Source organism: Paenibacillus marchantiophytorum (genome assembly GCF_014640555.1).
In the GTDB taxonomy this organism is placed as follows: Bacteria; Bacillota; Bacilli; order Paenibacillales; family NBRC-103111; genus Paenibacillus_E; species Paenibacillus_E marchantiophytorum.
In genome coordinates this window covers 1-107,091 of record NZ_BMHE01000022.1, presented here as the reverse complement: position 1 = coordinate 107,091, position 107,091 = coordinate 1, and the positions used below count along the sequence as shown (strand labels likewise).

Genomic DNA, 107,091 nt, shown 5'->3' with positions numbered 1-107,091 from the left:
CGGGAGTAGCGGGAGTGACAGGGGCAACGGGTCCGACGGGTGCGACTGGAGTAGCGGGAGTGACGGGAGCTACGGGAGTGGCGGGAGTGACGGGAGCAACGGGAGTAGCGGGAGCAACAGGAGCAACGGGAGTAGCGGGAGCAACAGGAGCAACGGGTGCCACGGGAGTGACGGGAGCAACAGGGACTACGGGGGCAACGGGAGTAGCGGGAGCGACAGGTGCAACGGGAGCGTCGGGTGCAACTGGAGCAGCGGGTGCAACGGGAGCAGCGGGGGCGACGGGTGCAACGGGAGCAACGGGAGTAACGGGAGTAATAGGGGCGACGGGTACTGCGGGAGTAACAGGAGCAACGGGAGCCACCGGAGCCACCGGAGAAACAGGAGCGACGGGGCCTAATTTTGCGGCTGTTGGATTTTCGGCTTTTTTGTCTACTCTTACCATCTCGACGAGCACGCAGCTTTCGAATTGGTCGGTTGCGAATCCGTATTTTAGCAATGCGGCTTTTAATGCAGTGACAGGGAATTTCACCGTTCCGGTGACGGGAAGATATTCTATTTTGGCAACGGTCAACTATTCCACCACAGCTGCTCTGGCAGTAAATCTTGGTGCTGGAGTCAATCCTTACTTTGCTGTTCAAAGAACATCGCCAACGGCAACTAGTTTAATTAATGGACTTTTACCTATTCTCAATGTAAATATTGCGCTGTTATTGACTTTAAGGGCTGTTCTTGGAAGTGGTGCTGTTACACTGGCAGGTGAGGTTACGCTGTCGGCAGGTGATGTCATTGGGCTTTTCTATGTGGCGAACGGATTGACAATTTCACTCAATGTGGGGAATGGTTCAACAAATGGCGTTGTATGGTCCATGCACGAGCTGACGTAATTTGAAATAAATCCGAATTATGTATAACCATGTGATCATTAATTTCATTTAATAGAAGTGAGGGTCGAAAACGTGGTTTGCATGAGGAGGGAACGAGCTGAAAATTCGAACATGTAAGACAAAGAAGAAAATAGTTGCCTTTATGATCGTTATGGAAGCAAAATCCTCCTGTAAACCTAAAAAGAAACGGAAATGCCGCTGCATTCCCAAGAAGAAGCGTTGTGAAAAACAGGAGCGAAGGAGACCTGTTTTTCCCGTATATCCGTGTCCTCCCAAACGGATGCACAGAAAAAAAAGAAATCCAAACTGCTGTATAACTCCACCGTGCTTTAGACCTGTATATCCGGTCGATCCTGTAGATCCTGTTGACCCTGGGAAGCCTAAGATCAGCACGGTAGTGGATAAAGAATGCTGCGGCAATATATTGCTTCAAGGGAAGCAACCTGGATTTGTTATTTGGGAGAATGATGTGGATGCAAATATGAGTGTTGTGCAGATCAGTATTTTCTCAAATTCAAATAGTTCAGAAGCACTGGAAGTAGAAGTTGAAGGGGAAACGAAGAAACTCATGTTCGTTCCACCCGGCAGTACAACCAACTTGATTGGAAAAGGCATCACTTCCGTAAAAATTGTTACACAAGGTAATGAATTGTCTTATGTGGAAGGGAAATACGTGATTTCAACGACACTACAACTAATAAAAAATGGCTAGGCAATTCCTAATCGATCATAGAAATGCCTAGCCCGTAGATTTTGTAGTTATAGGCTGTAACGTACTGTAATGCAGAATTCACCCTGTGCAGCAGCTGTTGTTGTGACAGAAATTGTATTGAATCTTGCAACGCTAAAAGACGAACTTCCACCTGCAGGAATGGTTATCGTTTGAATTGGAGCAACGACACCTGTTCTTAGGAAATTGACTGTGATCGTTCCTGTACCAATTTCAGATTTCACGTAACCGGTGCCTGTGATAATCTGAGAAATGTTATCCGTAAAGAGTGTTTGCGTACCAGCGGCAACCAATTGCCAATTCGTACAAACTTTATCTTGCACAATAATTTTTTCCGAGCAACAACTCAGGTCTGTAGCTGTATGACACATAAGCGAATTTCCCTCCTAATTGGCTTATTATTGGATTGGGTAACGAGTTGTAATACAGAACTCTCCTTGATATGTGCCAGCAGTTGCTGCCGGGAGTGTGATTTGAATAACACTGAATCTGCGGTAAGTAAAAGCGAGACTAGTGCCAGGTGCAAGAGTAAGGGTGGCATTGATCGGATTACCCGCACTATCCAGGAAATCAAGTGTAATATTTGCGGGTCCTACGTCGTACTGCAAATATCCGGTTCCCACAATATTCTGATTCAAGTTATTGGTGAAGGCGACGATGAGTACATCTGCAGCAACAACGGTACCGCTCCAAGGTGTACAAACCTTATCTTGGACGTAATTTTTATCGGAGCAACAAGTCAATGCGGTTGAAGTAGAATTACAAGCCATTGCAAATACCTCCTATTGTTAGTTTCTAAACTATTTAATGCAGGCAGCAACCTGCTCGCTTGGACAAACGCCTGATTTTTATATTTTTTTTAAGTTTGTTGGCTGGGAATGTTGTCTGAACGCGTACATATAGAAAAATTCAACTAAAAGTCATAGATTATGTAACACCTAATTGATTTGTTTTAGGTATATACTAAATAGTAGTCATGTCATTTAACGTGGAGAACGTATGAAAAAATTGATCGTTATTGCCATCATTCTCAGCAGTTGCTTTACGCTGGCCTATTCTCTGTATTATTTGCTAATGATTTTGCAAAGCGAATCGGGCATGATGTCAGCGGTAAAACCATTGCCTTACGAACACTCGGACCGCATCGTTATTATTTCGCAAGAGCAGGGCAGTTTCATGATGAATGACATTCAAAAAGGTGCGCGTGATGCGGCTGAAACGAATCTAATGTTGATTGATTTTTGGGGCGTCTATCGATCTAATGTTGAAGAGTTAATCAAGCAGCTTGATATTGCAATCGCTTCCAAAGTGAGTGGGATTATCGTTGAAGGCTTGGATCATCCGGAGTTCGATCGCATGGTGAAGAAAGCGACGGCCAAGGGGATTCCGGTGATTACGATTAATTCCGATGCGCCAAGCAGCCTGCGCAAAACGTATATTGGTTCAGACCATTATCAAGAAGGCATTCTGATAGGAGAACATATCGCTGCCGAACTGAAAGGCCAGGGAATAGTCGGGGTGATCCGTAATATGACAACGCCAACTATGGATGATATGCGATTGAAGGGTTTGGGTGAAGTATTTAGCAAATATGACGGAATTCAGATGGTATTTGCCGCTGATGACCATGAAATTACACAGCCTAATATGCAAACGTACGATATCTTAAATCATTATCCCAAGGTCAGTGCCTTTATTGGATTGCCCACAGAATCTGGAAACAGTATAGTGCAAGCGGCGCATGCGCGTTCTCAGACTAAACAATATCAAATCTTTCTTTTTGATGATTCTCCGCAAACGAGGTTGCTGCTCAGGAATGGCCAAATTCAGGCAGGGCTTTCTCAACACTATGAAGAAATGGGGAGTTTAAGTGTCAATCTGATGAGACGATGGCTGGATGCTGCTAAACTTCCTCTGAATAGCAGTTATTTCACGAAGATCAGTGTGGTTACATCCGCCAGTGAAAAGGAGTCAGCCCTTGAAAACCATACGCAGTAAAATGATGATGCTGTCGATCCTGATTTGGATCATTATGGCGATTATTTGGCTCTCTATGAGCATTTACAACCAACGAACCGTGGAAAAATACAACGAAATTTTACAGCGCTATATGCAGATGAACCAAGCCTCGCAGTTAAGTCAGCAATCTTTGACCTCCTTGAATAAAGTTCGTATGTCTCCTACACTTGAAAGCCTGAACCAATACGACAGTGCAAACAAAGCTCTGCTTAGGACAAAGTCAGATTTAAATTGGCTGCGCAACTTAAGCAATAGATTGCCGCTCGATAATCTTCAGCATATGCTCGAAAGTCAGTCGGAAGCGATGGATCTGGCGGTGCGATTTCAAAAGGATAATGATGAGGAGAACGCAGCCAAAGCATTTGATGAAGCAACCCATATTTCCAAATATATTTCGGATGCGACTTTAACCTTGATCAGCGGCGAACAGAACACCTATGATGCTTTCTATCGCAACATAATTAAACGCAGTGATGATATTATAAAAATGGGTTTTTGGACATTAGCTTTGGTATCCTTGCTGCTGCTGTTGTTTTCTTATCGATTTGTTAACAGTGTGACGCAGCCCTTGTTAAGATTGACACAGGCTGCTCGTGAATTATCGCGAGGGAATTTCAAGAATCCTATTGTGATTAATAACAATGATGAAATGACCTTTTTGGCAAAAACGTTAGATAGTATGAGGTTGAAAATTGGCACTCTAATCGATGATATTCAGAGTAAAGCCCAATTGGAATATGACCTTCATAAGCACAAGCTGATGCTGAAAGAAAGCGAGCTGAAGAGCTTGCAAAGTCAGATTAATCCTCATTTTCTTTTTAATACGTTAAACATGCTGTCAAAGGAGGCCTATTTGGCAGGTGCAGGGAAGACAAGCGAGTTAATTAGCTCGGTAGCTGGCATGCTTAGATACAATCTTCGACAATTAGACAGCAAGGTATCGTTAAAGGATGAGCTGGAGGTTCTGGATGAATACTTGACGATTCAAAAAGCGCGATTCGGAGATCGGTTGCGTGTCGTGAAGGAAATTGACGATCAAGCCCTTTACATAGAGCTGCCTATTCTTATTTTGCAACCACTTGCAGAAAATGCTTTTATTTATGCGATCGAACCGGCAGAAGAAGGCGGGACGTTGACTTTTCGCGTGAAGGCTCAAGGGGATTGGGTCATTGTGCAAATCCAAGATACGGGGCAAGGCATGGAGCCTGAGCAATTGAAGCGGCTGTTAACACAGCCGGAAAATGCGAATTACAAAGGGCATTCAACTGGAATTGGCATCTGGAATGTTATCCACCGGCTGCAATTATTTTATGGTGTAGAGGATATTATTGATATTGAATCCCAGATTGGTATAGGGACGTGCATCACATTAAGGCTGCCAAGGGGGCAAAGCATATGATTCGTCTGTTGATCGTGGATGATGAACCAATCGAACGCATCGCGCTGCAACAAATCATTGAGGAGGGTTCACTCGATATCGAGGTAGTGGGTCAGGCATCCAACGGGAGAGAAGCGATAGCAGCAGCAGAGAGGCTTCAGCCGGATTTGATTACGATGGATATTAAAATGCCAGGCATGAACGGGCTTGAAGCCATTGAGAAAATAAAGGAAGATCACCGTGGGATTGCATTTATCATTGTGACAGCGTTCGATACATTTGAGTTTGCCCAGCAGGCGATAAAACTGGGCGTGTATGATTATCTGCTTAAACCTAGCCGAATTTCGGTTGTCCTTGAAACGATAGGGAGAGTAGCCACTGAGATTAAGAATGCCAGGATTGAGCATGCAGACAGAAGTATGGATAAGCAGCGATTGCAAATGATGATGCCGATGGTGGAAGCAGACATTGTGGAGCAATTATTATTTGATTATGTCCATTACTCCGATGTGAACGAAATGATCGTTCTGTTGGATCTCCCCAGTGTGCGGGATGGATTCGTTATGAATGTGCTTTTATCATCACCAGAGCTGTACGCACATTTCATCCAAAAACTGCAGGAATTCACGATCCCGTGCTGGGTTAGTAAAATGTCTGGCAAACAAGTTCAGCTCATTGTTTTTCTGGATGGAGCAATGACCTACCGCGCACAAGCCGTTGGGATAGCAAGGAAATTAATTCAAGCATTTCATAAGAGCGCAACATCTAGCTTGTTCATCGGGATTGGCGGGGTTTGCCAGAATTTAAGGGATATGCGCCGTTCTTATCAGGAAGCGCTGCATGCTTCTCTCGATACGTCCTGGCCTTCCCGCTATTGTTTGTACGAAGATTTGCCTCCACAGGACAAACTGGATATCGGCAGCCGGGCCCTTGAGATGGAGAAGAACGTACTTGAAGAAGTACGACGCGGCAACTGGGAATTGGCCAGTGATCAACTAGCTATCATCATGGATGTCTTCGAAGGGAGCGGCCAACAGGTCGGAATGGCGCAGCAGCGCATTTTCGAAGTATTGATCATTGTGACTAAAATGCTGCAGGAAATGGGAATTGAGGTAGGCAAGCCCTATTTTCCTTATTATGCATCCAACTATAGGCAGTTGAAAGCGGAGACCCGCATCTTGTTAAACGGTTTATTTCAAGTTGAGCAAGTAGAGTCCGATATGCTCGTAACTATCAAACAATTTATCCAACAACATGCCCATGAGGATCTTTCCCTGGAAAGAATTGCAGCTGCTGTGAATCGTAACCCTTTCTATGTCAGCAAGTTGTTCAAAGAGCATTATGGCATGAATTATATTGACTTTCTTACTGAATATCGCATTGACACGGCCAAACAGCTCATGCAAGAGTCCGATAAAAGTCTGAAGGAGATCACATTTGAAGTTGGGTACAACGATCCCAATTATTTTAGCCGAGTATTCAAGAAGCTTGTTGGCTGCTCTCCGACAGAGTATCGCAAACTGCTGCTTAGACCTACGAAGAAAAAGCAGATCTAGCTGCGAAGGAGAGGTTTATTCTGATAACCAGGTGGAAATGGCGTGGACTCCTTAGTTTAGTTGGCTTATTGGCATTCTCGCTATCGGCATGTTCGATTTTCCAAGACAACCCGTCATCCGGCGAAAACGGCAAGGAGACTTCCGAAGCAAAGGTTATATCCACTGTAAAGGATTTGAAAAACAAAAAAGTAGTGGTCGGCTTATCGATTGATACGCTTCTTGAAGAGCGATGGCTAAAAGATAGAGATTTGTTTAAAGTAGCTGTAGAAAGGCTTGGCGCGGAAATTGAAGTGCAAGCTGCGAATGGAGATGATGCGAAGCAAATAGCCCAGGCCGAGAACATGATCTCACAGGGAGTCGACGTTCTGGTGGTCGTTCCACATAATGCGGAAGTTTCGGCGGCTATTGTGGATAAAGCGCATAAAGCAGGGATCAAAGTGATGTCTTACGATCGTTTAATCGTCAATTCGGATGTTGATCTCTATGTCTCTTTTGATAATGAGAAGGCGGGGGAACTGCAAGCGAAGGCGATTGTTGCCAAGGCTCCGAAAGGAAACTATGTGCTGATCGAAGGCGCAGATACAGATAATAATGCTCATATGTTCAAAAATGGCCAAATGGCTATTCTAAAGCCGCTTATTGAGAAAGGCGATATTCATATCGTGTTTGATCAATCAACGAAGGAATGGAAACCTGCGAATGCTCTGGCGAATATGGAGACCGCACTTCGAGCGAACCGAAACCAGATTGATGCGGTTGTAGCGGCCAATGATGCGACCGCTGGCGGGGTTATTCAAGCGTTAGCCGCCGAGCATCTGGCAGGCATAATCCCTGTGTCCGGGCAGGACGCAGAACTGGCTGCTGCCCAGCGCATCGTTGAAGGGACTCAAACAATGACGGTTTATAAACCGATAGCCAAATTAGCTGAAAAAGCGGCAGAACTTGCGGTACGTATGGCTAGGGGAGAAATCATTCAGGCAGATAGAAAAGTCAACAATAAGAAAATGGATGTGCCCTCGATCCTGCTTGAACCGATTGCCGTTGATAAATTTAATATCGATGACACGATTATTGCTGACGGCTTTCACAAGAAAGCCGAGGTTTATAAGAACGTGAAGTCAGAAATTATCAAATGACAAAATAATCTAGCATTGTGAATGAAAGTGCTATTATTAGACGCAATCAAAGGTGATTTCGGGTGATATACTCATCATGTAATTGGCGTGAAGCCAAAACAAATGAGAGGGGTATCCGAATGAAAAGCAGTTTGAAAGCGATTTCTCTACTGGTAGTCATCATGTTGTTTACCATTGTAGCAGCAGCGTGCGGGTCGAGCAGCAAAGTGAGCGTAGGTATTGTTTTGCCAACGAAGGATGAACCTAGATGGGTTCAGGATGAGCAAAGATTCAAAGATGCGTTAAACGGTACGAAATATACGACTGAAATTTTGTTCAGCCAAGGTTCTTCCGCGAAAGAAAAGGAAAACGTGGATGCTTTGATTGCCAAAGGAATTAAAGTTCTCATTATTTGTCCACAAGACGGTGACGCAGCTGCAGCTTCTGTTGAAGCAGCCAAAAAAGCCGGCATCAAGGTCATTTCTTATGACCGCTTGATTACAAATACGGATGCCGTTAACTACTATGTCACATTCGACAGCGTCGCTGTAGGTAAAGCACAAGCTAAATATTTGGTGGATCATGCCAAAGGCAAAGGCCAACCTTTGTACTTGTATGCTGGTGCAGCCTCTGATAACAACGCATTCTTGTTCTTCCAAGGCGCTTGGTCAGTGCTTCAGCCCAAAATTGCTGACGGCACGTTCAAAGTTGCGAACTCCAGTGAAGCTGTAAGCCTGCAAGCTACCGCTGAACTCAGCCGTGATCAATTAAGCAAAATCATTGGTCAGGTGACCACGAACTGGGATGCTAACGAAGCAAAGAACAAAGCTCAAACCCATTTGACTGCAGCTTCTGCGGATAAGAAAGGCGATGTCGCGATTTTGGCGCCAAATGACGGCACAGCTCGTTCCATTGCGGATGTATTCGCAACAGATAAAGCGATCACGAGTTTCTTCGTGACAGGTCAAGATGCGGAGAAAGCTTCCATTCAATACATTATTGACAGCAAACAATCGATGACGGTTTTCAAAGATGTTCGTACGCTAGTGAAAGATGCAATGGGCATGGCGGTTTCCATCCTGGATGGTAAAACACCAGAAACGACGGGCTCCTACAAGAACGGTAAGATTGATGTAAAAGCGAAACAAACGAATGTTATTGTTGTTGAGAAAAGCAATGTTAAATCTGCACTTATTGATTCCGGTTACTACCAAGCCAGTGATTTCAAAGGTCTATAATCACAAACAAACATAGGTTGGACGGATAGTGATAGACACGTCTATCACTATTCCTCTATTTCATGCGTTGTTTTTTGTTAAGGGGCGTTGGGTGATTATGAGTGAATGGATATTAGAAATGAAGCAGATTTCCAAAGAATTCACAGGTGTCAAAGCACTTTCGCATGTTGATTTTAAGGTGAGTACCGGTGAAATTCACTGCTTGATCGGCGAAAATGGCGCGGGAAAATCGACGTTGATGAAAGTGCTGAGCGGCGTCTATCCGCATGGCACTTATTCGGGGGATATCGTCTTTGAGGGCAATGTGCAGCAGTTCTCCAGGATCAGTGACAGTGTTCAGGCAGGCATTGCTATCATTTATCAGGAGTTAGCCCTATTTCCCGATCTTACTGTGTATGAAAATATTTATGCCGGGAATGAAGTGAGGAAAGGCCTGTTGGTGGACTGGAATCAAACGATTCTTCAATCCAAAGACATGCTGAGGAAAGTGAAGCTTACTGTTAGTCCTGAAGTGCTGGTCAAAGATTTGGGCGTTGGCAAACAACAGCTAATTGAAATCGCCAAGGCTTTAAGCAAGAAAGTCAAACTGCTCATCCTGGATGAGCCAACCGCAGCGCTGAATGAAACCGAGAGTGAAAACTTGCTGGAACTTTTGAGAGAGCTCAAGCATCAAGGGATTACTAGCATTATGATTTCTCACAAGTTGAAAGAGGTTATAGCCATTGCGGATAAAGTGACCGTTCTGCGTGATGGTCAGACGATATGTACCTTGGACGCTTCCAAAGGGGAAATTTCCGAAAGTGTAATTATCAAACACATGGTCGGCCGTGAAATCGAGGATATCTATCCGAAAAGATTAAATAAACAGATTGGCGCTCCCCTTCTCACTATTCATAATTGGACCGCCTATGATGTTCAGCTGGGCAGAGAAGTTGTGAAAGACGTTCACATGCACGTTAACAAAGGTGAGATTGTAGGTATTGCAGGGTTAATGGGTTCGGGTCGGACTGAACTGGCACAAAGTATTTTTGGCAACCCCAAAGCATATAAGCTGCAAGGGGATCTTTACCAAGACGGTGTGAAAAAAGTGTTCAAACATCCAAGGGATGCTATCGATTCCGGGATCGCCTATGTGACAGAGGATCGCAAAGGGGACGGCTTATTTTTAATTCAGGATATTAAGCAAAACATGTCTGTAGCTAATTTGAACGCAATTTCTTCACAGGGTGTTATTAACAATAATGAAGAAGTGAAAATCGCTAATCATTATAAACAATCTTTGAATGTAAAAGCGTCTTCGATCGAACAAACCGTTGGTCATTTGAGCGGAGGGAATCAGCAAAAAGTGTCGCTGGGTAAATGGTTATTTGTCAATCCTAGCTTGCTTATTCTGGATGAACCTACACGTGGAATTGACGTCGGTGCTAAATTTGAAATATATACGATAATGAATAAGCTGATTAGCGAAGGCATGAGCATCATCATGATTTCGTCGGAGTTGACGGAAGTATTAGGAATGAGTGATCGTGTCTATGTCATGGCCGAAGGGAAAATAACAGGCGAGCTGTCGATTGAAGAAGCTGATCAAGAAACCATAATGAAGCTTGCTACGCATTAGGAGGAAGACCCGTGCCATTTTATCAGGAAGCGAAATCTTTGATCAAACATAATATTCGGGATTATGGGATGTATATAGCCTTATTTATTATTATGGCAACCTTCTCCATTATGACGGATGGATTATTCATGTCATCACGCAACATCAGCAATTTAATTGATGCTACAGGCTATATTGCTGTACTGGCAGTAGGGATGACGCTTGTTATTGTCATTCGCCATATTGATTTATCCGTTGGCTTTGCAGCCGGATTTCTAGGAGCGATTACTGCTGTCCTACTGACACAGGCAGGAGTTCCGTTTTATTGGACGATACCGATTATTCTCGTTCTCGGTATTGTTGTTGGTTTATTCAATGGCTTATTGGTTGCTCAATTCGGGATTCCGTCCTTTGTTGCTTCCTTGGCAGGGATGCTGATATTCAGAGGCGCTTTGCTGCGTGTAACGGAAAAAACGGGTACGATTATTATTAAAGATGATCATTTCAATGCAATCGGCAACGGATTTATTCCAGCTATCGCCAAAGTGAATGGATTAAATTTGCTTTCGCTCATCGTGGGTGCAGTGATCATTGTCATTTATTTGTACAGCGAATTATCCAAGCGCAGCAGTAAGCTCAAGTATCAATTTGAGGTCATTTCCAAACCTATTTTTGCGGTCAAATTAATTTTTGTTTCGGCAATTATTGCGTATATCACTTGGATTCTCGCTGGATACAATGGATTTTCATGGACGGTAATTGTTGTATTGCTGGTCGTGGTTGTGTACCATTTTCTGACCAGTTCGACGGTATTAGGACGACATATTTATGCCGTAGGCAGCAATCCAGAAGCAGCGAATTTAAGCGGGATCAGTGTGAAGAAGATTACGTACATCGTGTTTGGTTCGATGGGGATGCTTTCGGCCTTATCGGGGATTCTGTTCACAGCCAGGTTGCAATCGGCTACGACGACAGCAGGCACTTTATTTGAACTAGATGCCATTGCAGCAGCCTATGTGGGTGGGGTTTCAGCCGCAGGCGGCGTCGGTAAAGTGACAGGCTCGATTATCGGAGCGATCGTCATGGCGTCGTTATCCAGCGGGATGAATTTACTTGGGATCGGCATCTCGTACCAGTATATGATCCGTGGCGCGGTGCTGGCCATTGCTGTTATTTTCGATGTCGTTACGCGGAAAAAGAGAGCTTGAGTTGTGAGGGATGCAGCTAATGAACTGTATGATGCTTATAGACGAAAAAATGGCTACTTTGGAGATTTAATGAACGGAGTTAGCGCTACCCGGCACTTTATTGGCTGAATGGTGATCATTTGCTTGAAATAGAGCATCTGGCATTCATTAGATTTTCAGAGTGAGCGATTTTGGCCGAATAAAGGGTATTCAGTTCCTTAAAGGGCTTGGTTTTCCTCAAGCTTCATTGACTGTGTGACTTAGCCTGCAGGCTAAGTTTTTCTTAGAATATATTATATGTTTTGGGGTGAGCGAAGCTTACCCCTTATTTAGAATAATAGAAAGTATAAGTTTTTTTAGTGGATTTAGTGGATTTAGGGGATTCTACCTATTTAGTTTTTTGGTACACTTAGAATATGAAACAGGACATCCTACACCGAATTTTTCTTTGATGAGAATCGCTACTATGAAGCCAATAAAAGCAAGGATGGCAAAAAGATACGTTCCGTAGTGCTGAAAGAAATCCGGAAATTTAGAGATTGTGGAAACCCGAAAAAAGGGTTTAAGCTGCTCGCATGTGAAGGGTGCCACGATCTTAAAGTGGTGCCCTTTTCAGTGCAAGGGACGTTTCTGTACGACGTGTTCATGCGGGGAAACGGAAGCGTGGAGCCGTGTCTTGTCTGAGGACGTATGTCAAGTCAACCATCGACATGTTATCTTGACCATCGACGAAGGTCTAAGAGACATGTTTTTGGGTTGGGGTGAGTGAAGCTTGCCCAGAATTTAAATGTTGGAGATTGACGCCAGTCACCAGGCTTGGGTTGTAGGCGCCCCCATCACGATGGAGGGGTTCGATGCGGTGCGATGATGATGATGATGATGATGATGATGAGATGAGATGAGACGAGATGCGATGAGAACAAGGTAGCTGTGAACGTACTTATGTGTTCGCATTGCTGCTGGTTTGGAGGTATAAACAAGCTATTTGGCAGAATGAGATCCTCTAGCTAGCTTTGCAATCGCGCGGAGATAAGGGAACGTCAAGCCGCGATTGTAGGAAAATGTGTCATGATAGACATCCAGAGGGAACTACAGTCCGCTATAAGCCCGAAAACCGCCATATTTCACGCCAGAGGGAACTACGATCCGCTATTGCACCATTTCCCGGTTGGAATCAGCAGGTTCCGCTTAAATAGCGGATCTCAGTTCCCGTTCATGCTACGTTTACCCCAGTTCCCGCCATTTAGCGGATCATAGTTCCTTTTCACACGACGATCTCTGTCATTTCAAAGCCCAAAGGGAACTAGGATCCGCTAGATTGCTGAAAACCGTTATGAAGATGCTCATCTCTCAGGGCCGCAAAGCCGCTTCTCTTATGGATATGGTGGAAACGGTGGAAGCAGCGTTGATGAAATAATTAGCCTCAATTATCGCAAATCAGCAATTTAGAAGAAATCAACAGACTGAATTTGTGATAATATAGGTTTGTAATCTGTAGGTTTGTAATCAGTAGGTTTGTAATCAGTAGTATGTAATCAATAGTTTGTAATCAATAGGGAGTCAGTATAAAGGAGCGAAGAACAATGACAAGAAACATATCCAAAGGACGTTTATGGACAGGCAGAGTATTGAGCTGGATTGCTATTATATTTATGCTTCTTGACGGTATCATGAAATTGATCAAGCCCGCAGTGGTCGTAGAATCGACGGTTTCACTCGGATTTCAGGAGCATCATATCGTTGTGATCGGCATACTGGGGCTATTGGCTACGATTCTTTATGCCGTTCCCCGTACGACGATTTTGGGTGCAATCTTGTTAACCGGTTATTTTGGCGGCGTGCTCGCCACGCAATTACGGATGGATGCTCCGCTTTTCTCGACCCTTTTATTTTCGGTGTATTTGGCAATCTTGGTTTGGGGAGGCCTTTGGCTGCGGAATGAGCAAGTGCGCAAACTTTTTTTATCGTAAATTTTTCCTGAATCCATTAGACAATTACCCAAAGTAATGGTATTATATAAAAGTTGTTTAAGGAGGTGTTTTGACAATGGCTGTTCCTCAAAGAAGAACGTCCAAAACACGTCGCGATAAGCGCCGTACTCACTTTAAACTGGAAGTTCCAGGTATGGTGAAGTGTGAACAATGTGGAGAATTCAAACTTTCCCACCGTGTTTGCAAAAACTGCGGTTCATATAAAGGCAGAGAGATTATTAAAGCTCAATAATTTCATATGAATTGCAAAAAGACTACAGCACCGCAAGGTGGCTGTAGTCTTTTTTGTTGTTTAGCGCGTGTAGCCAGTAAGTTGCTGCTCAGCAATTTGCACTAGTCTTTTCGTGATATGGCCGCCAATAGCGCCTGCATCCCGTGTAGCAAGGTTGCCGTTGTAACCATTTGGTTGCAGCGGAATTCCAAGTTCTTGTGCGACTTCCAGTTTAATTTGATTTAAAGCTGCTTTTGCCTGTGGAACGACTAATGTGTTGTTATTGTTAGCCATCTTAGCCAACTCCTATCTCGTGGTGTACTAGTATTGTGTGGAGTGAAAGGGAGTCTTATACATCCGAATTCATGCTTGAGTAAAAAAGAAAAAAACCTTCAGGAGGAACCAATTCCTGAAGGTTTTTGCTATTCGTTAGCCTTTGGACGCAGCAAGCAAGCGTGATGCTTTATCTGTAATCCATGCGTAGTTGCCAGCTTGAATTTGTGGAAGATTAATGAGTGAGCCGCCAATGCCTAAGCCATAGCAGCCGATTTGCAGAAATTCATGAATGTTTTCTTCGGTGACACCACCTACGGCCATCATGGGAATATGGGAGAGAGGACCCATCAGTTCCTTGATATACGTGAGGCCAAGGCTGGCGCTTGGGAATACTTTGACTGCTGTTGCGCCGGCTTTCCAAGCTTTCACAATTTCCGTTGGCGTTAGAGCGCCTGGGAAGATTGGAATTTGTTGACTGTGTGCAAAACGAATGACTTCCTCATCGGTGTTGGGTGTCACGATGAAAGCAGCGCCGGCAGCTATAGCGCGTTTGGCATCGTCCAAATCCAGAACAGTGCCTGCACCTATGTACATCTGATCTCCAAGCTTTTCTTGCAGTTGAGCAATCATGGTTAGAGCGCCAGGCGTATTCAAGGTAATTTCCATGACCGTCACGCCACCTTGCAACAAAGCGTCAGCCACGAACGCCATATGTTGTTCTTCGACACCTCTGACAATAGCAATGATTCGAGTGCGTTCGATTTCAAGTAATCCTTTTTCACGATTCATAGTGAGATCCTCCAAGTTAAGTATAGGCTCTATTATGACATGCCTAGGACCAAACATCTATCCTAACAAGCAGAAAAACCTTATAAAACCTGCAATTGTAATCAATGAACCATACAGGTCAACAGACTTCTATATACGGTTAAGGGGCTCAAACACTAGGATAGAGGTATCCCGCAGAGGTGGAGGAGATGCCGATAAGCAGCTCAGGTTAGGTTTAAGATGACAAGGGATTAGAGACAGAAAGCAAGGATATCGGAGAGGGGGCAACCAGAATTGTGAACAGCGTATCGCTTAAAGGAATCAGACGAAATTGGGAATTATACCTATTGATCTTGCCAGCCCTTGTGTATGTCATCGTGTTTGATTACATTCCCATGTATGGCGTCCAAATTGCTTTCAAAGACTTCAACGCCGTGCAGGGAATATGGGGAAGTCCTTGGGTGGGACTGCAGCATTTTGAACGATTTTTTCAGGGGTATTATTTCCAAAGGCTGCTGACGAATACGGTGTTGATTAGCGTGTACTACTTAATTATCAGCTTTCCGCTGTCAGTCATGTTCGCGCTGTTAATTAATGAAATTAGGCAGGTCATGTTCAAGAAGACGGTACAGCTTGTCACGTATGCGCCTCATTTCATTTCGACCGTAGTCCTGGTAGGGATGATGGCGATTTTCCTTTCCCCGAAAACCGGGTTGGTGAATCAATTCATCCTGTGGACAGGAGGAACTCCGATTGATTTTATGGCGGAGCCTTCATGGTTCAAGTCTTTGTATGTGTTTTCGGGTGTATGGCAGAACATAGGCTGGAATTCCATCCTGTTCATCGCGGCTTTGGCCGGCGTTGATCCGCAGCAGCATGAATCGGCCACACTGGAAGGAGCCAGCAAGCTCCAGCGTATCTGGCATATCAATGTGCCGGCGATTATGCCAACGGTGATGATCCTGTTTATAATGCAATGCGGGCAAATTATGGCCGTAGGCTTCGAGAAAGTGTTTTTGATGCAAAATGATGTAAACATCAGCGCATCCGATATTATTTCCACTTATGTGTATCGATCGGGCGTGTTGGGGGCTCAGTACAGCTTCTCTGCGGCGGTAGGATTGTTCAATTCGGTCATCAACTTAATCTTGTTAATCGTAGTGAATCGAATTTCGAAAAGGCTGACGGATACAAGCCTATGGTAAGGAGGGATCGAAGGTGGGCAGACTAGCGCAAACCAGAGGAGACAGCGTATTCGATGTTGTCAATGTTGTGATATTAAGTTTAGTAACAATGCTTGTTCTCTATCCGCTCGTATTCGTATTAAGTGCTTCGTTCAGCAGTCCGGCCGCTGTGGTTGAAGGTCAAGTATGGCTGCTGCCCAAGCAGATCAACGTGCAATCCTATATCCGAGTTTTCCAAGATGACGGGATTATGAGAGGATATATCAATACATTGATTTATACTTGTGTAGGTACGGCGCTTAATCTACTTTTGACCATAGGCGCTGCGTATCCTCTGTCACGTAAAGATTTTGTAGGTCGTCATGTTTTGACCATTATCTTTGTCATAACGATGTTTTTCAGCGGCGGGTTGATTCCAACCTACTTGTTAATCAAGAACCTCGGTTTGATTAATACCATTTGGGCGATTATTATACCGGGTGCCGTGTCGATGTGGAATATTATTATTATGCGAACTTTTTTTCAGGCGATTCCGGTTGAACTCCAAGAGTCAGCCCAGATCGATGGATGCTCGAATTTCCGCATGCTCATCAGCATCATCCTTCCGTTGTCGATGCCGGTTATAGCCGTCATGCTCTTATTTTATGGAATCGGCCATTGGAATTCTTTTTTCAATGCACTTATCTACCTGTCGGATTCTCAGAAATATCCACTGCAATTAATTCTTAGACAGATTCTTTTGCAAAATCAGATGGGCAGCATGGTTAGTGGCTCCGAAGCTTCCGTGGACCAAATCATGCTGACAGAAGGCTTGAAATATGCCGTCATTATCGTCTCCAGTCTGCCAGTATTACTGTTATATCCATTTCTCCAACGTTACTTCGTCAAAGGAGTCATGATTGGAGCTATCAAAGGCTAAATAGGGGGATTCACATCATGCTGCATCTTAAATCCATTAAAACCGCTTTCGTTGTAATTATGGCGACAAGCCTGCTCTCGGCCTGTTCCAATACCGATAAGGCAACACCGTCCGTACAACCTGCTAATGCAAGCAAGACATTGAATGAAACGGGTATGCCAATCGTGAAGCAGCCGATTACGCTTCGGATGATGGCGGGCCAATCGCCGCTTCAAGGGGAGTGGAAGGATAAGCTTCTCTGGAAGGAAGCGGAGAAAAGAACGGGCATTCATATCGATTGGAACTTGGTTCCGCAAGCGAGTCTGGAAGAGAAGAAGAACCTCCTGCTGGCGACCAATGATATTCCTGATGCCTTCTATGGCGGAGGGATTAATTCACAGGACATGATCACGTACGGACAACAAGGTTTATTCATTCCATTGAATGATCTGATAGATAAATACGCGCCTAATTTCTCCAAAATTCTCAAGGCGAACCCAGAAGTGCTCAAAGGAATCACTGCCCCTGATGGCAAAATTTATGGACTTCCCAAAATGTCCTCCAATATTACGCACCGGATTGGCACGAAGATGTTCATTAATCAGAAATGGCTGGATGAAGCAGGGAAGAAGATGCCTGCAACAACCGATGAGCTCTACGATGTGCTCAAAGCGTTCAAGACCAAAGACCCGGACCGCATTCCGCTGAGCAGCACGGATATCAATAATACCCTGCGTTCTCTAGCAGGAGCATGGGGACTTTACAGCCGCGGCAATGCGAACGCTTACGTCGACTATGACGATAAAGCAGGAGCTATGCGGTTTATGCAAACCGATCCGAAATACAAAGAGTTGCTGACCTACATGAACAAACTGTATGCGGAAGGCTTGCTGGATAAAGAAATTTTCACCAACAATGCAACGATCCTTACTGCCAAAATCTCCAAAGGCCTTGTAGGCGGATTCTCCAATATTAATGTCGTGCCTGCAGGACAATTGAAAGCGAATTATGCTGGTTTGGGCGCTGCGCTGAAAGGTCCGTCCGGTGATCAGAACTGGGGAGGCATTAGCCCTGTCCTGCAAAACCAAGGTGCTTTCGTTATTACCAAGAACAACAAAGAGCCGGAAGCCACGATGCGTTGGGCGGATTACTTTTTGGATGGCGAAGGAGCCGTTCTCTATTGGATGGGCGTTGAAGGCAAGACATTCGAGATGAAGGATGGCAAATATCGCTTTGTTCAGGACATTGTGAACAACAAAGACGGTCTGACCCTGGATCAAACGATTTCCCGCGAGCTTGTTTCACCGTTTTCTGTACACCCTATTGTTCGTGAAGAGCGGTTTGCTTGGGATACCGGAGAAGGCATGCCGGAAGTTATCGCAGCAGCCAACAATTTGAAGCCGTTCGTGCCGAAAGAAATATGGCCTGCATTCTTGTTCACCAAGGAAGAGAATGATCGCCTCAAAGCATTGAGCAACGATATCCAGACTTATGTCGGTGAAATGCAGACCCAATTCATTATGGGAAAAGCGCCGTTCTCCAAATGGGATGAATATGTAGCGACAATCAAGAAAATGGGACTGGACGAATATATGAAGATCCATAAAGACGCTTATGATCGCTACAAACGCAACTAGGCAGAAAGTGAGGAAGCGCCATGAGACCCAATTATGATTTGGCGTTGGACGGGGCAGCGATTCAGTCCGTGAGCGGCGATCGCTACCAAATTCGCCAGTGGCAAGGAATTCCCGGTATTGAATGCGCACCGGACCATAGATTGTGGGCGGCATTCTATAGCGGGGGCAAAGGAGAAGGCCCCAACAATTATGTCGCTCTCGTGAAAAGCGAGGATCGCGGACAGACCTGGTCGGATCTGCTTTATGTAATCGATCCGCCGGATCAGGTGCGAGCTTTCGATCCTTGCTTGTGGAAGGACCCAGCAGGACGCTTATGGGTATTCTGGTCCCAAAGCTTCAGCTGGTACGACGGACGCTGCGGGGTATGGGCTTCCGTCTGCGCGGACCCAGGAGCTGACGAGATTGTCTGGTCTAGCCCTAAGCGTATTGCCGATGGTATTATGATGAATAAACCAACGGTGCTGAAGAGCGGAGAATGGCTGCTGCCGATTGCTGTATGGGCTTGCCACGAATCACCGCTGAACGAATTGCCTGAGCAAACCTTTTCGAATGTGTATGTGTCGACCGATGAGGGAGTAACGTTCCAACTGCGAGGTTCTGCGGACATTCCGAATCGTCACTTCGACGAGCATATGCTTGTTGAACGAGCGGACGGAAGTCTCTGGATGCTGGTCAGAACGTTCTATGGCATCGGGGAGAGTGTCTCGCTGGACGGCGGACGTTCCTGGTCGCCTGGCAAGCCGACTACGCTTGGCGGTCCGAGCTCGCGTTTCTTCATACGCAGACAGCAATCAGGCCGTTTGCTGCTGGTCAACCACTATGGCTTCAAGGGGCGAAGCCACCTGACCGCCATGCTGTCCGAGGATGATGGACTCACATGGAATAGCGGGTTGGTTCTGGATGAAAGATCAGATATTTCTTACCCGGATGGCGTAGAAGATCGGGAAGGTCTTATTTACATCATTTATGATAGGGAACGGGAGAAAGCCAAGGAAATAGTAATGGCCGTGTTTACCGAAGAAGATATTAAGGCAGGGACATGTGTGACGAAAAATGCTGCCTTGAAGCAATTGGTTAATAAGGCCAGCAATTAAGAAAGTCCGGTAAAGGAGTAAGACGACATATGAGCATTGGAAAAAAGCAAAGAACACCTCAGGTATCACGACTTATGACTTACTTTTTTTCTTATCTGTTCTTAGTCGTCTTTCTACTTGCCGCTATCGGAGGCTTCGTCTACACGAAGTTTTTCGATACGCTTGAGGGGATTGTCGAACAGTCCAATATCACCTCATTGAAGCAGATCCGTGATCAGATCGATCAACGCTTTACTGAATTGCGGCAAATGTCGTTGCAAATCACTAGTAATAATAAGCTGCTGAGGTATTCCTTCTCTGAAGGTGGCTATGAGACGAAACAGGGCATTCAAGAGCTAAGGTCATATGGCTCTACACACTCCTACCTGCTGGATATTGGTCTGTATTTCAATGGCATGCAGGAGCAGAAGATTTATGCGGCAAGCGGTGTCTATGATCTGGACACTTTTTTTGAAAACGTATACCCTTTCGCGAATTTGAACCATGAGGAATTCGAGAAACTTGCTGCAGGACTGAAGGAGCCGTATTTATTGCCCGTTCAGTCGATCAGCGTGAATGGCGCCAACAAGTTGGACGCGGCTATCTACATGTTCCCACTCCCAGGCAATGGGGTTAAACCGACGCAAGTAGTTCTTTATTTGATCAGTGGGGCGGAACTGAAAAAGGCGATAGGGGGGGCAATTAAGGAGTTTGAAGGCGAAGCCTTCATTATTGATAAAGATGATCGAGTAATCGTATCCGCTTCCAGCGGAAGCGGGGAAGGGAAGGACGCAGCCAGACTGCTTCCCTGGCTGCCTGCCGACCGTACGGCCTCCATCGTGAGCAGCTTGAATTTGCCCGAAGGACCGCATTCTTCCGTCCAACTCGAATCCGGCTTCATGCCTTGGTCTTATTACGTAGTCGTGCCGACGGCGCAGTTTCTTACCGTGGTTAGGCAAACACAGACGATATTTTATGTCATCGTGGTATCGGTTCTGCTGCTGGGGATTGGCTTATCGCTCTTCCTTGCCAGACAACATTATAAGCCCATCAAGAGGCTGCTGGATTCCGTTCGCAAGAACCCGTCATCCGAGGTGCATCGGCAAAATAATGAGCTTGGCTGGTTGAGCGAAGCATTTGAACATATGAATTTGGAGAATAACGACCTGCGCTCGCATCTGCGGACCAAATCAGCGGCATGGAAAGAAAAGATTCTGGCTGATCTGATCAAAGGCAATGTGAGATCCCGCGAGGAACTGGACGAACTGACAGGGAAAGCAGGCATGCAGCTTGCTTATGAACGGTTCGCTGTCCTGCTTATTCGTATTGATGATTACCGCAATTTCGAGAAGACGAACACAGCGATCATTCAAAATGTCCTCAAGTACAGCATTATGAATGTAGCGGAGGAAATTTCCATGGAGTTAGGCCATGGCTATGCCATCGATTTAACAGAAAACCGCGGTGTTGCGCTCTTGGTAGGGATTAAAGCGGAGGAAGACGCGGAATGTGAAGAGATGCTGCATGAGGCAGCAGAAAAAATTCGCGATTTCTTTGAGCGGCTTTTCCCTTTCACGGTTACGTTAGGAATCAGCGAATTGTTTCATCATGTACTGGATATGCCAGTGTATTACAGGCAAGCCGTTGAAACGTCGCATCGTCGATTCTTGGAAGGGAACAACCTCGTTCTGCTGTATCAAGATGCCCCTATGGAAGAAGCGAACTCGCATTATGAGTTTATGGACGAAGCTGCCGCCAAGTTGATTAAGGCTATTAAGCTGGGCGATCGCGAATTGGCGAGCACGGTCATTGCCGAAGAGATTCAAGCAATGCGCGGCAGCGATCTGGCGTCAGGAGCAGCGCAAGCGCTATGCCAAGGGTTGATTATGGCCGTGCTCAAATTGGCTAAGGAGATTTCCCGGGAAGAACAGGATCGGGATTCAGATGAGATGCTGCAAGCTTTTGTTTTTGAAACCGTGGAGGAGTTTGAGCGCATCTTCCTGCGTTACTGCATCCGATTTGCCGACGAAATGGGTCGCAAGAAGGAAAGTCGGAATTTCGAACTGCGCGATAAAATCGTGGATTATGTTGCGCAGCATTATGCCGACGTGACCTTAAATTCCAACCAAATTGCCGATACCTTCGCGGTTTCTCCTTCGTATTTATCGCGATATTTCAAAAATCAGACAGGAACGACGCTAAGCGACTACGTGGAAGAAATTCGCATGAATCAAGCGAAGGAATTGCTGCAAGCAAGGTCGATGAGCGTCAAAGAGATTGTGGAGCGGGTCGGCTACCTAGACCAGTCCCATTTTATTCGTAAATTTAAGAAAAGAGAAGGGATAACGCCCCAACAGTACAAGCTGCTGTTCCCTGAATCCAGGGAGTAGCGGCCGTACATCTGGGTGAGCGAATAGGAGGATGGAAAATGAAAATTTTCGCAAAATTCGTAAGCATCTGTATGGTCTTCACTTTCGTATTGAGTGTTATCAGTGCAATGCCGTCGCAAGTATCTGCTCAAGACCCCGTCATTCCTGATATCGATCAAGTATCAGCTTCATGGCCAGTAGTCTTCGAGGATACTTTTGCCTCACCGACAGCCAAATGGGATGCTCCAGCCGGCAACTATATGAATTATGAGTATTTGAATGGACGTTTCGCTGCCAAGGATACAAATGCCAGTTCAAAAGCAAGGATCAAAAGCAGAAGCTGGTCGCAGTTTCTTTTAACCTTTAATCTCGTGATCCCGGATATCTCGACAGCAGGTTCTTTCATGAGGGTTGACCTCGGCGATAGCCAAAGCAGCAATTATGATTCCTTATTAGTGAAATCCAATAAAATCTCGTTTTACAAATCTGGCATCGTCGGCGAGACGAAGCTTGCTGATTACACGTTGGAATCTGGGGTCAGCTATGATTTTAAAATACTCGTTGATGGCAATTCGGCGATCGTACAAATGAAGAAGAATGATCAAACCGTCTATCAGACGATAGGGATGTATAGCAACCTGTTTGCAGCTGAGAAAAGAACGGTGACTTTCGGACACAATCTGTTGAAGCCAAGCTTGGACAATGTCAAAGTTTATTCGCCGGAAGCTGAATTCCCGCAAATTCCTGATGTAGACCTAGCAACAGCTTCTTGGCCTACGGTTTTTGAGGATACGTTTGCGACTGCGACTAGCAAGTGGGATGCGGCACCGGGGAATTACATGAACTATCAATATGTGGATGGCAGGTTTGTAGCCAAGGACGCTAACTCTATCTCCAAGGCGAGGATCAAAGGCAAGTCATGGAAGAAATTTCTGTTGACGTTCAATCTCATCATTCCTGATGTTTCGGCGTCAGGCGCGTTCATGAGGGTCGATTTTGGCGATAGTCAAAGCAGCAATTATGATTCGTTGCTAGTGAAGCCCAATAAAATCTCATTTTACAAATCAGGCATCGTTGGTGAAAGTAAGCTTGCCGATTATACCCTAGAGTCGGGGGTTAGCTACGATGTTCGATTATTGGTGGATGGCAATTCGGTCATCGTGCAAATCAAGAAGAAAACCGAAACCGCTTATCAAACGATGGGGATGTACAGTGGGTTATCCACAGCAACCAAAAGAACGGTCACATTCGGGCATAATTTATTGAAGCCGAGCCTGGATGATGTACGAGTACTAGCATCAGCCGCCGATAATCCGTATACGGGGCCGATTCTGAGCAGCTTGCAGTTCTATAAAACTTCGATGAACCTTCGTGTGGGTGACACCGAAAATTTGAGGGCGATCTACGAACCCAAAAATGTGGAGTTGGACGATGACAGTGTTGTATGGAGCAGCAGCAACGAGCAAATCGTTAAGCTAAATGGAAGCGCTTCAAAAGCTAGGGCAGTAACGGCCGTGTCGCCAGGAACTGCTGTGATCCAAGCGGTAACCGCCAATAACAGCATTGTCGCAACCTGTCAGGTCACAGTAACTCCGGCCGCGGCACAGGCTTATGGGACAGCATCATTTGCTGTGTATGGGGAAAAGCAAGTTATCCCAACGGCTCTATATGGCATGAATGATCCCAAACTGAATGATCTCGGTCGATCCGATCAATGGTACAATGCAAGAAACAATTCGCTGATGAAAGATCTGGGGTTAGATCTCCTCAGAGTGCCTGACGGCACAGCGGCCAATTATTATTTATATAAGGACGGTTCATTAGTCAATGCGAACGATCCGCGTTATGCGAATGTGACAACGGGGTTCGAATACACTTCTGTCAGCGGCAAGAATAATGGCAAAAATGGCATTTATCTGAACGATATATTCCAGACTCCGAATGAGCTTAATTTGCCAAGCACTTTTGTGCTCAATGTTGCCTACCAGTCTGTAGCGGACATCATCGATGAAGTGCGGGAAATCCGAACGCTGTCGGTGCAGCCGATTCACATCGAAATGGGCAATGAATTTTATTTGAATAAATATGGCAATGCTTTCCCTTCGGTGACCGACTACGTCTATAAAGCGCGCCAAGTGTATACGGCGATTAAACAAATAGATCCGACAATTAAAGTCGGCATTGTTATTTTGGATAAATGGCAAGAAACGATCATTGTGGGCAATCCAGACGCACATAAGCCCAACGATCCGCTTGACCTGGTCGACACGGCCCATAACCGCTATGTCAGATGGGAGGAGTGGAATAGGACTATTGCCGCAAATCCAGATATCTATGATGCTGTCATCCCACATGAATACACTGGCATCCATGACCTTGACAATTTGACGCAGGAGAAATTCATGGACTTTCTTACTGTGAATAATGAAAACAGATATCAATTGATCAAAGAGCAGTCATTGCAATTTCCGAATAAGGAGTTTTGGATCACAGAATACGGTGGCATTAGCGGACTTATTTTTGGCGGCGAAACGAATTTGGCCGAAAAAGGAAGAATTCATTTAGGGAAGACGCCTGCCTTTGCCATGCATTATATGGAAAGATTTTTGAATTTCATTAAATCCGGCAAGGTGCAGATTTCGGCTTATCATTGTCTGGTTGACAATCAATTTTTTGGTGTCGTACAGGATCGGTTAGATACCAATAATAAGGCAGGGATGGTCGTTCTTCCGCCCTACTACACCTTCAGAGAAATTGGGCAATTGCTCAAAGAAAATGAGTATTATTATGATATGAACATGACATCAGGCGATTTCAGGATGATGAACAACGCCGTGCCAGCCGATTATGTGTATGGCAAAGACTTGAAAGTGAATGATGTAGGAGCTTGGGGTCTAGGGGATGGCAATGGCCTCAAAACCGTCGTGTTCAGCAATCGAACTAACAAAGAAATCGAAGTATCGCTGCCAGGTCAGCAAATGATGCCTATCTGGTCGTACGGCGGAGATCCGGTGCCTGATTTTCTTGTTAACGACTACACCATATGGAGACAAGAGCCGAAAAGCAATCCCTATCCCACTATCCCAGGCAATCAGTTCGCGGCTACGGCAACCTTAAAACCTTACACGATGACCGTGGTGAAACTTCATGAGAAAACATATGAAGATGTCAACGCCAATTATTGGGCCAAATCAGCAATCCAAACGGTTGCTTCCAAGGGAATTGCAGCTGGTGGAACCGCGAGCTATTATTTACCGGAAGCGCTAATTACCAAAGCGGATTTTACTGTTATGCTGGCCAAAGCTCTGCAAATACCTAACGATTACTCCGATACACCTACTGTCTTTACGGATATAAGTGCAGCGAGCAACGTGAATTATCCTGCTATTATAGCCGCTGCAGGAAAGGGAGTCGTAGAACGAGACTCAGCCGGTAATTTCAACCCTAACCAGACGTTAACGAAGCAGCAGATGGTGGCAATGACGCAAAAGGCGGCTTCTATCCTCGGGAAGAACGCGGATATTGTGACGACTTATTCAAGCTTCAGCGATCCGAATTCCAATTCCGCGGCTGCGACACGTGCGGAAGCTGCCAAAATTGTTTATGTCCTGTTAGGACTATAGAGGAATCCATGAAATGAGGCCTTCATGACATATCGAAACCGTGTCTTCCGGTAACGAAGCGCTTCGCAGACTGCATAACAGCTAATGGGATCTGGTCATAGCTGACGTTATGATGCCTGGCATGTCAGGCTACGAGTTGACACGATTGATTCGCGAGCGTTTTACCCTGTACGAATTGCCCATTATCCTGCTGACAGCGCGCAGTGAACCGCAAGACATCTATGCGGGCTTCCTTGCCGGAGCGAATGATTAAGTGACTAAGCTTGCAGCCGCTCGTGGAGAATGCCGTAGTAAGGATTATTAACAAACCTTATATTGAGAACGATCAGTAAAATATAATTCTTTACCGATCGTTCTCAATATGTTAAGATCATTTTAGAAAGGAGGACAGTACGAGATGGCTAGAACAAAGGAATTTGATGAAGATACCGTGTTGTATAGAGCGATGAGGCTATTTTGGGAGCAAGGTTATGAAAAGACATCGATGAATGATCTAGTCGCATCTATGGGTATTCACCGCAGAAGTTTGTATGATACATTTGGCGATAAACATAAGCTATATCTTCAGGCTGCTGATCGATACAGCAAACTGGTCAACTCGCGGCTCGAGGCAGGTGTCCTCCGTGCAACCCCTAAAGAAGCCATAAGCTTTATGTTCGATTTGATGATAGATGGAATTGCTGAAGACAGTCCTCCAGGTTGCTTGTACGTGAATATGGCTATTGAACTTGCCTCGCAGGATTCAGAGGTGGAAGCGAAGGTAAATGAAAGCTTCATCCAATCGGAGCGACTTCTCACAGATATTATCCGGAGGGGTCAGGAAGCGGGAGAGTTTACAACTGGTCGCAGCGCCGAGGAACTAGCGGAAAGTCTACACAATGCGCTTCTAGGACTGCGGGTATTAGCTCGGGCTTCAACCAATAAGGAGAAGCTTCATCGTATAGCCAATGTTTCCAAAGCAACTTTAGATAAATGAGTGTGTAAATTTTTTTTGGTTATTTGGGAATGATCATTCTAGAAAACAAAGGGGCAATCGAAAATGGGAAAACTTAATGGCAAAGTAGCGTTTATTACAGGTGGAAATAGCGGGATTGGATTGGCAACCGCCAAATTGTTCGTGGCTGAGGGAGCGAAAGTTGTGATTACCGGCAGGAATCAGGCTACCTTAGACGCGGCGTTGGAGGAGCTGGGTACTGTGAATGGTTTTGCCGTTCAGGCGAATACAACCGATCCAGCCAGCTTGGAGAAAGCTGTTGCCGCAGCGGTGGAGAGATTTGGCGAATTGGATGTGGTTTTTGCTAATGCGGGTATTTCTGGTCATACCCCAGTAGGGGGGACAGAACTTTCTGTTTTTGAGGAGATTCTCAAGATTAACGTTACTGGCGTCTTTTTCACCGTTCAAGCTGCGCTGCCTCATCTGAAACCGCAAGCTTCGGTCATTCTGAACAGTTCGGTGCTTGCGACTGCAGGTAGCCCTGGATGGTCGGCCTATGCAGCAAGCAAAGGCGCGGTCAGCAGCATGGCAAGAGTGATGGTTTCGGAATTATCGCCGCGAGGCATTCGCGTGAATACAATTTCGCCTGGAGCGACGAGAACGCCAATATGGGGGCAGCCTGAAGGATTAGCCCAGATAGAGTCCAAGCTTACGCGGTCGATTCCGCTGAACCGTTTGGGCGAACCGGATGAGATTGCCAATGTTGCGTTGTTCCTAGCCTCGGATGCTGCTGCATTCGTCCAGGGGGCCGAAATCAGCGTAGATGGAGGCGCGGGTTCTTCCCCATTTGGCGCTCCGATCTATCTAGCTTAATAACAATTCCTAACTTAAAGGAGTAAACTTTCTATGAGTAGAGTATGGTTTATTACAGGAACTTCCACGGGATTCGGTCGTAAGTTTGTCGAGCAATTGCTTCACACGGGAGACAGAATTGTCGCAACTGCGCGCAATCTCAATGACATCGCTGATCTGCAAAAAGCATCCCCAGATCAAATCCATATTGCATCATTGGATGTGACCAAGAAAGAGCAGATTCAAGCTGCAGTTCAAGAAGCTGTTGAGCGATTCGGACGCATTGATATTGTTGTTAATAATGCGGGATACGGGCTTTTTGGGATGCTGGAGGAATATACCGATGAAGAAATCAGAAAGCAATTTGATGTGAATGTATTTGGCATGCTGGATGTCATTCGTGAGACCCTGCCAGTCTTCAAAAAACAGAAATCGGGTCATTATGTGAATATCTCATCGGTCTTTGGTGTGTGGGCCGTTCCAACGTTCAGCCTGTATGCGGCTTCCAAATTTGCTGTAGAAGGTTTCTCCAAAGCAATGGCTGCTGAACTAGAACCCTTCGGGATCAAGACAACAATTGTGGAACCCGGCGTATTCGAAACAGAATTTATGGGACATTCAAGGAAATTAGCTGAGCCTTTACCTGAATATGCCCCTATTTATGAAGCATTCTATCGAGGTTATGAGGCTTTGAAAAAGGGCGATCAAGGCAAAGCGGTAGAAGCGATGATCGCGATGATTAACAGTGAGAATCCGCCGCTGCATTTCCCAGTCGGTGCACTGGCGACATATGGCATTCGGGATGCTTTGGGCCAAAGAATCAAGGAAGTCGCGGCGTGGGAAGAGGTATCGCTCATTGCGGAGTGATGAACTTTTATTGACATGACAAAGGAGCTAAGCGGCTTGGACGCTTAGCTCCTTTGTTTAGGGTATCTAATGAACCGTATGATGCTTATAGACGAGAAAATGGCTACTTTGGAAATTTAATGAACGGAGTTGGCGCTATCCGGCATTTTATTGGCAGAATGATGGTCATTTGCTTGAAATAGAGCATCTGGCTTTCATTAGATTTTCAGAATGAGTGATTTTGGCCGAATAAGGGGTATTGAGTTCGTTAGGGGGCTTGGTTTTCCACAAGGTTCATTGACTGAGTGACCACGCCGCAGGATCGGTTTTTCATATTGGTGCCCACCACAAACTTCTTTGCTTTGGAGGTTTTGGGTCTTAAAGGGCATCTAATGAACCGTATGATGCTTATAGACGAGAAAATGGCTGCTTTAGAAATTTAATGAACGGTGTTGACGCTATCCGGCATTTTATTGGCAGAACGATGGTCATTTGCTTGAAATAGAGCATCTGGCATTCATTAAATTTTTAGAATGAGTGATTTTGGCCGAATAAGGGGTATTGAGTTCGTTAGGGGGCTTGGTTTTCCTCAAAGTTCATTGACTGAGTGACCACGCCGCAGGCCTGGTTTTTCATATTGGCTTCCACCACAGACTTCTTTGCTTTGGAGGTTTTCGATCTCAATGGCATCTAATGAACTGTATGATGCTTATAGACGAGAAAATGGCTACTTTGGAGATTTAATGAACGGAGTTGGCGCTATCCGGCATTTTATTGGCAGAATGATGGTCATTTGCTTGAAATAGAGCATCTGGCATTCATTTGATTTTCAGAATGAGCTATTTTGGCCGAATAAAGGGTATTCAGTTCGTTAGGGGGCTTGGTTTTCCTCAAGGTTCATTGACTGGGTGACTTAGCCGCAGGCTCGGGTTTTCTCATTGGCCCCCGCTCAATCCATCCATCAATCTAATGAACTACGGCTCCTTTTTGTTTTTGTTTAACGCCAACTTTTGACGAAACGTGTCAAATTTTACAATCCTTTTACTCTCCAATAATACGGGTATGAAAGTCCTCTCCTATAATGAAGACAAACTAACGCTTGAATGGGGAGAACATATGACATCCGATCAAATTTCACAATTTGAAAAGAAAGTGATTATCCGCAGCATTGAAGCCGCAGATTTCCAGAAAATAATTGCCTTGCAGCACATATGCTTCCCGAATATGAACCCATGGCAGATAACGCATTTGGAGAGCCACATCCGTATTTTTCCCGAGGGACAAATTTGTGTGGAACTGGATGGCGATATCATCGGCTCCTGTTCGAGCTTAATCGTTAATTTCGATGATTACTTGGAGCAGCATACCTATTCTGAGATTACGGATAAAGGCTTTATCCGCAACCATAACCCGCGTGGTGAAAATTTGTACGGGATGGAAGTCATGGTGCATCCTGATTATCGTCGAATGAAAATCGGCAGAAGACTTTATGAAGCTCGCAAGCGATTAGCTGAGAAGCTGAATCTCCGGAGCATCATTGTTGGGGGCCGCATTCCCGGGTATCACAAACACAGTGACATGATGTCGCCCCGAGAATATGCGGAAGAGGTGCTTCAGCAGAATATTTACGATCCTGTACTCACCTTCCAGATGATGAACGGTTTCACCCTGAAGCGGATTATTACGAACTATTTGTCCGATGACGAGGATTCGATGAATTTCGCCGCATTGCTCGAATGGAACAATATTGACTATAAGCCCAGCAACAGCAAAACGCACTACAAGCTGTCGTTCCCTGTTCGCATTTGTGTCATTCAATATATGATGAAAAAAATTGACTCTTTCGAGGAATTCGCCACGCAATGCGAGCACTATGTCGATGTTTCGGCTGACTACAAATCTGATTTTGCCGTTTTCCCAGAAAATGTGACGATGCAGCTGCTCTCGTTCCTCGAGGAACGCTCGCCGAGCCTTGCCGTTCGAAAACTCAGCACGTTCACAACGCAGTATGTTGAGTTATTTACCGAATTAGCGGTTAAATATAATGTGAACATCATTGGTGGCTCCCATTTCGTGGAAAAAAACAATCGCATCTATAACGTCGGCCATTTATTCCGCCGGGACGGAACGATTGCGCAGCAGTACAAGCTCCATATCTCACCGAACGAACGGAGATGGTGGGGAATCAACGGCGGCTCGAAGCTTGAAGTATTCGATACGGATTGCGGGAAGATATCGATCCAGCTAAGCAGCGATATCGAGTATCCGGAAATTTCGCGTATTGTGGCCGAGGAAGGCGCTCAGATAATTTTCGTACCTTTTTGCGCGGAAGATCGCCAAGCATTTCTTCGTGTTAAATATTGTGCCCAGGCACGGGCGATTGAGAATCAAGTGTTCACCGTGACTTCTGGAACCGTTGGCAATCTTACACATGTGGACAATGTCGATATCCAATATGCACAGTCTGGCGTGTATACGCCTGCTGATTTCTCATTCCCGCGGGACGGGATCGCCGGCGAATGCAGCGAGAATACAGAGACAGTCATCATGGCGGAGGTCGACATGGAGATTTTGCAGCGCCACCGCAAATCGACGGATGTTTTGACCTTTCGGGATCGACGAACCGACATCTATTCCCTTCAAATTCGTTCCTAGACAGGGAGGAGCTATAGCTCATGTATATGCAAAATCTTAAAGTAGCTACCGCACAATATGGCCTCGCGGATGCCGAGTCTGACGCTGACTTCTGGTCCCGACTAGGGAGGAAACTGCGCGAGGCGGTGGCAAAAGGCGCAAATCTCATTATTTTTCCTGAATATGTGACCGCGCATTTGCTTAGCCATCAGCCGGTAATGACACATGAAGAGGCATGTCGGCATCTAGATGCTTATACAAGTGAGTATATCGCCTTTTTTCAGCGTTACAGCCGTGAGTTGAATGTTATTATCCTTGGGGGAACCCATATTTGCCAAGAGGACAAAGGCTACGTGAACAAAGCCAGCCTCTTTTTCCCGGATGGCCGCATCGAGGAGCAGAATAAGCTCCATTTAACGCCCGAAGAGAGAAACCGCTGGCCGCTTGCTGCAGGCGACAAGCTGAATATTATTGAAACGCAGTGGGGGCGTTGGGCGATTCTGACTTGTTATGATATTGAATTTCCTGAGCTTGCCCGGTTGGCTGGGGAGAGCGGTGTGCAATTGGTGCTTTGCCCTTCTTACACAGATAGTGCTTTCGGCTATTACCGTGTTCGATATTGCTGTCAGGCCAGAGCCATTGAAAATCAATACTATGTCGTGCTAAGCGGGATGGTGGGCTCATTGCCGGATGAACGTCCGCAGGTAGATCAAGGATATTGTCAGGCTGGCATATTTACGCCATGCGACGTGCCTTTTTCAGCAGATGGCATTATCCAGGCAGGCGAACTGAACCGAGACATGTTCGTGATCGCTGAGCTGGATTTCGCCAAACTTCATGCCAATCACAAGCAAGGCGTGGTTGCGCCCTTTTATGACCGTCGACGAGTGTACAGCAGAGAATTGCGTAAAATGCGAATAGAGGAGTGCTGAATGATGGAATATTCAACGTATGGACGTCATGTTGCTGTGGATGCTTGGGGAGTACATTTTGATCACTTAAATGCGGCTGACCTCCTGTGCAAACAAATGGTTCAAGCGGCAGAAGCGAGCGGAGCCACGATTCTTTCGGTCCAATCCAAACAATTCGAGCCGCAAGGCGCCACAGTGTTGCTTCTGTTATCCGAGAGTCACATGTCCATCCACACCTATCCGGAAAAAGGCTTCGCAGCGCTGGATTGTTACACGTGCGGAGAATCAGTCGATCCACAAATAGCTATTCAAGCGATGCTCGACTTCTTACAACCAAATTCAACTTCACAAGCTAGCCTATCGAGAGGCATGGGAGCGCTGCATGTTCGTATTTCGAATGAGGCAGACGTTGTTTCGGAGGCTGCCCTTGAAGTAGATGCCTCCGATGCTGCTGCAGATGCTTCGGATGCTGCGAAGTTTCGGATGTAGTGTCATTTATAGTGAAAGCGGAACGCTAACAGCGAAGGATGCTGTTGGCGTTTTTTTTGTGCGTTTGCTGAATGAAGCGGAATATTGATCCGTTATTTTGTGGGAAATGCATATAAATGGGGCTGTCGCGGATCGTGAGTTCGCTATGTGTTAGGAAATCGCCAGATTGGAGGCGGAAACGTCGGAATAAGTGATCTACGTTCCGCGAAACTAGCAATCTGGCCGAATTTGGACCGAGTAAGGCATCTACGATCCGCTTCATAGGCGCTTGAGCGTAGTGAAGTTGCGAAAACGCGCTGGACAGCAGCAAACCCGAGGAGATAACGCTGAAAAACAGCGTTACAGCAAAGGCGTGGCGCGAATTCTAGACTTTAAGACTGTAAAACAGTCTTAAGATCAAGAAAATCCGCCGGACAGAAGCAAACTCGAGGAGTTAACGCTGAAAAACAGCGTTACAGCAAAGGCATGGCGCGAATTCTAGACTTTAAGACTGTAAAACAGTCTTAAGATCAAGTAAATCCGCCGGCCAGCAGAAGCAAACCCGAGGAGTGATAACGCTGAAAAACAGCGTTACAGCAATGAAGGAAGGCCAGGACAAGAGGACTTCCATTTCCATTTTGTACTCAAAAAAACTGACACTAAATATAAATTGACAGTAACTATCATAAGATATAAACTTTCATTATTGAAGTTAAACAACAAAAGGAGGCACCTACTTTGAAACGAAAAAACAACAAAGCTCTAATTGTGACTGGCCTAATTATCGGAATTATTTTCGCTGAGCTTGATGAAACCGTCGTTAGCACGGCTCTGCCCAGTATCATTCGTGATTTGAATGGGTTGTCGTTGTATGGCTGGGTGGCTGGGATCTATATGCTCACGATGACAGCTTTCATGCCGATTCTGGGAAAGTTGGCGGATTTGTTTGGTCGCAAGCGAATTTATATCCTGAGCATGAGCTTGTTCATAGGGGGATCGATTATAAGCGGATTCGCAAGCTCGATGCCGACATTACTATTGGGGCGCGGCATTCAAGGGATCGGTGCTGGGGGACTGCTGCCGCTGGCGATGGTTATTTTCGGCGATACGTTTACCGTTGAGCAGCGCGCCAAAACCCAAGGGATTTTCGGTGCTGTCATGTTTGTTCCGCAGCTCCTAGGCCCTTTGCTCGGGGGATACTTCACGCAGCATATTTCTTGGCATTGGATTTTCTGGGTCAACATCCCGGTCGGCATCGTTGCAGCTATCCTGCTTTCTACCGGGTTGACCGAATCCAGAGGCAACATGAAAGCGAGCATCGACTGGGCAGGCGCGTTCCTGCTCGTCGGAGCGATCGTTTCCCTGCTCCTAACGCCGGTTCTCCACGAGACCGAGGGACTCGCTTGGGGTTCGCCGCTGATCGTTGGCTTGTGGGCGCTCGGCGTCATCTTGATCGGCTTATTCGTATTCGCTGAGCATAAGGCAAAAGAACCGATTCTGCCGCTGCACCTCTTCAAGAATCGGACGTTCGTCGTATTGTCACTTCTGGTATTTACGCTGGTGATAGCGATTATGGGTTCCTTCGCTTCGTTCCCGTTCTTCGCTCAGAACGTGCTCGGCCTCTCGCCGATAGCATCCGGATACCTTACTTTGCCATTAATGATCGGAGTCATTGTCTCGAGCCTAGTCACCGGACGATTAATGACCAAAGTGGCTTACAGAACCATATACATCGTATCGATGGTACTTACTGTACTGGCTCTTTTCTTGCTGACCAGTCTTGATATGAACACACCTATTATGGAGATCATGGGCTTCTTTATTCTTCTGGGACTCGGTTACGGTTTTCTACTCAATAATAATCTGATTGTGCAAGAGTCAGTTGAGAAGGAGAACAGCGGCGTCGCACTTACATCGATCACGTTATTTCAGTCGTTCGGGATGACGATTGGCGTCAGTGTTTTCGGCAGCTTGCTCGCTTCCCACGTTACATCTGGCATTGACAAGCTCGTCTTAACATTGCCAGCGAACAGCGCTGCAAGCATCGGTGATGCCGCGCAGGGAAGTATTCCGTCTGGCCTTGACGGGAAAATGATCGAACAGATCAAATCCGTTTTCTCGGAGGCTTTCCAAAATCTCTTCTGGGTCAGTTGTATCCATGCGCTCGTCGTTATCTTCATCTGTTTCTTTTTGAAAAGAGAAGTGATCGCGGTCTCATCACCCCAAGAAGAAGCAGTGGGGCTGGAAACATTAGAATCGAACCTGTTATAATGACAGTTGAGGTGATAGATTCATGCTCTCTGAACATTCGGAACCAGTGAAGATCGGGCTTCGTGAAAAGAAAAAACAGAAAACCCGATTGCTGCTGCAGCAGCAAGCACTGCGTCTGTTCCACGAACAAGGTTATCATGCGACGACGATCGAACAGATTGCAGAAGCAAGCGAGATTTCCCTTAGCACATTATTCCGCTACTTCTCGACTAAAGAAGCACTGGTTATCGAGGATGAGCTTGATCCAATGATTATTCATGAATTCCAGAAACAACCTCTCGACTTGAATCCGATTCAAGCGCTGCGGATGTCCGTGAAAGCCGTCTTTGATTCCGTTGATCAGGAGAGAAAAGAAGCCTTGCGCGAGCGAACGAAATTAATATCATCTGTTCCAGAGCTGCGTGCTGCTTCATTAATTCAGACGAACAAATCCTTGCTGTTGATTGCCAATCTTGTGGCAGATCGTCTTCATCGCACGGTAGATGATCTTGAAATACTTACGTTTGCCGGTTCGGTGACAGGTGCAATGATGGCCGTTCAGCTTTATTGTGCCAGCCATCCAGAAGCTAACTTTGTTGCTTCAATTGATGAAGCGCTATCCGATTTGGAATTAGGACTCCCACTTGCCAAACAGACTTCTAATCAGTTGCCCAAAAGCGAATAGTCAGAAACAAAAGAGTCGGAAATCACCCTACTGCTGGTGAGCTTCGACTCTTTGCAGTTGATGTTATTCGGTCTTGATGATTGGCGCGGCTTGAATAAAACTGCTATCTATGCTAATATACTGAATGAACGTTCAGTATTATTATAAGTAATTAATCTATCCATTGAATCGGAGTGGGAGCGTATGAACAAAAAGCAACTGCAAAGCGAGAGTACCAAGAAAAGAGTTGCGGACGCTGCCAGGAGCCTGTTTGTTCAAAAAGGTTACAAGGCAACTTCGATTGAGGATATTGTGGGTGCAACAGGGAGCAGCAAGGGGAACATTTATTATCATTTCAAAAGCAAGGAAGGGCTGTTTCTCTATTTAATTGAGGAATGGGACCGGGAATGGGAAGCCCAATGGAAAGAAAAAGAGTCGCTTTACCCAACAACGACGGAGAAAATGTTCGGGATTGCAGAGCAAATGGTTCTTGAAGATCTAAACCATCCTTTGACCAAAGCAGCTAATGAATTTTTTAATAACGAAGAGAAAGCCAGTGATGTTGAAGAACGAATAACCGAACTGGTGAATGGACATCTTAAATTCTATGAAACGCTGATACAGCAAGGGATTGATAGCGGGGAATTCAAACAAAGCAACGTAAAAGGGCTTTCCGTTATTTTTGAAAGTTTAACCATGGGCCTCAGTCAGATGTCTCAAAAATTAAGCCAGAAGGATGCGCTCGCATTATATCGTTTAGCGATTCAAGTTTTCCTGAACGGGATTACAGAAAACCGCAGTTGAATCATTTGCTTTCTTTTGATTTTTTACAGAATGAACGTTCAGTATAAATTTTCGCGCAAATCACAAATACATCCAGGAGAATTATTATGAACATACTACTAAGAAAAAGGGGCGCGCTATTGCTCCTCATATTTAATATTTTTCTAGTCTTCACAGGGATAGGACTTGTAGTTCCGATTATGCCTAAGTACATGACGGAACTTCATATAAGCGGAAGTACCGTAGGGATGCTTGTCGCGGCTTTTTCACTCACGCAGTTATTGTTTTCACCTTTGGCCGGAAGATTGTCTGATAATTGGGGACGCAAAAAGATAATTGTTTCTGGGATGGTTATTTTTGCACTCTCGGAGTGGCTATTCGGAGCTGTTAGTTCGACTTATTTGCTCTTTGCTGCTAGATTTCTGGGGGGAATTGGCGCTGCACTCATCATGCCTGCCATCATGGCCTATACAGCAGATGTTACCTCCAGTGAAGAAAGAGCCAGAGGTATGGGATACATTACTGCAGCGATAACAACGGGATTTATTATTGGGCCAGGTATCGGAGGGTTTTTAGCGGAATACGGAATTCGGTTTCCCTTCTATGCAGCGGCAGTCGCAGGCGGCTTAGCAGCGGTAATCACCGCATTGATTTTGCCAGAATCATTACCTGTAGAAAAGCGTCAAGTTTCCAAGACTGTGGATAAACAAAACCTGTTTCTCCAACTGCGCTATTCATACCGAGAGCCTTACTTTTTAAGTTTGATTATCGTGTTTGTTTCTTCTTTCGGTTTGGCGAACTACGAGACTATCTTTGGTTTGTTCGTCGACCACAAATTCGGTTTTACACCGAAAGACATTGCGTACATTATCACATTCGGATCCATTGCTGGTGCTGTCGTGCAAGCGACTCTATTCGGTTGGCTTTTGAACCGTTTTGGAGAGAAGAAAGTAATCTCTTATAGTTTAATCATATCAGGGATATTCGTCCTGTTAACGTTATTTGTAAACAAATATTGGTTGGTTGTTGTGGTTACTTTTATTGTGTTTTTGGCAATGGATGTCTTACGTCCGGCAATCAGTACTCAAATGTCCAAAGTAGCTCCTGATCAGCAAGGATATGTTGCAGGTCTAAACTCGGCTTATACAAGTCTGGGAAATATCGTTGGACCTATAGTTGCAGGCTTTTTATTTGATATGGATATTAATTATCCCTATATTTCAGCTTCCATCGTCCTCATCTTATGTTACGTTTTATCCGTAAAGGCGAGAAGAAGAGTAGTTGCTTAAAAAGGAGGAAAAATTATGATACGTCAGGCAAAAAAAGAAGATGCTGCTGCAGTAATTAGTTTAATGTATACGGCGATAGGCGATATTGCCCACACGTTGGCGGGAACCCAGGATGTTGGGACAGCTCTCCAGGTGCTGGAGGGATTTTTCCAGGAAAAAGGCAACCGCATCAGCTTCGAAAACGTGTTGGTGCTCGAAGAAGACAATCGCGTCATCGCCTTTATGCTGGCCTACCATGGCAGTCAAGCGGCGGAACTGGATCGTCCATTTCTTAATCGCCTAGCTGCGAACGGCAGCACAACGGTGAGCATTGAGCGTGAAGCACGCGAGGATGAATATTATTTGGACTCCATCGCCGTTCATGCGGATTACCAAGGCAGAGGGATTGGAACCAAACTGCTGCGATTGTTCGAACAGCAAGCTGCAGAGCTTGGCCATGATAAAATTATGCTGCTTGTGGATCTGGAGAATACCGCCGCGAAGGCTTTGTACGTTAAGATGGGGTATAAGGAAGATGGTGTCGTAACGGTTAGTGGGCATTTATTTAATCGGATGGTTAAAAGGTTGGAGACGGCGCTGTAATAAATGCGAAGTTTGGATTTAGGGTAAGCGATGAGCTTACCCTATATTTTGGTCTCAAAGGGCAGCTAAAGAACTGTATGTTGCTTATAGACGAGAAAATGGCTACTTTGGAGATTTAATGAACGGAGTTGGCGCTACCCGGCACTTTATTGGCAGAATGGTGATCATTTGCTTGAAATAGAGCATCTGGCATTCATTAGATTTTCAGAATGAGCGATTTTGGCCTTGTAAAGGGTATTGAGTTCGTTAAGGAGCTTGGTTTTCCTCAAGGTTCATTGACTGTGTGACTTAGCCTGCAGGCTAAGTTTTTCATAAAAATATAAGAGTTTATATGTTTTGGAGTGAGCGCGGAGTTACTCCAGCCGCCTTGTACTAGCAGAGGGAACTACAGTCCGCTATTCTAGCCAAAAGTAACCATATCGCGGGGGGGAGGGAACTACAGTCCGCTATTTTGCTGTTTCAAGGCAAATTCAGCGTTTTTAGTGGAAATAAGACCCTGTAGTTCCGCTAATACCCTAGCATCCCTGCTATTTGCCTATATAGCGTCCTCTAGTTCCCTTAACAGGTTTTGTCGCTACTAAGAGGCTGATCTCTCAGGGCGGCGATGCCGTTTTTCTTTAATTTTGTGCCTCTCTTTAGGCTACGAATTGGCGTTGTTGTACGGGGACTAAATAGAAATAAGGCAGCGGAAGGCGTCTACCTTGCCTATTTATCCGCTGGCCCACAAAGGTTAGAAAACCAGGCTGCAGACAGGCTAGTTGCAAATAAAAAAACACCCGAAAGGGTGCTAGTTATTACTCTCTTAGTTTTCAATAACAATACCGTTTAACTTTAAATTGACCAAGTTTGCTATCGTATCGCCAACCGGGCAAGTTTCTTCTAAAAACTTAACAAATTCTTCAACCCGTTCTTTGGGAGCATCTGTTTTGATATGAAAAGTGTATCGGATATCAGAATAACCTGGACGAACATCTGACTTCTTAAAGAAACCATCCAAGTCCAAATCACCTTCAATTTCTACTCGAAAGTCCTCTAGATTGATATCAAACTTCTTCGCATATACTCTGGCTACAATGGATTGACATGCACCTAACGAACCAAGCAGCGCTTCAACTGGATTCATTCCCGTATCGGTTCCACCTAAACTTTTAGGCTCATCAATTGTAAATTCGAAATTTCTGGAGCTAACTTTGACAACAACACCTTCTTGCAGGTGTGCAGTTGCTTTAAATGTTGTGATAGCGATTATACTCACTCCTTTGTTATGTATACATGCAAAGTAATGATACCATATAATTCCTATTAAGTTAATGGGAATTATTTTTTGGAGCTAAAAAGGTTAATAATAGATGTATCTTTTGATATGAAATGAGATTTTTTTAAATAATTTGGAGTATTCAATTTACGAGAATTACAACCACGAACTTGTTTTTTGCATTATAATCTTTGAATTCTGGAAAAGTGAATAGAGTAATTAACTCTTTTTGTTAACTAATAGTTAGATTTTTTGTTGTATAATAACAAGAAGAAAATGGGGATACATATTCTGGAACATTTTTAAAACTCTAATTGAAAAATTTGCATATACAAGCAAAGTAAAAATACAGGAGGAATTTGAGTGATTGATAAAAAGCATTCCATCTGGATAGAAGCTGAACAATGGGCAGAAGGTGAATGGAACATACATGATGCTAATACTGATGTGATAGTAACTCCACCAGATGGTTCAAGTTGGGTTGCCTCATTTATTACTTACAATAATATTAAGACACTAACTGAGAAGAACCAACAAACGGGTGAGTGCTTGCATGGAAAGTACTTTTGGGGAAGCGACATGATACTCGTGGATCAATGTAGTCGTGATCGTATAGAAGAAGTGATTGATAACTTGATAATACAAGGTGATTTTGAGCGAATATTTAGTAAGTGTGATGTATCCAATTTGTAAGAATGAAAGCATAGTTTATTCGCTTTAGAGGGAGCAAATTGCACTAATTGAGATTTTTGTATTTATTTGCCTAAGTGAGGGTTGATTTATGTACGAATATCATGGATGGATGACAATAAGTGAAAATACGTACGAAGAAGATACAGAAAGCCTTTGTTTAGTTATAGCTGATATTAGGGTTTTTATAGAAGAACTAAAAAATTGGATTGGAGGAAATCTTGAGTTAAATGCAGTAAATGGCGAATTTCACATAAGTTTATCAGGAAATGATAACCATACGCCAATTGAAAAATACAACCAAGTCACGATTTTTGAATACATAGGAACACAAGCAAAAGGTTCGTATGGTTTGTTGTATATTAGAGACGCTGCAGACAAACAAAGTCATAATACCTTCAAGGTGTATGTGCTAGCTAGAGGAATACTTACTCAAAAAGAAGATATGTATTTGTCACCTTGTAATCCAACAATTGAGGATTAAGTGTGTGACGGGGGTTTTTGGAGCAATTGGACAGATTGGGGCAGTTCTTATCATCAATGAAAGCACACGATAATAAACGCCTAAATGAGAGTATGAAGTACAATGATTTAATGCTATTAGTGGATAAAGGGGGTTCTCGATTGCAGAAGGAAAGTATTCCAGATGAAGTTTGTATGGAATTGAAAAAGAAAATGGAACAGACATGGGATATAAGCAAGTCTTATTGGTATCCGTTATTTGAGTGCAAAAGACCTGACCTTATTGCATTTAATTCCCAATATATCGAAAGTGAAGAAAAGCTAGAGGTTATTATTTCATTGTTAAAAAACCATGGAGTAGAACAGGTACTTGAATTTCTTGAAACAGATCATAGTTACAAAATAGAGGTTTCAAATCTATATCCTTATTACTGTTACAATGGTGAATTTATAGGAGGAGAAGGATTTTGGTGTTCAGATAAAATGGACTGGATTATTTATGCTTCTCACGAGGGGACAATTACTTTTGGTGGAGATTGGTTAGTTAAAAGTTTGAAATCTTTATGGTCTGATTGGAAACAAAATATTGATTGGGATACAAAGAACTAAACTAGAAGGTTTATTAGAAAAAAATATTGGAGCGTAGAATTGCCTGGCTCCTATACATTCGCGATGACTTATGCAGGAACGTATAAGGATCTACCTAATGCTCCATCGGAAGCTTCGAGCGTTTCTGTTGTTCTTCTTTATACTGTCGGGGGGATACCCCATAGTGCATGCGAAATTGTCGATAGAAGTAGGTATAGCTATTAAAGCCACTCGCTTTAGCGATATACTCCAGCGACATTACGCTGAAACGAATACGCTCACATGCGATCGCAAGGCGGACTTCAATGGCATAACTCATGATGGATTGACCGAAATTCTTTTTAAACAAGTGTACAGCTCTGGAAATGCTAATTCCTGCATGTTTGGCAATTTGTTCCAATTTGAGATCTTCTGTTGCATGTTGATCGATGAAATTTTTGATGCGATAGGCAATGTAGGATGGACTTGACGTTTGTCCCATGCCGGCAATTTCATGCAATCGCTGTAAAGTTAAACAAAAGACGCGCAGGATATAATCTGCCAGCTCTGCACTGGTGTCATTCATCCGCAACGTTTCCTTCGCCAACTGATTCCACTGCTTCAGGAGATCGTCGTCGAGGGGGATGGTCGTCTTTTGAGGAGGGGAGAAATGTGCCCACCATTGGTCGATCCATGTTCCCTTGCAAATCACATAGTAGTCGATGCTAGTGTCTTTCATGATGAGCTCGTAATTTTCGCCTGGGCGAAACATAAGCAGGTCTCCAGGCGCAATCACGACAAATTCGTTATCAATAAGTGCTTCACAGTAACCGCTAGTCTGCAGCCGGATGATATAAGTGCTTAGAAACTCACGTGGATTTCGAAACCGCTTTTTATGATGTGCCATCCCTACATAAAGCGCTTCAGCTTGCAGTTTATCCTCGCGTTCATGTAGCACATTAGATTCCTCCTTAGGCTTGAGTAAATTGTTCATGTTTTCTATTACATAATTATACAAACTTTCTAGACACATGTATGCAATTATTTCCCGAAACAAACATAACCGCCCTCGAACAGGGCGGTTATGTTTGTTTTAATTGACCTCTGCAAACCTAATATTTCGACGCAGCCATTCCATACTTATCTTTACACTTTCTAACGCAGGCAGGTCACAATCATCTTGTTCGATGATGAGCCATTCCGTTCCCGCCGCTTCTGCTGCTGCAATGATGGCCGGTAAATTCATCTCGCCCCGTCCCAGTTCCAACGTTTGATACGTGCCGCCTTCGAACTTGCGAATGTCCTTCAAATGAATCAAAGGTACGCGGCCGGCGTATTTATCAAGGTAAGTAATGGGGTCGCAGCCTGCGTGATGTACCCAACATACATCGAGCTCGCTTTTCATAGCATCTGGAGACGTACTGCCCAAAAAAGCGTCGAACCATGGTTGATCCCCATAATTTTCGGTGAATTCAACATAGTGATTATGAAAGCAGAAAGCAATGCCTTTGCTGGCGAATTGGCTGCTGCACGCGTTAAAAAAAGCAACTGTTTCGGGCAAAGCATGCCGCTGAGCTTGATTTATTCCGGGACAGACGACATAACGGCTGCCGATGGCAACATTCATTGCAATTTCTTCTTCCAAATGGTTCTGTAGACGCTCCATGTTTACATGACTGCCGATGGCTTTCAGCGACAAGTTGGTAAGCAGCGACTTTAACTGTTCAGGGCTAAAATCGTAATATCCAGCAAACTCGACACCTTCATAACCCATTTCGGCCACCTTTTGCAAAACCGATGCGGCGTCTTGCGCCATTTCATCTCGAAGTGTGTATAATTGCAGGCCAATTCCCATTTTCCTCATGCAATATTGCCTCCCATTTTAACAAAATAGTTCATGTCTGATTCATTATAAAAAGAACGATCTCAACATGAAATGAAGGATGTCATTGAAACATGAACAATATGATTGAATTTTCTGAGATGCTCGGAAGAGTCACGTTGGAGCAATACGGCAGGTTGATGCCATGGTCAGGTGGCAAAAGGATAGTTTTCCGCTGATTATCATAATCCTGCATCATTTATTATAAATACCTTGTATTGTACGATGTTTATATCAATAGAACATTGCCATGAAAGAGGATGTGTATATGCAAAAATCAACGAGATTACTTTTTGAATTAAAGAAAAATAGAACGATGTTTCTCATGATAGCTCCAGCTGTCATCTATTTCTTCATCTTTAATTATCTACCCATGACTGGAGCCATCGTAGCCTTTAAACATTTTCAATATGATAAGGGCATCCTGTTTAGTCCATGGATAGGGTTTAAGAATTTTAGTTTTTTCTTCCAATCCGGGCAAGCGTGGTTGCTCACAAAAAATACGATACTTTATAATTTAGCCTTTATAGCCACAGGGGTCGTATGTTCAATTGCGATTGCCATCATATTCTCAGAAATCAAAGGAAAGTATTTCAAAAAGTTTACGCATGCCGCGATGTTTTTACCTTTCTTTATTTCCTGGGTTGTTGTCGGAGCTTTTGTCTATAGTATGTTGAATTACGAGTTTGGTAGTTTGAACACCTTAATGAAAGGGCTTCATCTTGAACCAGTTGATGTGTATGGCACTCCTGCTTTATGGAAATACATCATTGTCGGTTTCTATCTTTGGAAGACTGTTGGCTATGGCAGCATCATTTACCTTGCGGTGATAACCGGAATAAACCCTGAATTATACGAGGCGGCAGATTTGGATGGTGCTAGCATCTATCAGAAAATCTATCATATTACATTTCCTTTATTGAAAGTTACCATCATGATTATGGTATTATTGCAGATTGGACACATTCTCAGAGGGAATCTAGATATGTTCTATCAATTAGTAGGTAATAACGGGGTGCTGTTCAATGCAACGGATGTGATTGATACGTTTGTATTTAGGGCTTTAATCTCGGCCAATGATATGGGACTGCCTTCGGCTATAGGCTTATATCAGAATGCAATTGGTTTTGTAGTCATCCTTACATTTAATTATTTAGCGAAAAAAGTGAATTCCGATTATGCATTATTCTAGGTGGGGGGCCAGCAATGAAAGTTAATCATTCAGCAAGAAGAGATATGCTCACATTTAATATGATTGGATATAGTATTGTCATTATCTTCACGATAGTATGTCTTATTCCTTTTCTCCTTACTTTATCAGGGTCATTTACAGAGGAATCTTCACTTTTTCAGGATGGTTACAGGCTGATACCCAAGTCAGTTTCAATGGATGCCTACGCGTTGATCTTTAAAAGTCCCAAAGTCATATTTGGCGCTTACGGTGTTACGATTTCGCTTGTTGTGCTGGGTACGGCATTAGGTTTGTTCTTAACTACAATGACATCTTTTGTTCTCCATAGAAAGGATTTCAGGTATAGAAATAAATTTGCCTTTTACTTCTTCTTCACGACATTGTTTAGCGGAGGCATTGTTCCGTGGTACATCATTATGATCAACCTAGGTATGAAAAATAATTACTTGGCGCTTCTTCTTCCCAATCTTCTCTCTGTCTTTAATATTATCATTATGCGCACCTTCTTTACGGCCATACCGGAGAGTATAGGTGAATCCGCGAAAATCGACGGCGCAGGTGATTTCACGATATATCGCAAGCTTTATCTACCTATGTCTGTTCCCGCTTTGGCTACGATTGGCTTGTTTTTAGCTATTACCTATTGGAATGATTGGTATCCGGCGATGCTGTTTATTAGCAAAGACGAATTGATCCCCTTACAATACCAACTTTACAAGGTGTTTAATGATATGCAATTTGCCCAACAGGTAGCTTCACAAACGGGGATATCTGTTGGCAATATGCCTTCGGAAACATTCAAAATGGCGATGACCATGGTTACAATTGGTCCGATCATCGTATTGTATCCGTTTTTACAAAAGTATTTCATTAAGGGAATGACTGTGGGCGCTGTGAAAGGATAACCCGGGAAACCGCTTATCAATATATGAATCAGGAGGGTTACAGAAATGAGAAGACATATATCCAAATCTATTCCGTGTTTAACCGTTTCACTTCTTATGGTGGCACTTTTTACCGGATGTACTCAAACGGACAATAAAGGAGTGGAGAGCACACCAAGTAATAAGGCAAGTGCCACGCCAGCTCCTGCTTCTGGGAAGCCAGACACTTCAAAGCCAGTTAACTTGACGATGTATCTGACAAACCCTAAATCAGATGATATTCAGATTCTGGAAGACGAGCTGAATAAAATGCTGAAGCAGGACATTAATACGACTGTCAAAATATCTTTACTGACAAACGATGCTTATAAACTGATGTTAACCTCCGGTGAAGATTTTGATTTAGCGTACTCAGCCAGTTGGTTGAATTATGCGGATAATGCCAGGAAAGGAGCGTTTAAAGAAATAACACCTGAGATGTTGAAAACATATGCACCATTGACTGCCATTGAAGAAAAGGCGAAATTAAGCTCTGGTTACGTAGATGGGAAAATGTTCGGTTTGCCAGCACCTATTACCAATTACTATTACAACTTATTCCTTGTCAGAGGCGACTTAATGAAAAAGTATAATGCTCCTGACATCAAGTCGTTGGATGACTTAGGCGTATTCCTTGATGCCGTGAAGAAAAATGAGCCCAACATCATCCCCTTCAATTTAGGCAAAAATGATAGTTGGATGCTTCCGGCCGTTTTTTATGGAAGTAATGATATAACGGCGCCAGGAGCAGCAAATTCAACAAGTCCAATTCAGCTCAGAAAGGGAGACAACTCTCTTAAACTTAATTATGCCCTTGACATGCCTGAAGTTGTTCAATTCCTTAAAACAATGAAAGATTGGAAAGAAAAAGGCTTCTGGGCTAAGAATACGCTGGCAAATCCAGTTAGTATTGGTGATTCATTTAAGAATGGGAAGAGTGCTGTTTCATTTGCGGGCACTGTTGATGGTGCGAATGCAAGCTATTTTGACTTTGCAAAAGAACATCCAGATTGGGATGTAAGAGTATTTCCAGCTTTCTTCAAGGGGAGTGTGGATGCATACTCCTATTCCAATAACTCCATGGTGATCGGGGCTAAATCCAAGAATGCTGAAAGAGCCCTAATGGTTCTAGATTTATTAAGAAATAATGAAAAGTACAATGTGCTGAGCAAGTATGGTGTTGAAGGCAAGCACTATACGCTTAATGCTGAAGGTAAAATAAGCTATCCTGGCCCAAGCTTCCAAGGTGGAGTATGGGGCGTATCCAACGATAAATTTATCAAAACCCCAGCAGTTACGATGCCGAACTATGCAGATTTGATTAACGATGAGAAGAAGCGGTATAAAGCGAATCCACTCGTAGATTTTGTGCTTAATACCAAAGATATCAGCGACGTTGCAGCCAATATAGCGAACCTTTACACCCAATATGGGACACCGCTCTTCATGGGGTTTGTGGATGATGTAGACAAAGCAGCTGAGACGTATAAACAAAAGCTGAAAGAAGCTGGCGTGGAGAAATATGTAGATGCCACTAAAGCGCAGATGGATGAATATATGAAGAATCATAAATAGTAGGAGGCTAAAAATGTCCAAAATGGTAAAGTGGTTACTCATTTTCATTCTTGCAGCCGGTATAGTTCCAATAATGGCTGTTCCGTCTGCCGAAGCATCGGTTCCAGTGACTGTTAGTAATCCTGGTTTTGAAAATGGTCTCACAGGTTGGCAGCAACTTTGGCCCGACAATCCGGCAATAATCGCTACATCCCCGGTCCATTCGGGCGTCAACAGCCTCGTTCTGAACGATACGAAAATCGATGGGTATTACGGCGTAAATTCCTTACCCATCCCTGCGGTAGAAGGCGAGTCGTACAAAGTCACCGTTAGTGCGTATTACGAGACGAATGCATATGGTGTTCTCGTGCTTGCTTTTGACAATAAATCAGGCCAGTCTATTAAGGATACTAGGGTAGCGGTATCCGGAGGGCCAGGCAAATGGAGCGAGATGACAGTTTCACTGCAGGCTCCCGCAAATACGGCTTCCGTCAGGGTGCGCCTAATCAGCGGTTTAACACAGACGGGAAAAGTATATTTTGACGACGTGAAAGTAGAGAAATTGCCAGTTTTGACAGGCAAGGTTACCGAGATAGGCTTAGGAACTCCCTTACCTTTGGTAAATTTGAACCTGTATGATGGATCGGATACAGCTTTTACCCATCTTATCGCTAGTAGTGTAAGCGGTAAAGACGGCTCGTACACGTTGTCGAACATGGCGCCAGGCTCGTACGTCCTCCGAGCCTTACGAAACGGATTCGCCGCACAAACGTTCTCTGTCCTTGTCGTCGATGGATCCAGTACACCCCTCAATATTCAGATGGTGCCCGATCCTGCTTTCCCGCCACGTCCCGTTTCTGGAACGGTAACGGAGCTAGTATACGGGCAACCTCTCCAAGGTGCGAAGATCAGCTTATTTAAGGAAACCGATCATGAAGCGACCATGGAGTTGACGGCCAGTGTGACGACTAACGAGAATGGGAGCTATTCGTTCCCAGCTGTCGCGCCATCCGATCGTTATTTTGTTAAAGTAGAAAAGTCTGGTTACGTAACGACACGGGAGCCGGTGTATGTCTACGACGGTCCAGTCTTAGATGCCGATGTACAGATTCCAATCGAGCCTCCTATTTATACGGCTGCAACCATACCCAAGCCCAGTGTCGGTCACCCTAGACTATTTGTCCAAAGTGGGGATATTCCAGGGATTCGGGCCAAGCAATCGATGCCGTTCTTCCAGCCTCTTTTTGCAAATTTACAAAATCTGCGAGACACGCAAGGCTACACATCGCGAAGCAATCTGACATTAACAGCAAATCAAATGCAAACGTTTACATTCCCTTCAGTAGAGGAAGCTCGCTATGTACGTCTTGTTAGTCGCGGAAGTACAGGATCAAATGCGCTAGCGATCAGAGAAATCGAAGTCTTCAAGAATGGTTCAGGAGGAGGACGGGAAGAGGTACCTGTACAAGGCGCGACTAGCAGTGCCAAATGCTCGAACTCAAGTGAATTTGCTGCAGACAAGGCAATCGATAAGGATGTGAATACTTTATACTGCAACTTTGACCTTATGGGAACCTTTACCCTTGACATGGGCTCTAAGACATTCATTCAATCACTCGATATCATCTTTAACTATGACACCAGCCGCGTCTATCTGTTCGACATTTTGGTATCCAAGGACAACACGAATTGGAAACTTGTCGATCTTGGTATGGGCGGGGGAGCATTGCCGCCAGCTCCTGCTGGCCAAAGCAATATCATAGCTAGTTTGCTTTCGCAGGTGAATGCCAATGCCTTTGCCTATATGCTCGACAGGGAGCACAATCTTGCGCAAGGCCAGAAAGCCGTGAATATGGCTATGAATATTGTGGATACCGCGCAATATGTACCAAGGGATTACAATAATAATACCGGCCAGCTCTTGGAAATGGTTGCACTTGTATACGACTGGTGTTATCCATTGCTCACGAATGAGCAGAAGATACATTTTAAGGATGCCATCCTGCGCTTCGCAGCGGATCTGGAGATGCATTATTACGATTCTGGCACTAAAGTTTTTGATTTCGCTCTCGGTACGGGGCATGGTGGCGAAGACCAGTTGTTCCGTCATTTGCTAAGCGCAGCTATTGCCGTTTATGATGAATATCCGAATATTTATAATCGGGTAGTTCCCGAGTTTCTTAACAAAGCTGTACCGGTACGTGATTATTTCTACGGCTCTGATTCCCATCATCAGGGTGGTTCTTACGGAGCTACCCGCTACAGCACAGAATTGTGGGCAACGGCGATTTTCACCAAGATGGGACTACCCAGCCCCTTTTCCATCAAGCAGAGCAAGGTCATTTACAAGCAAATCTACGCACGCAGACCGGATGGACAGATGCTGCGGGATGGTGACGAATTTAATCCCGTATACACCCCGCTGAACACGGTATGGCACTACCAACCGCTCGCGATGCTTGCTGCTGCTCTTTTTAATGATCCCTATATCAAGAACGAATTTATGGAAACATATACGCCGAATGAGATGCCGATCTACGAAATTCTGTTACTGGACGGGAACACGGCTTCGCAGGCCAAACCGCCAAACGATCTTCCACTAACACATTACTTTAACGATCCGGAAGCGTCGATGATTGCAAGATCAGGATGGGACGATGTATCCACGACCACACACCAATCATCCAGCGTTGTCGCCGAGATGAAGATCGGCAACCGTCGCTTCGGCAATCATGAGCATATGGATTTCGGCAGCTTCCAGATTTATTATAAGGGAGGTCTTGCGATCGATTCAGGTATCTACTCTGGTATGACAAACGGAGTAGCCAGTAGTTATTTTGGCCCGCACGATCAATATTACAACAAGCGCACAATCGCTCATAATTCGATGCTGGTCTACGACCCGAACGAACGCCCAACCGGCAATGACGGCGGGCAGCGCTGGCTCGATACAGGCCCGACTCGCAGCGGAAACGATGCACAGACGCTTCAGGATGTGTTCGGCAGCAACTACAAGTTTGGGGAAGTGCAAGGGCATGCATTCGGCCCAGATCCGATTACGCCTGACTACAGCTACATTAAGGGCGATCTATCGTCTGCTTACACCTCCAAGATGGAACAGTACCAACGTTCTATGATGTTCCTAAATTTGAAGGATTCGACAAATCCAGCGGCAATGATCGTCTTTGACCGTGTTGTCTCCTCCGATCCGAATTTCAAGAAGTATTGGTTGCTGCACAGCATCGAGGAGCCCATTATAGACGAAGCTACGAAAACGTCGACGATCAGGCGAACAGATAAGGGTGACAGCGGCAAGCTTGTCAATCAAACGCTGCTTCCCCAAGCATCCAATGCCGTTATCCAAAAAGTCGGCGGTCCTGGGCACGAATTCGATGTATTCGGAACCAACTATCCGATAACGCCTACAAACCCGAATAATACCGAAGAACCAGGCGCGTGGCGTATTCAGCTTTCGCCGGGAACGGCGGAGAAGGAAGACTTGTTCCTGAACGTGCTGCAAGTCATGGATGGTGACAAACAGCCGCTACCTGTACAGAAGCTAGATGCCCCGGCGCTTGTCGGCGTACAGCTAGCCGATAAAGCTGTCCTTTTCAGCAAGTCGGGCAAGAGACAGTCAGGAACAGTAACGTTTGCCGTCTATAGCGGTTCCAATGAATCGCAATTCATCGTAACGGATCTAGAGCCGGGCTTTTGGAGAATCGAGCATGACGGCGTGGCACAATTGGGTACAGTCACGAAGGAAGGCAATGTGCTCAGCTTCAACGGTCCTGCGGGAACGACGTACACGTTGACCTCCGTACCGAACATCACAGCACCAGCAAATGCGATTCTTTCCGCAGACATCACCGTAACGAAGTAGGACTTGTCATAGAACCAAATTGCGCGCGGAGAACGAGGTTATCCCCAAGAGTAGGCATATCTTGAGGGATAGCCTTAATCTCGTATTACTCCAAGTGTTGGCCTATGTTACAATGGGTACAAATTAGTAGAATAAGGGGCGTTTGACTGTGATAAAACTTGTTATTGTTGATGATGAGAAGATAACAAGGGAAGGTTTGCTCCAGTATATCCCTTGGCATGATCTTGGTGTTGATGTCGTTGAGATCGCTGGGGATGGCTTTGAAGCGTTGGAAATCGCTGAGCGTTTGCAGCCCGATATCATCTTAAGTGATATAAGGATGCCAGATATGGATGGGATTGAACTTGCAGGCAAACTTAGGGATATTTTACCGCAATGTACAATCCTGTTTTTGAGTGCATATGCAGACAAGGAATACCTAAAATCGGCTATTCATCTAAAAGCACTTCATTATCTTGAAAAGCCGGTTAACCGGGAAGAAGTGAAAAGTGCAATTAAGGATGCTGTCCAAGCTATTGTTGTAGAAAAGCGAAAAAGAGCAGATGACGTGGACATGAGGGTAAGGTTTGAAAGAAGCAGCAGTGTGTTTAAGGAGAAGCTCGTTCTGGAAATGACTAACGGGCAAGTGCTGCCAGATGAAATTAAGATGTACTTTGCTACTTTACAGCTGGATATGCCGTTAACCGGGGATTTTGTGACCACCTTAATTAAGCTGGATATCGAATCGGATAGTCAGATAGAGATACAGCAGAAGCATAAGGATCAAATAATAAAATCAGTTGATACCATCTTTGCAGACCCGCAGATCAAGCATTTAGCGGGTTTTAAGCATACAAACCATATTTTAGTTCATTTTTATGGGCAAAGTATCCGCCATCTATTTTTTTCAGCGAGTTTATTAGAGCAGCTTAAGATGAGTATTGAACATATTGTCGGTTTGAAAACCAATTTATTTATCGCGTTGGGAAAGAAAGTACATACGATTTCGGATGTTCAAGAATCTTATTTCACTGCAGCTATCGCTCTCCAAAAGCAGTTTTTTATCGGCCATAACCGGATTGTCATGTATGAGGAAGAATGTGAAAGTGTGTATGAATTAGATGAATCTTTGAGCAACAAGTTTCTGGACTATATCAAAGAACATGAGCAGGAAAAAGCCAAGGTTTACATAAGAAGTTTAAATGATGATTTCAGAAGAAATACAAATCTGCTCGTGAATTCAATTAAAAATGTCTATTTCAATATGCTTGTGGGATTAAATAAATTTGCTGAAGAGTTCAATATTACGATTATTGAGGATGAACATAAGAAAGATTTCTTATGGGAAATGATCACGAGAATCCCGACCTTAACGGAAATTGAAGTGTATTTGTTGGAGCGGATTAATTTTGTATTCGAGAAAATGAAAACGATGGACAATATCGGAGAGAATATTTATCAAATCATGCAGTATATCAGTGAACACTTTGCTGAAGAAAGCTTAACGATTGCTGCTATAGCCAACAATATGTATTTGACGCCGACCTATATATGCAAGATCTTTAAAAACAAAACGGGGAAAACGATCAACCAATACATTACCGAAGTGAGAATTGAAAAAGCCAAGGGGCTTTTGAAGGAAGAAAAAATAAAGCTATTGGAAATCTCACATCGGGTAGGCTATCTTAGTCCTAATCATTTTGCTAAAACCTTCAAAAAATTGACGGGAATGAATCCTTCGGAATTCAGAGAAAGGCATTTCTTATGACATTTAGCATAAAAAACGTCGTATTGAAGTATATATTGGATCAAAAAATTAAAAAGAAATTATTTATTACCTATTTTGTATTAATTATCATACCGTTGTTGATTTTTTCTTTGATCGCATACCACAAAATTGCGCAAACGATCCAGAACAATACGATGTTTTCTGTTAAACAATCGTTCGATCAAGCCGTCTTTTCTTTTTCATCCAGAGTGGAGAATGCCAAGAATATGTCTGATTTAATCATTCTTGATGCCGAAGCTACCCGAGCCTTCAATAAAATGATTGTACCCAATGAAGAAATCCCCCATCAAATCAATGATTATACGTATTTGAGCAGGTTATTTACCTATTTGCAGCGAAATGCGGATGTCTTCCATATCCGTCTGTTTATCCCTGACAATCTCATGTATTCCGGTGATGGACAAAACTTTTTCAGCTTGGAAACAGCGTACGATAAGAAGTGGTATGAAGACTTGCTAAACAAGTCAGTCAATATTTTGTGGTACCCTACGACATCTGTAACGATAGATTCTTCCGGGAAGACGATCAAGGAAAGGGTTTTGTCAGCTTTGCGTCTTGTGAAAAAACCAAATGACTATACTAAAAATATAGCTATTTTGAGCATTGATATCCTGGAGAGTGATATTCATAGCATGCTTAAAAAGGCTGCTGATCTAACAGAAACAGGAATTGTATACATCGAAAACAACGAAGGTATCATTCAGTCCAGCACATCCTTGGCCATAACAGCAAATTGGAGGGTTCCAGAAAAATATTCGAATACTTTGCACGAAGGAGATTGGCAGAAAATAAAGATTAACGATGAAATGGCTTTTGTGGGTTATAAAAATATTGAGAAAACGGATTTGCGGATTGTATCGGTCGTTCCCTTAAAGGAAATCCTTACTTCAAGCAGCCACGAAAGAAATTCGTTGATTATATTACTGCTTGTAATGGGAGCGTTAGCTTACCTGTTGGCTTATTTCATTTCTGCTTCAAGCACCAAACGGATTTACAATCTAGTTGATACTATGAGGCGGGTTCAAAAGGGTGATTTGTCCGTAACCATTCCAAAGGATAGCAGAGACGAAATCGGTGAGCTGGCAGTCAATTTTAATTTTATGATAAAAAAAATAAATGAATTAATCGAAGAACAATACAAGAGCGGGCAGGAGGTTAAGGAAGCAGAGCTTAAATTGGTTCAAGCAGAGTTCAAGACCTTACAGGCTCAGATTAATCCGCACTTTCTTTACAATACGCTGGATTTAATTAATTGGATGGCAATCAAATATAATTGTCCGGATATCGAATCTTTGATTTATTCCTTGTCGCGGTTCTATAAACTAAGTTTAAGAAAAGGTGCAGACATTGTGACGATTCGCGATGAAGTTATGCATATCCAAACCTACTTGCAAATTCAAAATTATCGGTTTGAAAATTGCGTGCAATTGGAATTGGATGTAGCCAGCATTCATTCGTATAGAATTCCTAAAATCACGTTGCATCCTCTCGTTGAGAATTCGATTATGCACGGCATTTATAAAAAATCAGGGAGCACCGGCACCATTAAAATAAGCGGAAAGCTGGAGAATGACCATCTTGTTATGTATATCGAGGATGACGGAGTTGGCATGACGGAAGAGCAAATTGAGCGGATTTTTCAACACAATGATCCAGATGAACAAACGGAAGATTTGCATGGATTCGGGATTAGAAACGTCAACGAAAGGTTGAAGCAACACTTTGGGAGTTCGTATGGTTTAACTTATCGAAGTACATGGGGAGAGGGGACAACAGTCGAAATCCGAATCCCGCTCCAAATTTGATCGTGGGAACACAAAAACCTCCTTCTCCTTGAAATAAACTCAGGATGAGGAGGTTTAACTATTGTAAGATTAGTTAGTTTGAATTCAGCAAAGCGTGATACTCATCCGTTCTACGTTCTTTCTTGAATAAACTGCGAGATTCTCCATTGCCGTCTCCAATAGAGAGCCAGTAAGTGTAACGCCGCTCGTCCAATCGAATATCGGCCGTGAACACACCTGTTGCTTCGTCAGCTACATGCCCAATGATGTCACCCATAGGGTCAATGATTCGACTTGAAGCGGGACCATTGCAGCCTGAAACAACGACATGCAATCCATTATCTCTTGCGCGAGCTTTTGTTTGCAGCAGTTCATTGCCAATCGTCGGTATGAAAATCACTTCTGCACCCGAAAGGGCTAGAATTCGCGCAGATTCTGGAAACTCTTGATCGTAGCAGATCATCACTCCTATACGCCCAAAATCTGTATCGAAAATACCATGTCCAGTTCCTGACATGACTCCGGATTCTGCTTCGTAAAGCGGCAAATGGATTTTGCGATATTTCCCTGCGATCCCGCCATCTCGTCCGATCAACACTGCAGTATTATAAATATGCTCATCTTCTCGCTCATACATGGTAAATAAAATGTAGCTATTATACGCTGCGGCTTTAATCGCAAGCTCATTCGTAAGTGTACCTGGTATGGGCTGACATTTCTCCACCATAGGAAGCTTAACAGAGGCTTCATAGAAGGTTTCTGTCAAACAGATGATATCGGGGTTGCTGCTGCCGGATTTATCGATTACCTCCAACATTAAACCAAGATTTGTAGCAAAATCCTCTGTCGGTTTTATATAGGTGGTAGCCACGCGAACAAGTCGTTCATCCAGTTTACCGCATTCCACTATAGATATATTTCTCCATGTAACCATCCCATTAGCACTCCAGCGAAAGGAAAGCTCAAGCCTTACCATCGCAGCCTGCAATGGTGAATCGATCGTTCTACTAAGCCTGCGAATTCCATCATTTAACAATGCTAGATGATCGATAAAATCTCGTTGAATTAACGCTCCTTTTTCATCCAACCAAGTCACAATCGCATATATGCTGACCTGTTCATTCGCTACATCTGTTATTTCATATTCTGCGCCTAATTCATATTTACGATTTTCTTCAACTTGAATTAGTCTGCTATGCCAGCTTCCATAGCACCCGCTGTGCCCTTTACCTTTTATTTGAAGCTCTTTACCTTTTTCGTGCTCTTTGATATGGAAATCAGGGGAGAGCTCTGCACGAGGTGTCCAAGAATGCCAATCTTCCTCATTCAACTTATTAACCAGATTCATTTGCTCACCCTCCTTGTCAAATTCCATTAGGTTAATCGAAATAAATCGCTTTCCCAGTCCTCGAAGATTCATAAATAGCTTCCAATATTTGCGTGACAACTAGCGCTTGCTCAGGTTTTACCAACGGTTCCGTATCATGAAGTATGCAATCGAGCCACATCCGAGCTTCCAGATCGCTTGGGCTTTCTTCGCTGCCTTCAAAAAAGTCAACTCCGCCTACGCTCATATCGGTGGTGGTTGCGTACATTCTGCCCAGCCTTTCGCCGTTAATGCGAAGCCCATCACGCATATCCGCTCCTCCCTCTGTACCGCAAAGCGTCGTTTTTGCCTCAAGAGTGTCAAGTGAGTTGAGGGCCCAGCTGGATTCGAGTATAACGGTCGCTCCATTCTGCATGGTAATAAAACCGAAAGCTGAATCTTCTACAGTAAACTTTTCAGGATCCCATGGTCCCCAGAAGTTTGCTGCATTTTCTTTGCGGCTAAGCTTGTTGAAAGTTGATCCCAGGACACATTTCGGAGCATAATTGTTCATCATACGCAAGGTTAAATCCAGTGCATGGCTGCCGATATCGATGAGCGGGCCACCGCCTTGTTTCTCTTGGTCCAGAAAAACGCCCCAGGTGGGAACCCCACGTCTGCGGATGGCATGAGCTTTGGCAAAATAAATGTCGCCAAGCTCGCCATTATCGCAAATTTGCTGCAAATAACGGCTGTCCGGCCGGAAGTTATTCTGGTAAGCAATCGAGAGCTTTTTGCCGGTCCGTCGAGCGGCTTCCAACATGGCTTGCGCCTCAGCTGCATTCTTGGCCATCGGTTTCTCGCACATGACATGCTTGCCGGACTCCATTGCCGCAATAGAAATCTCGGCATGTGAGTCGTTTGGCGTACATACATAGATCACATCGATAGTGTCATCCTTAAGGATCTCTCTATAATCGTAATACGATTTTGCGCCAATTGCACCATGTTTTTCCGCAGCTCTTTCTGCTTTATCGACAATGATATCGCAGAAGGCGACCTTTTCCAGCTCATTCAATTTGGCAAGCGCAGGGAAATGCTTCTCGAATGCAATGCCGCCGCAACCAATAATTGCCGCTTTAAGTTTCTTAACCATCTTAACCGACCTCCGCAAATATATAACTTTGTTACAGCCCGCTTTAGGGTAGTTGTTCATTTCAGTTTTATTATAGGGCGAACGAATGCTGCTATGAAATGAAGGATGTCATTGAAACATGAACAATATGATTGAGTTTCAGGGATAGGTGATTTGATGGATATTTGACTCATTGGTGGGAGTTTTCGATACTAGACCTGAGTATTGAAGGAGGTAGCGGTTTTTGAGAAAGCGGAGCTTGAGAATAAGTCATTTTTTTAAGCTGTGGGAATAGTCGTTGTCATTGGTGGCAGGGAGTAATTAGCACAAAGTAATCATACTTTGTTAATGAGGAATATTATATTACTTTTATTAATGCTTTTTTGTAAAATGGATGTAATCTCTGGTATGATTTGAGCTGCGCTACTTCCCTTATTAATGCCAAAAAAAAGAATGGCTTAAATCATCTTTGAAAATACAATTCCGAAGTGGGCATACATGGGGCATTAAAAAAACAGAAATCTAGCTACGTAAAAGGACTGATAACTATTCATGCATATTTGGAATACGCTGGGAATTGATCCCAGTGGTGACAGTTCCGTCATTAAGAGAGCTTACGCGAAGCAGTTGAAGCTCCATCACCCTGAAGATGACCCGGAGGGTTATCAACGGTTGCGGGAAGCTTATGATCAAGCTCTTAGGCAGGCAAAACAGCAGAGTAACCGATCAGTCAACCGTATTGTTTCGGAGGAAGAAGATGAGCAGCAGGAAGATCAGCGTGTATCCGTTTCACCGCGGATCGTATTGCAAGAAGTTGATCATCAGCAGGAAAGTCAGCATGTGTCTGTTTCTAACCGCATTATGATCCTGCCAGAGCAGGATCATGTACCTCGCAGTCCTGAACATCAATTAAATGAGTTTATGGGTAAGGTCAAAATGATATACCACACTTTCATATCACGAATCGATACAGATTGTTGGTTGGAACTAATGAATGACGATGTCATGTGGAATGTAAATCTTCAACGTTCCGTTTACGAACGAATGCTCAATTTTTTGGAAAGTCATCCTTATTTGCCAAGATCGGTATGGCAACTGCTCGAAGGCAGTTTTCGTTGGAAGGAGAAAGCGCTAGAGGATCGGGATTTGTTTTCCAAACGGTATCCTAATGTGTTTATTTATGCACTGGAGGATCAGCAATATGCGACAAGCTTGCGGTATTCGTTCCTTGCAGATGCAGGAAACATTGATTACGATGCCTTTCTGCATTACCGGGTAATGGCGTTGAGAGCGCTCAAAGACCATGATTTGCAGACTGCGGAAGAAATGCTGAATAAAGCCTGTGAAGTGTTTCCCAGTGATCCGGATTTGCTTCGCCTTCATGTTATATCAAGTTGGGACAATTAAACCAAGCTAGAGAAAGCTATCATCGGATATTGGACATCCATTCGAACGATATCGAAGCACTTGTTTATCTTGCGGATTTCGAGCGGTCCACAGTTAAGCTAAAGAGCTTTGGGCAATCGGAGGAATTAGAGCCTACAGATGAGATGGAACTCCAACTGAGTGCTCAGCCTCCGTTACTGTCGTTATTTGCAAAAATTAAAGAGCTGTTATTTCAGCTTGCAAAACTATTTTAGTATTTATGGAGCAAGTAGAAAGGAGTTGTCTTTGTTTCAGTATGGATTATTACAATTTCGAAGCTCGCCAACAATTAACTTTATATATTCATGCACTTTCGTCTTTTTGCTTGAAAGGGCATAATCCTTATCCTTTTGCCAAAAATATGCGCCAAATATACGAAAATAAAAGTCGGTTGCGTCAATTGCTGTACAAATGGGAAATCGATGATGCCGAAATGCTAAAAGTGAAGTTGGACTGGTACTTTCAAACTGGGCACAGAAAAGAGTTTCGTGACAGTAGTATGCTGCTCTCAGGACTTTCAATATCGGAACGCGCTGAATATATACAATCTCTGCCTGACGGGGATCCAAGAAGAGCAAAGCTGATTGTCTCCAATCATTATTTGACACGCTTGCCAGTGGAAGGCATAGCCGCATACGATCATTCTTGGTGCGTATATGCTTGCTGCGCGGGATATGAACTCGGATATTTAACGGAAGAGGATAAATGGAGAATGGTGACTGTCAGTGTACGGGATGTTAGAAAATCATATTCAAGCTGGAAGGACTATGCTATCGGATATGCGGCAGGAGCGGACTTCACAGAGCCTTCTTCTTCTTTTGAATATGTAAATAAAAACCAAAATTTCCTTATTAAGCTGCTTATTGCTCCAGACAGTCCGCTAAGACAAATTAGCTTAAGCTATTAAGGTTCTGGAGCGTACACCACATATAAAAGAGTATTTTTTATCCTCGTGTCTCTAATGGATTGTTGCAATGCAAGCCTATCCGCTTTTCATACGTGGATGCATGTTCCAGAAAAAGGAAAAAATCTTTCTGAGTCGAATTTTAGAACGTTTTTCTTTTTTCAGAGCATGTTAAACTCAAACAAAAATATCCCAAAAACCAAGGGAGGTGATGCCCCATGACAACGAACAACAAACCCAATAGATTAGCCAAGGAAAAGTCGCCGTATTTGCTGCAACATCAATACAATTCGGTAGACTGGTTTCCTTGGTCAGACGAGGCTTTTGAAATCGCCAAACGCGATAATAAGCCAGTCTTTTTATCTATTGGGTATAGCTGACGTTGGATATCTGGAGAACTTGTCATTGGTGCCACGTCATGGCACACGAATCCTTCGAAGACCAAACCGTAGCAGATATGCTGAACAAGGATTTCATCTCCATCAAAGTTGATCGTGAAGAACGGCCGGATGTCGACCACATCTACATGGCGGTATGCCAGGCGATGACAGGCCGAGGCGGCTGGCCGCTGACGGTGTTCCTGACGCCGGAGAAGAAGCCTTTCTTCGCAGGAACGTACTTCCCGCGCAGTCGGAAGTATAACCGAGCTGGATTGGTAGAGATCATAGCCCAGATGGCAGCGAAGTGGAAGGAAGACCCGGAACGCATTCGTGAGGTAGGGGAGCAGGTGATGCAAGATATGACAAGTCGACTGCTTGAGCATCGCACGGGTGGCGAGGTTTCGGAGGAAACGCTCCATGAGGCATTCCGTTTGTATGAGCGTACATTTGATCCAGCGAACGGTGGCTTCGGCAGCTCGCCCAAATTCCCGACCGCTCATCATCTATCGTTTCTACTAAGGTATTATTATAAAACCGGTAAGGAAAAAGCGCTTGAAATGGTTGAAAAGACGCTCGATACTATGCATCGTGGAGGGATGTACGACCACGTCGGATTCGGATTTTCGAGGTATTCCGTCGATGAGAGATGGTTGATTCCTCATTTTGAAAAGATGCTGTATGACAACGCATTGCTAGTTATGACCTACATAGAAGCTTATCAAGTGACAGGAAAAGAGAAGTATGCGGAGGTCGCAGAGCAGATCATCACTTACGTGCTTCGCGATATGACGGATGAGGGCGGAGCTTTCTACTCCGCTGAGGATGCGGATTCCGAAGGCGAGGAAGGCAAGTTCTATGTCTGGACGTCGGATGAAGTGGAGGTCGTTCTTGGAATAGACGAAGGCGATCTTTATTCGGAGCTGTACGATATTACGGAGTCGGGGAATTATGAGGGGCGTAATATCCCGAATCTTATTGACACGACTTTGGTGTCTTTTGCGAAGCGGAAGCAGATTCCTCTAGAGGAGCTGAAGCAGCGGATTGAGGCGGCCCGCGTCAAGCTGTTCGCGCATCGCGAACAGCGCATTCATCCGGGCAAGGATGATAAGATTCTGACCTCGTGGAACGGTCTGATGATTGCTGCGCTGTCCAAGTCTGCGCGGGCCTTGGACAAACCAGCTTACGCGGAGGCTGCCGCGAAAGCCGCGGATTTCCTGCTTCGCGAGCTGCGCCGCGAGGATGGACGTTTGCTCGCCCGCTATCGCGACGGCGAAGCTACTTTCCTCGGCTACGTGGACGATTACGCATTCCTCGTATGGGGCTTGCTCGAGCTGTACGAAACCACGTTCGAGCTGCGCTACCTCCGTGAAGCGGTCCAGCTGAACGCCGAGATGCTCCGCCTCTTCGGCGACGAAGAGAAGGGCGGGCTCTTCTTCTACGGCAGCGATGCCGAGCAGCTGCTCACCCGCCCCAAAGAGATCTACGACGGCGCGATGCCGTCGGGGAACGGGGCCGCCGCGCTGAACCTGCTGCGGCTATCCAGGCTGACCTACGACGCGAAGCTGTCGCAGGCAGCCGATGTCCAGCTCCAGGCGTTCGCCGGAGCTGTTGCCGCTTACCCGCCGGGCTATGCGCTGACGCTGGCCGCGCTGGATTTCGCTTACGGCGAAGCCAGCGAAATCGTCATCGCCGGCGACCCGGCGAAGCCGCAGGCGCAGCAGATGCTGCGCACGGTGCAGCGGCAATATCTGCCGAATACGCTGCTGATTCTTCATCCGCCAGGTGAGGCTGGCGAAGAAGTGCGCAAGCTTATTCCGCTTGTTCAAGACAAGCTGCCGCTTGGTGGGCAAGCTACAGCTTACGTATGCCAGAATTTTGCCTGCCAAGCGCCGACGCAAGATCTGGAGGACCTCGAAAACCTTACTTCCTAAGATGCTTTCTCGTCTAGAGCCTACATCTTAATTCGATACAGAATCCTGCTCCGCCCGGTTGAATCCTTTAACGATTAGCCATATAGCCAAAACCATTTGTTGAAAGGCTATTGCAATGTTCAACATCATGTAGGCTGCATCCAGACCGATGAAGCGAATCATAAATAATAAGCTTGCCGATATGGACATTGTAGATCCAATAAGACCCCAAACTGACAACCAACGTGGAACTAGTTTTGTTTGGTAAAATAGGCAGTTAAACAAGAACATAGCCAAAACAAAGGCCAGTGTCGTTGCCACATGGTTCACCAAATCACGTCCTGCCTGCAACAATCCACCCAAGGTCTGGAAGTACGATATCTCCAGAGTTCCCACTTTTGTGAATTCATGGCTTAATGTCAATAGCAGCAGAAGAATGATTACACCAATAATAATGAATGCACCTGCAATAATGCCGAAAGCAACAGATCCAAGAGCTAAACCTTTATTAATCTTACTTAAAATCGGATACATCAAAATAGGAATGCCAACATAGGAAACAACCATTAACAATTGGAAAAACGCGCCCAGTAGTACCTGGTTTTCAGTTGCATAAGCTTCGACAAGGTAGTCTGCTCCATCTATAACAGGAACAATACTAAATATACCTGCAACTATCCCGGCAATTAATAACACGCCAGTAATTACTGCAGACCTTCTACCTGAATTCCTCAACAGTCTCAACCTCCCTCAAATAGCTGCTTTTCTAATAAAATAACAGGAAAAGGTAAGCCGCAACAGATACTTTAGTATGGTTAATTTTCTTTTGAAAAGCAGCAGAGAAGAAATTATTGAACTAATTTATCCTCAAAAGAGTGATAATAATTATCATTATTGGTTACAATGTCTATAGAGGGCGAAAAAGAGGCCCCGAAGGCCTCTTCTTTTCGAACTTTCGCTGTTTTCAAGCAGTCAAGCTTCCATTCTTGCAGTCAGTTAAACTTTCGGTTCAAAAGTCTTACAATCGGTTTCTTCGGAATTACGAGCTTGATTGCTGCCGTGGTGGCTCACGACATAAATCGAGTTCGCGTTGCATTTGTTGCCGTTCGCCCAGTTTTTACAGGAATTCACTTCACAAAGGACATCTTTCGCCATGTTTATTTCACCTCCTTTACCTTCTAGGGTGGGCGAAATAGGCCTATTTTTATACATAGTCTGGAAATGAATTATTTCCAGAGGATAGCATTACCGTTTTGCTGCTTCAATACATATACTTGGAGGAAGGGATTTTACTTCAAGGGGTTGATGTTATGGCCGAAAAAGAGCTGCAAACCTGTGTGCGCTGTCACTATGTCGCAGATAAGGAAGAACGTTATTGCATTCGATGCGGGGCGCCGCTGAAAAATAAGTGCACGAAGGAGAAATCGCTTCTCCACAAAGGGTGCAGCAAAGTGAATAAAGCGGATGCCAAATTCTGTTCGGACTGCGGCACGGCAACGATTTTCAGTGAATTAGGTTTAATTTAATGAAAAAAGAGCACCCCCGGTGGAACTTGGGGGTGCTCTTTACTTTTAAGCTTGCAGCTATTTATTTTGCAAAATCATTTTCCATAAATCCGCTTGATCGTAGCCAAGCCGCCAAGCTGCAACACCGGCAATGTCGTATTTTTTGGCCATATCCAGACGGGCTTTGACGGTTGCCTCATCTTCTAACCAGAATACATAGGTAAATCCGTTTTCCTTATATTCGATTTTGTACTGTTCAAAGGTTTTGTCCCATGTCTTTGTGGTCGTTTTGGATGCCATCAGGGCAGGGATATCTTTCATAAGCACGGTTCGGTTGCCTTGCAAGGCACCAGCGGCATCCAGCTTCCACTCGCGAACATAGTAGGGGATACCAAGAATTATTTTGTCCCGCGGAATGCCATAGGAAAGGAATTCTTGTATGCCGCCGTCTGTCCAAGGAAGTCCGGAAACAGATCCGGCCGATGTGCTCCCTTTGTAGAACTGATCATAAGCCATGATAGCTACATAATCGACCAAGCTGCCCAGCTTCTCATGATCGAACGCAGAGAGATGATTCCATTTGACACTGCCGCGAGGAAGATCAATGGAGACAACCAAGCCGTGCAGGTGGGCATAAGCGGTTAATTTGGTCATGAAAGCTGTAAAAGCATTGCGGTCCGATCCAGCCAGACTCTCGAAATCGACATTAATGCCTGGAACACCAAGCTGTACGGAGCGGTCTACCAAAGCGGTAATAAATTTATCTTGGGCCGCGCTATCCGCCAGAAATTGTGACGTTAAGGTTGAATTGAATTGATTATTGACCAGCGGGTACACGGTGTAGCCGTTTTTTTGCAGCCATTTGACGGTATCAGCGTTGGAATTATCTTTCAAACCGCCGCCTGCATCAGCAAGCTCAAAATAGCTGGGAGAATCGACATCCAGTCCAATTGTGTTGTTCACTTGTGCTTTGATCGTATCTGCGCCTGATTGACCGTTCCAGCCCCATACTTGAAGTTTTTTGAAATTATCCCACAGCAGCGTTCGATCTAGTGTTTGAATGGAGGCATTGCTGTATTGCACGCTGTAGTTTAATGCCTCTGGAATGGTTTTAAACTCGCCGATGAGCGCTGTGTTTTGCAGGACTTGGTAAGAGGCGAAGTTATTCCAAATCTTATGTCCTTCTTTGAAAATGGCGCTATGCCCCCATTGTGTTGCATAGGCGATGGCCTCATCGAGGGAAGTAAAGTCTTGTAAAAAGGAATCGTTTTGAAAGACTTTATACGTTTTAAGATTGCTGTACACGGTTTGATTGGTTGTCGTATTGACAACGGTTGAATTTCCCCATTTCAGAGACTCTTTGATCGCATCTTCGAGCGAAGCGAATTTCCAATTGTCAGCTGAAAAGGTCCCTTGATACACTTTATAAGCGGGCTCCCCGGAGCTTAAAAGCTGTTTAACATCAGAGGCGATGTTATCCCAAACCCATTGGTTGTTGTCCAGGTTGATGATGTGGGCGCTGCCCCACTTTTTGGCTTCAGCGATGGCTTCATTCAAGGTAAGGAATTTCCAGCTGTCCAGGGTAATTTCATTCTGATAGACCTGATATCTCGGGTAATTATTCCAAGCCCAGCCTGTGGATTGCAAATCTCGTACGCTTGCGTTCGTCCATTTCTTGGCTTCAGCAATGGCGGCATCGAGCGTGGTGAATTGCCATTCCGGCAAGGTTGCATCCAGTTGATAAACTTGATAGCGGGGGAAATTGTTCCACAGCCATTTGCGCGAACCGATTTCTTCAACGTGACTATTGGTGAATCCCTTGGCAAACGCTTCAGCTTGATTATACGAAGCGAATTCCATCAGCACGTGATTGTATTGGTAAACGCGGTATTTGGTCGTTTTGTCAGGTGTGGTGGCACCTGCGGCATGAACCGCATGAGGTACGGTCATGGCTAGCAGCAAAGTGCCAGCAAGCATCCATTTTCCAATTTTCATCTTTCACGCCTCTTTCTAGTAATCTACTGTATTGGACGTTTCAAAAGGTAGAATGGTTGCGTTGGAAAATGATAGAAAGCATGAAGATGTTGTCTGAGAGATTGGACGATGGCACAACTTTCGAGTAACATGAAGAGAATAGAAGCATTGCCGTGATTACAACAAGGTGGAGGAACAGGAATGAAGCCATATCCGGGAGCTTATCTCGATTATTTACTTTATTTTCATGCGGAGCGGGACTATTTTGAGTGCCATGAAGTGATGGAGGAGTTCTGGAAGGAGCATCCAGGAGATGAACGCGGCAGGACATACGTGGCTCTGATCCAAATCGCCGTGGGGATGTACCATATTCGCCGTGGGAATCGCATAGGCGCGCTCAAAATGCTGCAAAGCGCAGCAGCCAATGCGGAGGCGATTCATCTCAGCTCGCTTGGACTGGATTCCGGTAAGCTTCAGCACTTATTAAGTGAAACGTTGAGGCAAATTGAACATCATGAATACAGCTACTATGATATTAATTTACCGATTGCCGATCCCGAGTTAACCGCTTGGTGTATGGAGGCATGTGAGCGTAAAGGATGGACGTGGCTAGCGCCAAGTGCGTTGCTGGATGAGCAGCTTACCCATAAGCATACGAAGCGGGATCGCTCCGAGGTCATCCTAGAGAGAGCAAGACAACAGCAAATCCGCAAAGAAAAGGGTGGAGCGAAGTGATTTCGGAAGGTAAAATTCTTGTTGTGGATGATGAACCCAATATTGCCGAGGTGGTCCGTTTGTATTTGGAGCATTCCAATTATGAAGCGATTTTGCTGCCGCGCGGACAGGATGTACTCCAAACCATTGCCGCTGAGAGGCCTCATTTGGTCCTGCTGGACATTATGCTGCCGGATATTTCCGGGTATGAACTCTGTGATCAAATTCGCAAGATGGATGCGCCTTTTCACCAAACACCGATTATTTTCCTGACAGCCAAAGGAGAGTCTATCGATAAATTAAGAGGCTTTAATCTAGGTGTTGATGATTATTTGGTCAAGCCTTTTGATCCCAATGAGCTGATTGCCCGCATCAAGGCTGTTTTGCGTCGTACTGTGCAAGTAGCAAGCGAGCCTGCTAATCCCCAGAGTACTTCCCGCAAATGGCTTGAAATTGGCAATATTGTCATCGATTTGGACCAGTATCGGGTCACGGTTGGTGGGAAAAGGGTGGAGTTGACACCGAAGGAAATCGAATTGCTATTTTTCCTGACAACGCATCCAGGTCGGGTATTTACGAGGGAAGATTTGCTTGGTTATGTGTGGAATTTTGATTTTACAGGCGGTACGCGAACGGTGGATGCCCATGTGAAAAATTTGCGTAAAAAACTTGGGCAGCATGACATGTGGAACATTCAAACATTGTGGGGGATCGGCTACTCGTTTGAGGTGGTTCAACATGGCTAAGGTCAGACGATGGATCGTGAGCAAGTACAACAGTCTTTATCTGAAAATATTTCTGTCTTTTCTGGCGACTTGTGTGCTTTTCTTCGCGGGCCTTTTCCTGTTCTGGAACTACTATTTTACGGATTTATTTTATAAAGATAAGATCGAATTGATGGAGAAGCGCAATGTGGAAGTCACGCGCTTAATGAATTCTGTCCAAGATGGGACTATTACAACGCGAGAATTGAAATACACCATTCGTATTTTGGCGCGAAGCATTAATGGACAAGTATGGCTCGTGGATGAGAAAGGCACTATTCTGAATGGCTCCTCTGATAGTGAAGGCCGAGGAATCCCGAAGCAGATGGATGCCTTGTTCATCGATGGCTTGCACGGTCATTCCGGTTACGGAATGGTCGGTTTGACGATGCCGGACGGGCGAGAAATTAACCTGTTTACCTATCACGCTCCATATCAACTGAATGGTCAGCCGATGGTCATTATCCTGCATTTTCCAGCGGGGGATATCAGTGAGGCGATATCTGCCGTGCGTGTGAATATTATGGTGCCGCTGCTCTTCTCGCTGCTTGCTGTCGGATTCATTCTCTTCATAATTTCCCGCAAGCTGGCTGGGCCGCTTCAACAAATGAATCGCGCTGCGCTCGAGCTGGCGCACGGCGATTTCACAACTCGAGTTCCGATCACCTCGCACGATGAGGTGGGTCAACTCGCCGCCAGTTTCAACTTCATGGTGGATCAACTAGAGGAGTGGGAAGGAACCAGACAAGAGTTTCTAACCAATGTGTCGCATGAGCTGCGTTCTCCGCTAACAACGCTTCGAGGTTTCATTGTCGCCATGAACGATAAGGTCATTCCAGAAGAGAAATATTCACATTACTTGCGCATTTGCGATCAAGAGGTTCAGCGTCTTCAACGTCTGGTTACGGATTTACTCGATTTGGCGCAAATTCAGAATGGCATAGATGTGTTTCGGATGAGGCCGGTGATTATGGCAGAAACGCTGGAAGATTCATTGGAGCTATTGAAGGCACCTATTGCTGATAAGCAAATCTCACTTCATGTGATTCTTCCGGATCCGCTGCTAGAGCCAGCGCAAGTGGCGCTAGACCCGGATCGTTTTGCCCAAATTGTGCAGAATTTGATCTACAATTCGCTCAAATTCACGTCCGAAGGCGGGACGTTGACGGTTGCCTTGGAGGAACAAGAACATGAAGTTCATATATACATCAGGGACACTGGGGCAGGGATGACAGATGCCGAGCTTGCTCGTATTTGGGACCGCTTCTACAAAGCCGATGAGGCCAGAACCTCGCGATCCGATGTGTCCACAGGTACCGGTCTTGGTCTGACGATTGTGAAGCATTTGGTAACGGGGATGGATGGAACCATTCAAGTGCGCAGCCGAGTGGGGGAAGGTACCGAGTTTTGCGTTATTTTTCCGCGAATTGCGTAGTTTGTTTACAAATATTTTACAAGTTAAGCAAACTTAATTCATGTTTATTTCGTATCCTGTTGCTAGTGGACAGGATTTTTTGTTTTGGAGGTGTATGTAAGATTAGATACACACAAAAAGTGATAGTAAGTATCACACTCTTGGCCTGCCTGTTAAGTGCTTGCAGTCATCCCTTGACTGTTACGGATTCAGCAGCGATAAAGGCTGCGCCTTCTCCAACGGCCGGGCACACTTCACCAGAAGATCGCCCGAATGAAGAAGTTCAGAATCTGACGGAGATGCGGCTGGTCATGCTGTTTCAAGCTTTGCTTCGCATGGATCGCAATGCCTCTTTGACCATATCGGCCAAGCAAGCCGTGGCCATGCTGCCCTACATTCGTGAAAGCATGGAAGAAGGAAGTATGAATGATACCGAACGCAAGCAAGTCCTTGGCAGCTTAACGAGCGAGCAAAGAACTTTTTTGGACGAACAATCCAAACAAGTGAATAAGCGCATTGAAGAGCGGGTGGATAAACCGCATACTGAGCTGTCACAGGAAGAACGAGAGAAGCGAATCAACGCTTTCATCGAGCAACGAAAAGAACGGGCGGTCGAAGCTGGCCAAATTGATCGAGTGGATGGGGGAACTCAGCAATTAGATCCTCGAAGTATCGGGAAGAGCATTGAACAACAACTCGTGGAATTACTTGTTTCCAAGCATGATTAGGTTGGCAGTCATGAAGGCAAAAGACAACTAAGAGCATACGCAATAGATCAACTTCGGTCGAATTATCCCTAAGGAGGAAGCAACTTCATGAAATGGTATCGCAGCAAATGGCTTATTGTAAGTATCGCGGTCATCCTGTGCGCTGGGGGATCCTATGCCTATCTGGCAAAAGGAAAGAAAACGAAAGCAGCGGATGTCAAAGAGGTGACAGCCGATGTGAAGAAAGGGAATATTCGTTCTTCGGTATCCGGTACAGCGCAATTCGAGCCTAAGGAAACACAAACGATCACAATTACACAGGATGCGAATATTAAATCGATAAATTTGAAACGAAATCAAGCCGTCAAAGCCGGTGATGTGCTGATTGAACTCACTAGCTCCAGCTTGGAGAGTGATCTGCAAGACGCTCAGTTGAATTATGAGCAGCTTCAGAAGGATTTGAGTTCACTTGAGCAGCAGCAAGGGTTAATGGGCGTAAGAGCGCCGGTTTCCGGCAAGCTTACATATGCAACCAATCTAGACCTCGGTTCATCGATTAATAAATCAACGAAAATTGCTACGATCGCCGATGTGAGCACGTTGACAGTTACACTTCCTTTCTTCGTGGAAGATGCAGCGCAGCTTCATAAGGGTGATGCCGTAGATATTACGTTAGATGGGTTTATGATTACGAAAACGGGAACGATTCAAACGATTTCCAAGGACCCCAAGTCCGATGGGAAGGGCGGCAAATGGATTGATATCGACATTACGGTTCCGAATGATAACTCCATGGACGCAGGCACCAATGTACTTGGTTCTGTGACGATTGGCGGTCGTGCTGTCGATTCACAAGCCAAAGGCGCACTGCAGTATCAGAAAGTGACAACGATTCTGGCCGGGACAACGGGTAACGTGTCTACGCTGCCTTTCAAAACAGGGAATATGGTTCATCAGGGCGATCAGATTGCCTCCTTTGTGAATGATACGCTCGGTGATGATATTCTCGCCAAACAATCAGCGCTTGAACGTCAGAAACTGAAAGTGGCTGCAGCTCAGGATAAAGTGGATAATCTCAAAATTGTCGCGCCTTTCGATGGTGTGTTCTCCACGGATTTCGTCAATAAGAGGAATGATATTCTAGGCAACTATCAAGCAGGAAGCAAAGTAACTAGCGGAACACAGCTGGGCGCTGTGGCTAGTTTTGCCAAAATGCAGCTTCCCGTCCAAGTCGATGAGCTCGATCTTCCCAACATGAAGACGGGGATGAAGGCGGAGATTAAGGTGGATTCTTACCCTGGTCGCGTGTTCCCAGCAGAAGTTACGCAAGTTTCTACGGTAGGAACAACAACGAATGGCGTTACCTTCTATGATGTGGTGTTAGCTGCTGACAATAAGGATAATGTGTTGAAATATGGGATGACGGCAACAGGTGAAATCCTGATTCAAGATAAGAAAGATATTCTCTACATTCCGCCTGAAGCTCTTCAATCACAAAAAGGTAAACGAGTCGTTACTTTGAAAAAAGCGGACGGTACGTTAGAGACAGAGCATGAGGTTACGATTGGGATTCGCTCCAAGACACAAGTGGAGATAACAGATGGGCTTAAAGAAGGCGACAAAGTCGTGTTGCCTGGTGTAAAAAGACAGCAAAATTTAAGTCAGGACGAAATAAATCGTTTGAGACAGCAGTTCCAGCAAAACGGAGGCGTAGGCGGTGCAGGCGGCTTTGGTGGCGGAGGCGCAGGAGGATTCCAAGGCGGCGGAACTGGTGGAGCGGGAGCGGGAGGCAATACAGGAGCTGTCCGGACCAACGGCGGTGGCGGTGCTAGATAATACTGCTGGGAAGGGAGCTATTGCGGTATGAATATCATTGAACTTAAAGAAATTACCAAAACCTATAAGCGCGGTCTGGAAGATCTACCCATTCTGCGAGGCATATCGCTGTCTGTGGCCGAAGGTGATTTTGTAGCGATCATCGGGCCGAGTGGATCAGGGAAATCGACGCTAATGAACACGATTGGTTTGTTGGATGTTCCTACCTCTGGCAGTTATATTCTGGATGGCGTGGTCACGGAACATATGAACGATAACGCCCTGGCCGAGCTGCGGAATCAGAAAATCGGCTTTATTTTCCAACAATTTAACCTTCTGCCGCGTTTATCGGCGATGGAAAATGTGGAACTTCCGATGATTTATGCGGGGATTGCGAAGAAAGAGCGGCGAGAACGAGCACATAATATGTTGAAGATGCTTGGTATGGGAGAACGCGGACATCATAAGCCGAGCGAGTTATCCGGCGGTCAACAGCAGCGTGTCGCGATTGCGAGGGCGTTGGCCATCTCCCCTTCGCTTATTCTGGCAGATGAGCCGACAGGCGCGCTGGATTCCAGAACAGGCGAAGAAGTGTTGGAATTAATTTTACAGTTGAATGCACAAGGGAACACGATCGTCCTGATTACGCATGATCATCATATTGCCGATAATGCCCAGCGCGTTGTTGCTCTGCGCGACGGAGTCATCATTGATGACTATCGGAATTCCACAGACAAGGGCGCTGTGAAGCAAGAGGTGAGCGTATGAAGGTAAATGAACTGCTCAGAATGTCGCTGCGGACGATTATTTCGAGCCCGTTGCGAACATTTCTGACCATGCTTGGCGTCATCATCGGGGTTAGTTCGGTTGTCACGTTGGTATCTATCGGGCAAGGGACTTCCGAACAAATTGCCAAGCAGTATGAGAACATGGGGACGAATCTGCTGGTTGTCACGGCAACCGGGAACGGGCGCGCCACGCAATTGGATTATAATGAACTGATGAATTTCGAGAACTTCCCGGAATTTAAATCCATTGCCCCAACGATGACGAAGAACGGCTCCAATATTAAATATGACCGTACGCAGGAGAAATACAATGTCATTGGCACGAATGACCGTTACTTCGGGATCATTAAAGCTACGGTAGACAAGGGGCGCAACCTGTCACCTACGGATCTTGAGTTCCGCTCGAATGTAGCCGTGCTGGGCAGTGAGGTTGCCAAAACATACTTTGGAACTCTGGATCCCGTTGGCGAGGAAATAAATATTGATGGCGCCGTGTTCAGTGTCATCGGTACGCTCAAAGAGAAAGGCTCCAACATCGGCGGGGCATCGGTCGACAGTTCGGTTATTGTTCCGCTGGAGACAGCCAGACGTGTCTTTAAACTAGGGCAAATCCGCACTACCTACGTGGAAGCGCCGACCAAAGACGATATTTATACAGCGCAAGAAACGATGAAGCAATATTTGACTTATAAATTCAAAAGCGACACCGGTTTCGTCTTAACGAATCAGGATGAGCTGCTGAAAGCACGGACTGAAGCGACCAATACACTTACGAATCAATTAGTAGCTGTAGCGCTGATTTCACTGCTTGTCGGGGGTATCGGCATTATGAATATTATGTTGGTAACGGTAAGCGAACGGACGCGGGAAATCGGTATTCGCAAATCGATTGGCGCCAAGCGACGCAATATTTTGCTGCAATTTCTCGTAGAAGCTGTCGTTATTAGCGGCATGGGCGGATTAATCGGACTTGCGTTAGGGATTGGACTCTCTTATGCACTGCCCTATTTCAGCCCCAAACAGACCACGAGCTTATCCTTCGATATCAGCTTGTACGCATTCTTATTTTCAGTTCTCGTGGGTGTCATTTTTGGTCTGTACCCGGCCAATAAAGCATCCAAGCTGCGTCCGATTGACGCTTTGCGTTCTGATTAACAAAAATTAAGGAGGACTCCCTGTGAACCAACAACGAAAGATGAAACGCTTGCTCAGCCGTTCGGCTATCCTGCTAACGGCCGCAAGCTTCCTGACACTACCATTGGCTACTTCGGCATTCGCTGGCAAAGAGGGTGTGTTTCTCAGTGACTCCGTCTATTTCACGCTGGATAAGGTTGCCTTGTCGGCGGGAGCGGAAGACGGTTCATTGCGCTTCTCGCTAGGGCTGAACAATAACAGCGCCACCCCCATTGATTTTAATAATTATGGTGTAAAAGTTATCGACACGAACGGTGTATCCTATACAGCGAAGCTTACTGAAAAAGTGACCGCGCGTGTGAAAGCGGGAGAAACCGGGACGTTCAAGTTTACGTCCGAGATTCCGTCGAGCTTGGATGCGAGTCAGTTGAAGGTCGATATTTTTGAGTGGAACTATAATGCGATGCGTGATATTGGGGCTTTGTCAGTTGACGCCGCTTTAGCGGAATCTGGGCAATCCGTTCACCAGCAAGCGGTTATTAGCCTCCAAGAAATTGACGCAACTTTGGGCGATAATGCTTTAATTACGGCGCAATTGGGCAGCAGCTATAAAATTTACAAAGATGGCGTTTGGATGGTGTATTCCGATCTTGTGCTGGAAAATTTAAGCGACGCCACGCTCAAGCTGCCTGATGGGCTTGAATTCAACTATCAGGACAGCAAGGGACTAACTTATACGGCTACATTTGCCAAAGGAGCTGGGCAGTCGTTGCTGCCGCAGCAGCCGATTAAGGCGATTCTGCAAGCAGCGGTTCCAGCATCGCTGGATACGAACAACTTCTCATTGCTCTTCTCGCCAAAAGGGAAAGTGAAAACGACGGTCCTCGGATCTTTGCGTACAGCCAAAACTTTCGTGATTGGCAAAATCGGGGAAAGCAAAGAGTATCCCAATACGGATGACAGCGGTCTCGCTATTTCTACATCCTGGGCAGCAGCAAGCAAGCAATCAGACGGGCTTCATTTGCAGGCGAATGTGACTCTAACGAATAAAAGCGAAGGGGTTGTAACGATTCCTGGCTTGTCGGCAGAGTTCCAAGCGCTGCGTGGCAGCGTGGCGGTTTCCTCCACAGACAACGCCGTGCGGACGACCTACTTGTCTCCGAATGAGTCGACGACCTTCCGTTTCTCGGGGATATTGCCGGCCGGACTCAATACGGATGCGCTGCAATTAGTTGTCCTGGAGAAACAGGCGGCTGCTTCGACAACGCCACAAGGCGGAACGACGGGCTCGGGTACAACAGGCTCAGGCTCGGGCACAACCGGCAACAACACGAATAGTACGGACACCGGCAGTAAGCAAACAGCAGCCTTGCCAGTATCAGTTACGACCTTAGCCGGAGCGGGCAGCGGCGGAGAAGTTTCCTCTTATTCAGCGGCGGAGAATTATACCGTGGGTACGCCGTTTAAATTCACAGCGAGCAATCTAATCGATTCTAATGTGGATGTTTCCTTAGTGGAAATGGGCATGAGTGAGAACGCCGATTTTGGCTTCAAAACGGTTGTGGCGAAGTATAAGCTTACCAATAAAGGAACGACTACACTGGCAATTCCAGATTTCCAAACCGATCTTACAAATGCCGAAGGATACACGTATTCAGGTGTCCGTCAAACAACAGTCGCCAAAAATATTGCGCCAAACACAAGCTATGTGCTTAGTTATTCATATTTGCTGCCTGGGACTGAGAAAGCCGATAAGCTTGCCCTTAACTTGTACGATGCGAATCGCTTGTCGGTAGGTTCTTACAAAACAACTGTTCAAGCTGTACCGACGGAAGGTGCGGTATCCTTGTATCCATTCAGCATTAAATTGAATGACTACTCGGTAAGTGCGACCTATAACAAAGATTCATCGTATGCGTATCGTCTGCGCTTGGATTTGGATGTAAATCGGCTAGAGCAGGTCATTACGGATGCCAGCTTCTCAACATTGGCTTTTGAAGTCGTTGATTCCCAAGGACGCCTGTTAAGTACGAAGGCCATGAGCTTCACGGGGCAGCAGAAGATTATGTCCGGCGTTCAATTTATCGATTTCGGAACGATCAAGTCGGAGCAATTAGAATCCAATGTAACGATTAATATGTACGAAGTTGTTGCGACGCCGAATGGTGATGCCAAACGATTGATAAAATCGTTGAAAATGTAGTTGCTTCATTTCCACCAAATAAGAGCATTAAAATAGACTGCCCCTCAAGGTTCTCAACCTTCTGGGACAGTCTATTTTTGTGCTATGTATGCGATTCGTCCACCGCTTGATATCCGTCCTCAATCAGATCAAGCCGACCTGTTTGCGGATCGATGATGAGTCCGTGCACTGGCAGGTTTTTGGGAAGCAGAGGATGATTGCGAATGATGTTGACACTCTTCTCAATCCCTTCTCTGACATGCTCAAAACCAGTCAGCCAACGAGATAAATTAATGCCGGAGTGGCCTAGCGTCGCAATGACGTCATCGGAGATTCCGCGTTTCTTGGCATTGGCTATCACGTGATCGGAGTTTAAGCCTGTCATCCCGCAATCATAATGCCCAATGACGAAGACTTCATCGGCATCCAATTCATAGACGGCTACGACGATACTCCGCATAATACTGCCGAAGGGGTGAGAGACGATCGCACCGGCATTTTTAATGATTTTGGCATCGCCATTATGCAAATTCATCGCTTTAGGCAGCAGCTCGACTAACCGAGTATCCATACAAGTGAGGACAACCATTCGCTTATCTGGGAATTTCGTGGTCAGAAATTCTTTGTACCGCTGTGTTTCTACAAATTCTTCATTGTAATTTAAAATCTCATTCACCAAAGACATGGGCTTCCCTCCACTAAGTTGTTTTGCTGCTTGTCTTTATTTTTGCAGCGTTTATCTCTTGTCTACTAAGCTCATACCCGCATTGTAAATCTGATTATTACTCTTTAGTATATAGGATTTATTCTTATCGTGGAAGTCAATCGTCATCTTCTCTTCGAAAAAAATTTCGTCTTTGGCTTTGTAAGTCAATTTAAATTGATTCGTTTCAGCGACCCGTTTTTCCTCGTTGGCCTTGGGAACAATCCACAAAGTAGGCACTCCGTTCACGGAACAACCGCAATCCTCTGTGTCGAAAACCAAATTTAAGACAGAGTCCTCTTGCAGCAGCGGGGCAATGCGATCTATGGCTGTATCAGTAAATGTAACGTTCATAGTGATCAACTCCTTCATATATATACGGTTAAATGGATTCTTTCCAAAAGGCCTGTCATTATTCTAACATACTCCCGCATAAATTTGATTCTGAGTAGGGGACGAAGTATGATAAATTAAGAAACTTTTGGGAGGAGATTGAAGCATGAGTGTGCAAGCAGCCCCAGCCAAGCTGGAATCGTTTAAGGCCTATGTTCGCAAAATGAAGCAGTACGAGGAGGCCATCGCCTTAATTTATTGGGATATGCGCACCGGCGCTCCGAAGAAAGGCATTGAAACACGTTCGGAAGTCGTAGGAGAATTATCCACAGAGGTATTCCGTATGTCGACATCCGATGAGATGGGCAGCTATGTAGCGTTCTTCACACAACCTGATGAGCTTGAGCAGTTAGATGCGATTTCCCGAAAAATGGTTCTGGAATGCAAAAAGGAATACGATCGCAGTAAAAAGATACCGGCTGAGAAATATCAGGCCTATGTTGTTCTTACTTCACAAGCGGAGTCCGCCTGGGAAGCTGCGAAGCACAATTCCGATTGGGCTTCCTTCCAGCCATACCTCGAGAAAATTGTTGCTGCAACGCAAGAATTTATTGAATTGTGGGGATATGAGGGTCACAAATATAACACGTTATTAGATATGTACGAACCGGGAATGACCGTAGACAAATTAGATGAAGTATTCGGCGCGCTGCGTGAGAAAGCTGTTCCTTTGCTGCAACGGATTCAAGCTTCTCCGAAACAGCCGAATCGCGCCTTTTTGGATCAACAGTTTGAAATCAGCAAACAGAAGCAATTTTCCTTGTCCATTTTGAAACAGATGCAGTATGACTTTGATGCAGGGCGGCTGGATGAGACGGTACATCCATTTGCTACTGCCCTTAACCCAGGCGATGTAAGGATTACTACTCGTTATTTGCCGAATGATATCACATCTGCTCTCTTCGGAACGATTCACGAAGGCGGTCATGCCTTGTATGAGCAAAATATTTCCCAAGATCTAGTCGGCACGAATCTGTGCACCGGCACCTCGATGGGAATTCATGAATCGCAATCCCGGTTCTGGGAAAATGTCATCGGCCGCAGCAAAGCGTTCTGGGAACGGTACTACGGAGAACTGCAAACGACATTCAACGGCCAGATCGATGACGTAGATGTCAATGACTTCTACAGAGCGATTAATCATATCGAACCATCCTTAATTCGGATTGAAGCGGATGAATTAACGTATAACCTGCATATTATGATTCGTTATGAGCTGGAAAAAGGTTTATTCAATGGGACGATTGCTGTCGCAGATTTACCGCAAGCGTGGAACGCCAAATATGAAGAGTATCTGGGTGTTGTGCCAGCGAACGATGGGGAGGGTGTGCTGCAGGATGTTCATTGGTCTGGTGGCGCATTTGGCTATTTCCCATCCTATGCGTTAGGCAACATGTACGCGGCGCAGTTCACCGAGACACTGCGCAAAGAACTGCCGAACTTCGACCAGTTAATAGCTGCGGGCAACCTGGTGCCCATCAAAGAATGGTTAACGGATAAAGTGTACCAACACGGCAAACTGTTGACTCCGAATGAAATTATTGTGCAAGTGACTGGGGAAGAGTTGAATCCTGATTACTTAGTCGCTTATTTGGAAGAGAAATACAAAGCCGTTTATGACATTTAATTGCTGGCTCTAAGAGGCTGTGTCAATTGCAGCTAATGTTGATGTTAGGACAGATTCATTCTTTGGAAAAGAATAATTGAATGACAAAGGAGCTAAGCGGCTTGTATCTGCTTAGCTCCTTTATTTATATATAAGAGTTTATATGTTTTGGAGTGAACGCGGAATTACTCTAGCTGCCTCGCGCGGACGTCAGGGAACTATGGTGCGCTATTCTAGCCAAAAGTGTCATTATCGGGAGGTTGAGGGAACTACAGGTCGTTATTTTGCTGTTTTATGGGAATTTTTACGCTTTTCGTGGAAATAAGACCCTGTAGTTCCGCTATTAGTCACGCATTCCTACTTTTTGCCTAATTAGCATCCTCTAGTTCCCTTACAAGGTTTTGCCACTAAGAAGAGGCTGATCTATCAGGGCGGCGAAGCCGTTTTTCTTATTTGGCGCGTCTACAACCTTTCTTGGCGCCTTATTTCCCTTACGAACTCAATACCCTTTATTTGATCAAAATGGTGCATTTAAAAAATCTAATGAATTCCCCGCATGTTATCTCTCACAAACGCTCACCATTCCGCCTAAAAGCTGCTCGATAACGCCAATTGAGTTCATTAAATCGCAAAAGTAGCTAATTTCTCGTCTATAAGCATCATACAGTTCATTAGAGTGCCGGATTGGTTGTGCAGGTGCTGGCACGAGAACGAGAACGAGGGACGGGATTGAGATGGGTGCAGATACAGGTACAGACAGGTGCAGACAGGTGCAGGTACAGCAGGTACGAGTGCCGGACTAGCAGTCCGGTGGCCCGGCGGCTCTGCGGGGCAGCCTCTTTTTTTAATTTGACAACGGTTTCCCGAGTGATCAACGTTAACCGACTTCTGGGCTCCTGCATAGGATACAGTACAACTTAAATCGGAGGGACGTCTATGAACAATCGGAAAAGAGTGGGAATCGCCTTATCTACCGTCCTACTGCTTAGCATTGTCGTTTCAGCGTGCGGCACCAAGAGTACAGAAACCACAAAAGTACGGATTGGTGAAGTAACGCGATCGATCTTTTATGCGCCGCAGTATGTCGCGTTGTCACAAGGTTTTTTCAAGGATGAGGGCCTGGATGTAGAACTTACTACGACACCTGGCGGCGATAAAACGATGACGGCTTTGCTGTCCAACGCGATTGATGTCGCGCTCGTTGGTTCGGAAACATCGATCTATGTCTCCCAGCAAGGATCGGATGATCCCGTGATCAATTTTGCTCAATTGACGCAAACCGATGGCACTTTCCTGGTAGCTCGCAAAAAAGCGGATACGTTTGATTGGAAAGCATTGAAAGGGTCTGTGTTTCTCGGCCAACGGAAAGGGGGCATGCCCCAAATGGCTGGAGAGTTCACCCTCAAGAAGCATAATATTGATCCTAAGAAAGACCTGGAGCTGATTCAAAATATTGAATTCGCGAATATTGCCTCCGCTTATTCGTCGGGCACCGGGGAGTATGTGCAGCTCTTTGAACCGCAGGCTTCCATCGTGGAGAAAGAAGGCAAAGGCTTCGTGGTCGCTTCCTTCGGTGTGGAAAGTGGACATTTGCCGTACACCGTGTACATGACCAAACAAAGCTTCCTGAAGTCCAATGCCGCTACTACACAGAAATTCACGAATGCGATTCAACGCGCGCAGCTGTGGGTTGCTTCCAAAAGCGTAGATGAAATTACTACGGCTGTACTGCCATATTTCAAAGATATTGATGTGGGGATCGTGAAGAATGTTGTGAAACGATATAAAGATCAAGGCTCTTTTGCGACAGATGGCATTGTAGATGAACAAGAGTGGAACAATTTGTTGGATGTAATGGCTTCAGCAGGTGAATTGAAAGAGAGAGTAGCCTGGAAAACATTAGTCAACAATTCCTTTGCGGAGAAAGCCAGAACCACTGTAAAACCTTAAAGCAGGCGTCATGAAGCGGATGAATGGAACGAGAGAGGAGTACGAACATGGATTCAGCTGTGACTGTTAAAGACGTAACACAAGTCTATGTAACCGAGGAGCGGGCAACACTCGCTGTGGAACAGATTGATTTTACGATTGAACGTGGTGAATTCGTTAGTTTGATCGGTCCCAGCGGCTGCGGGAAGACGACTCTCTTATCCATTATAGCCGGGCTCATCAAGCCCACTGCGGGGATTGTAACGGTGGCAGGGAGGAAGGTAAGCGGCCCTTCAACCGCGGTTGGTTATATGCTGCAGCAGGATTATCTCTTTCCTTGGCGCACCATTGAAGCGAATGCCTGCATGGGGCTGGAAATTACAGGCACATTGACGAAGGAGACTAAGCGGCATGTTCTGCATTTATTGGAGGAGATGGGACTGCTCGGATTCAAGGATTACTATCCTTCGCAGCTGTCAGGGGGCATGCGCCAAAGGGTGGCGTTAGTGCGTACGCTTGCCACAGAGCCCGAATTATTACTGCTCGATGAGCCGTTCTCGGCCCTTGATTATCAAACCAAACTGCAGCTGGAAGATTTGGTTGTTGAGACGCTGCATGCCAAACAGAAGACGGCACTGCTGGTGACGCATGACATCACAGAAGCGATTGCGATGAGTGATCGCATTATTGTTCTTGATCCCAATCCGGGCCGTATCCGGCAAACCTTCCAGATTCCGGATGACATTCGGCAAACCACCCCTTTTGAAGCACGAGAGTTAGCTGGGTTTCATGCACTCTTTCGCAGGATATGGCAGGAATTTGGAGGGCATGAAGCATGAGCGAGAAACAGCTGCAGAAACAATCCGCAGATAGAGTGCTGACCAATCAAGTTCATCGGGAATTTGTTGTGGCCAAGAAAAAGGAAACGAAGAACGTCAGGCTGGTTCAAGCTGCGATTCTCCTGCTTTTTTTTGCACTCTGGGAACTAGCTGCGCGGTTAAAATGGATTGATGTGCTCCTATTCAGTTATCCGACGAAAGTTTTCAAGTTGCTATGGGATAAATTGCTGGATGGAAGTCTTCTGCCGCATGTGGGGGTCACGGTGGTAGAGACGATTATCGGATTTGCTTTGGGTACCTTATTCGGAACTGCATTAGCGGTTGTTATTTGGTGGTCGCCGTTTCTATCCAGGGTGCTTGATCCCTACATCGTAGTACTGAACAGCATGCCCAAGGTGGCGCTTGGTCCTCTATTTATTGTCGGTCTCGGTCCTGGTCTCCTATCTATCATCGCCACAACGTTATCCATCACAGTAATCATTACAACACTCGTCGTGTATGGGAGCTTTAAAGAAGTGGACCACAATTATGTCAAGATCGTTACGTTATTCGGGGGATCTCAGCGCAAAATCTTCCTCAAGGCTATTCTGCCGGCTTCTTTTCCCGCTATCGTCTCCACGCTGAAAGTCAATGTAGGCTTAGCTTGGGTTGGTGTGATTGTTGGGGAATTTCTCGTTTCTCAAATAGGATTAGGTTACTTGATCATATATGGTTTTCAAGTGTTTAATTTCACTTTGGTCATTTCCACTTTGTTTGTCATTGCGATCGTCGCGACAGTGATGTATCAGGTCGTGTCTTATCTGGAAAAAAGATTGACCAAACATCGGTGAAGCTTGCCACTTTCTGTCGAAAATGAAATAATGAGCCCATAGTTAAAACCAGTAAAGAGGTGAAACGCTATGGGCTTTCGTGTGCTTAAAACCGCCCTTGCGGTCGTCATTGCCATGTATTTAGCGCATATACTAGGAATCAAAACACCTGCCGCCGCAGGTCTTCTTGCCATTCTAGGCATTGAAGTGACGAAGAAAAAAGGGATTCAAAGCGCACTTCATCGGATTGCCGCGTCCCTGCTTGCCCTGTTGATGGGTTGTTTGCTGTTTCGTATGATCGGTTTTCATGTATGGGTTGTCGGTATCTTCCTACTCCTTGTTTTTCCGCTGCTGTATCGCTTGCGAATTACAGAAGGGGCTGTGACGGGAGCTGTCGTGATGCTGCATCTTTTTGCTTATGAAGATGCCAGTTGGGGATCTGTTCTCAATGAAGTCATTCTCCTGGTGGTCGGATTAGGAACGGCGACACTTATCAATATTGCTTATATGCCTAAGGCAGATAAGGCGATTGTAGGCCATAAAGAGCAGATTGAAGTTTTATTTTCGGCTATTTTTGTCAATCTGGCCAAGCATCTGCGCGATAATACGGTGATTTGGGATGGGAAAGAGCTGCTGGAGGTTAGCGAAGAAATCGAGCAGGGGGCTGGGATGGCGAAGCGCTCCATGGAAAATCGGCTTATTTTCGGAGGGGATCCTTATTGGCGTGTATATTTCTTCATGCGGGGGGAGCAGTTGGAATCGATCCATCGGATGATTGATCTTGTCGCTCAGGTGTACCAGACGCTGCCGCAAGGAGAGCTTGTCGCTGATATCCTTGAAGATATCAGTCACTCTGTCAAGCAAGATTACTATACAGGCGAATCGGAGAAAGACTTGCAAGAACTGGAGGCTCGTTACAAAAAAATGCCGCTGCCGGAGAGCCGCGAGGAATTTGAGGTGCGATCCGCGATATTTCAGCTAAACCGGGAACTCATGCACTATTTATCGATCGCCAAAAAGCAAAAAAAACAGCGTCCCGAGGCAGGTTGACTCTGACAGATATCGGTATTTTTATTAAGTGAAAATAATATAAAATAATTGTCACTCTAGACTACTGTCCTGCATACACTTGTAATGAATGATTGTATGGAGGAGGTTGAAAGGATGTCATTAGATAAAGATTTGCAATGCAGAGAGATCATTACAAAGGCTGTCTGCGGTAAAGGTCGCAAATTTTCACATGTAAGTCATACCGTGACGCCGCCCTTTTCTCCGACCAGTATATTGGGCGCTTGGATTATTAATAACCAATTCGAGGCGATCCAATCCGGAGATGGCGTAGAGGTAGTTGGTACTTATGATATCAACATCTGGTATTCTTACGATCGCAACACCAAAACAGACGTAGCAAAAGAAACCATTTCGTATGTAGAAATCGTTGGACTAAGCTATCTAGACAAAAAACATAAGCCGACTACTGCCGAAGTGTCTGCTGTCGCAACGCAAGAACCAAACTGTGTGGAAGCCAGTATCTCTTCAAGCGGCGACAGCGTCATTATTCGGGTAGAACGCGAATTCCAAGTCGAACTGATTGCCGAAACGAAAGTCTGTGTAGTCGTTTGCACCAACGGCTGCAATGACTTTGACGACAAGCATGTGGATTTCGATGATCACGGCGATGGAGATTTCGAGGATCTCGATGCCGACTTGCTCGAGGAAGATTTGGATTAAAGAATCTATACGCCAGTGTATGCTGGCGCGAGAGATTCGGCAGAGGGCATTTGCCCTCTTTTTTGTTTTTTGGCGATAATTGGGCATTAGGCCATTCTACGATTCGGGGATTGCCATAAAGTGAGGATAAGGGGCATGGATATGGAAACATTTCTGCTGCATGCACAGGAACCAGATGCATTGGAGTTGGCCGGTCTTGCGCGGATTCCCAGTGGAACCCAATTGCCTCAGGACTGGCGCGGCAAGGTTATCATTCATTGGGGAGCGGCGCATGATGAATGGCCGCTCAAGCAAGCGCTGCAGCCCATTAAAGCGATTATTAGAGCCCAAAAGCGCTCCAAACGCGAAGAAATGCTGCATTTGCATGGAATCAAGACCATGGCTTCACATAAAGAGGACAACACCGCTTTTGCTCATAAATATAAAGTTGCTGTCTTTCATTTGCAGACATTAGTCGTTTATGAGAAGAATGAAACCTTGTTGCTTGCGGAGAAAACGCTGTTCGAGCAAAGAAAATCAAACGCTCACCCGGCATACATAGAAGTGTCTCCGGCTAGAGCGAGTTTTCACGTTCGCAGAGCTAGCCGGGAGGCTGTCAAAGCGATCTACGCGCTAGGCTTGGATTATGGGCTTGTAACTATCGGCGTGCTGCGCAGCGGGCATACCCTTGTGCTGGACGTGGATCCGGTGCCCAAGATAAACGAACGCTTGGCGCAGCTGTTTGCGCAGGCGATCGATCGCTACGAGCTGGGCTTGGCAAAGGAACTGCGCCGCAAGGAACGCGTGATGCTCGGCAGCGACCCTGAGTTCCTGCTGCTCAGCCCGCAGGGCAAGGTGGTTTTCGCCGACAAATTCCTGACGCGGGAAGGCGAAGTGGGCTGCGATGCGATCGTGCTCAGCGGGCATCGTCTGATCCTCCCGCTGGCCGAGCTGCGCCCGCAGCCGAGCACGGACCCGCGTGAGCTCGCGAGAAATCTGCAGGCAACGATGAAGCTCGCGACGCGGGCGATCCCCGACGAGAGCCTGGCGTGGCTCTCGGGCGGCATGCCGGTTGGCGGCTATCCCCTCGGCGGACACATCCACTTCAGCCGCTGCTGGCTGAATGGGCATTTACTGCGCGCGCTCGATAATTACCTCGCGCTGCCTTTGATCTTGATCGAGGGCGACACGACGCGTGCGCGCCGCCCTCGGTATGGCTTCCTGGGCGACTTTCGCAAGAAGTCGCACGGAGGCTTCGAATACCGCACACTGCCAAGCTGGATGCAGTCGCCGCTGATCACGCGAGGCATCTTTGCGCTAGCTTCGCTGATCGCGGACAATTACTGGCTGCTGCCGCGGCAGCCTTTGCAGGACCCTGATATGCAAGCCGCTTATTATGGCGGCGATAAGCAGCGAATCCAGAGTGCGGTGACGAAGCTGTGGCAGGATCTTGAGCAGTTGAAAGGGTATGAGGTCCTTTCGGCAGATTTGGATCGTCTCAAGACGAGAATCATGTCCTTGGTGCCATGGGATGAAAAGGCCGATATTCGCAAGGCATGGAAAATTGCGCCGTATCACCTGAAAGAAGCTTTTGAAGAACAAATCATGTTATAATAATTTATCCAGTCTATAGAGGCTCTTAGGTTGATATAAGAGTCTCTTATGACTTCCAACATGGTTAACATACTTAGCGTCCTAGGCGAACAATTCGGTGCCTTTGACCTGTTTTATTGCAAACATATGAAAACAGCAACATAATAGTTTCATAGATTTACCATGAATTCACTGATTGGTTGGAGGAACGCAAGGTGGCCCAATATACGCCGATGATTCAGCAATACTTGGCCGTGAAGGCGCAAGTCCCGGATGCATTTCTGTTTTTTCGTCTGGGAGATTTCTATGAAATGTTTTTTGATGATGCGATCAATGCTTCACGCGAGCTTGAGATTACCTTAACTGGCAGAGAAGGCGGCGCTGATGAGAAAATACCGATGTGCGGTGTTCCTCATCATGCAGCCGAGAATTATATGTCCCGGCTTATCGAGAAAGGCTACAAGGTCGCGATCTGCGAGCAGGTCGAAGACCCGGCCGAAGCCAAGGGCGTTGTGCGCCGTGAAATTGTGCGTATCGTGACACCAGGTACGGTTATGGATAGCAAGCTGCTGGGAGAATCGAGCAACAATTATATCGTTTCTGTGGTCAGTCGTGAGGACGGTTATGCCTTTACAGCTTGTGATATTTCAACGGGTGAGCTGTATACAACTTTGCTGGCGAATGCCTGGGAACTTGTTGTCGATGAGTTGAATGTGTACAACCCTTCGGAAATTATTACGAGTCAGGGGCTGTTGACAACCATTCGTGAAACGGGAGTTACCTGGGGACGCAACACGGTTTTGACGGAATGGACGCTGGTGGACGAAAAGCTGCTCGATGAGCACTTTGCAGATGATCCCGCTTTGACTTCCTTATCTGCCTTGAATCGTCAGGGCGTGGCAGCGCTTCTTGCTTATTTGAAAGAAACACAGAAACGCGCGTTGACCCATGTCAAGCACATTCGTTTATATGAACCCGATCAATTCATGACGATGGACCCTTTTACAAGACGCAATTTGGAGCTCGTAGAAACCGTTCGGGAACGCGCCAAGAAAGGTTCCCTGTTATGGTTGCTGGACAAAACGGTTACCGCGATGGGAGCCCGGATGCTGCGCCGCTGGATTGAGAAGCCCTTGATGAGTGTTTCACGTATCGAAGAACGCTTGGAAGCTGTCAATCTGCTCTATAATCAGCTCATTGTGCGCGACGATGTAAAACAAGCTTTGAAAGAAGTTTACGATTTGGAACGTCTGGTTGCTCGCATTTCTTATGGGAATGCGAATGCCCGCGATATGATAGCTTTGAAGCATTCCTTGCAGCAAGTACCGCTATTGCAGCAGGTATGCACAGCCTCTGGCTCAGAGACACTGCGTAAGCTCGTTGACCAAATGGACAACTGTGAAGATGTGATGTCCTGGATTGCGAATGCGATTGAAGATGAGCCGCCGGTTTCGATTCGGGATGGCGGGATGATCCGTGAAGGCTATCAGCCTTATCTGGATCAATTGCGAGAAGCGAGCAAAAACGGCAAGCAATGGATTGCCGAACTGGAGCGCCAGGAACGTGAAGCGACGGGAATTAAGTCGCTCAAAATCGGCTACAACAAAGTGTTCGGCTACTTCATCGAAGTGACCAAGGCGAACATGTCAGCGCTGCAGGAAGGCCGCTATGAGCGCAAGCAAACGTTGGCCAACGCCGAGCGCTACGTAACGCCGGAGCTCAAAGAGAAGGAAGCGCTGATTCTGGAAGCGCAGGACAAAATGGTTGATCTGGAGCATGAGCTGTTCACGGAGCTGCGCGACCGGATTTCACAGCATATCTCCAGATTGCAGAAGCTGGCGGAAGTTATTGCGACCGCCGATGTGTATCAATCGATGGCCGCGGTCAGCGCCGCGCAGCACTTCCGCAAGCCGGAGATCGGCGAAGGCTTCGATCTCCAGATCGAAGAAGGCCGCCATCCAGTGGTGGAGGCGGTTATCCAAGACGGCTCGTTCATCGCGAACGATACGCGCCTAGAGCAAGAGCAGGGCCGCATTCTGCTGATTACCGGTCCGAATATGGCCGGCAAAAGCACGTATATGCGGCAGGTTGCCGTGATCTGCCTGCTCGCGCAGATCGGCTGTTTCGTGCCTGCCCGATCCGCGCGCATTCCGGTTACCGACCGCATTTTCACGCGGATCGGAGCGGCGGATGACCTGATCGGCGGCCAAAGCACCTTCATGGTCGAGATGATGGACATTCAGGTGATGACCGAGAAGGCGACGAGCAAGAGCCTTGTCATCATCGATGAATTGGGCCGCGGGACATCGACCGGCGAAGGCATGGCGATCGCGCAGGCGGTTATTGAGTTCCTGCACGACCGCATTGGCTGCAAGACGCTTGTGTCTACGCATTTCCACGAGCTTGCCCACTTGGAAGAGAGTTTGTCGCATCTGCGAAACCACTGTATGGCGGTCAAGGAAAGCGGCCGGCAGGTGACATTCCTGCGCAAGCTCATTCCTGGGGCAGCCAGCACAAGTTACGGCATCTATTGCGCCGAAATCGCCGGGCTGCCGGATGCGATCATTCAGCGCTCTTACGAGCTGCTGAATGGGTTTGAAGAGCGGGCGGCGGGCGCAGCCCAGATCGCCGCGACGACAACGGCTGCCTTGCCCGTGAAGGCAGCCCCGATCCAGCAATTGTCGCTCTTCGGGGAAGACAATGCGGCAAGCGCTGCCGTCAAGAAGAAGCCGGACGGCAAATCTCAGCTGGTGATCGACCAGCTGAAGGGGATCGATTTAATTAATATGACGCCGCTGCAGGCGCTTAATTTAGTCTATGAGTGGAAGCAAAAGCTGCAATAATGCCATTATTCATCTGATAATCCAAGGAGAGAGCTGCATATGAACAAACAGCCAAGAATGAAAACGATGAAAGTATCCTTAGCGTTAGCGTCGGCTCTAATGACGGTACTGCCTGTCAGTGCCATCGCACAAGAAGATTTGCAAACGCAGCAAGTACGGGAAATTATCGGCAAATTGCATGTCAGTGGCGTGACAGAAGAAGCGCTCGCGAACCAAAGCATCAAGCAAATGATCGAAGGATTGAAAGATCCATACACCGTCTTTTTTAGTCAAGAAGAGTATGGTCAATTCTCCAATTCCTTGGAAAATAATTATGTCGGGATGGGCGCTCGCATCGGGATCGATGACCAAGGTGTCTATTTATCCGAAATTTTTGCTGGCTCGCCGGCCGAAACCGCTGGTTTGAAGCGTGATGATTATGTGCGTGCTGTCGATGGCGTCACAGCCTCCAAAACGTCGATTGATGAGGTTCGGAACAAGATTGTCGGCGTGGAAGGTTCCAAAGTGAAAGTAACCGTTGAACGGGCTGGTAAAGAACTGACCGTAGAATTAACGCGCAAAGGGGTTAATGTCCCAGAGGTGTATAGTAAAGCTTTGACCAATGGCGTTGGATACATTCAAATTACGGACTTTTCCAGTGATGCAGATGAGGATTTTGATAAGCAGCTCCAGGATCTCCAGGCCAAAGGCTTGAAATCTTTAATTGTCGACGTTCGCAACAACCCAGGCGGATTGGTCGATACGGCGCAGAACATTGCTAAGCATTTTGTCAAAGAAGGCGTTTTGATTCATACGAGAGATCGCAACGGTGTAGATGATCCTGTCACCATCACGGGTGGATCAGAGTTGAATATACCGGTGTATATATTGGCGAATGAGAACAGTGCAAGCGCATCTGAGGTACTGTCGGGCGCCTTGCAGGATTACAAAGCAGCGAAAGTTATTGGGATGCAAACGTATGGCAAAGGAAGCGTTCAGCAGCTTTTCCAACTGGATAACAAAAGTGCTTTGAAGGTAACAATTGAAGAGTACCTGACACCGAATAAACGCAAAGTGAACAAAGTGGGGATTACCCCGGATATCAAAGTAGATGGATCTGCCGCTCAATTGATTACCGCGTTGCAGGTCGCTGGCATTTCAGATATTAACGTGGAAATCACGAAACATACGGTGACGTATAATGGCAAGGAACTGGCAACCGGTTTTGGCACTTTCCATGAAAAAGGCAAATTGTTTGCCAATACCCGTGGGCTTGCCGCACTCGTTGGAGCCACCATCACCTGGAATGCAGCGAATCATACGGTTGACATTGCCGACAGCAAAGGCACACATGCCATTCCAGTTGAAGAGGATAAATTGATTATCGAGAATGGGATTAGTTATATCAATGTGGATCTTTTTGATGATTATTTTCCACAACTGAAAGTGAATGACCAAGGAGAGAATGTTTCCATTCGCGCTGTAAAGGGGAACTAGGAAATATGGGTAAAATTCAGCTTTTAAGTGAACATATCGCCAACCAGATTGCTGCAGGGGAAGTGGTGGAACGCCCATCCTCTGTAGTCAAGGAGTTGGTTGAGAACTCGGTCGATGCCGCTAGCACGCGGATTGACGTGACGATTGAAGAGGGCGGCCTGCAATTAATCCGTGTGGCGGATAATGGCTCGGGGATGGCCTTGGAAGATTGTGAATTAGCCTTTCAACGCCATGCGACAAGCAAAATTGCCACGAGCAAAGATTTGTTCTCTATTCGCACGCTAGGCTTTCGGGGGGAGGCGCTGCCCAGTATTGCCTCTGTATCGAGACTCGAGTGTGTCACTAGTTCAACGAACGATGGATTGGGTCGGAAAATTGTCATCGAAGGCGGCACGATTCGCAGCGTGGAAGAAACGGCCGCATCTCGTGGGACGGAAGTCACCGTACGGGATTTATTCTATAACACGCCGGCTCGGTTGAAATATATGAAAACGATTCAGACGGAGCTTGGACATATCTCTGATTATTTGTACCGCTTGGCGCTAGCGCACCCTGGTGTTGCTTTCTCCTTGAAGCATAATGGCAATACACTGCTCCAAACACTTGGCAATGGGGATTTGCTGCAAGTTATTGCAGGCATCTATGGCACAGCCATTGGCAAGCAAATGCTGCCCATCCAAGTGGACAGCTTGGATTACACCATCTCAGGCTTCGTCGCGAAGCCTGAGATGACGCGCGCGAACCGCGGCGGAATCTCGACCATTGTGAATGGTCGTTATGTGCGCAATTTCGCGCTGAATCAAGCGCTGCTGCAGGGGTACCATACCCTGCTGCCGATCAACCGCTTTCCCGTAGCGGTGCTGCAAATCGGGATGGACCCGTCCTTGGTGGATGTGAACGTGCATCCTTCCAAGCTGGAGGTCCGCTTCAGCAAAGAAGCGGAATTGACGGCGCTTATCGAAGCGGAAGTGAAGCGCTTGTTTGGTCGGCAGGTCTTGATTCCGCAAGGCGTCAAGCCGGCCGCTCCCAAAGGGGCGTACGTTCAGGAGCAGCTGGATCTGTCGCGGACGTTGGAGCCGGACTCGGCGCCCAACCCGCTGTCAACGACGACAACACAGAGCGCCACTCCTGTTTCGATGCCGAGTCAACGAGAGGCAAGCGGTATCGGCCAGTCCGTGGTGTCGCCGCAGATCAAAGAAATGGTTGCGCCATATCGGCAAGAATCGCTTAAATCGCGTGAGACCGTTGCCTGGACACCTCCTGTTCAGACACCCAGTAGCACGCCAACTACGCCAAGTACGCCAAACTCAAGCAATGCGAACACATATCGAGCAGCTTCTGCATCGACACCGTCCTACTCGCCTCCTGTCAGCAATCCAAGAAGCACGTCCATTCAGCAGCAGCGCCGTACGAATGAAGCGTTTATGGACTTGCTGCCCAAGATGCAGGACAGTGAGGCACCCAAGCTGCCGGCATTTCCGCGATTGGACCCGATCGGCCAAATGCACGGCACCTATCTGGTCGCGCAGAACGAAGACGGCTTGTTCTTGATTGACCAGCATGCAGCCCATGAGCGTATTAACTATGAATATTACTATGAGCGTTTTGGCAATCCTGCTGAGGCAAGCCAAGAATTGCTCGTTCCGATAACGTTGGAGTTTACGCCAGCGGAGGCAAGCCTGATTGCGGATAAATTGTCCCTTTTTGAACAGGCTGGCGTGTATATGGAAGCTTTCGGCGGCAATACTTTTCTGGTGCGCGCTCATCCCCATTGGTTCCCGTCCGGTGAAGAGAAAGGGATTGTGGAAGAAATGTGCGAATGGGTGCTCAGCGAGAAGAAGGCTGTTGATATTGCCAAGCTGCGGGAGAAGGCGGCCATTATGTGTTCCTGCAAGGCTTCAATCAAAGCCAATCAAGGGCTGAGCGTACTTGAGATGGAAACGTTGATCGATCGTCTTGCCAGCTGCCGTAATCCTTATACATGTCCGCATGGACGGCCCATTGTTGTCAGTTTTACGACTTATGAACTGGAAAAAATGTTTAAGCGAGTGATGTGAAAATGTGTTAGTCACAACTTCTTATAATCCATCCCCTGAATTATGGGGTAAGGCGGGGCGGTTGGCTGCTTCTTATAACGGCCGACTTGTTCCCCGCAAAAAGTATGCTTTGGAACATCTTAGGCGAAATCATCAGGATAATGCCCTTCTGCTTGTGACGAGGGATGAGATCAGGTACTATGAAGATGAACATCCTGCGTATTTTTTTCACCCGAGTATGGCACTCGTTCGTGTTAAACGGATGCAGCGAGGCGAGTCAGACCTCTTGATTGAGGTGTCAGGCGCCGCAAGCGGCCATGTCATCGTGGACTGCACGGCTGGCTTGGCATCGGATGCCATCGTTTTTTCTTATGCGGTTGGCTCGCAAGGAAGCGTGACTGCCATTGAAAGTGAAGACATACCAGCGATGCTGATACATGAAGGGCTAGCTGTTTATGAATCCGAAATTGCTGAGCTTAACGAAGCTATGAGGCGGATTGAAGTCCGTAAGATGCAACATCTCGCTTATTTGCAGCAGTTGGCTGATCAGAGCGTGGATATCGTCTATTTTGATCCGATGTTTCGCAATCCCATTGAGGAATCGCAAGCGATATCTCATCTAAGACGCAGCGCGAACGATGATGCGGTCAGTTTAGCATCGATCTCAGAAGCAAGACGTGTGGCCCGCAAGAGCATCGTGCTCAAAGAGAACAGAAACAGTCAAGAGTTTGCCCGGCTCGGATTCGAGCATGTGTTACGATCGACGACCAAAACAACCTATGGAGTGATTCGACTGTGTTAGCCCCATCAGCCAAGCCGAAATTACTCGTGCTGCTTGGTCCCACGGCAGTTGGCAAGACGAAGCTGAGCCTGGAAATTGCCCAGCAATTTGGCTGCGAAATTATTTCCGGAGATTCCATGCAGGTTTACCGCGGGATGGATATCGGAACGGCCAAAGCTAGCGCTGCCGAGCAGAAGCTTGTCCCGCATCATTTGATCGATATTCATGATCCTTCGTATCCCTTTTCGGCTGCCGAATTTCAGGAGCGTGTGAAGGATTTAATTATGGATATCCATTCGCGCGGCAAGCTGCCATTTATCGTTGGAGGAACAGGTCTCTATATCGAATCCGTCTGTTACAACTATCAGTTTACGGATGTAAGTATGGATGAGGCGTTCCGCCAAGAACAGGAAGCGTTCGCGCTCTCTTATGGCGATGAAGCCCTGCATGAGAAGTTGCGGCAGATTGATCCAGGCAGTGCGGATCGTCTGCATGCCAATGATCGCCGGCGTGTTATACGAGCCCTTGAGATTTATCATATCTCGGGTGAAACGATGTCTGCCCATTTGGCAGCCCAGATCAAAGAATCGCCCTACGAACTATGTATCATTGGTTTAACAATGGATCGTGCGCTCCTATACAAGCGTATTGAAGAGCGAATCGACGCGATGATGCAGGAGGGCCTTATTGAAGAAGTTCAATCCCTTCTAGCCGCTGGCTGTCCGAAACAGGCGATTTCGATGCAAGCACTCGGATACAAAGAAATTGTGGGGTATCTAGAAGGCGAAATGAGTCTTGATGAGGCTGTTACCTTGTTAAAGCGTGATACGCGCCGATTTGCCAAGCGACAATTGTCCTGGTTTCGGCATATGAAAGACATTCATTGGGTAGATGTTACGGATTCAGCAAATTTTTCTGCCCATTTCCAAATTATTAATGATATACTAGCAGGAAAGTTTGTACATAAAATTGAATATAATTAACAAATATCACCATTAGAAAATAGCGCCTTCAGGGCGATAGTTTCATTCCATTAAGGGGGACCTACTGATGAACAGATCCATTAACATCCAGGACAATTTTCTTAACCAACTACGCAAAGAAAGCATTCCCGTCACCGTCTATTTAACTAATGGGTTCCAAATCAGAGGCCTAATTCGTGCTTTCGACAACTTCACCATCATCATTGATAGTGAAGGGCGTCAACAAATGGTTTACAAGCATGCGATCTCAACCTTCACACCGCAACGTGCTGTTTCACTCATGGCTGCGGCTGAAGCAACGGAATAAGATCTTCTTCGCTTCGTTCGTTTTGCAACTTTTCGATGGACTGAATCGTCTAACCGAATAGAAACTTGTGGGAGCAACCTTGTTTAAGGTTGTTCTTTTGTTGGTTATTAGATAAAGAAATGAACAACGGGGGAGTCGGTGGATTTGGAGAAACCTACGAATAAGCAAACTACAACGAGTACGAAATCGAAGCCACAAGGCAGCAATAAAGGCTCCAAGAAGAAGGGGTTTAGCTTTCGTAAGTTGATTATGGGAACCATCATTGCAGGTATATTAGCTGTTATCTGTGCCTTAGCCATTTATATCGTCGTTATTATGAGTGGTTTCAAGATTCTGGAGAGCAACATTGATAAAATTGAAACGACAAATGAATCCACGCTTATTTATGCCCAGGAAGAAGGCAAAGATAAGGATGGGAAAGATAAGCCGCCAACCGAAATTTCCAAAATCTACAAAGGCGAGAACCGTGAAAGCGTCAATATTAAAGATGTGCCTGAGCGCTTGAAGCAAGCCTTCATTGCCACAGAAGACCGCCGCTTTGAGCAGCACGCAGGGGTCGACTTCTGGGCGATTGGCAGGGCTCTGGTCAAAGACGTGATACATATGAGCGCAGTAGAAGGCGGAAGCACAATTACGCAGCAGCTTGCCAAAAATGTGTTTCTCAGCTCGGAGAAAACAGCGTTCCGTAAAGGTACGGAAATGTCAATTGCTTTTGCACTGGACGAGAAGTATACGAAGGATGAAATTCTTGAACGGTATTTGAACCGGATATTTTTCGGGAGCAATGCTTATGGAATTAAAGCGGCAGCCAAGGTTTACTTTGGCAAATCGAACCTGAATGACTTGAAAATCTGGGAAATGGCCACACTCGCGGCCTTGCCTAAGGCGCCATCGAAATATTCGCCAATCAAGAATCCGGATCTGTCCAAAGAGCGTCGTGCGGTTGTGCTAAGACTGATGACGGATCAAGGCTATATTACCGAAGCGGAACGTGTAGAGGCAGCGGCTGTTGATTATGTGGCGCCTGCGGCTTCAACACAAGGCTCACAAGTGTATGCTTCTTATGTTGATTATGTGATGAATGAAGCCGAAGATATGTATGGCATTGATGAGGATGAATTGCTGACAAAAGGCTATCGTATCTACACGTCAATGAATGTGAATGCTCAAAAAGTGATGGAGCAAACGTACGCGAATCCAAAATTCTTCCAAGCAGATGCTTCCGATGGCGAGAAGATTCAAAGCGCAATGGTTATCATGGATAATAAAACGGGCGGTTTGATGGCGATGATTGGCGGTCGGGATTATAAATCGAGGGGCTTCAGTCGGGTATATTCCAAAAGACAGCCTGGCTCCTCGTTTAAGCCGATTGCTGCTTACGGACCTGCTTTGGAAAGCGGGAACTATACGCCTTACTCCATGATGGACGATACCCAAACGTCATTCGGCAATGGAACTTATACGCCTCGCAACTATGACCGGATTACACATGGGCAAGTAACGATGTTTGAGGCTGTTAAGAAATCCTACAACTTGGCTCCTGTCTGGTTGTTGGACCAAATTAAAGTGACGACCGCATTGAAATTTGCCGAAAAGCTAGGCATTAAGTTAAATGAGAAGAATGATCGCAACTTGGCTATCGCTTTAGGCGGTTTGAGCGATGGCGTGTCGCCGCTTCAAATGGCAGCAGCTTACACGGCTTTTGCGAATCAAGGCGTGCAAAACAAAACGCATGCTATTCTCCGAATTACAGACGCGCACGATAAGGAAATTGCGGTCTATAAGCCAGAGAAGAAACAAGTGATCCAACCGAAAACCTCTTACTATATGACACTGCTGTTGCAGGGGGTAGTTGAGAAGGGCGGGACGGGGACACAAGCGAAAATGAACCGTCCGGTTGCTGGTAAAACAGGAACGACAGGCTTGGATATCAAAGGCTTGGAGAAATACGACCGCGATGTGTGGTTCGTCGGTTACACGCCGGAGTGGACAGCGGCCGTGTGGGAAGGCTTCGACAAGGTAGATGCCAAGCACTACGTAACGATCGGCAGCGGAAGCCCGTCTTCCATTTTCAAAGAAGTGATGACGAAGTCCTTGGATGGTCGTCCGGTAACGAATTTCGTGAAACCGGAGGGTGTTCAGGATTTAACTGAACCGCCAAGCGGCATTGCCGATTTAGTGGCTGTCTATGTGCCTGAAACGAAATTAGTGCAAGTCACATGGGCATCACAAGGAGACAAGATTGCTTATCGACTGTTCCGTAAAGGTGCCAATGAACCTGAGGCGAAGATGATCATTCAAACGCCGACGCCAGGTATTAACGATACCTCGATGAGCAGGGGAGACACGTATCAATATTATGTTGTTCCCCTTAATTTGGAAACGAATATTGAAGGCGCCAAATCGAATGTGGCAACGGTCGAGATACCCAAGGATGACACACTGCCTGGCGGCGTAAGTCCTTCACCATCACCAGGTGTCTCGCCATTACCTTCGCCTTCGCCATCACCTGGGAATGGGAAAGATCCCCTTGTTCCTTCGCCTTCGCCGGGAACCAAGCCAACACCATCGCCAACGCCTTCGGGTAAGCCTGGTACGAGTCCAACACCTAGCCCAACGGCGAATCCGAATCCGAATCCGAGCCCAAGTCCGAGTCCATCGCCTTCTCCGGCGAATAAGCCTGTTGATGGACCGGCAGATAAGCCCAAGGATGGCAAAGAGGACGCACTTGCACCGAAAGCACAATAACGAATACGCCAGCTTAACTGCTGGCACACCAACTAACTTATTCTTGGAGGAAACCACATGAACTTGTTTAAATCAACGAAGCTGCTTCCCATCGCATTAATTGGATTGACTTTATTCGCCTCAGCATGCGGCAATAAACCTACAGAATCAACTGGCGGCACAGCTACTCCCAAAAGTGGAGCAACAACAACGGCTCCAACAGCTACGCCAGCGACTTCCGCAGCAGCTTCGCCTGCCACCGGAGCAGCCAAGCAATGGACGAAGGCACCTGAGATGATGATTGATGTCAAAAAAAAATATCAAGCTGATATCGTAACGTCCAAAGGCTCATTCACGATTGATCTATTCGCTGATGAAGCGCCGAAAACGGTAAATAACTTCGTTTTCTTGTCCAAAGAAGGGTTTTACAACAACATTACGTTTCACCGCATTATCAAAACGTTCATGATTCAAACGGGAGATCCCAAAGGCACAGGCACCGGCGGACCGGGATATAAATTCGCTGACGAATTGAAAACGACGCACAAATATGAAGCAGGCATCGTAGCTATGGCGAATTCCGGCGCGAATACAAACGGCAGTCAGTTTTTCATTTGTTCCGGTGATGATAGCGCAAATCTGAACAAATCGCCGAATTATTCTATTTTCGGAAAAGTAACAGCGGAAGGCATGGCCACGATTGCCAAAATCGCGGAAACGCCAGTAGAGATGGGCGGAGAAGCTACGCCATCCAAGCCAAAGGAGAAAGTGACGATTACTTCGATCACGATTAAAGAGAAATAGTCAATTCTAGCATAGATATTTACTTAGGATGAGTTGGGAGATGATGCCGAGTGAAACAGCCCTGTTTATTGTTCCACGGTTTTACAGGCGGGCCTTACGAAGTCGAACCGTTAGCTCGGCATTTGCGTGAACGCGGACAAAGTTGTGAGGTTCCGAATCTGCCTTGGAATGGGGATTCTTATCACCACTTGAAAGCTTCTCATTGGGAAGATTGGGTGCGGGCGGCTGAAGCTCATGCCCAGAGCATGACCACGAGACACGGTACTTTTGATATGATTGGCTTCTCCATGGGGGGACTACTTGCCGCTTATTTATCCGTCAGATATCCGATCAGAAAACTTATTCTGCTGAACACAGCAGTTATATATGTCAGTCCCGGACGAATGCTGGAAGTAATTCGCGATGAGTGGAAGTACCAACGGAAAGTCAGTCTGGTGAAAGCCACATCGACCCCGCTTAGAGCAACCTGGCAATTCACTCGACTGGTACGGCATCTGAAACCGGAATTAAGTCAAGTGAACATACCGACTATGATAGCGCAGTCCGAAAAAGATCAGGTGATTCATCCGCAAAGCGCACGCTACATTTATAGCAAGCTTAGAGGGCCACGCGAGATCCATTGGCATCCCAGATCCAATCATCTGATTTGTCATAGTGACGATGCACCGAATTTGTTTCGTCAAGTTAGCGTATTTTTGGATAAGGAGTAAACGTGCATGGCAGCGAAGGCCCCTATGAACAATAAACAAAGAACCGTTGCTCCAAAATCTAAAAAAGCTGGCAAATTACCGAAATCAAAGCATAGACGCACGTTTACTAACTTATTTCGTCTAATCGTGATTGTTTTCTTGCTAGGTGTTGCCTGGATTGCTTATGTGCAATGGAAAGTACAAGTAGCTCCCAACCAACCTTTACCGGATCAGGTCGATGTAGGGATTGTTCTGGGCGCCTCTTTGCGGATGGATATCCCGAGTCCTGGGCTGCAAGAACGCTTGGATTTAGCTGTGAGTTTATATAAGCAGGGTAAATTCAAACAACTGATCGTTAGCGGAGGGTTGGATCATAACGGATCTAAGCTAACAGAAGCGGAAGGCATGCGGGATTATTTGGTGAAACAAGGATTGCCTGCCAAAAGCATTCTGCTGGAGCCTAGAGCAACCAGCACTTATGAAAATCTGCTGTTCAGCAAGCAAATTATGGATAAGCAGGGTCTGGTGAGTTCGATTATCGTCACCCATCAATTCCATGGTTCACGCTCGTTGGACATTGCTGAAACGATTGGCTTGAAACAACCAATAGTCTCCTCAACGAAGTCTGAGGTGCTGTTCATGCCTTATCATGAGGCAAGGGAAACATTGGCGTATACGAAGTGGTTTTTGACGAAAATGCGGCTCAAAGCTGGCGTGTAAGCCATAATAAAACAGAGACTGCTCTTAGGTTTTCACAACCTGTTGAGACAGTCTCTATTTGTGTTGCGGGTTAGCCGTTGACGATCGTCCCGCCGTTTACATGCAGAACTTGTCCCGCCATGTAGGAAGAATCCTCGCTAGCCAGAAAGACGTAGCTGGCAGCGAGCTCACTCGGCTGCCCTGCGCGCTTCATCGGTGTGGTCGAACCGAAGGTCGCCACTTCCTCCGCCGTGAATGTAGAGGGGATGAGAGGCGTCCAGATCGGTCCTGGAGCAACGGCATTCACGCGAATGCCCTTGGGGTTTAATTGCAGCGACAGAGAGCGCGTGAAAGTCACGATGGCGCCTTTGGTTGCTGAGTAGTCAACCAGCTGCTCATGACCGTGATAGGCTGTAATAGACGCTGTATTAATAATGGCACTCCCTGATTTCAGATGGGGAAGTGCCGCTTTAGTCAAATAGAAAAATGAGAAAATATTCGTCCGGAAAGTCCGTTCCAACTGATCGGCTGTAATGTCGGCAATGCTCGGTTGAGGATGCTGTTCAGCGGCATTATTGACCAAGATATCGAGTTTGCCAAATTGTTTCACAGCCTGCTCAATCACCTGTTTGCAAAAGTTTTCATCCCCGATGTCTCCAGCGACGTGGAGACACTTTCGTCCAGCTTGCTCTACGAACGAGTGGGTCTCTTCCGCATCGCTGTGCTCGTTCAGATAGACCAGCACAACATCAGCGCCTTCTTTGGCATATGCGATGGCTATGGCTCTTCCGATTCCGCTGTCGCCTCCCGTGATGAGTGCGACCTTATCCTTCAGCTTACCGGCTGGCTTGTAGTGTGCCTGATCAAACTCAGGCCGAGGGTTCATCTGCGACTCGATCCCAGGCTGTTGATTCTGATGCTGCGGCGGGAAAGCAGGTTTCTCTTGCGTTGTTGTTGCCAAGTTGCACGGCTCCTTTCATCCTATCCAATTCTAGCTTAGGATGATGCAAAGGAAGGTAAATCATTCTTCACGCGGTAATGATAGCCGAATCTCGGTTGATAGCCAAGCTTCTCGTACAAATGAATCGCTGGTTTATTGCTGGTGATCACCTGCAAATATTGCTGCACAGCCCCTTGGGCGATACTCCACTTGGTTAATTCATCCATCAGCAGGTAACTGATTCCTCTGCCGCGGAAGTTCTCATGGACTACGACGTTAACGAAACCAGCCCAGTCGCCTTCTACAATGGCTGTTCCGAGCGCGATGATTTGACCATCTTGCTCGAGCTTGACGAACCCTTTCGAATCAGGCATTCTATCAAATAGACCCCTATAGAAAGTTCTCCGTTCTTCAGGTAACTGTTCTAAGGCAAGGAAAGCATCCAGCCATTCCGTATCCGCGGCGCCTGAACATGATGCTGAAATACCGATAGATGTTCTTTGATTTATTCGCTGGCTTGTCTGTTCCGCTGCATATTGACTGGATGCGATCATGAGGAGACACGGGGTATCGAGAACATAGCCTTGACTTGCCAGCAGCTCATCCAAGCCCTCTGGAGATGCACTGCTCACATGAAAAGCAGCAGGCAGCCCTTTGGATTGATAAAATTGCTCGATGTGTTCCAACCAGTTATCATTGGAGGGAAAGCCGTTGATAGCCAGCACGCTGTTGGCACGTTTGGTAACGCCGCGAGAAGCCCTTAGCAGCCAATGCTCCACCAAGGTTGAGGTTTCAGAAGGCCATGTGTTTGCCGCAATGAGATCAATGTGTTGACATAAGGCAGTGTCGCTGTTCAAAAGGGATCATCTCCTATATATGAATACATACAATATTAATAAATATACAATTTTATGCATAAAAATTCAATGATGCTTGTTGGAATTGCCAACTCACATTGTAGAAGCGGGAGATGCTGCAGTTGGATATTAGCATAAGAACAGCGCAATTAGACGATTATGAGGCTGTCAATACCATCATTTATGCAGGTCAGGAGGAGCACGCGGATGCGCTTCCGGATCGTTTTGCCCGCTTGGATCGTGTGGTGGCGATGGGGTGGTATCGCAGTTTTGCAGATCAGCACAATAAAGCGATACTTGTTGCCGAATCGCAGGGCAGGGTTGTTGGTGTTGCTATGCTTGAAATGAAAAAGAGTCCTTCCTATGAAGCTTTGGTGCCGCGCACCTATGCTTATCTCAATGAATTAGCTGTTTCCCCCGATGCTCAGCGGCAAGGCATTGGCACAGCGCTTTACAAATCTTCGGTTAGTTGGGCTCAAGATCGGGGTGCGTCAACGCTGGAACTCAACGTCTGGGAATTCAACGAGCGGGCTATCGCTTTCTATCAATCCCTCGGGATGCTTACTTTGAATCGTACCATGTCAATGAATTTATCACTTTAATAAAGGAGCAAACCGATGCTATTCATTCATAATGAAGGAATTACGGACCCGCGCATTAATCTAGCCATTGAGGAGTATGCCCTGAGACATCTTCCTGCGGAGGAGAGTTACCTTCTCTTTTATATTAACGAACCCTCCATTATTATTGGCAAAAATCAAAATACATTGGAAGAAATCAATCCTGAGTATGTCAAAGAAAACAATCTGCATGTGGTTCGCCGACTATCCGGCGGCGGAGCCGTCTATCATGATTTGGGCAATCTCAATTTCAGCTTCATCACCCAAGATGACGGCAATTCGTTTCACAATTTCCAAAAGTTTACGGAACCGGTTGTTGCGGCTCTTCACAGCCTTGGGGTAGAAGCGGCTTTAACTGGACGCAATGATATTCAAGTAGGCGAACGTAAAATTTCGGGCAATGCCCAATTCGCGACCAAAGGCAGAATGTTCAGCCACGGGACTCTTTTATTCGATTCGGAAATTGAAAATGTGGTATCGGCGCTTCGTGTGAATGCCGACAAAATTCAGTCGAAAGGGATCAAATCGATTCGCAGCCGTGTGGCTAACATTGTGGAATTGTTGAAAGAACCGATGGTGATGGAACAATTCCGCGCGAAACTGCTTACTTTTATTTTCGGAGTCGATGCTGACAAAGTGCCAACGTATATCTTAACGGAAGAAGATTGGGTCCGCATCCATGCGATATCTGAAGAACGTTATCAGAATTGGGATTGGAATTATGGCAAATCTCCACGCAGTACGGTGCAAAATTCCAAACGCTTCGAAGGTGTAGGAACCCTTGATGTGCGTCTGGATATTGAAGAAGGCCATGTGAAGCAAATTAAAATCTATGGCGACTACTTTGGAGCAGGGGATGTGGCCGAGCTGGAGGGAATCTTGCAGGGCTGTCGATATGAGGAGTCTGCCGTTAGAGAACGATTGGTTGACATCGAACTGCGTCGCTATTTTGGCGCGCTGGATCAGGATTCTTTGGTAGCTTTGCTGCTGATGGCATAGTTGATTGTGAGGGAGGTATTCAAGCAATGACCAAGCTTTATTTGATTCGTCATGGTGAGACGTTGTGGAATATTGAGCGGAGAATGCAGGGCCATCTGGATTCACCGCTTTCAGCGCTAGGTGAGCAGCAAGCCGCTTGGTTGTCTCAAGCGCTCAGCGACATCGAATTCGATGTTGTATGTGCAAGCAGCAGCGGGCGCACGCGGCAGACTGCAGAGATCATCAAGGGTTCGCGTGACCTGCAAATCCATGTTTCTGACGACTGGAAAGAAATGAATTTAGGGGCCTGGGAAGGTCGGGTATCGGCAGAAATTGAGGAGTTGGAACCAGACAATTTCCATGCCTTCTGGCATGCTCCTCAGCTGTACAAGTCTACGAATGGTGAATCCTACGAGGATTTGCGAGATCGGGTCATACCTGCGCTTACACAATTGCTTAACGAGCATGCAGGAAAAACGATCGCATTAATTTCTCATACGGTTACCCTAAAGATGATAATGGCTTATTTGGAACGAAGAACGCTTGCAGAGCTGTGGAACCCGCCCTATTTTCATCCGACTTGTTTAAGTATTGTTGAATTTATGGATCAAGAACCCAACATTCGACTTCATGGGGATACGTCCCATTATCAAAAAGAAGCGTTTGGGTATTAATGATAGGATTTGAAGGAGGACGTCACTATGATTCTTGAAGTTGCTATACTACCCGTTATTGCGGGGAAGAATGCCGAGTTTGAAGCCGCTTTTCGACAAGCCTCATCGATTATTTCGTCGATGAAAGGCTATCTTTCACATGAATTACAAACCTGTTTGGAAGACCGTAACAAATATTTGCTGCTTGTGAAGTGGGAAACGCTGGAAGATCATACAGTTGGTTTTCGCGGGTCAGCGGAATATCAAGAATGGCGCAAACTGCTGCATCATTTCTATGATCCGTTCCCTGTCGTGGAACATTATACGCCTACCCAAGCCTATATGCCGGAATAAAGGCGATCGCGGTCTAAAATGGATGATACGAGCGTAGGATGGATGGATACGAACCATTAAACCATCCTGTAAACGAGGTGATCCTCATGAGTGGTCGAAGCTTGCCATCCAGACAGATCAACATCGTCTTGCGGCAGCCTGAACCTGGCACGCATAGGCGGTCGGTCGATGGTGTGGGCGACCCATTGAACGCTTCGCCGCTGGCTGATTCCGAGCCTCATCTGAATGGAAAAAGGACGCCAATGGAAGGTCCTCTCTCGGATATTTTCAAAGAGCTGGCCCAATTGATTGGTCTCGATAATGTCAAAGAGCTCGTTCACGAAATTTATGCGCTGCTCCAAATTGCTCAGTTCCGCGCAGAAGCAGGTTTGATCAGCAACGCCCACGTATATCATATGATATTCAAAGGCAGCCCAGGCACTGGCAAAACGACTGTCGCCAGGTTGATGGGGCGCATGTTCCATGCGATGGGTGTCCTGAGCAAAGGTCACTTTATCGAGGTGGAACGCGCGGATCTTGTCGGTGAATACATTGGGCATACGGCTCTTAAGACACGTGAACTGATGAAAAAAGCGATGGGCGGCATTCTCTTTATCGATGAAGCTTATAGCTTGGCGCGGGGTGGAGATAAGGATTTCGGGAAAGAATCAATTGATGCGCTGGTTAAAGGTATGGAGGATAAAAAGAATGAATTTATTCTTATTCTAGCCGGCTATAGCGATGAAATGGATCAATTTCTAGCCACGAATCCTGGGCTGCCTTCGCGGTTTCCGATACAAATTGATTTTGAGGATTATCCGATTGATCAATTGATTCAAATCACGGAGCTTATGGCCAAAGACCGCGAGTATGTGCTGCTGCCGCAGACCCTTGTGAAGTTGAAACAGCATTTAATAGAAGAAAAGGCATCGACTTGGCGGGCATTCAGCAATGCGAGATATGTCCGCAACATCCTGGAGAAATCAATGAGGCATCAAGCTGTAAGATTGCTAAGCCAATATGTCAATGCGCCTTCGAAGATTGAATTGATGTCCATCCGGCCGGAAGATATGAAATTTAAATGAATTTCTTCAAGCTATTTAACTTATTTTAAGTTAAATAGCTTTTTTTCGTTATAAAGTAATTGACAGAAACGTCGATCGGAGTAAAATAGACAGAGTGAACTTTTAAGGTGATAATGATTATCAGTATTATCTATGGTTAATTTAGGGTATTTAAGATAGGGAGTTGTGGGCTACATGCGTAAAGTTTTTATGGCGAGTTGGATCGCATTAGTGATGTTCATGGCTATCCCATTTACAGCGAACGCGGCTGCAGAGAATGATTTGGCTAAAGCGGATGAAGGTATTGTGAGTGCTATACAAGCGGCTGAAAGTGGCAAGCTGGAAGATGCATCCCAATTGTTTGACACGTTTCAAATGAATTGGTTGACCTATGAAGAGGGAATTAAACAACGCTCATTGGCAGCTTATCAAAAGATCGAACAAGCGATGGGCGAAGTGTCCTTCCAAGCCTTGAAACAGCCTGTTGATGCGGCTAAGCTGGTTGCTGGCCTGAAAGTTTTGCATAATCTGAATCAAAATTTTATTGATGGAAAGTTGGATGCTTTCGGCAAAGTAGCTAAAAGTGACGGTAATGTTACGGTAGCTAGCTTGCTTACCTTGCTTGAAAATGCGTCTAATCAGCTCAAACAAAATGATATGGCCGGGGCTGCAGAAAGCATTCAGACTCTGCGAAATTCTTGGCTGCAAATCGAAGGTATTGTGCTTACACAATCTTCAACGGTGTACACGTCAATGGAACGTGACATGGTTACAGCCTATGCGCAATTATCAGCTGGGCCCGCGCAGGCAAGTGATGCAGCGACAACGATTGCTCGTATGCATGCCAATCTGGGGCCATTAGCAGCGAAAACCAGCTATTCAATGCTGGATGCTACGACTATTCTGCTGCGTGAGGGTTTAGAAGCGCTGCTTGTTGTTATCGCGTTGCTTGGATTCTTAACGAAATCTGGTCATGCGGATAAGAAAAAGTGGATTTGGTATGGTGTCATTGGAGGCTTGGTGGTCAGTATTGCTTTGGGAATCGTTGTTCAACAGCTATTCTCGGCAACGGCCTTTGGCAATAACAACTTTTTAATCGCGGGCTGTACGGGTATTTTTGCCGCTGTGATGCTGCTTTATATGAGCTATTGGCTGCATAGCAAATCCAACATTTCGAATTGGCAGCAGTATATCCGGGATCAAAGCGTCAAAGCTCTGGCTACGGGAAGTTTGGCTTCACTAAGTGTGCTTGCTTTTCTGGCCGTTTTCCGGGAAGGCACGGAAACCGTTCTATTCATGATTGGCATGGCGTCCTCAATCTCATTGAAATCTTTAGTTGGCGGTATCGCGATTGGCGTTGCTATTCTCGTGATCGTTTCACTCTTAATTTTGAAGATTGGATTAAAAATTCCGATGCGTCCATTTTTCCTCGTTTCTAGTTTTTTTGTTTTCTATCTCTGCTTCAAATTTGCTGGGATGGGCGTTCACGGACTGCAATTGGCAGGTTATTTGCCAGCAACGACAGCTTCATGGCTTCCTAGCTGGGATTTAGTTGCCTTGTACCCCACGTTAGAGAGTGCAATTCCACAGTTTGTTCTGTTGTTGGCAGCAATCTTCGCGGTTCTCAGGGATCGTTATAAAACGATTCAATTTAGAAATACAGCTTTAAACAAATAAATAAAAAACCTATAAATAGAAACATACGGAGGGGACTTTTTCCATGAACAAACGTCAACAACTCATTATACTTACAGCAGCTACAGCTTTGGTGCTCGCAGGTTGCGGCAAATCAGAAACAACAGAGGTAACTAAGGTTCCTTTTAAAGATGGTTCAGCGGCATTGGCGACAAGTCTTGAGCAATTGAAAACACAATTAGATGCAAGCAAAGTGAAAGATCCTAAGAAAGTCTCTTCCCAACTGGAAAATCAGTGGGCTAGCTTTGAAGATGAAGTGAAACCGAAATTCCCAGAGCTCTATTTTAAAGTGGAAAAATTCTTAATCCCTCTGGAAGCAGGTTTGAAGCAAGACAAGCTGGACTATCCAACCTTGACGGCGCTAAGTAACAACTTGAAAACAACCATCGCAGAGCTGACAACTTCCTTCGCTGATAACAAAGGCGCAGTAAATAAAGATGTGATTGCGGCTTCCAAAGAGCTTCAAGAAGCGGCAAAGGCGTACAACAAATATGTACAGGACCAAGGCAAACAACTGGTCACTCTTCTGGAACAATTGGATGCGGCTGTGAAGAGCGGCGATTTGAAAAAGGCACAAGAAGCCTATGGACAATCCCGGATGCCCTATGAGAGAATTGAGCCTATCATTGAGAAATTCAGCGAGTTGGATGGGGTCATGGACGCTCGCGTTGATGATTTTAAAAATGAAAAAGATCCTGCATTTACTGGTTATCACCGCATAGAGTATTTGCTGTTTGTGAAGAAAAATGTGAAAGATGCAGAAACATATTCTGCACGATTACTAGAAGACGGCAAGAAAATGCAGCAGGCCATTGCTTCAACAACCATTGAATCATCCGATTTCATTGCCGGCGTGGGTGAGCTGATGGAAGAAGCGCAATCCAAAAAAATTACAGGCGAAGAAGAGCGTTGGAGCGGCGCGACAGTCCCTGTTATTCGGGCGAACGTAGAAGGCGCACAAGCCATCTATGATCTGGTTAAAGGTGAATTGAAGAAGAAAGACGCGGCTCTGGATGAGAAGATCAGCAAAAGCATGAATACAGTTATCGAGGCCATGAACACTCTTTCACCTGTAGGTGCGACTTGGACTGATTTCAGCAAAATTGAACAATCCAAACAAGTAGATTTGAAAAATAAATTAGAAGCCTTGGCTGAACCGCTTGTCAAAATGCCAGGCACTTTAAGTAAATAAATAAAGATTGTGAAGGGGTGTCACGGGTATGGGGGATAAAATGAATCGCCGTGCTTTTTTGGGGATGACGGCTGCGGGTGCTGCCGGTGTAGTATTAGGAGATTTGCTGGGGAAAACCAAACAAATTCTGCCTGGCGGTTCTCAGGTGGCAACCGCGGATGTTGCGAATGAAACCATCTCATTCTATGGTGCCCATCAAACCGGAGTCGTAACTCCTGCCCAGAACTTCGCTAATATTGCTGCTTTCGATGTTACAACATCGGACGTGAAAGAACTGCAAGAGTTAATGAAACAATGGACGGAGATGGCGGCAACGTTAATGGCTGGCAAGCCATTGGCTGCAGAACCGCAAGATGCCAAGTTTCCTCCTACAGATACCGGTGAACAAATCGGCCTAGATACGGGGAAGTTGACCATTACCTTCGCCGTGGGTGCAACGCTGTTTGACAAAGAGGGCGTAGACCGATTCGGTCTGCGTGCGAAGAAGCCTGCTGGCCTGACCGAAATGCCTATTTTTCACAAAGATACGTTACAAGAGCAATTAACACACGGGGATATCGTGATTCAGGCTTGTTCGGACGATCCGATGATTTGCTTCCATGCGATACGCAACTTAGCCAAAGCGGCACGCGGGGTTGCTCATCTGCGTTGGCAGCAAACCGGACAGCTCGGCGTGAAATCGCAAGGCACCAAGAGGAATCTGTTTGGATTCAAAGACGGTACGAATAACCCAGCGCTCAATGATGAGAATTTCATGAAAAATAATGTATGGCTGGAATCAGGTGATGGCGCTGCCTGGTTAGCCGGCGGCACGTACATGGTCGTTCGACGTATTCATATGCGGATTGAGACGTGGGATCAGCAGACCTATTCCGATCAAGAGACGATTATAGGCCGTCAGAAGGTATCTGGGGCTCCGCTAGACGGTCATGCAGAAATGGATCAACCGAAATTCAGTGAGGATGATCAAGGGAAGATGACAGCCTTGGATTCTCACATCAGGCTTTCGAATCCACGAGCAGGCGAAAGTTCAGAGCGAGAACGGATTCTGCGCCGCGGCTACAATTTTATGGAGAATCTAGACGATGTGGGCCGCATTAATGCAGGACTGTTGTTCGTCTGCTTCAATCGGAATATTCAAACGCAGTTTGAATCCATCCAGAAGCGCTTGACAAACCCTAAGCTTCCTGATCAAATGTTAGCCTATACTGATACAACTGGCGGAGGTTATTTCGCTGTTCTGCCTGGCGTCACGGCCAAAGGCTCCTATCTGGGTCAAGGTTTGTTTGCCTAACTTGCTTAACTAGTAATGAAATGCTGAGGCTGCCATCAAGGTATCTACCTTGAGAGCGCCTCTTTTTAACATTTATATATGTTATATGTTATGGAGTAATCGAGGAATTACCCGAGCTGTCTCGCGCGGAGATGAGGGAACAGCAGGGCGCTATTTTAGCATTAGCAAATAGTCCTTATAGGCGTGGTTGGGGAACTCTAGTTAACTCCAGTGCGCTATTTCAGCAAATAGTGACGATATCGCGAGGTTGTGGGAACTCCAGTGCGCTCCAGTGCGCTAATCCAGCAAAAAGTGTCCATATAGGCGGGTCGAGGGAACTCCAGTGTGCTATTCCAGCAAATAGTGACGATATCGCGAGGTTGAAGGAACTCCAGTGCGCTAATCCAGCAAAAAGTGTCCATATCGCGAGGTAGAGGGAACTCCAGTACGTTATTTCGCTGTTTGAAGGGAGATTTCCAGAAGCTTTGCAAAAAACCTAACATGAATATTTCGTTAGAATATATTCCTAAATATGTAATTAAATGATGTATTTTTCTGGACAAAACACAAAAAAACCCCTAAGGTCGAGTTACAGACA

The 107,091-nt window shown here is 45.9% G+C and carries 90 protein-coding genes and 4 pseudogenes; 78 read left to right on the top strand and 16 right to left on the bottom strand.

The window, feature by feature from the left end; translation table 11 throughout:
- Together IEY34_RS20375 and IEY34_RS20370 are read left to right on the top strand one after the other, a co-directional pair.
- Window positions 1–884: pseudogene (locus IEY34_RS20375) on the top strand (collagen-like protein); the annotation flags it as partial.
- Window positions 885–1,026: 142 nt separating this feature from the next.
- Window positions 1,027–1,596, top strand: coding sequence for an S-Ena type endospore appendage (locus IEY34_RS20370; protein WP_189014558.1), 570 nt, complete (start codon window positions 1,027–1,029; stop codon window positions 1,594–1,596).
- 47 nt (window positions 1,597–1,643) lie between these two features.
- Here IEY34_RS20370 and IEY34_RS20365 read toward each other — a convergent pair whose 3' ends face one another.
- Together IEY34_RS20365 and IEY34_RS20360 are read right to left on the bottom strand one after the other, a co-directional pair.
- Window positions 1,644–1,985 (bottom strand): DUF3992 domain-containing protein, encoded by a 342-nt coding sequence (locus IEY34_RS20365; protein ID WP_189014556.1) that lies wholly within the window; start codon window positions 1,983–1,985, stop codon window positions 1,644–1,646.
- A gap of 27 nt (window positions 1,986–2,012) precedes the next feature.
- Window positions 2,013–2,384, bottom strand: coding sequence for a DUF3992 domain-containing protein (locus tag IEY34_RS20360; protein ID WP_189014554.1), 372 nt, complete (start codon window positions 2,382–2,384; stop codon window positions 2,013–2,015).
- Between the two features lie 229 nt (window positions 2,385–2,613).
- On the opposite strand from IEY34_RS20360, the gene IEY34_RS20355 reads away from it, so the two are divergent.
- From IEY34_RS20355 to rpmF, 10 genes and pseudogenes are all read left to right on the top strand, one after another.
- Window positions 2,614–3,612 carry a substrate-binding domain-containing protein gene (locus IEY34_RS20355; RefSeq protein WP_189014552.1) on the top strand — a complete coding sequence of 333 codons (999 nt, stop codon included), beginning with the start codon at window positions 2,614–2,616 and terminating at the stop codon, window positions 3,610–3,612.
- The gene (locus IEY34_RS20350; RefSeq protein WP_189014550.1) at window positions 3,593–5,032 is read left to right on the top strand and encodes a sensor histidine kinase; all 1,440 of its coding nucleotides are present in this window, start codon (window positions 3,593–3,595) and stop codon (window positions 5,030–5,032) included. The genes IEY34_RS20355 and IEY34_RS20350 overlap by 20 nt, the downstream gene beginning before the upstream one ends.
- Entirely contained in the window at window positions 5,029–6,567 is a 1,539-nt protein-coding gene (locus IEY34_RS20345; RefSeq protein WP_189014548.1) for a response regulator, read from the top strand. The genes IEY34_RS20350 and IEY34_RS20345 overlap by 4 nt, the downstream gene beginning before the upstream one ends.
- A gap of 23 nt (window positions 6,568–6,590) precedes the next feature.
- Window positions 6,591–7,703, top strand: a complete 1,113-nt coding sequence (gene xylF, locus IEY34_RS20340) for a D-xylose ABC transporter substrate-binding protein (protein WP_373291297.1) — start codon at window positions 6,591–6,593, stop codon at window positions 7,701–7,703.
- Window positions 7,704–7,822: 119 nt separating this feature from the next.
- Window positions 7,823–8,920: a sugar ABC transporter substrate-binding protein gene (locus IEY34_RS20335; RefSeq protein WP_189014546.1), complete on the top strand. Its 1,098-nt coding sequence runs from the start codon at window positions 7,823–7,825 to the stop codon at window positions 8,918–8,920.
- 97 nt (window positions 8,921–9,017) lie between these two features.
- Window positions 9,018–10,538: an ATP-binding cassette domain-containing protein gene (locus IEY34_RS20330; RefSeq protein ID WP_189014544.1), complete on the top strand. Its 1,521-nt coding sequence runs from the start codon at window positions 9,018–9,020 to the stop codon at window positions 10,536–10,538.
- Window positions 10,539–10,549: 11 nt separating this feature from the next.
- Complete coding sequence (locus tag IEY34_RS20325; RefSeq protein ID WP_189014542.1) at window positions 10,550–11,725, top strand: sugar ABC transporter permease; 1,176 nt, start codon at window positions 10,550–10,552, stop codon at window positions 11,723–11,725.
- Window positions 11,726–12,120: 395 nt separating this feature from the next.
- A pseudogene (locus IEY34_RS38140) lies at window positions 12,121–12,458 on the top strand (transposase zinc-binding domain-containing protein); the annotation flags it as partial.
- Window positions 12,459–13,287: 829 nt separating this feature from the next.
- The gene (locus IEY34_RS20315) at window positions 13,288–13,674 is read left to right on the top strand and encodes a DoxX family protein (protein WP_189014538.1); all 387 of its coding nucleotides are present in this window, start codon (window positions 13,288–13,290) and stop codon (window positions 13,672–13,674) included.
- Between the two features lie 76 nt (window positions 13,675–13,750).
- On the top strand, window positions 13,751–13,927 hold the full coding sequence (rpmF, locus tag IEY34_RS20310) for a 50S ribosomal protein L32 (RefSeq protein ID WP_189014536.1): 177 nt from the start codon (window positions 13,751–13,753) through the stop codon (window positions 13,925–13,927).
- 60 nt (window positions 13,928–13,987) lie between these two features.
- Here rpmF and IEY34_RS20305 read toward each other — a convergent pair whose 3' ends face one another.
- Complete coding sequence (locus IEY34_RS20305) at window positions 13,988–14,200, bottom strand: alpha/beta-type small acid-soluble spore protein (protein WP_189014534.1); 213 nt, start codon at window positions 14,198–14,200, stop codon at window positions 13,988–13,990.
- A gap of 135 nt (window positions 14,201–14,335) precedes the next feature.
- The gene (locus IEY34_RS20300; RefSeq protein ID WP_189014532.1) at window positions 14,336–14,971 is read right to left on the bottom strand and encodes a bifunctional 4-hydroxy-2-oxoglutarate aldolase/2-dehydro-3-deoxy-phosphogluconate aldolase; all 636 of its coding nucleotides are present in this window, start codon (window positions 14,969–14,971) and stop codon (window positions 14,336–14,338) included.
- A gap of 275 nt (window positions 14,972–15,246) precedes the next feature.
- On the opposite strand from IEY34_RS20300, the gene IEY34_RS20295 reads away from it, so the two are divergent.
- From IEY34_RS20295 to IEY34_RS20210, 19 genes and pseudogenes are all read left to right on the top strand, one after another.
- Window positions 15,247–16,155 carry an ABC transporter permease gene (locus tag IEY34_RS20295; RefSeq protein WP_229757743.1) on the top strand — a complete coding sequence of 303 codons (909 nt, stop codon included), beginning with the start codon at window positions 15,247–15,249 and terminating at the stop codon, window positions 16,153–16,155.
- 13 nt (window positions 16,156–16,168) lie between these two features.
- Window positions 16,169–17,053 (top strand): carbohydrate ABC transporter permease, encoded by an 885-nt coding sequence (locus IEY34_RS20290; protein ID WP_229757742.1) that lies wholly within the window; start codon window positions 16,169–16,171, stop codon window positions 17,051–17,053.
- 17 nt (window positions 17,054–17,070) lie between these two features.
- Window positions 17,071–18,669: a type 2 periplasmic-binding domain-containing protein gene (locus IEY34_RS20285; protein WP_189014530.1), complete on the top strand. Its 1,599-nt coding sequence runs from the start codon at window positions 17,071–17,073 to the stop codon at window positions 18,667–18,669.
- Window positions 18,670–18,689: 20 nt separating this feature from the next.
- Entirely contained in the window at window positions 18,690–19,763 is a 1,074-nt protein-coding gene (locus tag IEY34_RS20280; protein WP_189014528.1) for a sialidase family protein, read from the top strand.
- Between the two features lie 29 nt (window positions 19,764–19,792).
- Window positions 19,793–22,132: a helix-turn-helix domain-containing protein gene (locus IEY34_RS20275; protein ID WP_189014526.1), complete on the top strand. Its 2,340-nt coding sequence runs from the start codon at window positions 19,793–19,795 to the stop codon at window positions 22,130–22,132.
- Window positions 22,133–22,170: 38 nt separating this feature from the next.
- Window positions 22,171–25,734: an S-layer homology domain-containing protein gene (locus IEY34_RS20270; RefSeq protein ID WP_189014524.1), complete on the top strand. Its 3,564-nt coding sequence runs from the start codon at window positions 22,171–22,173 to the stop codon at window positions 25,732–25,734.
- A 31-nt stretch (window positions 25,735–25,765) separates the two neighbouring features.
- A pseudogene (locus IEY34_RS20265) lies at window positions 25,766–25,984 on the top strand (response regulator); the annotation flags it as partial.
- A gap of 147 nt (window positions 25,985–26,131) precedes the next feature.
- On the top strand, window positions 26,132–26,710 hold the full coding sequence (locus IEY34_RS20260) for a TetR/AcrR family transcriptional regulator (protein ID WP_189014522.1): 579 nt from the start codon (window positions 26,132–26,134) through the stop codon (window positions 26,708–26,710).
- Window positions 26,711–26,773: 63 nt separating this feature from the next.
- Entirely contained in the window at window positions 26,774–27,541 is a 768-nt protein-coding gene (locus tag IEY34_RS20255) for an SDR family NAD(P)-dependent oxidoreductase (protein WP_189014520.1), read from the top strand.
- Window positions 27,542–27,574: 33 nt separating this feature from the next.
- Window positions 27,575–28,387, top strand: coding sequence for an SDR family NAD(P)-dependent oxidoreductase (locus IEY34_RS20250; protein WP_189014518.1), 813 nt, complete (start codon window positions 27,575–27,577; stop codon window positions 28,385–28,387).
- A 662-nt stretch (window positions 28,388–29,049) separates the two neighbouring features.
- On the top strand, window positions 29,050–29,172 hold the full coding sequence (locus tag IEY34_RS37335; protein ID WP_268240147.1) for a hypothetical protein: 123 nt from the start codon (window positions 29,050–29,052) through the stop codon (window positions 29,170–29,172).
- Between the two features lie 310 nt (window positions 29,173–29,482).
- Entirely contained in the window at window positions 29,483–31,021 is a 1,539-nt protein-coding gene (locus IEY34_RS20245) for a bifunctional GNAT family N-acetyltransferase/carbon-nitrogen hydrolase family protein (protein ID WP_189014516.1), read from the top strand.
- 20 nt (window positions 31,022–31,041) lie between these two features.
- Entirely contained in the window at window positions 31,042–31,932 is an 891-nt protein-coding gene (locus tag IEY34_RS20240; RefSeq protein ID WP_189014514.1) for a carbon-nitrogen hydrolase family protein, read from the top strand.
- A gap of 3 nt (window positions 31,933–31,935) precedes the next feature.
- Window positions 31,936–32,298 (top strand): annotated as a pseudogene (gene speD, locus IEY34_RS36880) (adenosylmethionine decarboxylase); the annotation flags it as partial.
- An 819-nt stretch (window positions 32,299–33,117) separates the two neighbouring features.
- Window positions 33,118–34,650, top strand: a complete 1,533-nt coding sequence (locus IEY34_RS20230) for an MDR family MFS transporter (protein ID WP_189014512.1) — start codon at window positions 33,118–33,120, stop codon at window positions 34,648–34,650.
- 22 nt (window positions 34,651–34,672) lie between these two features.
- A complete protein-coding gene (locus IEY34_RS20225) occupies window positions 34,673–35,314 on the top strand; it encodes an acyl-CoA-like ligand-binding transcription factor (protein WP_189014510.1) in 642 nt (213 codons plus the stop codon).
- Window positions 35,315–35,497: 183 nt separating this feature from the next.
- Entirely contained in the window at window positions 35,498–36,097 is a 600-nt protein-coding gene (locus IEY34_RS20220) for a TetR/AcrR family transcriptional regulator (RefSeq protein ID WP_189014508.1), read from the top strand.
- Between the two features lie 86 nt (window positions 36,098–36,183).
- Window positions 36,184–37,365 (top strand): MFS transporter, encoded by a 1,182-nt coding sequence (locus tag IEY34_RS20215; protein ID WP_189014506.1) that lies wholly within the window; start codon window positions 36,184–36,186, stop codon window positions 37,363–37,365.
- A 15-nt stretch (window positions 37,366–37,380) separates the two neighbouring features.
- Window positions 37,381–37,947 carry a GNAT family N-acetyltransferase gene (locus IEY34_RS20210; RefSeq protein ID WP_189014504.1) on the top strand — a complete coding sequence of 189 codons (567 nt, stop codon included), beginning with the start codon at window positions 37,381–37,383 and terminating at the stop codon, window positions 37,945–37,947.
- An 802-nt stretch (window positions 37,948–38,749) separates the two neighbouring features.
- On the opposite strand, the gene IEY34_RS20205 is transcribed toward IEY34_RS20210, so the two are convergent.
- Complete coding sequence (locus tag IEY34_RS20205) at window positions 38,750–39,193, bottom strand: OsmC family protein (RefSeq protein ID WP_189014561.1); 444 nt, start codon at window positions 39,191–39,193, stop codon at window positions 38,750–38,752.
- A gap of 372 nt (window positions 39,194–39,565) precedes the next feature.
- Between IEY34_RS20205 and IEY34_RS20200 the strand changes: the two genes are divergently transcribed.
- The 3 genes from IEY34_RS20200 to IEY34_RS20190 all read left to right on the top strand — a co-directional run bounded on the left by IEY34_RS20200 (window position 39,566) and on the right by IEY34_RS20190 (window position 40,963).
- Window positions 39,566–39,895: a hypothetical protein gene (locus tag IEY34_RS20200; protein WP_189014502.1), complete on the top strand. Its 330-nt coding sequence runs from the start codon at window positions 39,566–39,568 to the stop codon at window positions 39,893–39,895.
- An 88-nt stretch (window positions 39,896–39,983) separates the two neighbouring features.
- Window positions 39,984–40,376, top strand: a complete 393-nt coding sequence (locus IEY34_RS20195; protein ID WP_189014500.1) for an Imm7 family immunity protein — start codon at window positions 39,984–39,986, stop codon at window positions 40,374–40,376.
- Between the two features lie 140 nt (window positions 40,377–40,516).
- Complete coding sequence (locus IEY34_RS20190) at window positions 40,517–40,963, top strand: hypothetical protein (protein ID WP_189014498.1); 447 nt, start codon at window positions 40,517–40,519, stop codon at window positions 40,961–40,963.
- A gap of 94 nt (window positions 40,964–41,057) precedes the next feature.
- Here the strand turns inward: IEY34_RS20190 and IEY34_RS20185 are convergent, their stop codons facing one another.
- Both IEY34_RS20185 and IEY34_RS20180 read right to left on the bottom strand, forming a co-directional pair.
- Window positions 41,058–41,879, bottom strand: coding sequence for a helix-turn-helix domain-containing protein (locus IEY34_RS20185; RefSeq protein ID WP_189014496.1), 822 nt, complete (start codon window positions 41,877–41,879; stop codon window positions 41,058–41,060).
- A gap of 135 nt (window positions 41,880–42,014) precedes the next feature.
- On the bottom strand, window positions 42,015–42,785 hold the full coding sequence (locus IEY34_RS20180; protein ID WP_189014494.1) for a sugar phosphate isomerase/epimerase family protein: 771 nt from the start codon (window positions 42,783–42,785) through the stop codon (window positions 42,015–42,017).
- A gap of 286 nt (window positions 42,786–43,071) precedes the next feature.
- Between IEY34_RS20180 and IEY34_RS20175 the strand changes: the two genes are divergently transcribed.
- From IEY34_RS20175 to IEY34_RS20150, 6 genes are all read left to right on the top strand, one after another.
- Window positions 43,072–43,995 (top strand): ABC transporter permease, encoded by a 924-nt coding sequence (locus IEY34_RS20175; RefSeq protein WP_189014492.1) that lies wholly within the window; start codon window positions 43,072–43,074, stop codon window positions 43,993–43,995.
- 14 nt (window positions 43,996–44,009) lie between these two features.
- The gene (locus IEY34_RS20170; protein ID WP_189014490.1) at window positions 44,010–44,900 is read left to right on the top strand and encodes a carbohydrate ABC transporter permease; all 891 of its coding nucleotides are present in this window, start codon (window positions 44,010–44,012) and stop codon (window positions 44,898–44,900) included.
- 96 nt (window positions 44,901–44,996) lie between these two features.
- Window positions 44,997–46,493 carry a DUF3502 domain-containing protein gene (locus IEY34_RS20165; protein ID WP_189014488.1) on the top strand — a complete coding sequence of 499 codons (1,497 nt, stop codon included), beginning with the start codon at window positions 44,997–44,999 and terminating at the stop codon, window positions 46,491–46,493.
- A 13-nt stretch (window positions 46,494–46,506) separates the two neighbouring features.
- On the top strand, window positions 46,507–50,352 hold the full coding sequence (hepB, locus tag IEY34_RS20160; RefSeq protein ID WP_189014486.1) for a heparin/heparin-sulfate lyase HepB: 3,846 nt from the start codon (window positions 46,507–46,509) through the stop codon (window positions 50,350–50,352).
- A gap of 148 nt (window positions 50,353–50,500) precedes the next feature.
- The gene (locus IEY34_RS20155) at window positions 50,501–52,099 is read left to right on the top strand and encodes a response regulator transcription factor (protein WP_189014484.1); all 1,599 of its coding nucleotides are present in this window, start codon (window positions 50,501–50,503) and stop codon (window positions 52,097–52,099) included.
- The gene (locus tag IEY34_RS20150) at window positions 52,096–53,925 is read left to right on the top strand and encodes a sensor histidine kinase (RefSeq protein ID WP_189014482.1); all 1,830 of its coding nucleotides are present in this window, start codon (window positions 52,096–52,098) and stop codon (window positions 53,923–53,925) included. Before IEY34_RS20155 ends, IEY34_RS20150 begins: the two co-directional genes overlap by 4 nt.
- A 73-nt stretch (window positions 53,926–53,998) precedes the next feature.
- Here IEY34_RS20150 and IEY34_RS20145 read toward each other — a convergent pair whose 3' ends face one another.
- Both IEY34_RS20145 and IEY34_RS20140 read right to left on the bottom strand, forming a co-directional pair.
- A complete protein-coding gene (locus IEY34_RS20145) occupies window positions 53,999–55,252 on the bottom strand; it encodes a carbon-nitrogen hydrolase family protein (protein ID WP_189014480.1) in 1,254 nt (417 codons plus the stop codon).
- A 31-nt stretch (window positions 55,253–55,283) separates the two neighbouring features.
- The gene (locus tag IEY34_RS20140; protein ID WP_189014478.1) at window positions 55,284–56,366 is read right to left on the bottom strand and encodes a Gfo/Idh/MocA family protein; all 1,083 of its coding nucleotides are present in this window, start codon (window positions 56,364–56,366) and stop codon (window positions 55,284–55,286) included.
- A 531-nt stretch (window positions 56,367–56,897) separates the two neighbouring features.
- On the opposite strand from IEY34_RS20140, the gene IEY34_RS20135 reads away from it, so the two are divergent.
- From IEY34_RS20135 to IEY34_RS20120, 4 genes are all read left to right on the top strand, one after another.
- Complete coding sequence (locus tag IEY34_RS20135; protein ID WP_189014476.1) at window positions 56,898–57,752, top strand: J domain-containing protein; 855 nt, start codon at window positions 56,898–56,900, stop codon at window positions 57,750–57,752.
- Window positions 57,753–58,026: 274 nt separating this feature from the next.
- Entirely contained in the window at window positions 58,027–58,677 is a 651-nt protein-coding gene (locus IEY34_RS20130) for a DUF1266 domain-containing protein (RefSeq protein WP_189014474.1), read from the top strand.
- 215 nt (window positions 58,678–58,892) lie between these two features.
- Window positions 58,893–59,054 carry a DUF255 domain-containing protein gene (locus IEY34_RS37570; protein ID WP_189014472.1) on the top strand — a complete coding sequence of 54 codons (162 nt, stop codon included), beginning with the start codon at window positions 58,893–58,895 and terminating at the stop codon, window positions 59,052–59,054.
- A gap of 38 nt (window positions 59,055–59,092) precedes the next feature.
- A complete protein-coding gene (locus tag IEY34_RS20120) occupies window positions 59,093–60,985 on the top strand; it encodes a thioredoxin domain-containing protein (RefSeq protein WP_189014457.1) in 1,893 nt (630 codons plus the stop codon).
- A gap of 27 nt (window positions 60,986–61,012) precedes the next feature.
- On the opposite strand, the gene IEY34_RS20115 is transcribed toward IEY34_RS20120, so the two are convergent.
- Together IEY34_RS20115 and IEY34_RS20110 are read right to left on the bottom strand one after the other, a co-directional pair.
- Complete coding sequence (locus IEY34_RS20115) at window positions 61,013–61,708, bottom strand: DUF4386 domain-containing protein (protein ID WP_189014455.1); 696 nt, start codon at window positions 61,706–61,708, stop codon at window positions 61,013–61,015.
- Window positions 61,709–61,960: 252 nt separating this feature from the next.
- Window positions 61,961–62,119, bottom strand: coding sequence for a DUF1540 domain-containing protein (locus IEY34_RS20110; RefSeq protein WP_189014453.1), 159 nt, complete (start codon window positions 62,117–62,119; stop codon window positions 61,961–61,963).
- Between the two features lie 155 nt (window positions 62,120–62,274).
- Here IEY34_RS20110 and IEY34_RS20105 point away from each other — a divergent pair, with 155 nt between their 5' ends.
- Window positions 62,275–62,490 (top strand): hypothetical protein, encoded by a 216-nt coding sequence (locus IEY34_RS20105; protein ID WP_189014451.1) that lies wholly within the window; start codon window positions 62,275–62,277, stop codon window positions 62,488–62,490.
- Between the two features lie 57 nt (window positions 62,491–62,547).
- Here IEY34_RS20105 and IEY34_RS20100 read toward each other — a convergent pair whose 3' ends face one another.
- On the bottom strand, window positions 62,548–64,464 hold the full coding sequence (locus tag IEY34_RS20100; protein WP_189014449.1) for a glycosyl hydrolase family 18 protein: 1,917 nt from the start codon (window positions 64,462–64,464) through the stop codon (window positions 62,548–62,550).
- A gap of 180 nt (window positions 64,465–64,644) precedes the next feature.
- Between IEY34_RS20100 and IEY34_RS20095 the strand changes: the two genes are divergently transcribed.
- The 8 genes from IEY34_RS20095 (at window position 64,645) to IEY34_RS20060 (ending at window position 73,982) form a co-directional block, all read left to right on the top strand.
- Window positions 64,645–65,178, top strand: a complete 534-nt coding sequence (locus IEY34_RS20095; RefSeq protein ID WP_189014447.1) for a DUF309 domain-containing protein — start codon at window positions 64,645–64,647, stop codon at window positions 65,176–65,178.
- Window positions 65,175–65,903: a response regulator transcription factor gene (locus IEY34_RS20090; protein ID WP_229757740.1), complete on the top strand. Its 729-nt coding sequence runs from the start codon at window positions 65,175–65,177 to the stop codon at window positions 65,901–65,903. Before IEY34_RS20095 ends, IEY34_RS20090 begins: the two co-directional genes overlap by 4 nt.
- Window positions 65,896–67,356: a sensor histidine kinase gene (locus IEY34_RS20085; protein WP_189014445.1), complete on the top strand. Its 1,461-nt coding sequence runs from the start codon at window positions 65,896–65,898 to the stop codon at window positions 67,354–67,356. The genes IEY34_RS20090 and IEY34_RS20085 overlap by 8 nt, the downstream gene beginning before the upstream one ends.
- A gap of 173 nt (window positions 67,357–67,529) precedes the next feature.
- A complete protein-coding gene (locus IEY34_RS20080) occupies window positions 67,530–68,063 on the top strand; it encodes a hypothetical protein (RefSeq protein ID WP_189014443.1) in 534 nt (177 codons plus the stop codon).
- 87 nt (window positions 68,064–68,150) lie between these two features.
- Window positions 68,151–69,878 carry an efflux RND transporter periplasmic adaptor subunit gene (locus tag IEY34_RS20075; RefSeq protein ID WP_189014442.1) on the top strand — a complete coding sequence of 576 codons (1,728 nt, stop codon included), beginning with the start codon at window positions 68,151–68,153 and terminating at the stop codon, window positions 69,876–69,878.
- A gap of 27 nt (window positions 69,879–69,905) precedes the next feature.
- A complete protein-coding gene (locus tag IEY34_RS20070; RefSeq protein WP_283214745.1) occupies window positions 69,906–70,625 on the top strand; it encodes an ABC transporter ATP-binding protein in 720 nt (239 codons plus the stop codon).
- Window positions 70,622–71,800: an ABC transporter permease gene (locus IEY34_RS20065; protein WP_189014440.1), complete on the top strand. Its 1,179-nt coding sequence runs from the start codon at window positions 70,622–70,624 to the stop codon at window positions 71,798–71,800. The genes IEY34_RS20070 and IEY34_RS20065 overlap by 4 nt, the downstream gene beginning before the upstream one ends.
- A 22-nt stretch (window positions 71,801–71,822) precedes the next feature.
- On the top strand, window positions 71,823–73,982 hold the full coding sequence (locus IEY34_RS20060; RefSeq protein WP_189014438.1) for a hypothetical protein: 2,160 nt from the start codon (window positions 71,823–71,825) through the stop codon (window positions 73,980–73,982).
- 82 nt (window positions 73,983–74,064) lie between these two features.
- Here the strand turns inward: IEY34_RS20060 and IEY34_RS20055 are convergent, their stop codons facing one another.
- Window positions 74,065–74,646 carry a beta-class carbonic anhydrase gene (locus tag IEY34_RS20055; protein WP_189014436.1) on the bottom strand — a complete coding sequence of 194 codons (582 nt, stop codon included), beginning with the start codon at window positions 74,644–74,646 and terminating at the stop codon, window positions 74,065–74,067.
- Between the two features lie 51 nt (window positions 74,647–74,697).
- A complete protein-coding gene (locus IEY34_RS20050) occupies window positions 74,698–75,018 on the bottom strand; it encodes an iron-sulfur cluster biosynthesis family protein (protein WP_189014434.1) in 321 nt (106 codons plus the stop codon).
- 145 nt (window positions 75,019–75,163) lie between these two features.
- Here IEY34_RS20050 and IEY34_RS20045 point away from each other — a divergent pair, with 145 nt between their 5' ends.
- From IEY34_RS20045 to IEY34_RS19965, 17 genes are all read left to right on the top strand, one after another.
- Window positions 75,164–76,684, top strand: a complete 1,521-nt coding sequence (locus IEY34_RS20045; RefSeq protein WP_189014432.1) for a carboxypeptidase M32 — start codon at window positions 75,164–75,166, stop codon at window positions 76,682–76,684.
- A gap of 915 nt (window positions 76,685–77,599) precedes the next feature.
- Window positions 77,600–78,613 carry an ABC transporter substrate-binding protein gene (locus IEY34_RS20040; protein WP_189014430.1) on the top strand — a complete coding sequence of 338 codons (1,014 nt, stop codon included), beginning with the start codon at window positions 77,600–77,602 and terminating at the stop codon, window positions 78,611–78,613.
- A 47-nt stretch (window positions 78,614–78,660) separates the two neighbouring features.
- Complete coding sequence (locus tag IEY34_RS20035; RefSeq protein WP_189014428.1) at window positions 78,661–79,431, top strand: ABC transporter ATP-binding protein; 771 nt, start codon at window positions 78,661–78,663, stop codon at window positions 79,429–79,431.
- Window positions 79,428–80,261 (top strand): ABC transporter permease, encoded by an 834-nt coding sequence (locus IEY34_RS20030; protein WP_189014426.1) that lies wholly within the window; start codon window positions 79,428–79,430, stop codon window positions 80,259–80,261. Before IEY34_RS20035 ends, IEY34_RS20030 begins: the two co-directional genes overlap by 4 nt.
- A gap of 69 nt (window positions 80,262–80,330) precedes the next feature.
- Window positions 80,331–81,290 carry an aromatic acid exporter family protein gene (locus tag IEY34_RS20025; protein WP_189014424.1) on the top strand — a complete coding sequence of 320 codons (960 nt, stop codon included), beginning with the start codon at window positions 80,331–80,333 and terminating at the stop codon, window positions 81,288–81,290.
- A gap of 114 nt (window positions 81,291–81,404) precedes the next feature.
- The gene (locus IEY34_RS20020; protein WP_189014423.1) at window positions 81,405–81,971 is read left to right on the top strand and encodes an outer spore coat protein CotE; all 567 of its coding nucleotides are present in this window, start codon (window positions 81,405–81,407) and stop codon (window positions 81,969–81,971) included.
- A 135-nt stretch (window positions 81,972–82,106) separates the two neighbouring features.
- Window positions 82,107–83,564 carry a putative amidoligase domain-containing protein gene (locus IEY34_RS20015; protein ID WP_189014422.1) on the top strand — a complete coding sequence of 486 codons (1,458 nt, stop codon included), beginning with the start codon at window positions 82,107–82,109 and terminating at the stop codon, window positions 83,562–83,564.
- 194 nt (window positions 83,565–83,758) lie between these two features.
- Window positions 83,759–86,386: a DNA mismatch repair protein MutS gene (mutS, locus tag IEY34_RS20010; protein WP_189014421.1), complete on the top strand. Its 2,628-nt coding sequence runs from the start codon at window positions 83,759–83,761 to the stop codon at window positions 86,384–86,386.
- Window positions 86,387–86,425: 39 nt separating this feature from the next.
- Window positions 86,426–87,862 (top strand): S41 family peptidase, encoded by a 1,437-nt coding sequence (locus IEY34_RS20005; RefSeq protein ID WP_189014420.1) that lies wholly within the window; start codon window positions 86,426–86,428, stop codon window positions 87,860–87,862.
- Window positions 87,863–87,867: 5 nt separating this feature from the next.
- The gene (gene mutL / locus IEY34_RS20000) at window positions 87,868–89,919 is read left to right on the top strand and encodes a DNA mismatch repair endonuclease MutL (RefSeq protein WP_189014419.1); all 2,052 of its coding nucleotides are present in this window, start codon (window positions 87,868–87,870) and stop codon (window positions 89,917–89,919) included.
- Between the two features lie 61 nt (window positions 89,920–89,980).
- Window positions 89,981–90,700, top strand: coding sequence for a class I SAM-dependent methyltransferase (locus tag IEY34_RS19995; protein WP_229757739.1), 720 nt, complete (start codon window positions 89,981–89,983; stop codon window positions 90,698–90,700).
- A complete protein-coding gene (gene miaA / locus IEY34_RS19990) occupies window positions 90,694–91,662 on the top strand; it encodes a tRNA (adenosine(37)-N6)-dimethylallyltransferase MiaA (RefSeq protein ID WP_189014417.1) in 969 nt (322 codons plus the stop codon). Before IEY34_RS19995 ends, miaA begins: the two co-directional genes overlap by 7 nt.
- A gap of 67 nt (window positions 91,663–91,729) precedes the next feature.
- Window positions 91,730–91,969, top strand: coding sequence for an RNA chaperone Hfq (gene hfq / locus IEY34_RS19985; protein ID WP_056620871.1), 240 nt, complete (start codon window positions 91,730–91,732; stop codon window positions 91,967–91,969).
- Between the two features lie 144 nt (window positions 91,970–92,113).
- The gene (locus IEY34_RS19980) at window positions 92,114–94,717 is read left to right on the top strand and encodes a transglycosylase domain-containing protein (protein WP_189014416.1); all 2,604 of its coding nucleotides are present in this window, start codon (window positions 92,114–92,116) and stop codon (window positions 94,715–94,717) included.
- A gap of 57 nt (window positions 94,718–94,774) precedes the next feature.
- A complete protein-coding gene (locus tag IEY34_RS19975) occupies window positions 94,775–95,500 on the top strand; it encodes a peptidylprolyl isomerase (RefSeq protein WP_189014414.1) in 726 nt (241 codons plus the stop codon).
- 50 nt (window positions 95,501–95,550) lie between these two features.
- A complete protein-coding gene (locus tag IEY34_RS19970; protein ID WP_189014412.1) occupies window positions 95,551–96,210 on the top strand; it encodes an alpha/beta hydrolase in 660 nt (219 codons plus the stop codon).
- Window positions 96,211–96,216: 6 nt separating this feature from the next.
- On the top strand, window positions 96,217–96,909 hold the full coding sequence (locus tag IEY34_RS19965; RefSeq protein WP_189014410.1) for a YdcF family protein: 693 nt from the start codon (window positions 96,217–96,219) through the stop codon (window positions 96,907–96,909).
- A gap of 70 nt (window positions 96,910–96,979) precedes the next feature.
- On the opposite strand, the gene IEY34_RS19960 is transcribed toward IEY34_RS19965, so the two are convergent.
- On the bottom strand, window positions 96,980–97,849 hold the full coding sequence (locus tag IEY34_RS19960) for an SDR family oxidoreductase (RefSeq protein ID WP_189014408.1): 870 nt from the start codon (window positions 97,847–97,849) through the stop codon (window positions 96,980–96,982).
- Between the two features lie 35 nt (window positions 97,850–97,884).
- Window positions 97,885–98,685: a GNAT family N-acetyltransferase gene (locus IEY34_RS19955; RefSeq protein ID WP_189014406.1), complete on the bottom strand. Its 801-nt coding sequence runs from the start codon at window positions 98,683–98,685 to the stop codon at window positions 97,885–97,887.
- Window positions 98,686–98,807: 122 nt separating this feature from the next.
- On the opposite strand from IEY34_RS19955, the gene IEY34_RS19950 reads away from it, so the two are divergent.
- The 8 genes from IEY34_RS19950 to efeB all read left to right on the top strand — a co-directional run bounded on the left by IEY34_RS19950 (window position 98,808) and on the right by efeB (window position 106,514).
- Window positions 98,808–99,287, top strand: coding sequence for a GNAT family N-acetyltransferase (locus IEY34_RS19950; RefSeq protein ID WP_189014404.1), 480 nt, complete (start codon window positions 98,808–98,810; stop codon window positions 99,285–99,287).
- Between the two features lie 15 nt (window positions 99,288–99,302).
- Complete coding sequence (gene lplA, locus IEY34_RS19945) at window positions 99,303–100,304, top strand: lipoate--protein ligase (protein ID WP_189014402.1); 1,002 nt, start codon at window positions 99,303–99,305, stop codon at window positions 100,302–100,304.
- Between the two features lie 26 nt (window positions 100,305–100,330).
- Complete coding sequence (locus tag IEY34_RS19940) at window positions 100,331–100,957, top strand: histidine phosphatase family protein (RefSeq protein ID WP_189014400.1); 627 nt, start codon at window positions 100,331–100,333, stop codon at window positions 100,955–100,957.
- A 27-nt stretch (window positions 100,958–100,984) separates the two neighbouring features.
- The gene (locus tag IEY34_RS19935) at window positions 100,985–101,290 is read left to right on the top strand and encodes an antibiotic biosynthesis monooxygenase family protein (protein WP_189014398.1); all 306 of its coding nucleotides are present in this window, start codon (window positions 100,985–100,987) and stop codon (window positions 101,288–101,290) included.
- A gap of 86 nt (window positions 101,291–101,376) precedes the next feature.
- The gene (locus tag IEY34_RS19930; RefSeq protein ID WP_189014396.1) at window positions 101,377–102,354 is read left to right on the top strand and encodes an AAA family ATPase; all 978 of its coding nucleotides are present in this window, start codon (window positions 101,377–101,379) and stop codon (window positions 102,352–102,354) included.
- A gap of 174 nt (window positions 102,355–102,528) precedes the next feature.
- Window positions 102,529–104,010, top strand: coding sequence for an FTR1 family iron permease (locus IEY34_RS19925; protein ID WP_189014395.1), 1,482 nt, complete (start codon window positions 102,529–102,531; stop codon window positions 104,008–104,010).
- Window positions 104,011–104,053: 43 nt separating this feature from the next.
- On the top strand, window positions 104,054–105,220 hold the full coding sequence (locus tag IEY34_RS19920) for an EfeM/EfeO family lipoprotein (protein ID WP_189014393.1): 1,167 nt from the start codon (window positions 104,054–104,056) through the stop codon (window positions 105,218–105,220).
- 28 nt (window positions 105,221–105,248) lie between these two features.
- The gene (efeB, locus tag IEY34_RS19915) at window positions 105,249–106,514 is read left to right on the top strand and encodes an iron uptake transporter deferrochelatase/peroxidase subunit (RefSeq protein ID WP_189014391.1); all 1,266 of its coding nucleotides are present in this window, start codon (window positions 105,249–105,251) and stop codon (window positions 106,512–106,514) included.
- The last annotated feature ends 577 nt before the right edge of the window (window positions 106,515–107,091 follow it).

Excerpts from the sequence above, each read along its gene's own strand:
- efeB (WP_189014391.1), top strand. The coding sequence starts at position 105,249 with ATGGGGGATAAAATGAATCGCCGTGCTTTTTTGGGGATGACGGCTGCG.
- IEY34_RS20365 (WP_189014556.1), bottom strand. The coding sequence starts at position 1,985 with ATGTGTCATACAGCTACAGACCTGAGTTGTTGCTCGGAAAAAATTATT.
- rpmF (WP_189014536.1), top strand. The coding sequence starts at position 13,751 with ATGGCTGTTCCTCAAAGAAGAACGTCCAAAACACGTCGCGATAAGCGC.
- IEY34_RS20145 (WP_189014480.1), bottom strand. The coding sequence starts at position 55,252 with ATGAATCTGGTTAATAAGTTGAATGAGGAAGATTGGCATTCTTGGACA.
- IEY34_RS19925 (WP_189014395.1), top strand. The coding sequence starts at position 102,529 with ATGCGTAAAGTTTTTATGGCGAGTTGGATCGCATTAGTGATGTTCATG.
- IEY34_RS20250 (WP_189014518.1), top strand. The coding sequence starts at position 27,575 with ATGAGTAGAGTATGGTTTATTACAGGAACTTCCACGGGATTCGGTCGT.
- IEY34_RS20120 (WP_189014457.1), top strand. The coding sequence starts at position 59,093 with ATGGCACACGAATCCTTCGAAGACCAAACCGTAGCAGATATGCTGAAC.
- IEY34_RS20305 (WP_189014534.1), bottom strand. The coding sequence starts at position 14,200 with ATGGCTAACAATAACAACACATTAGTCGTTCCACAGGCAAAAGCAGCT.
- IEY34_RS20130 (WP_189014474.1), top strand. The coding sequence starts at position 58,027 with ATGGATTATTACAATTTCGAAGCTCGCCAACAATTAACTTTATATATT.
- IEY34_RS19930 (WP_189014396.1), top strand. The coding sequence starts at position 101,377 with ATGAGTGGTCGAAGCTTGCCATCCAGACAGATCAACATCGTCTTGCGG.
- IEY34_RS20270 (WP_189014524.1), top strand. The coding sequence starts at position 22,171 with ATGAAAATTTTCGCAAAATTCGTAAGCATCTGTATGGTCTTCACTTTC.
- IEY34_RS20370 (WP_189014558.1), top strand. The coding sequence starts at position 1,027 with ATGATCGTTATGGAAGCAAAATCCTCCTGTAAACCTAAAAAGAAACGG.
- IEY34_RS20040 (WP_189014430.1), top strand. The coding sequence starts at position 77,600 with ATGAACAATCGGAAAAGAGTGGGAATCGCCTTATCTACCGTCCTACTG.
- IEY34_RS20360 (WP_189014554.1), bottom strand. The coding sequence starts at position 2,384 with ATGGCTTGTAATTCTACTTCAACCGCATTGACTTGTTGCTCCGATAAA.
- IEY34_RS20055 (WP_189014436.1), bottom strand. The coding sequence starts at position 74,646 with ATGTCTTTGGTGAATGAGATTTTAAATTACAATGAAGAATTTGTAGAA.
- IEY34_RS20020 (WP_189014423.1), top strand. The coding sequence starts at position 81,405 with ATGTCATTAGATAAAGATTTGCAATGCAGAGAGATCATTACAAAGGCT.
- IEY34_RS20140 (WP_189014478.1), bottom strand. The coding sequence starts at position 56,366 with ATGGTTAAGAAACTTAAAGCGGCAATTATTGGTTGCGGCGGCATTGCA.
- IEY34_RS20335 (WP_189014546.1), top strand. The coding sequence starts at position 7,823 with ATGAAAAGCAGTTTGAAAGCGATTTCTCTACTGGTAGTCATCATGTTG.
- IEY34_RS20225 (WP_189014510.1), top strand. The coding sequence starts at position 34,673 with ATGCTCTCTGAACATTCGGAACCAGTGAAGATCGGGCTTCGTGAAAAG.
- IEY34_RS19975 (WP_189014414.1), top strand. The coding sequence starts at position 94,775 with ATGAACTTGTTTAAATCAACGAAGCTGCTTCCCATCGCATTAATTGGA.
- IEY34_RS20015 (WP_189014422.1), top strand. The coding sequence starts at position 82,107 with ATGGATATGGAAACATTTCTGCTGCATGCACAGGAACCAGATGCATTG.
- lplA (WP_189014402.1), top strand. The coding sequence starts at position 99,303 with ATGCTATTCATTCATAATGAAGGAATTACGGACCCGCGCATTAATCTA.
- IEY34_RS20005 (WP_189014420.1), top strand. The coding sequence starts at position 86,426 with ATGAACAAACAGCCAAGAATGAAAACGATGAAAGTATCCTTAGCGTTA.
- IEY34_RS20025 (WP_189014424.1), top strand. The coding sequence starts at position 80,331 with ATGGGCTTTCGTGTGCTTAAAACCGCCCTTGCGGTCGTCATTGCCATG.
- IEY34_RS20105 (WP_189014451.1), top strand. The coding sequence starts at position 62,275 with ATGGCCGAAAAAGAGCTGCAAACCTGTGTGCGCTGTCACTATGTCGCA.
- IEY34_RS20110 (WP_189014453.1), bottom strand. The coding sequence starts at position 62,119 with ATGGCGAAAGATGTCCTTTGTGAAGTGAATTCCTGTAAAAACTGGGCG.
- IEY34_RS20210 (WP_189014504.1), top strand. The coding sequence starts at position 37,381 with ATGATACGTCAGGCAAAAAAAGAAGATGCTGCTGCAGTAATTAGTTTA.
- IEY34_RS19935 (WP_189014398.1), top strand. The coding sequence starts at position 100,985 with ATGATTCTTGAAGTTGCTATACTACCCGTTATTGCGGGGAAGAATGCC.
- IEY34_RS20050 (WP_189014434.1), bottom strand. The coding sequence starts at position 75,018 with ATGAACGTTACATTTACTGATACAGCCATAGATCGCATTGCCCCGCTG.
- IEY34_RS37570 (WP_189014472.1), top strand. The coding sequence starts at position 58,893 with ATGACAACGAACAACAAACCCAATAGATTAGCCAAGGAAAAGTCGCCG.
- IEY34_RS20330 (WP_189014544.1), top strand. The coding sequence starts at position 9,018 with ATGAGTGAATGGATATTAGAAATGAAGCAGATTTCCAAAGAATTCACA.
- IEY34_RS20260 (WP_189014522.1), top strand. The coding sequence starts at position 26,132 with ATGGCTAGAACAAAGGAATTTGATGAAGATACCGTGTTGTATAGAGCG.
- IEY34_RS20030 (WP_189014426.1), top strand. The coding sequence starts at position 79,428 with ATGAGCGAGAAACAGCTGCAGAAACAATCCGCAGATAGAGTGCTGACC.
- IEY34_RS19965 (WP_189014410.1), top strand. The coding sequence starts at position 96,217 with ATGGCAGCGAAGGCCCCTATGAACAATAAACAAAGAACCGTTGCTCCA.
- IEY34_RS20240 (WP_189014514.1), top strand. The coding sequence starts at position 31,042 with ATGTATATGCAAAATCTTAAAGTAGCTACCGCACAATATGGCCTCGCG.
- IEY34_RS20275 (WP_189014526.1), top strand. The coding sequence starts at position 19,793 with ATGAGCATTGGAAAAAAGCAAAGAACACCTCAGGTATCACGACTTATG.
- IEY34_RS20095 (WP_189014447.1), top strand. The coding sequence starts at position 64,645 with ATGAAGCCATATCCGGGAGCTTATCTCGATTATTTACTTTATTTTCAT.
- IEY34_RS20175 (WP_189014492.1), top strand. The coding sequence starts at position 43,072 with ATGCAAAAATCAACGAGATTACTTTTTGAATTAAAGAAAAATAGAACG.
- IEY34_RS20300 (WP_189014532.1), bottom strand. The coding sequence starts at position 14,971 with ATGAATCGTGAAAAAGGATTACTTGAAATCGAACGCACTCGAATCATT.
- IEY34_RS20035 (WP_189014428.1), top strand. The coding sequence starts at position 78,661 with ATGGATTCAGCTGTGACTGTTAAAGACGTAACACAAGTCTATGTAACC.
- IEY34_RS20045 (WP_189014432.1), top strand. The coding sequence starts at position 75,164 with ATGAGTGTGCAAGCAGCCCCAGCCAAGCTGGAATCGTTTAAGGCCTAT.
- IEY34_RS20220 (WP_189014508.1), top strand. The coding sequence starts at position 35,498 with ATGAACAAAAAGCAACTGCAAAGCGAGAGTACCAAGAAAAGAGTTGCG.
- IEY34_RS20195 (WP_189014500.1), top strand. The coding sequence starts at position 39,984 with ATGTACGAATATCATGGATGGATGACAATAAGTGAAAATACGTACGAA.
- IEY34_RS20075 (WP_189014442.1), top strand. The coding sequence starts at position 68,151 with ATGAAATGGTATCGCAGCAAATGGCTTATTGTAAGTATCGCGGTCATC.
- IEY34_RS20180 (WP_189014494.1), bottom strand. The coding sequence starts at position 42,785 with ATGAGGAAAATGGGAATTGGCCTGCAATTATACACACTTCGAGATGAA.
- IEY34_RS20285 (WP_189014530.1), top strand. The coding sequence starts at position 17,071 with ATGCTGCATCTTAAATCCATTAAAACCGCTTTCGTTGTAATTATGGCG.
- IEY34_RS20355 (WP_189014552.1), top strand. The coding sequence starts at position 2,614 with ATGAAAAAATTGATCGTTATTGCCATCATTCTCAGCAGTTGCTTTACG.
- IEY34_RS20215 (WP_189014506.1), top strand. The coding sequence starts at position 36,184 with ATGAACATACTACTAAGAAAAAGGGGCGCGCTATTGCTCCTCATATTT.
- IEY34_RS20280 (WP_189014528.1), top strand. The coding sequence starts at position 18,690 with ATGAGACCCAATTATGATTTGGCGTTGGACGGGGCAGCGATTCAGTCC.
- IEY34_RS20345 (WP_189014548.1), top strand. The coding sequence starts at position 5,029 with ATGATTCGTCTGTTGATCGTGGATGATGAACCAATCGAACGCATCGCG.
- IEY34_RS19920 (WP_189014393.1), top strand. The coding sequence starts at position 104,054 with ATGAACAAACGTCAACAACTCATTATACTTACAGCAGCTACAGCTTTG.
- IEY34_RS20315 (WP_189014538.1), top strand. The coding sequence starts at position 13,288 with ATGACAAGAAACATATCCAAAGGACGTTTATGGACAGGCAGAGTATTG.
- IEY34_RS20065 (WP_189014440.1), top strand. The coding sequence starts at position 70,622 with ATGAAGGTAAATGAACTGCTCAGAATGTCGCTGCGGACGATTATTTCG.
- IEY34_RS20165 (WP_189014488.1), top strand. The coding sequence starts at position 44,997 with ATGGTGGCACTTTTTACCGGATGTACTCAAACGGACAATAAAGGAGTG.
- IEY34_RS20245 (WP_189014516.1), top strand. The coding sequence starts at position 29,483 with ATGACATCCGATCAAATTTCACAATTTGAAAAGAAAGTGATTATCCGC.
- hfq (WP_056620871.1), top strand. The coding sequence starts at position 91,730 with ATGAACAGATCCATTAACATCCAGGACAATTTTCTTAACCAACTACGC.
- IEY34_RS37335 (WP_268240147.1), top strand. The coding sequence starts at position 29,050 with ATGGCATCTAATGAACTGTATGATGCTTATAGACGAGAAAATGGCTAC.
- IEY34_RS20150 (WP_189014482.1), top strand. The coding sequence starts at position 52,096 with ATGACATTTAGCATAAAAAACGTCGTATTGAAGTATATATTGGATCAA.
- IEY34_RS20170 (WP_189014490.1), top strand. The coding sequence starts at position 44,010 with ATGAAAGTTAATCATTCAGCAAGAAGAGATATGCTCACATTTAATATG.
- IEY34_RS19940 (WP_189014400.1), top strand. The coding sequence starts at position 100,331 with ATGACCAAGCTTTATTTGATTCGTCATGGTGAGACGTTGTGGAATATT.
- IEY34_RS20255 (WP_189014520.1), top strand. The coding sequence starts at position 26,774 with ATGGGAAAACTTAATGGCAAAGTAGCGTTTATTACAGGTGGAAATAGC.
- IEY34_RS20085 (WP_189014445.1), top strand. The coding sequence starts at position 65,896 with ATGGCTAAGGTCAGACGATGGATCGTGAGCAAGTACAACAGTCTTTAT.
- IEY34_RS20135 (WP_189014476.1), top strand. The coding sequence starts at position 56,898 with ATGCATATTTGGAATACGCTGGGAATTGATCCCAGTGGTGACAGTTCC.
- mutL (WP_189014419.1), top strand. The coding sequence starts at position 87,868 with ATGGGTAAAATTCAGCTTTTAAGTGAACATATCGCCAACCAGATTGCT.
- IEY34_RS20100 (WP_189014449.1), bottom strand. The coding sequence starts at position 64,464 with ATGAAAATTGGAAAATGGATGCTTGCTGGCACTTTGCTGCTAGCCATG.
- IEY34_RS20070 (WP_283214745.1), top strand. The coding sequence starts at position 69,906 with ATGAATATCATTGAACTTAAAGAAATTACCAAAACCTATAAGCGCGGT.
- hepB (WP_189014486.1), top strand. The coding sequence starts at position 46,507 with ATGTCCAAAATGGTAAAGTGGTTACTCATTTTCATTCTTGCAGCCGGT.